The organism is Anabaena cylindrica UHCC 0172 (genome assembly GCF_034931625.1).
Lineage (GTDB): Bacteria > Cyanobacteriota > Cyanobacteriia > Cyanobacteriales > Nostocaceae > Anabaena > Anabaena cylindrica_A.
Genome location: NZ_JAYGGY010000009.1, coordinates 1 through 84125 on the forward strand (window position 1 = coordinate 1; position 84125 = coordinate 84125).

71 protein-coding genes, 1 tRNA gene and 1 pseudogene are annotated in these 84125 nt (G+C 38.4%); 39 read left to right on the forward strand and 34 right to left on the reverse strand.

Going from position 1 to position 84125, the window contains the following annotated elements; all coding sequences use genetic code 11:
• The first annotated feature begins 211 nt into the window (after positions 1 to 211).
• The 3 genes from VB713_RS04130 to VB713_RS04140 all read left to right on the forward strand — a co-directional run bounded on the left by VB713_RS04130 (position 212) and on the right by VB713_RS04140 (position 3319).
• On the forward strand, positions 212 to 997 hold the full coding sequence (locus VB713_RS04130; protein WP_323310317.1) for an HAD family hydrolase: 786 nt from the start codon (positions 212 to 214) through the stop codon (positions 995 to 997).
• A gap of 167 nt (positions 998 to 1164) precedes the next feature.
• Positions 1165 to 2340: a DNA double-strand break repair nuclease NurA gene (locus VB713_RS04135; protein ID WP_323310318.1), complete on the forward strand. Its 1176-nt coding sequence runs from the start codon at positions 1165 to 1167 to the stop codon at positions 2338 to 2340.
• 73 nt (positions 2341 to 2413) lie between these two features.
• The gene (locus VB713_RS04140; RefSeq protein ID WP_323310319.1) at positions 2414 to 3319 is read left to right on the forward strand and encodes a hypothetical protein; all 906 of its coding nucleotides are present in this window, start codon (positions 2414 to 2416) and stop codon (positions 3317 to 3319) included.
• Positions 3320 to 3461: 142 nt separating this feature from the next.
• Here the strand turns inward: VB713_RS04140 and ychF are convergent, their stop codons facing one another.
• On the reverse strand, positions 3462 to 4553 hold the full coding sequence (gene ychF, locus VB713_RS04145) for a redox-regulated ATPase YchF (RefSeq protein ID WP_323310320.1): 1092 nt from the start codon (positions 4551 to 4553) through the stop codon (positions 3462 to 3464).
• A 38-nt stretch (positions 4554 to 4591) separates the two neighbouring features.
• Complete coding sequence (locus VB713_RS04150; protein WP_323310321.1) at positions 4592 to 4717, reverse strand: hypothetical protein; 126 nt, start codon at positions 4715 to 4717, stop codon at positions 4592 to 4594.
• Positions 4718 to 5312: 595 nt separating this feature from the next.
• On the opposite strand from VB713_RS04150, the gene VB713_RS04155 reads away from it, so the two are divergent.
• Entirely contained in the window at positions 5313 to 7004 is a 1692-nt protein-coding gene (locus VB713_RS04155; RefSeq protein WP_323310322.1) for an MBL fold metallo-hydrolase, read from the forward strand.
• Between the two features lie 11 nt (positions 7005 to 7015).
• On the opposite strand, the gene VB713_RS04160 is transcribed toward VB713_RS04155, so the two are convergent.
• From VB713_RS04160 to VB713_RS04195, 8 genes are all read right to left on the reverse strand, one after another.
• Positions 7016 to 7342 carry a DUF6679 family protein gene (locus VB713_RS04160; RefSeq protein ID WP_015215395.1) on the reverse strand — a complete coding sequence of 109 codons (327 nt, stop codon included), beginning with the start codon at positions 7340 to 7342 and terminating at the stop codon, positions 7016 to 7018.
• 221 nt (positions 7343 to 7563) lie between these two features.
• Positions 7564 to 7716, reverse strand: a complete 153-nt coding sequence (locus VB713_RS04165) for a hypothetical protein (RefSeq protein WP_323310386.1) — start codon at positions 7714 to 7716, stop codon at positions 7564 to 7566.
• A gap of 632 nt (positions 7717 to 8348) precedes the next feature.
• Positions 8349 to 8576, reverse strand: coding sequence for a hypothetical protein (locus VB713_RS04170; RefSeq protein WP_323310385.1), 228 nt, complete (start codon positions 8574 to 8576; stop codon positions 8349 to 8351).
• A 304-nt stretch (positions 8577 to 8880) separates the two neighbouring features.
• Complete coding sequence (locus VB713_RS04175) at positions 8881 to 9669, reverse strand: Nif3-like dinuclear metal center hexameric protein (RefSeq protein WP_323310323.1); 789 nt, start codon at positions 9667 to 9669, stop codon at positions 8881 to 8883.
• A 166-nt stretch (positions 9670 to 9835) separates the two neighbouring features.
• A complete protein-coding gene (locus VB713_RS04180) occupies positions 9836 to 11188 on the reverse strand; it encodes a protein kinase domain-containing protein (RefSeq protein ID WP_323310324.1) in 1353 nt (450 codons plus the stop codon).
• 177 nt (positions 11189 to 11365) lie between these two features.
• Complete coding sequence (locus VB713_RS04185; RefSeq protein ID WP_323310325.1) at positions 11366 to 11779, reverse strand: secondary thiamine-phosphate synthase enzyme YjbQ; 414 nt, start codon at positions 11777 to 11779, stop codon at positions 11366 to 11368.
• A gap of 181 nt (positions 11780 to 11960) precedes the next feature.
• Entirely contained in the window at positions 11961 to 13043 is a 1083-nt protein-coding gene (locus VB713_RS04190; protein WP_323310326.1) for a glycosyl transferase, read from the reverse strand.
• Between the two features lie 201 nt (positions 13044 to 13244).
• Entirely contained in the window at positions 13245 to 14402 is a 1158-nt protein-coding gene (locus tag VB713_RS04195) for an aminotransferase class V-fold PLP-dependent enzyme (RefSeq protein WP_323310327.1), read from the reverse strand.
• Positions 14403 to 14705: 303 nt separating this feature from the next.
• Here VB713_RS04195 and VB713_RS04200 point away from each other — a divergent pair, with 303 nt between their 5' ends.
• The 6 genes from VB713_RS04200 (at position 14706) to VB713_RS04225 (ending at position 24933) form a co-directional block, all read left to right on the forward strand.
• Complete coding sequence (locus tag VB713_RS04200) at positions 14706 to 16166, forward strand: TM0106 family RecB-like putative nuclease (RefSeq protein ID WP_323310328.1); 1461 nt, start codon at positions 14706 to 14708, stop codon at positions 16164 to 16166.
• 62 nt (positions 16167 to 16228) lie between these two features.
• Positions 16229 to 17413 carry an esterase-like activity of phytase family protein gene (locus tag VB713_RS04205; protein ID WP_323310329.1) on the forward strand — a complete coding sequence of 395 codons (1185 nt, stop codon included), beginning with the start codon at positions 16229 to 16231 and terminating at the stop codon, positions 17411 to 17413.
• A gap of 386 nt (positions 17414 to 17799) precedes the next feature.
• Entirely contained in the window at positions 17800 to 19362 is a 1563-nt protein-coding gene (locus tag VB713_RS04210) for a serine/threonine-protein kinase (RefSeq protein WP_323310330.1), read from the forward strand.
• A 70-nt stretch (positions 19363 to 19432) separates the two neighbouring features.
• Positions 19433 to 20944 (forward strand): serine/threonine protein kinase, encoded by a 1512-nt coding sequence (locus tag VB713_RS04215; protein WP_323310331.1) that lies wholly within the window; start codon positions 19433 to 19435, stop codon positions 20942 to 20944.
• A 562-nt stretch (positions 20945 to 21506) separates the two neighbouring features.
• Positions 21507 to 22517: an ATP-binding protein gene (locus VB713_RS04220; protein ID WP_323310332.1), complete on the forward strand. Its 1011-nt coding sequence runs from the start codon at positions 21507 to 21509 to the stop codon at positions 22515 to 22517.
• Positions 22510 to 24933 carry a S8 family peptidase gene (locus VB713_RS04225; RefSeq protein WP_323310333.1) on the forward strand — a complete coding sequence of 808 codons (2424 nt, stop codon included), beginning with the start codon at positions 22510 to 22512 and terminating at the stop codon, positions 24931 to 24933. The genes VB713_RS04220 and VB713_RS04225 overlap by 8 nt, the downstream gene beginning before the upstream one ends.
• A gap of 334 nt (positions 24934 to 25267) precedes the next feature.
• On the opposite strand, the gene VB713_RS04230 is transcribed toward VB713_RS04225, so the two are convergent.
• The 3 genes from VB713_RS04230 to VB713_RS04240 all read right to left on the reverse strand — a co-directional run bounded on the left by VB713_RS04230 (position 25268) and on the right by VB713_RS04240 (position 29037).
• Positions 25268 to 25341 (reverse strand) — tRNA-Val (locus VB713_RS04230).
• 134 nt (positions 25342 to 25475) lie between these two features.
• Positions 25476 to 27500: a glycoside hydrolase family 10 protein gene (locus tag VB713_RS04235; RefSeq protein ID WP_323310334.1), complete on the reverse strand. Its 2025-nt coding sequence runs from the start codon at positions 27498 to 27500 to the stop codon at positions 25476 to 25478.
• A 139-nt stretch (positions 27501 to 27639) separates the two neighbouring features.
• The gene (locus VB713_RS04240; protein ID WP_323310335.1) at positions 27640 to 29037 is read right to left on the reverse strand and encodes an amidohydrolase; all 1398 of its coding nucleotides are present in this window, start codon (positions 29035 to 29037) and stop codon (positions 27640 to 27642) included.
• A gap of 181 nt (positions 29038 to 29218) precedes the next feature.
• Between VB713_RS04240 and VB713_RS04245 the strand changes: the two genes are divergently transcribed.
• Positions 29219 to 29992: a cysteine hydrolase gene (locus VB713_RS04245; RefSeq protein ID WP_323310336.1), complete on the forward strand. Its 774-nt coding sequence runs from the start codon at positions 29219 to 29221 to the stop codon at positions 29990 to 29992.
• Positions 29993 to 30025: 33 nt separating this feature from the next.
• Positions 30026 to 30481 (forward strand): cupin domain-containing protein, encoded by a 456-nt coding sequence (locus VB713_RS04250; RefSeq protein ID WP_323310337.1) that lies wholly within the window; start codon positions 30026 to 30028, stop codon positions 30479 to 30481.
• Between the two features lie 331 nt (positions 30482 to 30812).
• On the opposite strand, the gene VB713_RS04255 is transcribed toward VB713_RS04250, so the two are convergent.
• Positions 30813 to 31010, reverse strand: coding sequence for a DUF2811 domain-containing protein (locus VB713_RS04255; RefSeq protein ID WP_323310338.1), 198 nt, complete (start codon positions 31008 to 31010; stop codon positions 30813 to 30815).
• A 950-nt stretch (positions 31011 to 31960) separates the two neighbouring features.
• On the opposite strand from VB713_RS04255, the gene VB713_RS04260 reads away from it, so the two are divergent.
• Complete coding sequence (locus VB713_RS04260) at positions 31961 to 33820, forward strand: iron uptake porin (protein WP_416242409.1); 1860 nt, start codon at positions 31961 to 31963, stop codon at positions 33818 to 33820.
• Positions 33821 to 33871: 51 nt separating this feature from the next.
• On the opposite strand, the gene hisIE is transcribed toward VB713_RS04260, so the two are convergent.
• A complete protein-coding gene (hisIE, locus tag VB713_RS04265) occupies positions 33872 to 34522 on the reverse strand; it encodes a bifunctional phosphoribosyl-AMP cyclohydrolase/phosphoribosyl-ATP diphosphatase HisIE (protein ID WP_323310340.1) in 651 nt (216 codons plus the stop codon).
• 253 nt (positions 34523 to 34775) lie between these two features.
• On the opposite strand from hisIE, the gene hemL reads away from it, so the two are divergent.
• Positions 34776 to 36074: a glutamate-1-semialdehyde 2,1-aminomutase gene (gene hemL, locus VB713_RS04270; RefSeq protein WP_323310341.1), complete on the forward strand. Its 1299-nt coding sequence runs from the start codon at positions 34776 to 34778 to the stop codon at positions 36072 to 36074.
• An 85-nt stretch (positions 36075 to 36159) separates the two neighbouring features.
• On the opposite strand, the gene VB713_RS04275 is transcribed toward hemL, so the two are convergent.
• Positions 36160 to 36321: a metallothionein gene (locus tag VB713_RS04275; RefSeq protein WP_323310342.1), complete on the reverse strand. Its 162-nt coding sequence runs from the start codon at positions 36319 to 36321 to the stop codon at positions 36160 to 36162.
• A 538-nt stretch (positions 36322 to 36859) separates the two neighbouring features.
• Here VB713_RS04275 and VB713_RS04280 point away from each other — a divergent pair.
• Both VB713_RS04280 and VB713_RS04285 read left to right on the forward strand, forming a co-directional pair.
• On the forward strand, positions 36860 to 38467 hold the full coding sequence (locus VB713_RS04280; RefSeq protein WP_323310343.1) for a serine/threonine-protein kinase: 1608 nt from the start codon (positions 36860 to 36862) through the stop codon (positions 38465 to 38467).
• A gap of 335 nt (positions 38468 to 38802) precedes the next feature.
• Positions 38803 to 39435 carry a Uma2 family endonuclease gene (locus VB713_RS04285; RefSeq protein ID WP_323310344.1) on the forward strand — a complete coding sequence of 211 codons (633 nt, stop codon included), beginning with the start codon at positions 38803 to 38805 and terminating at the stop codon, positions 39433 to 39435.
• Between the two features lie 208 nt (positions 39436 to 39643).
• Here the strand turns inward: VB713_RS04285 and VB713_RS04290 are convergent, their stop codons facing one another.
• The 3 genes from VB713_RS04290 to VB713_RS04300 all read right to left on the reverse strand — a co-directional run bounded on the left by VB713_RS04290 (position 39644) and on the right by VB713_RS04300 (position 41199).
• Positions 39644 to 39937, reverse strand: coding sequence for a helix-turn-helix transcriptional regulator (locus VB713_RS04290; RefSeq protein ID WP_323310345.1), 294 nt, complete (start codon positions 39935 to 39937; stop codon positions 39644 to 39646).
• Positions 39938 to 39939: 2 nt separating this feature from the next.
• Positions 39940 to 40137 (reverse strand): type II toxin-antitoxin system RelE/ParE family toxin, encoded by a 198-nt coding sequence (locus VB713_RS04295; RefSeq protein WP_323310346.1) that lies wholly within the window; start codon positions 40135 to 40137, stop codon positions 39940 to 39942.
• Positions 40138 to 40557: 420 nt separating this feature from the next.
• Positions 40558 to 41199: a TetR/AcrR family transcriptional regulator gene (locus VB713_RS04300; RefSeq protein WP_323310347.1), complete on the reverse strand. Its 642-nt coding sequence runs from the start codon at positions 41197 to 41199 to the stop codon at positions 40558 to 40560.
• Positions 41200 to 41419: 220 nt separating this feature from the next.
• On the opposite strand from VB713_RS04300, the gene VB713_RS04305 reads away from it, so the two are divergent.
• Together VB713_RS04305 and devC are read left to right on the forward strand one after the other, a co-directional pair.
• A complete protein-coding gene (locus VB713_RS04305; RefSeq protein ID WP_323310348.1) occupies positions 41420 to 42607 on the forward strand; it encodes an ABC exporter membrane fusion protein in 1188 nt (395 codons plus the stop codon).
• A gap of 234 nt (positions 42608 to 42841) precedes the next feature.
• Positions 42842 to 44014 carry an ABC transporter permease DevC gene (gene devC, locus VB713_RS04310; protein ID WP_323310349.1) on the forward strand — a complete coding sequence of 391 codons (1173 nt, stop codon included), beginning with the start codon at positions 42842 to 42844 and terminating at the stop codon, positions 44012 to 44014.
• An 81-nt stretch (positions 44015 to 44095) separates the two neighbouring features.
• On the opposite strand, the gene VB713_RS04315 is transcribed toward devC, so the two are convergent.
• A complete protein-coding gene (locus VB713_RS04315; protein WP_323310350.1) occupies positions 44096 to 44926 on the reverse strand; it encodes a phytoene/squalene synthase family protein in 831 nt (276 codons plus the stop codon).
• Positions 44927 to 45299: 373 nt separating this feature from the next.
• Between VB713_RS04315 and VB713_RS04320 the strand changes: the two genes are divergently transcribed.
• From VB713_RS04320 to modA, 3 genes are all read left to right on the forward strand, one after another.
• Complete coding sequence (locus VB713_RS04320; RefSeq protein WP_323310351.1) at positions 45300 to 50057, forward strand: response regulator; 4758 nt, start codon at positions 45300 to 45302, stop codon at positions 50055 to 50057.
• Positions 50054 to 51037, forward strand: a complete 984-nt coding sequence (locus VB713_RS04325) for a PleD family two-component system response regulator (protein ID WP_323310352.1) — start codon at positions 50054 to 50056, stop codon at positions 51035 to 51037. The genes VB713_RS04320 and VB713_RS04325 overlap by 4 nt, the downstream gene beginning before the upstream one ends.
• Positions 51038 to 51357: 320 nt before the next feature.
• A complete protein-coding gene (gene modA / locus VB713_RS04330; protein ID WP_323310353.1) occupies positions 51358 to 52182 on the forward strand; it encodes a molybdate ABC transporter substrate-binding protein in 825 nt (274 codons plus the stop codon).
• Positions 52183 to 52297: 115 nt separating this feature from the next.
• Here the strand turns inward: modA and VB713_RS04335 are convergent, their stop codons facing one another.
• Positions 52298 to 52768, reverse strand: a complete 471-nt coding sequence (locus VB713_RS04335; RefSeq protein ID WP_323310354.1) for a phosphate-starvation-inducible PsiE family protein — start codon at positions 52766 to 52768, stop codon at positions 52298 to 52300.
• A gap of 865 nt (positions 52769 to 53633) precedes the next feature.
• On the opposite strand from VB713_RS04335, the gene VB713_RS04340 reads away from it, so the two are divergent.
• Both VB713_RS04340 and VB713_RS04345 read left to right on the forward strand, forming a co-directional pair.
• Positions 53634 to 53993, forward strand: a complete 360-nt coding sequence (locus VB713_RS04340) for a hypothetical protein (protein ID WP_323310355.1) — start codon at positions 53634 to 53636, stop codon at positions 53991 to 53993.
• Between the two features lie 589 nt (positions 53994 to 54582).
• Positions 54583 to 54957: a hypothetical protein gene (locus VB713_RS04345; protein ID WP_323310356.1), complete on the forward strand. Its 375-nt coding sequence runs from the start codon at positions 54583 to 54585 to the stop codon at positions 54955 to 54957.
• Positions 54958 to 55190: 233 nt separating this feature from the next.
• Here the strand turns inward: VB713_RS04345 and VB713_RS04350 are convergent, their stop codons facing one another.
• From VB713_RS04350 to VB713_RS04360, 3 genes are all read right to left on the reverse strand, one after another.
• Positions 55191 to 57119, reverse strand: a complete 1929-nt coding sequence (locus VB713_RS04350) for an ABC-F family ATP-binding cassette domain-containing protein (protein ID WP_323310357.1) — start codon at positions 57117 to 57119, stop codon at positions 55191 to 55193.
• An 80-nt stretch (positions 57120 to 57199) separates the two neighbouring features.
• Positions 57200 to 57616 carry a DUF1824 family protein gene (locus tag VB713_RS04355; protein ID WP_323310358.1) on the reverse strand — a complete coding sequence of 139 codons (417 nt, stop codon included), beginning with the start codon at positions 57614 to 57616 and terminating at the stop codon, positions 57200 to 57202.
• An 80-nt stretch (positions 57617 to 57696) separates the two neighbouring features.
• Positions 57697 to 58545 carry a prohibitin family protein gene (locus VB713_RS04360; RefSeq protein WP_323310359.1) on the reverse strand — a complete coding sequence of 283 codons (849 nt, stop codon included), beginning with the start codon at positions 58543 to 58545 and terminating at the stop codon, positions 57697 to 57699.
• Between the two features lie 198 nt (positions 58546 to 58743).
• On the opposite strand from VB713_RS04360, the gene VB713_RS04365 reads away from it, so the two are divergent.
• Genes VB713_RS04365 through VB713_RS04375 form a run of 3 tightly spaced genes read left to right on the forward strand, consistent with a single transcriptional unit; the run spans position 58744 to position 61645 of the window.
• On the forward strand, positions 58744 to 60552 hold the full coding sequence (locus VB713_RS04365; protein ID WP_323310360.1) for an ABC transporter ATP-binding protein: 1809 nt from the start codon (positions 58744 to 58746) through the stop codon (positions 60550 to 60552).
• A 24-nt stretch (positions 60553 to 60576) separates the two neighbouring features.
• A complete protein-coding gene (locus VB713_RS04370; RefSeq protein ID WP_323310361.1) occupies positions 60577 to 61008 on the forward strand; it encodes a hypothetical protein in 432 nt (143 codons plus the stop codon).
• A 28-nt stretch (positions 61009 to 61036) separates the two neighbouring features.
• Complete coding sequence (locus tag VB713_RS04375) at positions 61037 to 61645, forward strand: acyltransferase (RefSeq protein ID WP_323310362.1); 609 nt, start codon at positions 61037 to 61039, stop codon at positions 61643 to 61645.
• A gap of 62 nt (positions 61646 to 61707) precedes the next feature.
• Here the strand turns inward: VB713_RS04375 and VB713_RS04380 are convergent, their stop codons facing one another.
• Both VB713_RS04380 and VB713_RS04385 read right to left on the reverse strand, forming a co-directional pair.
• Positions 61708 to 62718, reverse strand: a complete 1011-nt coding sequence (locus tag VB713_RS04380) for a hypothetical protein (protein WP_323310363.1) — start codon at positions 62716 to 62718, stop codon at positions 61708 to 61710.
• A 143-nt stretch (positions 62719 to 62861) separates the two neighbouring features.
• Positions 62862 to 64208: a cytochrome P450 gene (locus VB713_RS04385; RefSeq protein WP_323310364.1), complete on the reverse strand. Its 1347-nt coding sequence runs from the start codon at positions 64206 to 64208 to the stop codon at positions 62862 to 62864.
• A 167-nt stretch (positions 64209 to 64375) separates the two neighbouring features.
• Between VB713_RS04385 and VB713_RS04390 the strand changes: the two genes are divergently transcribed.
• Together VB713_RS04390 and VB713_RS04395 are read left to right on the forward strand one after the other, a co-directional pair.
• Complete coding sequence (locus tag VB713_RS04390; protein ID WP_323310365.1) at positions 64376 to 65008, forward strand: ParA family protein; 633 nt, start codon at positions 64376 to 64378, stop codon at positions 65006 to 65008.
• Positions 65008 to 65571, forward strand: coding sequence for a hypothetical protein (locus VB713_RS04395; protein WP_323310366.1), 564 nt, complete (start codon positions 65008 to 65010; stop codon positions 65569 to 65571). Before VB713_RS04390 ends, VB713_RS04395 begins: the two co-directional genes overlap by 1 nt.
• 3 nt (positions 65572 to 65574) lie before the next feature.
• On the opposite strand, the gene VB713_RS04400 is transcribed toward VB713_RS04395, so the two are convergent.
• On the reverse strand, positions 65575 to 66465 hold the full coding sequence (locus VB713_RS04400) for an alpha/beta hydrolase (RefSeq protein ID WP_323310367.1): 891 nt from the start codon (positions 66463 to 66465) through the stop codon (positions 65575 to 65577).
• A 113-nt stretch (positions 66466 to 66578) separates the two neighbouring features.
• Between VB713_RS04400 and VB713_RS04405 the strand changes: the two genes are divergently transcribed.
• From VB713_RS04405 to VB713_RS04425, 5 genes are all read left to right on the forward strand, one after another.
• A complete protein-coding gene (locus VB713_RS04405; RefSeq protein WP_323310368.1) occupies positions 66579 to 66890 on the forward strand; it encodes a carbon dioxide-concentrating mechanism protein CcmK in 312 nt (103 codons plus the stop codon).
• Between the two features lie 86 nt (positions 66891 to 66976).
• Positions 66977 to 67327, forward strand: a complete 351-nt coding sequence (locus VB713_RS04410) for a carbon dioxide-concentrating mechanism protein CcmK (protein WP_323310369.1) — start codon at positions 66977 to 66979, stop codon at positions 67325 to 67327.
• Positions 67328 to 67939: 612 nt separating this feature from the next.
• Positions 67940 to 69127 carry a HetZ-related protein 2 gene (locus tag VB713_RS04415; protein WP_323310370.1) on the forward strand — a complete coding sequence of 396 codons (1188 nt, stop codon included), beginning with the start codon at positions 67940 to 67942 and terminating at the stop codon, positions 69125 to 69127.
• A gap of 346 nt (positions 69128 to 69473) precedes the next feature.
• Complete coding sequence (locus VB713_RS04420) at positions 69474 to 70157, forward strand: Crp/Fnr family transcriptional regulator (protein WP_323310371.1); 684 nt, start codon at positions 69474 to 69476, stop codon at positions 70155 to 70157.
• A 96-nt stretch (positions 70158 to 70253) separates the two neighbouring features.
• Positions 70254 to 72041, forward strand: coding sequence for a M61 family metallopeptidase (locus VB713_RS04425; RefSeq protein WP_323310372.1), 1788 nt, complete (start codon positions 70254 to 70256; stop codon positions 72039 to 72041).
• A gap of 230 nt (positions 72042 to 72271) precedes the next feature.
• Here the strand turns inward: VB713_RS04425 and VB713_RS04430 are convergent, their stop codons facing one another.
• The gene (locus VB713_RS04430; protein WP_323310373.1) at positions 72272 to 73012 is read right to left on the reverse strand and encodes a 2-phosphosulfolactate phosphatase family protein; all 741 of its coding nucleotides are present in this window, start codon (positions 73010 to 73012) and stop codon (positions 72272 to 72274) included.
• Positions 73013 to 73335: 323 nt separating this feature from the next.
• On the opposite strand from VB713_RS04430, the gene VB713_RS04435 reads away from it, so the two are divergent.
• The 3 genes from VB713_RS04435 to VB713_RS04445 are packed head-to-tail and all read left to right on the forward strand — an operon-like array spanning position 73336 to position 75802.
• Positions 73336 to 74256 carry a class I SAM-dependent methyltransferase gene (locus VB713_RS04435; protein ID WP_323310374.1) on the forward strand — a complete coding sequence of 307 codons (921 nt, stop codon included), beginning with the start codon at positions 73336 to 73338 and terminating at the stop codon, positions 74254 to 74256.
• Positions 74249 to 75235 carry a PrsW family intramembrane metalloprotease gene (locus VB713_RS04440; RefSeq protein WP_323310375.1) on the forward strand — a complete coding sequence of 329 codons (987 nt, stop codon included), beginning with the start codon at positions 74249 to 74251 and terminating at the stop codon, positions 75233 to 75235. Before VB713_RS04435 ends, VB713_RS04440 begins: the two co-directional genes overlap by 8 nt.
• A 9-nt stretch (positions 75236 to 75244) precedes the next feature.
• On the forward strand, positions 75245 to 75802 hold the full coding sequence (locus VB713_RS04445) for a Uma2 family endonuclease (RefSeq protein WP_323310376.1): 558 nt from the start codon (positions 75245 to 75247) through the stop codon (positions 75800 to 75802).
• A 50-nt stretch (positions 75803 to 75852) separates the two neighbouring features.
• Here VB713_RS04445 and VB713_RS04450 read toward each other — a convergent pair whose 3' ends face one another.
• The gene (locus tag VB713_RS04450; protein WP_323310377.1) at positions 75853 to 76725 is read right to left on the reverse strand and encodes a 6-carboxytetrahydropterin synthase; all 873 of its coding nucleotides are present in this window, start codon (positions 76723 to 76725) and stop codon (positions 75853 to 75855) included.
• 229 nt (positions 76726 to 76954) lie between these two features.
• Here VB713_RS04450 and VB713_RS04455 point away from each other — a divergent pair, with 229 nt between their 5' ends.
• From VB713_RS04455 to VB713_RS04465, 3 genes are read left to right on the forward strand one after another with little or no spacing between them, the layout of a single operon-like run.
• A complete protein-coding gene (locus VB713_RS04455; RefSeq protein WP_323310378.1) occupies positions 76955 to 78052 on the forward strand; it encodes an SMEK domain-containing protein in 1098 nt (365 codons plus the stop codon).
• A 38-nt stretch (positions 78053 to 78090) separates the two neighbouring features.
• Positions 78091 to 78327: a type II toxin-antitoxin system VapB15 family antitoxin gene (gene vap15, locus VB713_RS04460; protein ID WP_323310379.1), complete on the forward strand. Its 237-nt coding sequence runs from the start codon at positions 78091 to 78093 to the stop codon at positions 78325 to 78327.
• Between the two features lie 38 nt (positions 78328 to 78365).
• A complete protein-coding gene (locus VB713_RS04465) occupies positions 78366 to 78704 on the forward strand; it encodes a putative toxin-antitoxin system toxin component, PIN family (protein ID WP_323310380.1) in 339 nt (112 codons plus the stop codon).
• A gap of 28 nt (positions 78705 to 78732) precedes the next feature.
• On the opposite strand, the gene VB713_RS04470 is transcribed toward VB713_RS04465, so the two are convergent.
• The 5 genes and pseudogenes from VB713_RS04470 to VB713_RS04490 form a co-directional block, all read right to left on the reverse strand.
• Entirely contained in the window at positions 78733 to 79422 is a 690-nt protein-coding gene (locus VB713_RS04470; protein ID WP_323310381.1) for a J domain-containing protein, read from the reverse strand.
• 59 nt (positions 79423 to 79481) lie between these two features.
• Positions 79482 to 80444, reverse strand: coding sequence for a cysteine synthase A (cysK, locus tag VB713_RS04475; RefSeq protein WP_323310382.1), 963 nt, complete (start codon positions 80442 to 80444; stop codon positions 79482 to 79484).
• 17 nt (positions 80445 to 80461) lie between these two features.
• Positions 80462 to 80902 carry an Rrf2 family transcriptional regulator gene (locus VB713_RS04480; RefSeq protein ID WP_323310383.1) on the reverse strand — a complete coding sequence of 147 codons (441 nt, stop codon included), beginning with the start codon at positions 80900 to 80902 and terminating at the stop codon, positions 80462 to 80464.
• Between the two features lie 275 nt (positions 80903 to 81177).
• Positions 81178 to 82896 (reverse strand): iron uptake porin, encoded by a 1719-nt coding sequence (locus VB713_RS04485; RefSeq protein WP_323310384.1) that lies wholly within the window; start codon positions 82894 to 82896, stop codon positions 81178 to 81180.
• A gap of 1143 nt (positions 82897 to 84039) precedes the next feature.
• Positions 84040 to 84125 (reverse strand): annotated as a pseudogene (locus VB713_RS04490) (photosystem II protein D2); the annotation flags it as partial.

The following is an 84125-nucleotide window of genomic DNA, read 5'->3' on the forward strand; positions in this document are numbered from 1 at the left end:
TATTTTCTCAAATTATTGCCACATCTCATCTTCAACCCCCTTGTCACCCGTTAAGATATTTCTCAACCAGTTTACTAATATAAAGAAAATAAGTATAAATGCTTATTTAAAGTAACTTGTATTTTTGGCAGCACTGCCTATGTTAGCTTGTATACCTAATTTTGTATAAAGAATACGATAAGCTAAAAAAGCAGTTTTCGTCCTCAAAACAATGACAGCAAATAGTCCTACGATATTAGCCTTAGATTTTGATGGAGTGATTTGCGATGGATTAATTGAATATTTTGAGGTGGCATGGCGTACCTACTGTCAAATTTGGTCATCTGCTAACGACACACCACCGGATGATTTAGCTTTAAGATTCTATCGCTTGCGTCCTGTAATTGAAACCGGTTGGGAAATGCCTATTTTAATTAAAGCCTTAATTGAGGGTTTTTCTGATGATAAAATTTTGCAAGAATGGGCAAATATTACTCCTCAGATTTTAGGCGCAGATAACTTAGATGCAAAAGAAGTTGCTAAAAAACTTGATACCTTGCGAGATGAATGGATAGCTACAGATTTAGACGGTTGGTTAAGTTTACATAAATTCTATCCAGGGGTGATAGAAAGACTAAAAATGACTCTTGTTGGTGGAGTCAATTTATACATTGTCACTACTAAGGAAGGGCGTTTTGTCAAGCAATTATTACAAAGAGAAGGAGTTGATTTATCACCTGATTCTATTTTTGGGAAGGAAGTCAAACGCCCAAAATATGAAACTTTGCGAGAATTAATTGAGAAAGCAAATACCAAACCAGTGAGTTTGTGGTTTGTTGAAGATAGACTGAAAACATTACAACTAGTCCAAAAGCAATCAGACTTAGATCATGTCCAACTTTTCTTAGCAGATTGGGGTTATAATACTCAACCAGAAAGGGAAGCAGGAGAAGATGATTCACGTATTCAGGTAATATCACTTTCTCAGTTTTCTCAAGATTTCTCTAAGTGGATTTAATAAATTCAATCTGTTGCGAAATATGCCCTCAGACTATTAGTCTGGGGCTATATAAACCAAGCCAGCCTCCACAGAGTGAAAATTAAAGAATCAAAATCAAATCAAAATCATTAGTTATTGTTTTAATAGTTAGAATTACAAATATTCAGAATTTAGTCTTTATTTTTATGCTTGATTTAACAAAATTAGCGCGACAAATGCAAGGCTTAAGTCAGCATCTTTCCTCAGAAGTTGCTGAAAGTAATCGGCGGTTAGAATTGGCAAAACAAAATTTAAAACAAGCGTTTGAATGTCAACAAGAATTAATTGAACGGCAAGAAAAATGGCGCGATCGCATCCTCTTTGCTAATGCTACACCAATTGAACCCCTAAAAACCTGTATTGATATCTCTATCCCTCCTAAAGTTCATACCGTCATCGCTACAGATGGTTCACAAATTGCCCCTAATCATCACGAAATTGCCTATTGTTATTTACTAAATATCGGTAGAGTTGTTTTACATTATGGTCAAAATCGCCACCCCTTACTAGATAGTTTACCGGAGGTATTTTATCGCCCAGAAGATTTATATATCGCCCGTCAGTGGGGTTTAAGAACCGAAGAATGGATGAGTCATCGCCGTACTGCTTCAGAAACTACGGTATTGGCAGAATTAGCTTGTAGTGTAAAAACAGAAGCACCAGCTTTAGCAATGGTGGATGGTTCTTTAATTTACTGGTTTTTAGATCAATTACCGATAGATGCCCGCGATCGCATTTTGCCCCCCATCTTAGAAGCCTGGCAACAAATGCGTCAAGCCCAAATTCCCATCATGGGCTATCTTAGCGCCTCTCGCAATATCGACTCCATGAACTTTTTACGGTTGTTAGCTTGTCCCCATCCAGTACCCGATTGCATCACTCATTGCCCTAACCAATTAGAATATGTACCCTGTAAAATATTTGACTCCTTACGCGATACATCACTATGGGCAACCCAACTCCAACCAGGACAACGTGGCCCCCTATGGCGTAGCAATAACCGAATTTTAGAATTATACGCAGACCAAACCATTTATTTTTGTCACGTTAATGTAGGTGCAGAAATTGCTCGGATAGAAATTCCTGTTTGGGTAGCAGAAAACACAGCTATGCTCGACCAAGCACTAGGATTAATGTTGGCACAAGTTCAAAAAGGATATGGCTACCCTGTAGCGATCGCAGAAGCACACAACCAGGCTGTAGTCAGAGGTGGTGATAGAAACCATTTCTTTGCCCTTTTGGAAAGAGAAATGATTAAAGCAGGCATCAAAAATGTTGGAACCTCCTACAAAGAAGCGAGAAAGAGAGGAAGTATTGCTTAATAAAATCGCCTTGAACCTTCCTAATAATTTCTCTGAGTTTGGTATGATGAAAAATCTACTTAGATAAATCAATATGCCGAAATTTATCAGATTAATTATCATGATAGTAGTTTTGGGTAGATTACTATTAATATCTCAACAAGTTTTTGCACAAACTTGGATACCTGTACGTGGTGGAATTCCCTTTGGTATTAGTGGCATGGCTTTGATAAATCAGAAAAATGATCAACTAGATTTTTTAATTGTCCATGACAACAAAAAAGCAAATCAAGGACGTTTAGCAATTATTAGTTTTCACGGTAAAAATCAACCCAAATATTTCCCCTTAAATTGGCAAAAAAATATTAAACTACCTATAGATTTAGAGTCATTAACATCTATTCCAGATACCAATAACTCTGATTTTATTGCTGCCGATAGTCAAGGCAAAGCTTATCATATCCAGCTAGACGCTAATAAAAAAAATATTTATCTTTTAAAAGAATTTGATTTACCAGAAATTACCAAAGATAGTAATTTTGAATCTTTCTGTTTACAAAAAATTGATAATCAATTAATCGCAGTTTGGGGACATCGTGGAGAAAGTGAACAACCAGCAAAAATTTATTGGGGAAAATTAAATTTAACTAAATATCAAATTACTAATGTAGGTTCAGCTAATTTTAAAGTACCTTTTCCTGATGGTAATGTTCGCCATATTTCCGATCTGAAAATAGACTCAGCCGGTATTATTTACATCACCTCAGCTAACGATTCTGGAGATGATGGGCCTTTTCAATCTGCTGTTTACATTGCTGGTTATTTAGCATTACGTGATAATCAAATAGAATGGCGACAAAATCAGCAACTTTTCTCTATTTACCGCGATCATTATCACAAAATTGAAGCCCTGGAACTTCTCCCAGGTGCAGTCGGTGGAATAATTCTGGGAACAGATGATGAAAATATGGGTTCTTCAGTCTATATCATAGGTGAATAATAAAAATATAGCATTCCCAAAATTGTGAAAATTCTTTTTTCAACCACAGAGACGCAGAGAACGCAGAGAAAAAAATTAAATTTACTAGCGTTAACTATGAATTTGACCTTTGCGTCTTTGCGTCTTTGCGTGAGATTTTTATCTACACATTAAACCGGAATAATAATACATCTCCTTCTTGCACAATATACTCTTTACCTTCACTTCTCACCAAACCTTTTTCTTTCGCAGCATTCATAGAACCATGTGTTACTAAATCATGATAAGCAACAGTCTCAGCGCGAATAAATCCCCTCTCAAAATCAGAGTGAATAACACCTGCTGCTTGAGGTGCAGACATTCCAGCGTTAATTGTCCAAGCACGGGTTTCTTTCGGACCACAGGTGAAATAAGTCCGCAAACCTAACAGAGCATAAGTTGCACGAATTAAAGATTTTAAACCGCCTTCTTTCACACCCAAAGATTCCAGAAAATCAGCTTTATCTGCTTCTGGTAATTCCACTAATTCCGCTTCCACCTGTGCAGAAACAATCACAACTTGGGCTTTTTCTTGAGCCGCAACTTCTCGTACTCTTTCAACAAAATCATTACCTGTTGCTAAATCATCTTCAGACACATTAGCAGCATAGATAATTGGTTTATTGGTCAGAAGTCCCAAGCCTTTAATAATTTCAACTTCTTCTTCATTCAAACTTACTTGCCGAACAGATTTACCTTCATTTAAAGCCGCAGCTAATTTTTCCAAGACAGTAATTTCAAATTGTGCATCTTTGCTAGTGCGTGCTAGTTTGCGAGTTCTGTCAATACGGCGTTCAATTTGGAATAAATCAGATAAACCCAATTCTAAATTAATGATTTCAATATCTCTCGCTGGGTCCACAGAACCAGCAACGTGAATGATATCATCATTTTCAAAACAACGTACAACATGAACAATGGCATCAACTTCTCGAATGTGCGATAAAAATTGATTACCCAGCCCTTCACCCTGACTTGCACCTTTCACCAAACCAGCGATATCTACAAACTCCACCCGCGCAGGGACAGTTTGTACTGAAGTGGCAATTTTGGCAAGAACATTTAACCGGTCATCTGGTACTGAGACAATGCCAACATTCGGTTCAATGGTGCAAAATGGGAAATTAGCTGCTTCGGCTTTAGCATTAGCCACTACAGCATTAAATAAAGTAGATTTTCCGACGTTGGGAAGTCCGACAATTCCGGCTCTTAGCATTTTAGGTTTTGGATGTTGGTTTCAATTACCAAGATAATTCAAACAGGTTTAGGAATGGTTTGGGGAATTTTTCCGGGAACCGCTTGAGGAATTTTAGCAAAAACTGGTGCTGATTCTTTCAGAGCTTGCACTTTGGAGATGGAAATATAGGTTTCCTGATACAAGCTACTGGATTTATGCAGAATTTGTTAAAAAAGTTTAAAATCCAAACTGCGGTAATTATACTTATTGCCCAATTTTCTCAAGCATAGTAAAGATTTTCTAGTGATTCCACATCAAGACAGAATCATACTATTAATATAAAAAGGTCTTGAATCAAGGATGGTAAACAGATGGATGTCAAGCTGATTTTAGTGGTATTAACAGTTGTATTTACCTTTGCGTGCTTATTTTTCGGCACGAAAAATGGATTTTATGATTCAGACAACTATCATGGCAACGGTTCTGCACATTGATAATAAGTGATGATCATAATCCCGCCAAACTCAGGCACAAAAAATTTAACTGTAGGTTGAGTTAAGCCTTTTCCTGTGGGCATCAACAAAAATGCCGTTACTCAGATAGAGTTTACAACTATCTTATTTGCGGTGCTAGTCTAGATAAAGACTTGAATGCCGCAATTAATCTATCAAAGGCGGCTGGTTTAGTCGTGTCTGCCTGTGGACGGGGTTCAATACCGACAGTCCCGGAAGAAGCAGGAAATAAACCTCAATGTCTGGATAATTCCAGTGTTGGATTAGTTTTATGGAGCAGGAGAGCATGAGGAATGATCTGTCGGTATCCTCTCGCCCTGATGCTGGGGAAACAGCTAATGAATTAGAATGCTTGCCCTATAGTGTTCAGCATCAAGATGAAGGTGTATGTCTACTAGTGCGAATGGGTCCACACCGCATATTGTTAGATTGTGGTTTGGCGGATATTTCATCCCTGTCTAAGGGAATTACTAAATCAGCGCAGAGGGGTAGTTCACCATTACCAGCCGATTTAGTGTTAATTAGTCATGCTCATCCAGATCATGCCAGAGGTTTGTTGGCGCTAAATCAAGCTTTTCCGCTGTTGCCTATCTATGCTAGTGAGGTGACTAGCAAGTTATTACCGTTAAATTGGCCTGAACAATATCCTCAAGCAATTCCTTCATTATGTCAGGCGCTACCTTTGCAATCACCTATAGAAATTCAAGAGAATCTTGTAGTAGAATTATTTCCCGCAGGTCATTTGCCCGGTGCTGTGGCTATTCTCCTCACCTACCACACCCAAAACCGTGATTACAAATTACTTTACACAGGTGATTTCTTTTTATCCAACTCTAGATTAGTCGAGGGGTTACGTTTAGAGGAATTGCGGGGTTTAAATTTAGATGTGCTGTTAATTGAAGGTAGTTATGGCACATCCCGTCATCCCCACCGACGCAACCAAGAAAATCAACTAGCAGAAAGAATCAATCGAGCAATTACTGATCATTGTTCTGTGATTTTACCCACACCAGCTTTAGGATTAGGTCAAGAATTGTTGATGCTGTTACGCTCTCATCACCATTTTACAGGTAAAGACTTAGACATTTGGGTTGATGGTGCGGTTGCTACTGGTTGTGATGCCTATTTAGAACTGTTATCCCATCTGCCGCCATCAGTCCAGAATTTTGCCCGTCATCAACCTTTATTTTGGGATGAACGAGTACGGCCTCGTGTGCGACGATTAAAAGTAGAAAATTTGATGACTTTAGGTAGCTCACCTTGTATTGTTCTCACCGATTCCACAGCGGATTTGAGTAAATATTGTCAACCTAATACTGGCCCTTGGCTAATTCTTTTACCAGAAAAAATTGATATAAAAGTTAATCAAGAATATTTAGCAAAAACTACTCTTGACAGTTATCTTTTGGCTCAACATAGTGATGGTCCTGGGACAACTCAGCTAATTCACAATTTACGACCCCAGCACGTCGTTTTTGTCCACGGTTCACCTGCTTACTTAGCGGATCTAACTGGTTTAGAAGAGTTACAAAATCGTTATCATGTCCATTCTCCCGCAGCTGGCATTTTGGTAGAATTACCAATTGGGGAAACATTTTTACAACCTTCTGCACCTGAAACTAATTATGAAGGTGAGTTGACGGAGCTAGAGGCTGTAATTACAATCACTCTCCCGGATACGATTATAGATGATCCTCGTTGGCAGCAATTTGCTGATACTGGTTTAATAGAAGCCCGTTGGCAGGGGGAAGAAATAGTATTACGGGGTTTGTCACAACGAGAACTACTTAACCAAAATAGCGTTGATGCAGACCGTCGTAAGCATCGCTATGCCTTGTCTGATCTAGAATGTTGTGGAACTTGCCGATACCAAAGAGGGCAACGGTGTTGGAATCCCGCCGCCCCGTTATATAACTTCAAAGTTACCCTTGAAGGTTACTGCCCTGCCTTTGAGAGCCTATCTAGTCATGAATCCTGAATCAATCTGAATTATTGATATTCCCCTGACTCTGGATTTAAGTCAGTGTAATGGTTACGGATACGTTCCGCTTCAGGACAATCTTCTGTTGTGAGAGGTTCCACGTTACCCCGTGGTACGGAAGCTAATTTTTGCGTTACAGCGCCAATGCTTTCTAGGCGAACCATCTCTTCCCAAGAACAAACTTCGTCTTCTTCGTCTGTTTCATAGCGTAGAGTCACTAAATCACCCTCTATATCGATGATGCGGGCCCGCTCTATCCAGCGTTGCTGATCCCGCAAAAAAACACATACCTCCCGCCCGTCGCAACACAGTTGATAAATCTTGCGGTGTAGCATGTACTGCTTCTGCCTTTTTAAACAACGTAGTTAAACTTTTCAAAATCTGGGTCTGACACCAGTTACGATACACCCTCAAGAGGTCAATTTCACGGTTCAGAATTATTGTGTTTATTGACCCGATCCAACAACTCGGTTGTAGTAGTTTGGATATAGGGAAATCTTGGGTCATAAACCAATGGTTACTGCGTCAGTTGAACTTAATCTCTTTTGGGCTTATTTTAGACAATGTCTACTTCATAGAAGTCAAACATTTCTGGAGTTGTCCTAACCAGGTGAATATGTGGTGGTGTTTCCTTACTACCATCATGTAATAAATAGTACTGCAAAACAAGCGATGATTGCGGTTGTTTGAGTTGCCTACTTGTAGTCATTGGCATTTCTAGGAAGTCTGGGGACTTGGCTTTAGTTCTAACCCTAATGTACTTGATCTTAACTCATTCTCAGGCTGACCTTCATGGTTTTAAACAACAATCACCGAATAGTTTTAATTTTTTATTTGTAATCTGAAATAATACAGGTGTATTTTGCTTGATAACAACCACTTACAGGGATGAAAAGCGATAAATTATTCTGTAGGATAGGCAACCTGTCAGGGTCAAAAATATTGGAAATTGGGAGATTTTTTATTTAGAAGTCCCGGATAGTGATTTTAGAGGGGTTCACTAGGAATCGTTTTGCTTACCATACTGTAGACAAAACTCAGTGGTAGTATTGTTGCTGCTTAAAAACTTAGAGATTTTTATATTTTTAGTGACTCTGTAGTAAGTAAAATTTTAAAGCAGGTGAGATCCATGCCTACCCTACAATAAAGGCATCGTTAAAATGTTTGATATGAGTAATCAGTAGTAGTGCAAAATAAATTGCACATTTTGGGAAGGGAACTCTTAACAGGGAACAGAACAAGATTCCAGGGATTTCTATTTTTCGGGAAAATGTATAATTAATTTTGCCGAGGTACTTAAACGCCAAAATTTGAGCAAGACTAGCCTCATGTCCAGTTTTATCAGACATTTACTTGCTTAGATTTGTTGAAAGCGGGTAATCCCATCAGGTTCTTAGAGGAAGCTTCTCGTTTTATTTGACCTGTGTGGATTGCTTCGTATAGGGCTGCAAGAGCTTTTAAATCATCTGACTGATAGCACCTAGTCACCAGTACTTGATGGAGTAAACCCTCTGATTCAACACTAAGATATCCAGTTTGGAAGGCAGATGCGATGAGTGTACGAATCATAAATAAATAGGGCATAACAAATAATTTGTCATTTATAGTCTGTGACACTTGCTTCCTAAAAGCATTGATATGGGACAGGTTTACTAGTGATTATAATTACATTTATACTGTGATCTGAATCACAAATAAAAAAACAAAATCTTGTTATGTATGACTTTCACTCTAGGTGCGTAGTATACCAGTGTAGCTATTTAGACGATAATATGTCAATAGGTTGAATATTAGCCTTGTATTTAATAATACTTAAATTGGAGTGTGTTTTTTTAAATTAGTATTTAAAAGCACAAAGTGCTAAAAGATTTAATCAAGGTAAAAACTGGCGGAAATCTTCATCCTTTTGACTCAATTGCACCCAATCTAAGTTGAGTAACTGGAATTTTTGTACCAAGCGATCGCACGCTGGGCGTTCAGTGGCATAATGTCCAGCATCAATTAAAATCAGTTCCCTATCTCTACTTTCTTGGAATTGATGAAATTTACAATCAGCGGTGAGATATGCCTGGGCTTTGGTTTTCACAACTGCGGAAATAAAACCAGCCCCCGAACCTCCCAAAACAGCAACTCGTGAAATCTGCTGTTGTAAATCAGCCGTAGGGGAAAAAATCAACTTTGGTGGGTTAAGTTGAGCTTGAATAGTGCTGAGTAATGACTGCAATGTTAAAGATGGTTCTAGCATTCCCACACGTCCATATCCTAAACCAGCTTGGGTGGGAACTATGGGAGATACTGCTTGCAGGTGTAACATTTGTGCTAGAACATCCGCTGTGCCATCATTTACCTGGTCAAAATTTGTATGGGCGCTGTAGATACCGATATTGTGGATAAAAGCTAACCGTGCCATTTCCGTCAACCCTTCCCCACTGCGTAGAGATTTAAGGGGATTAAAAATGAGGGGATGATGGGCAAAAATCAGATTAGCATTGCTAGATATTGCCTCTTGCATTACTGCTAAAGTTGGCGTTAAACACACCAATACTCTTGCTTCTTCCTCCAACATACCAGGCTCAATCTGCCAACCGCAATTATCCCAATTTTCACACCAAGCAGGATTTGCCCATTCTTCAAACCAGGTGATTAAATCAGCAATTTTCATAGATATTCTAGGTATACTATAGGTAATTATACATAAATTTGATTATATAGTAATCGCAACCTAATTCCTACCCTTGGAAATATAATGATTATTTCCCGTTCTTACTATATGAAGTGAGATTATTTTTGATCTTGCGTTGAGAGACACAAAAAAAGTAATTAACGAACTATTTCATACTTTTAATCAACTCCTGCTTAAACTCATCCGCTGTTTGAAAAGTAATTTGCGGCTTCTCCACCAAGGCTAAATCTATTACTTCCGCTAACTTTTTAGGTATAGTGTTATTACGCTTACGAATAGGTACAGGATCATTTTGCAATACCGCCAACCAAGGATCACCAGTAAAATCCCTGGGGAAATAACCTGTTAACATATTATACAAACAAGCAGCTGTTGCCCAAACATCAACTTCTGGTAATGCGTGCTTAAAATCTAACACCTGTTGACGTGGTATAAATGCAGGTGTACCCATTTGAGATCCTGTCAAAGTTTGACCGCTTAACCCGGCTAAGTCAAAAGCTTTATCTAAACCATAATCCCCTATTTTTGCTACTATTTTATCATTGATATTGGTGATCAAAATATTGTTGGGATTTAAATCACGGTGAACCAAACCTTTGCCTTTTCCTAGTTTTCCATCAGCTGATTCAACATAAGGAATTTCCGCTTGATGAGCATATATCAAACCATCGAGAACTTGGAGAATTATTTCTACAGCAATATTAACAGGTAAACGCCATCCTAACTTTTGCATGAAATCCCAAATATTCCCACTTTCACAATATTCCATTGTAAAAAAGAAAGTTTTTTCAGCAAAACCATAATCTAGTAATTGTACTACATGGGAATTTTTTAAACATTTGGTATTTTCTACTTCCTGTAGAAACTTCTGTACACCTCGTTCCTGACTATTAACCGCAGGTAACATTACCTTTAGCGCCATAAACTTTCTAGCCTGGCTATGTTGTGCTAAAAATACTTCACCAAACCCACCTTTACCAAGAGATCTAACCAATTGATAACCGGATATCGCTTGCAGGTTTTGATCACCACTTGCGGCTAATCCTAGTAAGTGTTGAAGAATATTTAAACAATTAGGTTTTACTTCTTCTTGAAGTATCTTGGGTGTTTTTGTGATTTCTGATGCTTCTACTTCTACACCGACTACACCGACTTTAAAAAGAGTATCACCCAATTTAATTTCATCACCATCTTGTAAATCATATTCTGGAAAATTTAACCTTAAACCTTCTTGTGCAGTTTGATTACGTTTTCTTTGACCGATTTTTTCATTATTAACAAAAGTGCCATTTAAACTCCCCAAGTCTCGTAACCGAATATCTGGAGGATTAATATCTAGTAAGCAGTGATAACGGGAAATAGTCATATCAATTTCTTTGGCTAATTGCAGGTTGCAATCATGATTTCTGCCAATGATACAAGTACTGCGAGATTCAAAAATATACTGCTTTCCAGAAAATTTACCTTGGGTGATAGTGAGAGTAACTTTAGGTGACATGGGAAAGATTATAAATTATGGTTAAATAAATGTGAGGTAACAATTTTGTAGTCAACCATTTATTGCTCTACTGGTATCATAATTGTACAATATGTAGCCAGGGATGAGCTTTTATTAAGTTTAATGAATTAAGGTAAGTGCATAAATATTATGAGTTTATGAAGTTTAAAACAAACTCTAACTAGAAATATGTACTACCAATTCTCTGGTATGATTATGCTGGCGGTGTTCCCAAATATAAATACCTTGCCATGTTCCCAATACTAAATAACCATTATTAATAGGAATGCTTTCAGAAGTATGAGTTAATACTGTGCGGATATGTCCTGGCATATCATCTTTACCTTCAGCATCATGGATATAATGATTATCTTCTGGTACTAATTTAGCCATGAAATTTGCTAAATCTATTAGTACATCAGGATCGGCATTTTCTTGAATGACTAAACTGGCTGAAGTGTGACGTAAAAACAATGTGCAGAGTCCAATTTTTACCCCAGATTCTGCAACTATGGCAGCAATTTTTGAGGTAATATTTTGAAAAGATTTGCCAGTTGTGGAAATTTTTAGTAATTTTTGGTGATGTGTCATTGGTAATTGCTAACTGGGTGAGAACATATAGTATACTGCAAACGGGTGGAATCTAGACTTATGTGATACTAAGCATAACTTTAGCACAGCACCGTGCTAATGCCAATTTAAGCATAATCATCAAACCCAGACACCAAAATACTTTCAAATCTATTCCCTGTTCCCTGCTATTTAAATTCATTTAAATTGACTGAAAATAATTTATCACAGCGTTGGCTATGGTTTCATTGCCATCTTTGGCTATTGGTTGGGATTGGTTTGGTGGTTGGGGTGAGTCATGAAGAAAGTCCCAGTTTCCTTGAAAAAACTCTGTTGGAGTGAGAATTTGATGATGGTTGTAATTCTTTATTCCCGCTAATAGCAAAGCAGCTTCTGCAAAGTCATCACGGGGTATGGTAACTATAGGTATTTCTAGACGGGTAGCTTCTGCAAAAGTGCTATAACCAGGTTTAGAAACAACTCGTCCACAAATTGGCATAAAATCTACAGGACGATATTGACGATTTTGAACTTTAATTAAATTAGGTAAATCTGGTGCTGCGGCATCAAAGGTGATGAATTGCCAATCAAGGAATTGACTGACGTTATGATAAGGAATTGCTTGTAAACCCAAACCCCCAAAAGTGAGTAATATAGTTTTTTCTGGTGGTGCAGTTATTCCCCAAGTTCTGCGTATTTCATCGGTGGAGAAGTGGGGAGAACCACCTGTTAAACCGATATCTATTATATTAGGGAAAGCCGACATGGGTTCATGGAAGGGAAGACGAAACAAGCGATCGCTTTTAGTATACCAATCACTAATCCAATCAGCAATTTCTATAAATTCTCCTCCCCAATTTCGATAAATAAAATCCCAACTGAAGTTACTTGTCATCCAACAGGGGATATTTGCAGCTTTCGCAAACCCAGCAGCGAGAAAAGGAATATCTGCCAAGATGAGATTAACACGATTTTGACGGATAAAATTAACTTCAGATGCAATTAAAGAATTTTGCTTTTTTTTAATTTCCTGTAATTTTGCTAAGGTTGCTGGTTTATCCATTGTCAAACTATCAGTTTGCACTACTCCTAAATCAAATGCACGTTGACGGAGGATAAAATCACCTTTTATATAAGATTCTAACAGCCATCGAGGTGCAGTTGTGACGAAAATTAGTAGCACTTCTGGACATAATTTTTGAATTGTTGCGGCTATTGATGCGGTGCGGGTACTATGACCAAAGCCGTGATTGGTGATGGCTATATATAAAATTGGGCGTTTCATGGTTATTTTGGTTTCGTTTACCTCGGAGGATGTTTTAAAAATAGTTTGTCATTTCTTCATTTCTCAACAAAAGAATATGGATTAAATAAACCGCAAAGACGCGTTCACGAAGTGTCTCGAAGAGAAGGACGCAAAGGAAGAAGGAAGAAGAAGGAAGAAGAAGATTTGTAATTTTACATTTACTTGTGTGGGAGTATCAATCTATAGACGAGAAAACATTTTGATGACTTTGATTAATTGGTCAATTTCTGATTCTAAGGTTAAGTAATGAACGCTGACGCGGATACAATTAGGATTGGCAATTACTCTAGTTAATATTTTTTGTGATTCTAAAAATTGTACTAAATTTCCATGAGGTTGATTATTGATAAGTTGAAAAGACACTAAACCACTTTCGGGGGGTGTATTCTTTAAACATTTGACATCAGGTAATGCGGTTAAAAGTTGCCAAAGATATTCGCTATTTCTGCAAATTTGATGATATCGTTCTTCTGCTGTTCCCCATTGTTGATGGATAGCGATCGCACTCCTTAAACCCACATACAATGGAGTGGCTAAGGTTGACACTTCATATCTTCTCCCATCTGGTTGCCAATTTATCGGTTGTGCTTGATTATTGGTAATTACCCCATTTAACCCAATAAAGGTCGGTTGTAACCTTTCCCTGGTTTCCTCTCGTACATATAACCCACCCACACCCGCAGGCCCACATAACCACTTATGACCAGTGAATGCATAGAAATCTACGCCCAATTCTGTTAGATTTAAAGGGAGAACGCCCACCGATTGAGCCGCATCTACCAATAGCAGAGAATGGTTATTTCTACATATTTCTGCAATTTTGTCAATAGGTAAAACTTGACCTGTATTCCACAAAACATGACTTAAAACTACAAGCTTTGTCTTGGGGCGCAGGTTTTGGGCAATAATACTGACAGGATCGCCCTCATTTAAAGTCGCCATGAGGGGACAGGTGCTAACTTCTATAGCAAATCTACGGCTAATTTCTTTAGCAGTGGCAATAACTCCAGGGTGTTCGCAGTCTGAAAGCAGCAAATGATCGCCAGCTTGCCAGTCAATTCCCCACATTCCGATATTACAGCCAATGGTGACATTACCTGTGAGGGTTATTGTGTGGTTTGGTACATTTAATAGGGATGCGATCGCTTCCTTGGTAGCATCCATTTGAGGAGATATCCAGCGATAAGCCTCAGTTCCAAAAGGTCCGATATCCTGAATGTACGCTTGACTTTGGTTGATAGCATCCATTGCCCCTTGAGGCATTGGCCCTTGTCCGCCATAATTAAAATAAAACTTATTCGCTAAAGCTGGAAATTGTGTGCGATGGTGATGCAGCATATCAATTTTAGATTTTGGATTATGTAGCAGGAGTCGGAAGAGTTGTGAGTACCGAGTACCGAGTACCGAGTGCTTAACTCTCCTTCTTACTCGTTACTCATCGCTCTGTACTAGTTTAGTGTCTGACTTTAAATTTAGATTCTATACTTCATTGATATGCAATCTGCTGTAAATCCACCATTTAACTTGAAACCCCATATTAATTCTATTCCTCTTAATTCTATTCCCCCCTGCTCCCTGCTCCCTGCTCCCTGCCTCCTACCTCTTATCCTAAAATCCCCTAATTATTGTTAATTTAAAAGGATGTTAATTAATGCTGAACTACTATTACAATATCAACGCTGTAAACGGCGACCATATTTAGATACTCATGGGGACTATAACCAGCGAGGTGTTCCCCATGAATTGCTGGTGAAAGTGCAACAAGACAAAATCAGTCATCAGCAAAGTGTGCTAGAAAACGTGCCATATCACCAACCAGAGTATCCTCCCAGAGACTGGCAAGCAGGTGCAGCCGCCACATTAGAATTGATGCAGCAAGGGGTGGATTCCATTTATCGTGGAGTTTTATTAGCTACTTATGCTGAAGAGTACACTTTACTGAGTCGTCCAGATTTACTGATCAAACAGCGAGGAAAATCTTGCTTTGGAGACTGGTTTTATGTGCCGGTTGATATCCAACTAGGTAAACGTCCTAAACAAGAATATCAAGTTGTTGCTGCCTTTCATGCTGAAATTGCGGGGACAGTACAGGAAGTCCTACTCGAAGAAGCTTGGTTGATATTGCGAAATAAAGACTCAAATTATGTGGTGGACTTAGATAAATGGACACCGCAAATGTTGGAGATTTTGGCGGAGTATGTCCAAGTAATTGAGTCACCAGAAGCACCAGAAGTATTTATTGCCCGACAAAAATGCAATCTCTGTCACTGGTATAATCATTGTTATGCGATCGCACAATCTCAGCAACACCTCTCACTCTTACCAGGTGTCACACCCATCCGCTACACTCAACTGCAAGCACTATCTACCACCACTTTAGAAGCACTTGTGAACACCAGTCCCAGCACCTTAGAAAACCTGGTGGGATTTGATGCCGAAGTAGCAGCTAAACTGATAGTCCAAGCAAAATCAGTATTCACAAAACAGCCTTTAATCTTACCCTACACCATACCCCAAGAAAACCTCACACTGACAGCCCCCATCGAGCTATATTTTGATATTGAGGCACAACCAGACTTAAACTTAAATTACTTATTAGGGGTTTTGGTCGTCGATAGAGAAGCTAATACACAACAGTTTTATTCATTTTTAGCAGAAACACCAGCCCAAGAAGCGCTGATTTGGCAACAATTTCTGGATTTGGTTTGGCAATATCCCCAAGCGCCAATTTATCATTTTTGTGCTTACGAATTTGATACAGTTAAAAAACTAGGCAGACTTTATCGCACACCCTACTCTTCAGTTGGTCCGGTACTAGATCGCTTTGTCGATATCTATGAACAACTAATCCAAAATGTGGCTTTACCAATAGAGAGTTATGCTTTAAAAGCGATCGCACGTTGGCTAGGATTTGAGTGGCGTGATCAAGATGCTAGTGGGGCAAAATGTATTTACTGGTATGATCAATGGTTAGAAACGAGCGATCGTACCTTACTAGAACTAATCCAACGCTACAACGAAGACGACTGTCGCGCCACCCACAAAGTTAAAGATTGGCTAGTCAACTTTGTCCAGAACGAATATATCAGACTGTTAGTGTAAATCATTTACCTGATCTTCCCCGTGCTATCTTAATTTTGTGATTTTTACACCGTAGTTAATTCATGCAACTTATTAAAAAACTTTGCAAACCATCACAAATCATTTACTTTATCATTTCCATCATCATTATCACTCTATTTTTCAGTAATTTTGCCACCGCAGCCGTCAAAATAACCAGCATCGACTTTATAGGTGAAGCCATCTTACCCACAGGATTATCTTTCCAAAACACTGAATTGGGAGGATTATCAGGAATTACTTACGACGCTAAAAACGACCTCTATTATGCCATCTCTGACGATAGAGGACAAAAAGCTCCTGCTCGATTTTATACCCTCAAAATTGACCTCAGCCAAGGTAAATTAACAAAAAACGGCGTAATTCCCGTAGGTATTACCACCCTATTAGATAAAAATAATCAAACATTTAAACCTAGCATCACCGACACAGAAGGTATCGCTTTAACTAACCAAGCAACTGTCTTCATCTCTTCAGAAGGTGATGTTCAGCAATTAATTAACCCCTTCATTCAAGAATTCTCCCTAGCTTCAGGAAAAGTTATTAGCACCCTACCCATACCAAATAAATTTTTACCAAATCAAAAAAGTCTGCGAGGTATACGTAATAACTTAGCTTTTGAAAGTCTCACCATTACACCCGACAACAAAAACCTATTTACAGCCACCGAAAACGCTTTAATTCAAGATGGTGCAGCAGCCAAACCAAGCCTTGGTACTAATTGCCGGATTTTGCAGTACAATCTTGCCAAAAACCAGCCAGAACAAGAATTCCTCTACCAGACCGAACCAGTCACACCCCTATTCAATTTTACAGGTATGTTCGACAGCGGATTACCTGATTTACTCTCCCTAGATAATCAAGGACACTTCCTGAGTTTAGAAAGGTCTTTTACCGGCTTGGGACTAGCTATTTCTCTGTTTCAGGTTTCCTTAGAAAATGCTGACGACATCCACAAAATTGATAGTTTGTCAACCGTTGACATCACAAAAATCAAACCAGTAGCAAAAAAACTACTTCTAGATTTACAAACCCTAGATGTAGCCTTAGACAACATTGAAGGTTTAACCCTCGGTGCTAAATTACCTGACGGACAAACTTCATTAATTCTCGTCAGTGATAATAACTTCAATAAACTGCAACGCACCCAAATCCTAGCCTTTAAACTCAAACTCGAATCACCACTGAACAGGTTATTGCACCTACTACGAATTCCTGGAAATCAATAACTGTTAATAAGTATAATTACTGATAACTTTAAAAGTTATTCAATGCAATTTAAGTACAATTTAAGTAACACGATTATTGCTAATATATGTTACATAAGATTAGTTAGCTCACAAAATTTAAGAAAAGTGAAGTTACAGCGTTTTTAAGTAAATGAAGTACACGTATAGCAAGCGAACATCTGCTCGCCGCCAAGATAATTTGTGCCTCATTCAGTTACAATCTGCTGTATGTTAATTTCACTACATTGAATAAATACCCTCATCACAGGATTGAGGCTATTATTGAGATTTATATAGATACAGAAAAACAATAGCTGTAATAATTTTGATAAACTATCCTGTAGTAAATACCCATATTATTTTGTGCGTAACATAATAGCCAGGATATGAATGAATACAAAACACCGTCAGACATCTACATTGGCAAATTATTAAACAATCGTTATTTAATTAGAGACTTACTTGGTAAAGGGGGAATGGGTAGAGTTTATCTAGCCGAAGATGTTACCAAAGGCTGTATGTTAGTTGCAGTTAAAATGCTCTCCTTAAATATAGTCAACCAGGAGTTAGCAGACCGTTTTGGACGAGAAATTTTTATTGGCTCTCAATTAGGTAAAAAAAGTCCACATATTAGCCGTGTATTGACTTATGGCATTACTAATGAAAGAGTGCCATTTTATGTTATGGAATATCTGCAAGGAAGAACCATCAAACAGATTCTTAAAATTGGAAGTTTAAATACCTCAAAATTTATAGAAATCTGTCAACAAATTTGTTTAGGATTACATTGCGCTCACCAAGGTGTCACCCTCCAAGGTAAAATTTATCCGATTATTCATAGAGATATTAAACCAGAAAATATATTCATTCATAACTATGACAACAAACTAGAAATAGTCAAAATTCTTGACTTTGGTATTGCCAAATTTCTAAGTGAAACAGGTGGGATGACAATGACTGAATCATTTATAGGTAGTTTACCTTACTCATCTCCAGAACATATGCAAGGATACAAAATATTGGATGTGCGCTCTGATATTTATAGTTTGGGTGTTGTGATGTATGAAATGTTGACAGGTAAACATCCATTTCATACAAAAAGTCACTCTTTCAGTACTTGGTGCAAACTTCATTGTATCCAAGCACCACCTAAATTTGAAGAAGTTAATCCCAATGTAAAAATTCCCCAAGAATTGCAGCAATTAGTCATGCATTGTTTAGCAAAAGATGTGAATGATAGACCCGATAGTGCTAGTAAAATATTAGAAAGTTTAGCTAAAATTAAGGCACAACTTAATAATAGTCTTGTATCTTCTAAAGATTTAAGTCTAGTACCTTTCACATCATTCTCTGAAGAAATATGTTGGCAAAAACAGTGGCCCAAGAATAAACCAGTTGCATTAATTTGTTTCCCACATCTTTTAGCTACTCCACAAGGTAATATACCAACTTTTTGGACTATGTTACCTCAAGCAGAAATTCTGAAATTTAAAGAAAAAACCTATACTATTGACTTTATCAGTAAAATGAATGAGTATCCCATGGTATTGTGGTTGACAATGCTCCATGATGAATCATATTCTCTGCTGAGATGGCTATCTTATTACTTAGATATAAAAAATTCTAAAGAAGAAAAAATATTGCGTAGCTTAACAGATATTGGCTATTATCATCTACTATTTTTTGCTCGTGAAGACCCTAATAACTGTGCTAATGTTATAACTTTATTTCTGACAGCTAAACAGCGGCAATATCTGACTGATGTTATAAATTTAAATCAAACTTTGGATACAGTTATCTCTCCCCAACAAGCCAAGAATTTGTTAAAAATTGAGTATGAAAAAATCAAAGAAGAAGTTAGCAAAAAGCTAAGTATGACGAATTCTAAAAATTCTGCATTCTTTTTCAAATATTGGCTATATAAATTTTTAGAATTATTTAAATCTTAATTATATATCTGCCAATTGCAACTATTAAATAACAATTTATTTACCCTATTTTAACTAAGAGGTTATTAAAGTGAACACCAGGCCATTTGCGTCTCCAGAAAATCAGGAGTTGCTTGTCAACCGTTATCAACTTAAGCAGTTAATCGGTAAAGGTGGCATGGGTGAAGTTTTTTTAGCACACGATATTTTGCTAGGAGGCACACCAGTTGCTATAAAATTTTTATCCCAGACTGTAGTTAACCCAAAAATTCAAGCCAGCTTTAACCGGGAAGCTCTTTTGAGTGCTGCATTGAGTCAAAAAAGTATACATATTGTGCGGGCTTATGATTACGGTGTCAGTCAAAGTGGTAAGCCATTTTACGTAATGGAATATCTATCTGGCAAAATTTTGAAGGAATTAATTCCCATATCTTTGCCAATATTTTTTACCTTATTACGCCAGATTTGTTTAGGCTTACAGTGCGCTCATCAAGGAACTAAAATTGATGGCATCAATTATCAACTAGTTCACAGAGATATTAAGCCAGCTAATATAATTGTGATTCCTGATCCAATATTGGGGCAATTAGTCAAAATTTTAGACTTTGGGATTGCAAAATTTTTAAATTCTTCAACTGCAATTCACACTAAAGGATTTCATGGGACTTTACCTTACTGTTCACCAGAACAATTAGATGGGGAAGAATTAGATGGCCGTTCTGATATTTATAGCTTGGGTGTGATGATGTTTGAGATGCTGACAGGACAAAAACCTTGGCAGCCAGAAACTAACTATTTTGGCGCTTGGTATAAAGCGCATCGTTTTGAGAAACCAAGAGCGATCGCTGATGTAAATCCCTATGTTCAAGTACCTCAGCAGTTAAATGATTTAATTATGACTTGTCTTGCCAAGAAACCGGAAAACCGTCCTCAAAATATAGCCCAAATTTTGCAGATATTGAGTGATGTAGAAAAATCTAGTCAACAAAGAGCAAGTACAAGTTTAACTCATACATCCACTTCTCATCGTTCCTTAGTTTCTAAATCTCCCGGAAAAATCACCAATCCCTATGAGCGTCTTGTTTGGCCTGAAAATAAACCCATTCAGGAAATTGTTTTTCCTCAAATGATAGATACTGCTAAAGGATCTGTAGCTGCTTTGTGGCTAATGTTACCTGAACAGGAAATTAAAAATCACGCCCATACTAACCCCCACAACCAGTTTATCTTTATCACCTCTCCCCACCCGATGCTGCTGTGGTTAACAGTACTTTACAATCGGGAGCTAGACCCTAAGTGGTTGCCCTGTTACCTAGATATGCAAAATTCTCAGAATCTCCAGATGGTATCAGCATTAGCAGCAAATAAATCTTACCCTTTGATTCTCTTCACTCTCGAACCATCCCATAAATGTATTAACGTTATTAGGAGTAGCATTTCTCCACTACAATGCCAAAAGTTGACGACTTGGCTTCAACAAAGTCAGCAACTACCATCTTCTTCTCGACCTCAAGTCAGCAAAAAGCTGTTAAAGCAACAGTATAAGTTAATGCAATCTCAGATATTGCAAAAGATAGAATCGAAAACCAAGGTTGTCGGATAATTCGTCAGTGTACAGCATCAAGCCTAAACCATTTTCTAGGTCGTTTTAGACGTGCTAATCATTTATCTGAATGGAACAAGGGATTAGAGCTTTACTAGTATGTTAATTCTGTGTATTTTTGGAGGGATTGTCCAGAAAATTATTGGTGTTACCGTAGTTTATACCGAAAACATCTGTTTCAGGGACTTTCTCATAAAAATAGGGCGACACATTTTGTGCATGAAGTCTTATGGGATAAGGGATTCAGAATTAACACACTAGAGCTTTACCCAGGGTTGTAATAGTACGAAAATACTGATACAATTAAGGATTGTTAGCTTCTCTATCATTTCCTACTGTAGGAATCTGACTTGAATTTTGCAACCCTATTGAGACTGAAATCCTAACTTGATAGGTCTTTTACTTTTAATAATTCTCAGTAATCAAACCGGAGTCTTATAGGAATTAATCAAAGTCAATATAACTGAGTATATGATCCAAGAAGTACAGATGATTTGAGGTGATTATTCTTTTAGCAAAGAGACTTATTCAAAAATATAAAATATGAGCTTATATTATTATGATGGTAGCGACAGAACAACTGAAAAAGCTTTTCCAAGCTTTTCGCAATCGCAATGATGCAGCCTTCTATCAGGCGGCAGAAGCGTTAATAGCTGAAGAACTGGCAGCTAACCATCATTCTTTTGCTACCGATTTAAAAAAGGCTCTGGGTCCATATAGAGAATTGACTAAAAACTCTAGTAATTCATTTACACTACTTCCCAAAGATAGGCGTAATGGTGAAGAACTCATTACTCTTCATGAAAGTTCAGTGGATACAACAAAAATTATTTTAAGTCAAGAGACTCAGGTAAAAATACAACGAGTATTAGACGAACATCGCAAGCGCAAACTGCTGGCTAGATATGGTTATACACCAAAAACCAAACTTTTATTTTGGGGTTCTCCTGGGTGTGGAAAGACTTTTACAGCCAATTATTTAGCTTATGAGCTTGGTTTACCTGTAGGAGTGCTACAACTGAGTGCTGTGATTTCTAGTTTCGTAGGTGATACAGCATCTCACCTTCAGCGTGTTTTTAACCTTGCAAACAATACACCTATGGTTTTGTTGTTAGATGAGGTTGACGCAGTTGGTAAAAATCGTGATGATCCAAACGACGTAGGTGAGCTAAAACGGGTAGTAAATAGTCTATTGCAGGCTATGGATACATTTCGGTCTAGTGAAAGTGTTATTATTGCTGCTAGTAACCATCAGTACCTCCTTGATCCTGCACTTTGGCGACGCTTTGATGACATTATTCACTTTTCTATACCAGATAAAACAGAACGAGAATTATATTTGAAAACGCTCCTTAATGGAGTTAATTTTGATGGTTCACTTGCAAATTTATCAAAAAATATGAGTTCGTTTTCATATGCTGAAATTAAAACTGTAACAGTTGAAGGTATTAAGACTATGATTCTTGAAGGTAGAGACAGTCTACAAAGTAGTGACATATTGGAACAAATCAGAGCTTATAAAAAGGCTACAAGTGCTGCGAAGTCTAAACTTGAGGTAGTAGTTAATGAATAATGATTTTCCTATTTTTTCTTTGGGTCAACCTGAAATAGTTAAACGTCGTTCTGAAAAAAGTCGTCGTCTTCCCACTCTACCTCCAGAAGTATTAGCGCGTCGTCAAGAAATAGCTTACATTTTAAAAAATCAAATTGAGCCTTTGGCAAACTTGCTTAGAGAAATGCCAGATGAAGAGCGAAAGTCAGTTTTTGTAAAAATTAAGCATCAAAGACCTGTTAAACTTATTGGATTAAAGCCTGTCGCAGAGCCAACAGAAAACTTAACTTTAGCAATAATTCCCGAAATAGATAAGCTTGATAATTTACTAAAAAAAGTTGAAGATTTTGGTACAGGAGAATTGAATAAAGGTCAAGCTCCTAACGAATACTTGGCTGCTATTAATCAAATACAGCAAGGAGAACCTAAAGACCGTTTATGCCAAGTATTTTTCGAGCAATATGATGAATTAATCCAGCAAGAATGGATTATTTGTGAAATAGAAATGATGTCTTTACAAAAAGGTAAAAATCAACAAAGAGATGAACTTCAAGAAATTCGTTCTGAGTTAGAAAGATTGCTTAGACAATCTCCTAATTATGGCAATATTTTTGAACATGAAGAGATAAAAGGAACTTGCCGTGCTGTTATTCGGTGTGATGGAAGAATATTTCAACAATTAGTAGAAGATGAAAAATGGCAAACAAAAATATTTTGGTTTGATGCTCGTCCAGAGTTCGAGACTTTTATTCAAACTTATCACAATTTCAATATTCAAAGCTTAGGACAATTTATCAGTCCACCAGACAATGCTCCAATTGTCTGTATTGTTGATTCAGGTGTTACTCCTGGCAATCCATTTCTCCAGCCAATAGTACGAGAGAATCTTCTTCACTCATTCTTAAATTCTGCTCCTGACAATCCTTATGATGAACATGGACATGGTTCTGGAGTGGCATCTTTAGCTTCTTATTATGCTCTAAATGGTTATCCTGGATCTGATAATGAAGGAAAAGTTTGGATTGCAAGTGCTAGGGTTCTTGATCGTGACAATTTACTAGAAGATGAACGCCTTTTTTCAAAAATACTAATTGAAGTTGTAGAAACATTTGTTCCATTAGGAGTAAGAATATTTAATCTATCAGTTGGTATAATTAATAGAAAATGGAATGCAGAAGCTAAAAGAACAGTTCCTCGGCGGTCTTGGATAGCGAGAACTATTGATAGACTTTCCAGGGAAAAAGATATAGTTTTCGTTATTAGTGCAGGAAATATTTTTACAAATGAAATCCGATATTACTGGCAAGATGGAATAACTTACCCAAAATACTTTGTTGATGAAGAAGCAAGTATTCTTGATCCTGCTCAATCTGCTTTATCACTCACAGTTGGCTCTTTAGCTGCTACAACTTTAGCCGCAGGTAATGTAGCAACTGCAATGGCAATTGCTGAACAAAGACAACCATCTCCTTTTACTCGTTGCGGTCCAGGAATTGGTAAAGAGATAAAACCTGAACTTGTTGAACTAGGTGGTAACTATTTGATTGATGAAAATAATTTTATTCGTACCAATTTAGGTACTAATATAGTGATGGCAAGTAATCAAATTACTCCAGCAATAGCTCACAATTCAGGAACTAGCTTTGCTACTCCTCGTGTAGTTCATAAATTAGCACAAATATTCAGTGATCTCCAAGCTCTTGGTTTAGACTACATCTCTGCACCACTGCTTAAAGCATTTATAGTAAATTCTGCATCATATTCTGAAGATCCAAATTTTGAGCATTTCCGTAGCGAAATGGATAGTATTCAGTCTAAACACTGGCTAAATATTGTTGGTTATGGTATGCCAGATCATTATCGAGCTACCTATTGTGACCCATATTCAGCTATTCTTTTTTTTCAAGGAGAAATAATTCCTAACAATGTTGCTTACTTTGATATTCCTGTACCTGCTTGCTTGGCAGAAGCAGACAAAGGTACTAAGCGTTTGACAGTGACTGTAGTTCATGCTCCTGAAGTACAACGTTGGGGATTAGAAAGATATTTAGGAACAACATTAAAGTGGCGTATGTTTAGGGGAGATGTGGAGCGTGAAGATATTCGGAACGCAATGTCTCTAGAAGATGATCAAGATAACAATGAAGGTGATTTAGCTAAACCTAAAGAGCTAAGTTTTAACATCGGCTTAACTCTACGTTCTAGAGGCACAGTGCAACATGATATTTTTGAGTGGAAGATTCATCGTCAAGAACACAGTAATAATTTTTACACGCTGGCTATAGCGGCATACGAAAAGTGGGGTCGAGAAAATCCTAGTCCTGTTTCTTATGCAGTGGTTGTTCGTTTAGAAGACACAACTCAATCAGCCCTAGTATATGCTGAAGTGCAAAATATTCTAGCTTCTATAGAAGCTCAAACCCAGGGCAGGTCTTAAGAATCTAAATTGAAATAAATAATTAGGAAAGCCCTGCTTGTTTCACATAATTAATAACTTGATTTAGCCATTCTATACTTTCTGTAAAGTAAACATAAACTAACAATCTTTTGCAACATTGCTAAAACTGTTGAGATTATCCCTGAATTGTTAATGCACAGCGATCGCACCAGAGAGAAATAGCAGACCCTGACAAAGTGCCTCTAGTGACGCTTGCTTGTCAAACTCCGCAGTTTCAGGGGTTGTTGTGGCTATCTGTCCTAGTTAAGTGGATAATCATGCAGAAGTATACCAAACACTCTGATGACAGAAATTAGTCACTGTACAAAAAATATGGACGGTATTGGATTCGAACCAACGACCCCATCGATGTCAACGATGTACTCTAACCAACTGAGCTAACCGTCCTTAACTAAGCCTTATCCAAGGTAGCATATATACTTTTAAAACACAAGAGAAAAATGTAAATAAGCAAAAACTCCGTATCATCAGGGAGATTCCACGAAGTTACCAAAAATTAAATTAAATTTACCGCTTCTCAACTAGACAGAAATCGTCACACCTGCACTCTCATTTCCTAACCTATCTACCGCAGATACGGCATAGGTTCCGGGTGGGACAGTGGCGAAATTAGTACCAGTAGATAAAATTCTTTGAATTATCCAACTATCACCACTTTGACGATATAGCACCCAAGAACGCACGGGTTGGTTATCGCTGGCTTCCCAATTGAGTTTACCATTGACGAATTTTAGTTCTTTGGGGGGAGGTGGTGCTATTGCATTTTGCCATGACATAGTGGGGACTATTGCTGGTTTGGAATAATAAGAACTTTGAAATTGATCAGCGATACCTTGGCGATTTTCAGAGATAGAACTCATGCTGAAAAAGATATTGCCTAGTGAAAGCTTACTTGCTAAATTGCGAGAAATCTGAATCTGCTTTTCAATTTCTGTATTTTTCCAAGCTTTACCGTCCAATTGTCCGATATTGTTGCCAGTGTAAATGTGTCGTTGTTTGGTATTAGTTTCTGTCCACCAGTTGAGTAATTCTTGATAACTCTGTTTTGTTTGGTCAGTACGCCAATAAAGTTGAGGCGCAATATAATCTATCCAACCTTGCTGTAACCATTTTTTAGAATCGGCATACAGGACACCATAAGCATCTAAGCCAACAATACCTGCTGGTTGTCCAGGGCGATAAATACCAAAGGGACTAATCCCAAATTTAACGTGAGATTTGGTTTTTTTAATTCCTTGGGATAGACGTAATACCATTTGATTGACGTTTTCTCGCCGCCAATCTTCTAGGTTAAGTGTCCCACCGCTTGATTTATAGGCTGCGTAGGTTTTGTTATCGGGGAAAGTTTGACCGGATATGGGATAGGGATAAAAATAGTCATCTAGATGAATACCATCTAAGTCGTAGCGGCTGACAACATCAATAATGACATTGTAGGCTCTATCTTGAACGATTTTCGCGCCGGGGTCCATCCATAATTGATTTCCCCATTGATAAACGACTTCGGGGTTAGTTATGGCTATGTGGGGATGGACATTAGACCCGCTTTTGGTGGTGGTTTTAGCGCGGTAGGGGTTGAACCAAGCATGAAGTTCAATATTGCGTTTATGACATTCTGCGATCGCATATTCCAATGGATCATAAAATGGTTCTGGTGCTTTTCCCTGAGTTCCCGTAATCCATGCACTCCAAGGTTCTAACCCAGAAGCATATAAAGCATCTCCCTCTGGTCTTACCTGCAAAACTAGGGCATTAAAATTGAGAGATTGTAGCTTTTTGATAATTCCCAGTAATTCGGCTTTTTGCTGGTCTACAGAAAGTCCGGTTTTGGAAGGCCAATCACTATTCCATACAGTTGTTACCCAAGCACCCCGGAACTCGCGGCTATGACTGACTTTAACTGCATTTGCAGGGGGAGGCGTGGGGACAAAATCAGCGGGAACTGTCACAATATAATCTGAAGCAATTTTTTCGGCTTTCCCCTGATATACCAAAGCTTGATAGACCATGACCGCAACATCTGCACGAGTTGCAGCTATTTTAGGGTTAAGTAATTTGATATTGGGATAACTAGCCACCCAACCGACACGAGATGCGATCGCAATTTGATTTATACCATAGTTAGGAATAGCAGCTGCATCTTGATAGATTTGTGGTAATCCATTCACCAGGTCAGGCTCTACCTTAGCAGCAATTTCCAACCCATTCACCATAGCCACCAAAACATCACCCCTAGAAATCCTTTCATTCAGACCAAAACGCCTATTGGGATACCCCACCAAAAAACCCGTTTCATATACCTTCTTAATAGCATTGATAGCCCAGTGATTTTCAGGAACATCCACAAAAGGCACATAATCCCGTTTAACCGATTGAGTAAATACCGCCCCAATAATCGCCGCAAACTCAGCACGAGTCACAGAATTATCTGGACGAAAAGTCCCATTAGGATAGCCATTTAAAATCCGACGTTGCGCCAAAGCCTCAATAAACGGACGCGCCCAATGATTTTGGATATCTGGAAATGTTGCAGAAGTAGATACCATTTTTCCCTACAGATAGATTAACATCCACTGTTAATTTAGCAACATGAAGGCAATCATGCAGTAATGCGTTACTCCAAGAGAAAAACTGACAAAAAACTCTCTGCGTACCTCCGCGCCAACCTCAGCGTACCTCTGCGTTTTACAAACCCATCACCTGACGATAATGAGTCTCCATTTCTGCTACACTCTTAGACAAGCGAGTTTTTTCCCATTGACTACGGTTAAATAATTCTTGCCGCAACTCATCAACATTAATAGTGGTGAATTTACCATCAGCAATAATTTGCTGACCATTCACCCAAGCACTATCAACAACATTACTAGGACGACCTAAAACTAATAGCCCAATTGGATCAGTCCGAGGAAGTAAGGATAAATTCTTTAAATCATAAAGAACAAAATCAGCTATTTTCCCAACAGTTAAAGAACCCAATTTATCATCTCTATTCAATCCTTTTGCACCACCTAAAGAGGCCATTTCTACAGCTTCACGGGGTGTAATCCAGTGTTGATAATCTATATCGGTAACATTATGCAAAATAGAACCAATTTTAATAGCTTCTAACAAATCCTGAGAATCATTACTAGAAGCACCATCACAACCAAAACTTATATTTACCCCAGCTTGACGATATTTTAAAATCGGCGCAATACCACTACCTAAACGCAGATTACTTAAAGGATTGTGAACAACTGTAGCTTGAGTTGCGGCAAGAATATTAATATCAGCATCCGTTAACCAAACACAATGAGCTAGAGTTGTCAGATGACTCAAATAGCCAATACGTTGTAAATGTTCAACCGCACTACAACCATGTTTTTCTTGAGCAAGTTTTTCCTGAGCTTTAGTTTCTAGTAAATGCGAGTGACGACAAATATTGTAACGATTACTTAACTGAATACATCCCATAAATAAAGCATCACTGCACAATTGTATCCCTGTCGGTGCAACTAAAATATTTATTCCTTCTTCTGGACGATGAAACAGTCTCACTGCGTCTTCAATAATTGCCAAAGTTTCCGCAGTAGAACGAAAATAAGGTTCATGAGTTTGGTTTGAATTCCCTGAAGGTATTCCAGCACTAAGAGATTCATCTTGAATCAAAGGCGCAATAAAAGCCCGAATTCCTACTTCTTGGTAAGCACGAACTGCTGTAGTGATAGTTTCTAACTCTTGACCAGGAATTAACACCAAATGATCTACAACACTCGTTCCCCCAGAAAATAAAGTTTCTACAGCGGTTCCCAAGGCGCTGAGATAAACCTGTTCCGTATCTAAAGGAGCAAACTCATATAAATGTGCTAACCATAACTCTAACGGTAAAGGTGGAATTACCCCCCGTTGCCACATTTCGGAAGAATGGGTATGGGCATTAAAAAAACCAGACAGTAACAGTTTATTTTCACCGTTAATTCTTGTACCAATCACATCTAAATTGGAGTCAATAGCGGTGATAATACCATTGACTACTTGCACATCTATAGTTGCGTACCCATCTGCAACAGCAATTACAGCATTTTTAATCGTAAAGTTCATGATTTTAACCTTGATTAACTAATTTAACTATCACAGGACTTACGCAAAACCTACCTCAAATACTGTCATTGCGACGTAAGGAAGCAATCTCAAACCCCAATGTTTCGTTAAAATGCGTAAGTCTTATATCAAACAGATTTCAAGTTACAAAGGAAAAAACAATATTGAGATATAGACATTTATGAATCTACCAATGCGGACATTAGGCGTTGCACCAAATGCTTGGAGGGTGAATCAGACTTTTGCAGATATTACTCGTCCTCAAAAAAAACCACAACCCGTCACCTTATCAACAGAAACCAAAACCTTGCGCCTTGACTTGGCAAAAGCTGCCATTATTGTCATTGATATGCAAAATGATTTCTGTCATCCTGATGGTTGGTTAGCGCATATTGGTGTAGATGTCACCCCTGCACGTCAACCCATTCAACCATTACAAAAATTATTACCAGAATTACGCGCTGCCGACATACCTGTAATTTGGCTAAACTGGGGAAATCGCCCTGATTTACTGAATATAAGTTCTGCTTTACTACACGTCTATAATCCCACAGGTGACGGTATAGGATTGGGTGATCCACTCCCCAGCAATGGTGCTAAAGTACTTTTAGAAGGTAGTTGGGCAGCAGCCGTATTAGAAGAACTAGAACAGCAACCAGATGATATTTGTGTTAATAAATATCGCATGAGTGGTTTTTGGGATACGCCTTTAGATAGTATTCTGCGAAACTTGGGAATAACGACAATATTTTTTACTGGTGTCAACGCTGATCAATGTGTATTAACAACTCTGTGTGATGCCAACTTTTTAGGATATGACTGCATTCTAATCCAAGATTGCACTGCTACAACATCACCTGAATATTGCTGGCTGGCTACCTTGTACAACATTAAACAATGCTTTGGTTTTGTAACAGATTCCTCCGCAATTGTGACAGCGATAAATAATTTGTAATTACCCATTACCCATTACCCATCTCCAAATATTATGTATACTACTAGTTGTGTAATTCCAGTTATCAAATCTCCCAAAGATTATCAAACATACCGTATTAACCCCAATGAATCTAATCGATTAGCAATTATTTTTGATTCGGCAATTGCTAATGCTTCCTTAACTTGTTGTGTAGAAATCTTTGATGTGGGTGGACAAACACCACCAAATCGTCATCAATGGGCGTTAGAAATGTTTTTTATCCTCAAAGGAGAAGGAATCGCCATTTGTGATGGCAAAAGTGTACCTATTAAAGCTGGAGATAGTTTATTAGTACCGCCTACAGGTACTCATTTAATTAAAAATACAGGTGATACTCGTCTTTATACACTGACAATCATGGTTCCAAATGAAGACTTTTCTGAACTAATTCGCAGTGGTATACCTGTAGAATTAGATGCGGAAGATATGGCTGTTTTAGGAAGATTAGATCCTTTTAAATTGGTCTAAAGTTGGGAGTTTCTTAGACATCAACCAAATTTAAATAGGTTTTTGGTTTATATGCCTAACGGCACGCTCTGCATTTTTTAGTAAGGATTCAGGATACAGAATATTTGATATAGCAGGGAACAGAAGAGAAAAATATTCTTCTTCCTCCTGACTCCTGACTCCTGACTCCTGACTCCTGACTCCTGACTCCTGACTCCTGAATTCTTACATTTTTTAGAACCCTTATAGAGACTTTCCATGAGTAGGGATTCTCGTCTCTATAATCTTTTTCACTCCTATGTCTATTAGTCATAAACGCGAAAGGGTGGAAAATTTATTTTAGTATTTCTGTTTAGCACTGGTGAAACAAAGTTTCTAAGTAGATACGTGCAGCGCTGCGATCAGTATCTCCATTTTGGAGTAAAAATAATGATAATGCTGCTGTCAATATTCGGTTTTGATCCCAATCAGGATGGGTTTCTAAGTAGTTGTTTAGGGAGTCATGGAGTGTTTCGGGAATTTCTGTAAAGAGATTAACTGTTGCGTTCATTAAATATTTTCCTTGTATAAGGTTTATCAAGAGATTTTGCTTGCAGTGAAAGTTTTATCCAATTCTTCACCAGATAGATCATTTGTACTAAGAATTTCAGGTAAATTTACAAAGTTGATGCTAATAGTGGAACAGACTAAAAATGCAAGCCGAATCATTGTGCGCTAAGAGGGGGTAGGTTTGTCAATGCTGCGAAATGTTAAAAAGTAGCAGGGGGAAAATAACTATTGACGGAATAATGAGGAGTAGAGCCTAATTTTTGTTACAAAAATCAATAAAATCTCAGTTGCCGACTTTTTTGGTGCTGAAAGGATAAAATCCCCAGTAACTTAGCAAGAGCCTATCATCTCGTTAAACATCTGTGGAAAACAGGTAAAGCTCCTGTGGAAACTCTGTGGAATGAAAGAGGATAATAGGAGTTAATGATAAGAATTACAAAAATATCAAGATTTGGTAACAATTGATCTCTAGACAGTAACCTATATAATTTCCTTTACAATCAATAATGGTAAATTTATCAGTGCGTAAATTTTGGTATAAAAAATCTTAATAATAGTTAATGTACATCTTTGATACAAGTAGTATTTAATATAACTGTGCGTAAGTTTTAGTATAAAAGATCCTCATAATAGTTAATGTATATGTTTGATACAAATAGTATTTAATAATAACTAACAGTTACTAGAAAAAGAATTTTAGTTCTCAGTGTTTGCACTGTCCAGAATTGAAGTGATCTTCAGCATCAATTTTCTGAAGAAAACCATCAACATACTTTTTTTAGTCCAAAGATTTCACCTTCAGACTCCCTAGATTTTATTATTTTAGGGAAGGAACCCTGTAGGGATAAAACCTTTGATATCCAACTCATACTCGCTTTGATAGGCAAGATTAGGGTCATCATAGCTCTTAATCTGAAATTTTCGGGAAAAATTTAATTGTGAGGAGTGATGATGAAAGTAAATTCAATAAATTTTGGTAGAGTAGGATTACTATGCTTACTCTCTGGATTGTCGCCTTTACAGGCAATAGGTGCTGACAGCCCACCACAGGATTCACCTAGTGTCAATCAACAGAAACAAAATACTGATTTATCCAGCAATACTGTATCAATACACGACTCTACTACGCTCTGTAACGAACAATCATCAAAAGGAGTCGAATCTTCCTCCTTAAACTTGCTGCTTCTGCCCTCTATCTCCTGTCTCCAGTCTTCTGCAACTACATCATCATCTTTATCTGTTGCATCAAACGAGATCGAACAAGTTACATCTGTATCCCAACTTTCAGACGTACAGCCGACAGATTGGGCTTTTGGCGCATTACAATCTTTAGTCGAGCGATATGGTTGCATTGCAGGTTATCCCAACGGTACATTCCGGGGTAATCGTGCTATGACTCGTTATGAATTTGCAGCTGGTTTAAATGCTTGTTTAGATAGAGTGAATGAATTAATTGCCACTGCTACAGCAGACGCAGTAACAAAACAAGATTTAGCGACTATCCAAAAACTGCAAGAAGAATTTTCAGTCGAACTGGCAACACTTAGAGGTAGAGTTGATGCCTTAGAAACTCGGACAGCGGAACTAGAGGCTAATAGATTTTCCACAACAACTAAATTGAGTGGTGAAGCTATTATTGCGGCTATTGGTGCTACAGGAGGCGCTCCTGGCAAAGATAACCCTAATATCATCCTCACGAATAGAGTCCGCTTAAACCTTACTACCAGCTTTACAGGTAAGGACTTACTCATTACCGGGTTACAAGCTCATAATTTCCAGGGTGGTGTATTTAGTGCTGGTAGTCTCCAGGATAGTTTGGGATTATCATCAGCCCTGAGTTCTAGTAGTGCGAGAACTAGCTTTGAACCCCAATTTCCCGGTCTTGACGTAAAAACTTTAAGTTCCGTTGGTGCTAACTCACTAGAACTCTATAAACTGCTGTACATTTTCCCAGTAGCTGAGAAATTAACCTTATTTGCGGGGACTGCGGCAGAAGTTTCTGATGCTTTTCCTGCTATTACTCCCTTTTATGGAGAGGGACAAGAATCTATTTCCCGTTTTGGTAATTTAAATCCTGTTCTCCGCGTTTCTGGTGGTACTTCCGGCTCTGGTTTAGCATCTGCGGCAGGTTTTATTTATAGTTTTTCCCCACAGCTTGATTTAAGAGCTTTATATGGTAGTGTGAATGCCAATCTTCCTCAAGAAGCTGCTGCGGAGGCACTACCAGGGGTATCTGCAACGCCTTTGGGTGCGGGTTTATTTAGTGGTAGTAGCGTAATTTCTACGCAATTGACTTTTAAACCCACCAAATCTATAGATATGGGATTAAACTACGCCCATAGTTATCACGATATCAATATTTTAGGTACAGGTTTAATTAGTAATGACATTGGTGCTTTACCTGGTGTCTCTCTAGGAACACCTGTAAGTATGAACTCTGTTGGTGGGACTTTAACCTGGCGATTTTCACCAAAAGTGGCTTTATCTGGCTACGGTGCAGCAATGTTTGTAGATTCTCCTGTTGTTGATGCTTCCACAACTTTTACAAGTTGGATGGTTGGTTTGCATTTTAATGATTTGCTCAAACAAGGCAATAATGCAGGTTTGCTTTTTGGACAACCTCTTTATAGCAGTGAGTCAGTTCCACAAGCAACCAGAGCAACTCCTTACCATTTAGAAGGTTATTACCGTTTTCGCGTCAATGATCATGTGAGTATTACCCCTGGTGCGTTTGTCCTGTTTAACCCTGAAGGAAACAGCAGCAATGAGACTACAACAGTAGGGCTAATCCGTACTACCTTTACTTTTTAGGTGACAGGTGATAGGGAATAGAAAGTTATTCTTCTCTACCTGTTCCCTTGCTTACTTCCTGCGTTCTTGCAATTTGCGATAAACGGCTTTTAAATCAACTCGATGATGTGCGATCGCTACCAGGGTATGATAAAACAGATCCGCAACTTCACCTGCGATCGCATCCGCATCATCATCTTTACAGGCCATCACGACTTCAGCGCTTTCTTCACCAATCTTCTTCAAAATTTTGTTATCACCACCAGCCAATAACTTACAGGTATAAGAGCTTTCATTGGGGTGGTCACGGCGATCGCATATTACATCAAATAGTTGCGATAACATATCCCCCGGTGGTGGGATAACTTTCCCATCAACCTGGTGAAAACAACTGCGTTCCCCAGTATGACAAGCAATATCTCCCAACTGCTCCACCCCAATCAATAGAGCATCACTATCACAGTCATAACGAATAGTTTGTACCTTCTGAATATGTCCAGAAGTAGCTCCCTTGTGCCAAAACTCCTGACGGGAACGACTCCAAAACCAAGTTTCTCCGGTTTCCAAAGTCTTTTGTAACGAATCCCGATTCATCCAGGCCATCATCAACACAGTACCATCCAGATAATCTTGGACAATTGCCGCCACTAAACCCTTGTCATCGTAGCGAATTTTTTCCACAGGGATAGCAGATTGGAGCGATAGCAGTTCGGGAGAAGACATACCAGCTAATTTACTTTAAATTTAACAACGATTGATGCATTCACGATACCATTCCCAATAGAGCAACTAGCATCTTTTTCATAAAGATCCTGATTAAGTCTCAGATCGTCGATTCCGCATATCTAGATGTGTATTAAAATTATTGTTATTTTTTTGGTTCAGGCAATCCCATCAGAATAGAAATTTTCTGCAAATTTTGACCCTATCCTAAGATAGAAAAGCTCTTTTTATTCCCCATTTTTGGGAGGAAACCTTGGTAAACACCACAATTAAAACGACAAAATCACAAGAAATCTTTGCTGCTGCTCAAAACCTGATGCCAGGAGGAGTAAGTTCACCAGTTCGCGCTTTCAAATCTGTTGGTGGACAACCCATAGTTTTTGATCGCGTTAACGGAGCCTACATTTGGGATGTAGATGGTAACAAATACATTGACTATGTTGGCAGTTGGGGCCCCGCCATTTGTGGTCATGCCCACCCAGAAGTCATCACAGCACTGCACACAGCCTTGGAAAAAGGTACAAGCTTTGGCGCACCCTGTGTACTAGAAAATGTTTTAGCAGAAATGGTGATAGATGCAGTTAAAAGCATCGAAATGGTCAGATTTGTCAATTCTGGCACTGAAGCTTGTATGGCCGTCCTCCGGTTAATGCGAGCCTTCACCAAACGGGATAAAATCATCAAGTTTGAAGGTTGCTATCACGGACACGCTGATATGTTCCTGGTTAAAGCAGGTTCTGGTGTCGCCACACTTGGCTTACCCGATTCACCAGGAGTTCCCAAAGCTGCAACTAGTGATACATTAACAGCCCCTTATAATGATTTGGAAGCTGTCAAAGCCTTATTTGAGGAAAACCCCAACCAGATAGCTGGAGTAATTCTCGAACCAGTAGTTGGTAATGCCGGCTTTATTACTCCCGACGCTGGCTTCTTAGAAGGATTGCGGGAGCTTACCCACGAGTATGGAGCCTTACTAGTCTTTGACGAAGTGATGACTGGTTTCCGTATAGCCTATGGTGGCGCTCAAGAAAAATTTGGCATCACTCCAGATTTGACAACACTCGGTAAAATTATCGGTGGTGGCTTGCCAGTGGGTGCTTATGGTGGTCGCCGCGATATCATGTCTATGGTTGCACCTGCTGGCCCTGTATATCAAGCTGGGACTCTTTCTGGTAATCCCCTAGCAATGACGGCTGGAATCAAAACACTAGAATTACTGCAAAAACCAGGTACTTATGATTCTCTAGAACAGATGACTCAGAAGTTAACCAATGGATTGCTTAAAATCGCTCAAGAAACGGGTCATGCCGTCTGCGGTGGTAATATCAGTGCCATGTTTGGTCTATTTTTCACCGCTGGGCCAGTCCATAATTATGAGGATGCGAAAAAAGCAGATACAGCCAAGTTCGGACGTTTCCATCGTGGAATGTTAGAGCATGGCATTTACCTAGCACCATCTCAGTTTGAAGCTGGGTTCACTTCTTTAGCTCATACAAATGAAGATATTGAGCAGACGTTAGCCGCTGCCAGAGATGTGATGTCTAGCCTGTAAAAGGCAACAGGGAACTCTTGACAGGGAATGAGTTTTCTTTCCTGTTAAGAGTTCCCTAACCCCACGCCGCAGCACTCAGCACTACTTAACAGCCACATCCATTATGACCACAGCCTTTGATGGTTTGATGACCCTCAGCGCAGCCATCAGAACAATAGTATTTGCTGTCTTTGAGAATAGCGCTTTCTAATGAAACAACGCACAAGCAGCTTGGACAGGCGCATTTCATTTGGTTTACGGTTGTCATAATAATTTCTCCATTTTATTGTTGGAAATAATAATATAACATATGAACAGTAATTCATATATCATCGAGAAATTCAAACTAAAATTTAAGGCCGACTGTATACGGAAATAATTATGATACTAGTTACACATTAATTTTGTATAATGAATAATTTAGTTTTTCGGTATTTTTACATAAAAATATTATTCCTATAGCTTAATTTTAGTGAGATAATAGTTTAGGAGAAAAAAATTAGTTTTAGTTCATAGTTTATTTTAAACCTTGTCCATGTTGAAACCTAGAGTTTTTAAAGAAAGTATATTATTCGGTTGTGGGTTAAGTTATGGGCTTTACCCTGCTTCCAGAAAACTATGGCTTTCAAAGTAGATGCTGTTTAAGTACTTTACTATAGCTTTAATTAGCATCATGTATAAATTTAAGAACTCTTTAAACACTAGTTTTCAGCAGAAATCACCTGACAAAATTGCAATTTACTCTCAATAATAGAATCAGAGTCTAATTTTCTACATCACTTCGTTGTGCAGCGAGTTAAAAGTGCATGAGCTACTGCTTCAATCCTACCTGTTCCCATCCTAAAAATGTGGCATCTAGTCCAAGATGCCAATCTTGTGACTCGCCACTCACGTTGCGTGGGAAATGTGGACAATATCGAGTGTATAAACCTTTAGGACAGGGAGGTTTCGGAGCCACATTTTTAGCTAGAAATGAAGCCTTGCCAGGAGAACCAAGTTGTGTAATTAAGCAACTGCGTCCTTCAGGAACAGCTCCACATATATTGCAAATGGCCAGAGAACTGTTTGAGAGGGAAGCCAGAACTTTGGGTCAAATTGGCAATCATCCGCAAATACCACGGCTATTGGACTATTTTGAAGAGGAAAAACAATTTTATTTAGTTCAGGAATATATCAGTGGTGCTACTCTCCAACAGGAAGTAAGAAAAACTGGACTCTATAGCGAAGCCGGAGTCAAACAGTTCTTGAGTGAGATTTTGCCATTGCTGCAATACATCCATGAGCTAAAGGTGATTCACCGTGATATCAAGCCAGCTAACTTAATTCGCCGCTCTCAAGATGCCAGACTAGTACTGATTGATTTTGGGGCTGTCAAAAACCAAGTCACCCAAGTGGCTGCCGAGCAATCGGGACAGACAGCATTAACAGCTTATGCAATTGGTACTCCTGGTTTTGCCCCTCCAGAGCAAATGGCTATGCGTCCGGTTTACTCTAGTGATATCTACGCTCTAGGTGTGACGTGCATTTATCTTCTGACTGCCAAAACGCCTAAAGATTTGCCATACAATCCCACAACGGGTGAAATCATGTGGGAGCAGCTTGTAGATGTGAGTCCACATTTAACAAGTGTGTTGAAAAAAATGTTAGAGGTTTCAGTCCGCAACCGCTACCATTCAGCCCCAGATGTTCTCAGAGCGTTGGAGATAGAGCCATATTTAGATAGTTTAGCAAAGGGTTTAATTGTTCAATCTGATGTTGATCTTAAAGAATCAGGAAACAATAAGTCAGATAGTTCTAGTGCTTTGTCTACTCATCCTGGTTCTAATACTCATGGTATAGCAGAAGTAGCAGCGGCAATTCGTGCTAGGCGAGCTAAGTCATCGGAAACGACTGGATTCCGAACTGGGCGGATTCAACAGAAGAAGTTAATCTCTAAATCTCCTGATATAGTTAACACTGATATTAATAATTCTCAAGCTGGCCGCAAATTAAATTCTCAAACTCTACTCCAGGCATATGTGAAGGGAAGACGAGATTTTGCTTCGTACAACATCAGTATGTTGAGTTTACAAGGTGCTGATTTATCGGGAACTAATTTCCATCACGCTCAATTAAAACAAACTAATCTTCAAGGTGCAAATCTCGAAAATACTGATTTTGGCAGAGCTAGTCTGATGCACGCGAATTTGAGAGATGCTAATCTGACTAAAGCTTACTTAAGTCATGCTGATTTAGAGGGGGCTGATCTCAGAGGTGCTGATCTTAGCTATGCTTACATGAGTCAGGCAAATCTCCGGGGGGCTAATTTATGCGGTGCTAATCTCACTGGTGCTAAAGTTACTGATCAACAAATAGCACTAGCGAAGACGAATTGGTTGACTGTCCGCCCCAATGGGAAACGGGGATTTTTGTGACTTTACTTTTGGGCTGAATTGACAATTAAATGGGTTAAAGCATCAATTCTAGGACTTACGCACTATACAAATTAGACATGATATCAATCAACGATGATTGGTGATTGCAGGCTTTTGAGACAGCAGATTAGTAAGGTGCGTTAGATGTAGAAAATCTGTTAATTGTGCCAAATTATCGAGTCTGACGCACCCTACAAGAGACTACTGGTACTAACTGGAAATTTTTAAACCTTATTAATCAAGTAGTAGAAATTGATTTGACAGATTATTATATTAATAATATCGGTAAAATTCTCGGTATTTTATCTAGTATCGTGATGGAATAGGTATTGTATATGCTTCTGGAGTCAATTGCTGCTGAACAAAGAACGGTTTTATATAACGTTAGCTGGGATACCTTTGAAGCCTTATTGAGAGATACAGGTGAACATAGGAGTTCTCGCTTTGCTTATGACTGCGGTACTTTAGAAATTATGACTCCACTTTTTGAACACGAAAACCCAAAAGGCAATTTTGGTAATTTTATCATTGCTTTAGCTGAAGAATTAGATATTGAATTGAGAAGTGCTGGTTCTACAACATTAAAACGTAAATCTTTTGCAAAGGGAATAGAACCAGATAGTTGCTATTATATCAAAAATGAAACAGCTATGAGAGGCAGGGAAACTTTAAATTTAGAAATAGATCCTCCTCCAGATTTAGCAATTGAAATTGATATTACTAGCAGTTCTGTGAATAAATTTAATATTTATGCGGCTTTAGGTGTGGCTGAATTGTGGAGATATGATGGTGAAGTTTTAAAGTTTTATCAATTGATGGAAAATCAATATATTGAGATTAAGTTTAGTATGGCTTTTTCTCTAGTTTCTGTTGGGGATATAAATAGATTTATCCAGCAAAGTAAAACTATGGGTGAAATTGCTTTGTTAAAATCTTTCCGTGCTTGGTTACGGTATAAGATAGGGTAGTTTATTGTTAATAAATATTTTCTATAATGTAAACATATTAAATAATTTCCTTTCCTTGATCTGAATATTAAGCATTGAGTTGAATTGCCAAATTAGGATTGATTTTGACATATTAATTTAATATAATAGTACAACTAGGATATAAGCAATATATAGGTAAAATATATTCAGTAGGCTTGGGTTGAGGAATAAAACCCAACACCAGCTTCTAAACAGAATCTACTAATTCAAAACGGATTTTCTTACCAACAACTCTAGCAGCCTTATCAATTGTCTCTAAAGTAATAGAAGAATTATCAGGATCTAAAAGTCTATCAACAGATGATCTACTTGTTTTCATTTTCTCAGCCATTGCTGTTTTAGTAATATTTTTCTCAGCCATTGCCTCTTTAATCTGCCAAGCAATCACTCTTTTAATAGCTATTAAATTGATTTCATCTAACATTCCATCTTCTTCTAAAAAATCATCAAAAGAAGAACCAATATACGCATTTTGTATCATATTTATGCCTCCAATGTGTGTTTACGTTTCAAGGCTAATTCCAATTGCTTTTTTGGAGTTTTCTGACTTTTCTTAATGAAGCCATGCAGCAATATCATTTTACCTTCATAAAAACAAAATAATACACGAGCAATTTGATTTTGTGGTAAATTTGTTCTCACTTCAAATAATCCGTCACCCATTGGCCGACAGGTTGGCATTAGGTATTCTGTATACCTTTACTCAACAAATACATACATTAGATTTGATGCTACACCATATCGTACCTTTTTTGGTACACAAAGTCAATAACTATTGATAAATCCCTATTGATTATTGTTACAATGTAATTACATTGTGTACATATATATACTAAAAACGGGTTAAAAGTGTCATTCTGTAGCTTGCTTCCCGTAGGGTACGAAGTGAAGAATCTCCGAGATACTTCCCTGCACTACGTTACGGTCAGTATGACATAAGTCCAAGTTTGACCCGTTTGCAGTATATCAAATGAGTAACCATTATTATTTGCTGCCTCTGCACTAGTAGTCTGTAAACTGGAAAATGACGGGTTTAGTCGTCAGGTGCGTCAGATGTCAAATATTCGTTGATTGTTGATGAATTATCGAGTCTGACACACCCTACAAAACTTTATTATTATTGTTTGTTGCCTCTGCACTAGTTACAATTAAATAGGTTAGAGCATCAATCAAGCGATCGCTCTCCATTGGGATAATATCCTCGCCATATAAGACTTTTTGAGTGATTGCAAAATGTGCTAATGAACCAATTAAGATTCTTGCTGTGGCTTCTGGATCGGGTATTTTCAATTCTGGATGTGATCCTAAATATTTACTGACAGTCTCAATCGCTGGTTTAGCAATAGAACGGATAAAAACTTGCGCTAATTCTGGAAACCGTACAGATTCACCAATTAACACTCTCTCAAACGCCAAATATTCTGGATCTGCCATCATTTGTCCTAAAGCCGTTTTCGCCAAACTCCGTAAAACCAGGTATGGTTCTCCCACTAGGGGATGTTGTCCAAAAATTGACTGAAACCGCTTTCTGGCTAGTCGTTCTATTAAGGCGCTGAATAATCCAACTTTATCTTGAAAGTGGCTATATACCGTCGCTTTGGATACTCCCGCAGCTTCAGCAACCCGATCCATACTTGTACCTGCATAACCTTGTTTTAAGAACTCCCCCATTGCACCTTGGAGAATCTTTTCTACTTTATCTGAATGCGATCGTTCTGTCCCCCCATTTTTTGGGCGTACCATATTTTACTAATATCCTTTTTTGTCAACAATTCTCTATAAAGGGAGATTGCCTAGTTGACTTAACTAGTTCATCTAGCCTACAGTTTAAAACTAAACGGTTTAGTTTTGGGTGCAGATCAAAAATACTTTTTTCAAGTGCAACTTTCTACCTTAATACTCCTCAGTTAAGCAATTTGCATTTTCATGAACAAATTTTGCATCGCTTAAAAGGTATGCTATTGTGCAGAACCCCAAGCTACAAGGTTCATTATCTTCTCACTCTCTGATTTGGTTGCCAATTACTATATCTATAATTGCCTCATTTACTGTTGTAGGTGTTGGTACATTTACTGTGATGCGGTTGAGAGATAAAGCTGAGGATGCAGTCATGCCAGTGATTATCATGCCCGAACTGAAAACAGTGACAGCTTTGGGAAGGATTGAACCACAAGGAAAAGTGATTAAACTCTCAGCGTCTAGTGAAGGTAGTCGGATAGAAAAGTTACTGGTACAAGAGGGCGAGAGGGTAAAAGAAGGACAGATCATTGCTATTTTAGACAATCGCGATCGCTTGCAAGCTGCATTACAGGAAGCAGAGGAAGAAGTCAAAGTAGCTAAAGCTAACTTATCCCGAATTCAAGCTGGGGCAAAACGTGGACAAATTAATACTCAACAAGCCACTATTGCCCGTCTTACAGCAGAAACCCAAGGGAATATGGATACCCAAACTGCTACTATTGCCAGCTTGCAAGCAGAGTTAACCAATGCAAAATCAGAAAACCAACGTTATCAGGAACTATATGCAGAAGGTGCAATTTCAGCCTCTCAACTCGATAGTAAACGCTTAACTCTAGAAACTGCCCAAAAAAGCCTGCAAGCAGCACAGGCAGAGTTAAAGAGTATCCAATTAACAGGCCAGCAACGAATCAAAGAAGCGATCGCTACATTAGATCAAATTGTGGAAGTGCGTCCAGTCGATGTCGTCGCAGCCAAAGCCGAAATTGGTCGTACTCAAGCAGCTGTGAAAAAAGCAGAAGTTGATCTTCAACAAGCTTACGTGCGATCGCCTCAAAATGGACAGATATTTGAAATTCACACCCGTCCTGGAGAATTAATTTCCAATGAGGGCATTGTCGATATTGGGCAAACTAGTCAAATGTATGCAGTTGCCGAAATCTATGAAAGCGATATTAAAAAATTGCATCGAGGGCAAAAAGTAAGAGTATCTGGTGATGTTCTCCCTATGGAATTACAGGGAACGGTAGAACGGATAGGTTTACAAATACAGCGACAAAATGCCATTAATACAGATCCTTCTACCAATATTGACAATAGGGTGATCAAAGTCCATATCCGACTAGATTCAGCTTCCAGTCAGAAAGCTGCTGATTTAACTAATATGCAAGTCAAAGTGGTTATCGAACTTTAGGAAGAAGGAGTCAGGAGTCAGGAGTTCAGGAGTTCAGAAGTTTAGGAATTTAGGAATTTAGGAGTTTCAGAAGTTCAGGAGTTTCAGAAGTTCAGGAGTTTCAGGAGTTTAGGAGTTTAGGAGTTTAGGAGTTTAGGAGTTTCAGGAGTATGGCTAATGCCACGCTTACGCTATCAGGAATCAGAAGAAAGATAAATACTCTCCATCATCCCCACCATTCCCACAATTCCCTCAATGCGAATATTCCAACAATTGCGACGACGGACACCTTTGGGGTGGTTGCAACTAAGTCATGATAAAAGTCGCTTGCTAGTAGCTTTATCAGGTATTGCTTTTGCGGACGTTCTGATGTTTATGCAGCTTGGTTTTCAAACTGCACTTTATGACAGCAATACTAGGTTACATCGCAGTTTGCACGCGGATATTATTTTAACTAGTCCTCAAACCCGTAACCTGCAAAGTATGTCTACCTTTTCTAGAAGGAGACTATACCAAGCAATGGATATACCAGGTGTGCAATCAGCAGAAGCAATTTACCTCAATGTCATCACCTGGAAAAATCCTCAAACTCGGAAAGAAACAGCAGTATTGGGAATTGGCTTTAATCCCAATAGACCAGTTTTTGATTTACCAGAAGTCAATCAACAATTAGCCGCAATTAAATTACCAGACACAGTTTTATTTGATCGGGGTGCAAGGGGAGATTATCAAAAAGCGATCGCACAAATTGATCAAGGTAAAACCGTTAAAACTGAAATCGACGGCAGGACAATTACTGTCGGTGGGTTATTTAAAATCGGTGCTTCTTTTGGTACTGATGGGAGTCTAATTACCAGTGATCAGAACCTCTTGCGGTTAGTACCCAAACGTCCATCAAGTAGTGTCAGTCTTGGTTTGGTGAAAATTAAACCAGGCTATGACTCCCAACAAGTAGCCAAAAACTTGAGACTGTACCTTACAGATGATGTGAGAGTACTAACCCATGCAGAATTTATTGAATTTGAGAACAATTTTTGGAGAACCAACTCACCCATTGGATTTATTTTCAGTTTAGGTGTCTCAATGGGGTTTGTAGTGGGGGTAATTATTGTTTATCAAATCCTCTCTGCCGATGTCAATGCCCATCTACGTGAATATGCCACCTTTAAAGCCATTGGCTATCGAAATTATTACCTGTTAATTGTCATATTTGAAGAAGCATTGATTTTGGCTATTCTAGGTTTCATGCCTGGTTTAGCCGTATCATTGGGACTTTATCAATTAACCAGACAAGCCACAAACTTACCAGTATACATGACGATAATTCGTGGTATGCAGGTTTTATTGCTGACAATTACCATGTGTGCAATTTCTGGTGCGATCGCCACCCGTAAACTCCAAGCTGCTGATCCTGCCGATATGTTTTGAAGTTACTCTTTCAAAACTCTTGTAGAGACGTTGTATGCAACGTCTCTATTTTTGTCACCAGATGTCTAATTTTTTAGATGATTAACTAGCTTTCACATTCACATCCATCAGGTTTTCAATCAAAGCATAAACATCACTGCGGCTGAGTTTTTCCTTGCCACTAGCCAAAGCATCAAGAGTACCATGAGCTAAAGCCAGAGGAATTTGGCAGAATTGTAAAGCCGGTCCAGGAGGAAGGGAGTTAGTATAAGCATCTGCTAATAACAGATTACGACGTGCATATTCTTGGAGATTGTCATTATTCCAACCCGCTGGGAAAAAGTCTACCCCACGGGTTAAATCTTCAGTATTATTACGTAGAATATTCACCGCTTGTAAACCCCGTCCAAACCCAATCGCTTGAGTCCGGTTAGTTTCCGTGCCATCGTACCAAGACCATAAATCTGATAGTAACAAGCCCACCGCACCTGCTACCCCAAATGTATAACGATCTAAATCAGACTCTGTTTCAATTTTCCAGTTGATTTCTGCCCAATCAGCCATTCTATCAGCCATTGCTGCTGTTGCATCCCAAATCCGAGGAGCAATGCTTTCAGGTGCTAGAATTGACCATTCTCTCACCCGGAGACTAACTTCTGCTAAAGAGTTCTCATATCCACTAAATCCTAGAGAGAAAGCATCTACCGCAAAACCATCAACCCCTGCTTGTAAGGTGTGGCTCATATTTCGTAACAGATGTGACTTGGTAGCATTGTCCAATTCAGGATGATCTTCAATTTCATCAATGGCACGCATACACAAGTAGGCTGATGCAACTGCTTCTTGCAACCCTGTCGGTAAAATACTGATTGGGATATAAAAAGTTCGGCTAGTTTCTCTGAGGATTTGCAATGCATCTCCACGTAAATCCATTTGTTCACTCCCCTCTTGATTTTCACACCACATGAATTTCGGTTTTTTCTGATGATAGTGGATTTAGTTTCTACTAAATAATCTGAAAAACTATCTAGTATTTCATCTAAAAATTAATAGTTTATGGTATTGCAATTAACAAAAAGCTCAAATTTCACTAAATTCTAGTCTAGTATATAGGGTTTTGGTAACAATAACCGTCTGTTGTGATCAGTGACCTAAGTAATATGTAGTTTAGCCGTATAAAAAGTCGAATAAAATTATTCCTAACAGGTATAGCAAAACCACCAGCATTGGCAATGCGATTGTAAACGCTTTGTTCTCCATTCTCAATTCAAAGACAATCCAAAATTCCTAAACCTGGTAAACAAAGATGAAAAAATACCGTTTAACATCTTGGCTTAAATCTCTTAAATTTATTTTTCGCCGGACTAATCGAAATTACTTTTACCATCTTTTTGGGCGATCGCTCCCCGTTGTGATTGGTATCATCATTTCCGTTGCGGTTCTGTTGCTGTGGCAGAATCTCTTAATGTATCAGCACACTGAGATCAACAACTTTATTGCTCAAGAAGCAAACACTATTGAAACTGAACTAAGCAGCCGACTTAATACGCGCATTCTCGCCTTAGAAAGGATGGCAAAACGGTGGATAGCCAATGGAGGGACTCTCCGTCCAGTCTGGGAAGTTGATGCTGCCGCTTATTTAAAAGACTTCAACGGATATCAAGCAATTGAGTGGGTTGATGCTACTGCTCATGCTCGTTGGATTGCGCCTGTAAAAGGTAATGAAGCGGTACTCAATCTAGACTTGATGCAGAATGAGGCACGGCGAACTGCATTTTTAACTGCCCGCAATCTTCGACAAATAACCTCAACTCCCACTCTAGAACTGAAACAGGGTGGTAAGGGCTTCCTAGTATTTGTTCCTCTATATGTTGGGGAGCGATTTGATGGCTGCCTGGTAGGAGTTTTTCAGATCACATCACTCCTTAATCGCATTTTGCCAGAAGAAATCATTCATGATTACCAGATGGCAATTTTTGATCAGCATGAACTTATCTACAAACATGGCTCTGTATCTGTAGTAGATTCAACTTGGCTCCAAACATCAACTATTGACCTCTATGGGATTAATTGGCAGGTGCAGATTGCGCCCAGTTTAGCTTTGTTACAGCAAAAGCGATCGCCCCTGCCCACCCTTGTCCTGATTGGAGGTCTGTTCATCGCTTGGACTTTAGCGTTAACTTTGTATTTTGCTCAAGTTGCTATAAGGCGCACTCATGGCATTGAGTGTATTAATCAGGAACTTGATCTGAAAATATCTAGACTTCATCAAACAGAGACGACTTTACAGTCAACCATGACACTCCAGCAAGCCATCCTGGATAGTGCCAACTACACCATTATCTCCACTGACATCAATGGGACGATTTGCACCTTTAATGCAGCGGCTGAAAGATTGTTAGGATATACTGCTGCCGAAGTTATTGGCAAAACCACTCCTGCGATTATTCATGACTCAGATGAAGTAGTACAACGAGCAAAAGAACTATCGCAAGAACTTGATCGTCAAATCGCCCCAGGGTTTGAAGTTTTTGTTACCAAAGCCCGACTTGGGAAAATTGAGGAGCGGGAATGGACATACATTGCTAAAGATGGTTCTCGCTTTCCAGTATTGTTATCGGTGACAGCACTGTATGACCAGACGGGTAAGCTGACAGGATTTCTGGGTATTGGTAGCGATATCAGAAGTCGTAAACAAGCAGAAGAGTCTTTGTTGCAAAGTGAATCAACTCTCCGCAGCTTTTTCAACAGTGGTGCCATGATGATGGGTATTGTCGAGCTACATGATCATGATATTCGCCATCTCTCAGATAATATCACCTCGGCACAGTTTTTTGGTACTACCCCAGAGGCATTAAAGAATCAGTTTGCGACTGATTTGGGAGTAGAGCGATCGCACTTAAACCTCTGGATGGGTCACTACCGGGAGGCAATAGAAACTCAAGCTCCAGTAAAATTTGAGTATCCACACGCGACTCCTCACGGTCAAAAATGGCTAGAAGCGATCGTTTGCCTAATCGCCAGCCGCCCCGGTGAAAAGCCCCGACTTTCATACGTAGTTGAAGATATTACCGATCGCAAACAAGCCGAAGTAGAACTCCGAGAAATGAGTGCTGCTCTAGAAAACGCAGTAGCAGGAATCTCCAGAATTGATGCCCAGGGACGTTACATAGCTGTTAACCGAGTCTATGCTGCCATAACAGGCTATCAACCGGAAGAGATGTTAGGGATGGATTGGCAACGCACAGTTCATACTGACGATATTGAACACATGATAGATGCCTATCATCAAATGCTCAGGGACGGTAGAGTAGAAGCTGAAGCCAGAGGAATTAAAAAAGACGGGACTATTTTTTACAAGCAAGTTGTGATGATATCTATTTACGAAGAGCAGCAATTTGTTGGGCAACACTGCTTCATGAAAGATATTACTGATCGCAAGCTGGCAGAAGAAGCACTGCAACGACAGCTTCGCCAAACCCTCCTGCTCAAACAAATAACTCAGCAAATTCGTCAAAGCCTTGATACCCAAAAAATCTTTGAGACGGCAGCGATTCAAATTGGACAGGCATTTCAAGTAGATCGCTGTTTAATCCACTCTTATTTTAGCAACCCTCCACGAATTCCCCTAGTTGCAGAGTATGTTGTGCCTGGTTACAGTTCCATGCTGGGATTGGAGATTCCGCTTAATGGCAATGTTCATGCGGAAAGAATTATTGCACAAGATGAAGCGATCGCTTCTGTTGATGTGTACGTTGATGATTTACTTCAAGATATGCAGGCTGTTGCTAGGCAGATTGAGCTAAAGTCCATGATAGCAGTCCGCACCTCCTATCAAGAAAACCCCAATGGCATGATCGCAATACAACAGTGTAGCTATTTTCGCCAGTGGACTCAGTCAGAAATTGAATTATTAGAAGCAGTTGCTGCACAATTAGGTATTGCCATTGCCCAGGCAAATTTACTAGAACAAGAAACTCATCAACGAGAAGAACTCACCTTGAAAAATTTCGCCTTAAAGCAAGCCAAACGAGAAGCAGAATCTGCCAATCGTGCCAAAAGCGAATTTTTAGCCATGATGAGTCATGAAATCCGTACACCAATGAATGCCGTAATTGGCATGACTGGATTACTCCTAGATACAGAACTCAACCCCAAACAACAAAACTTTTTAGAGACGATTCGCAATAGCGGTGATGGTCTTCTCAGCATCATTAATGACATCCTTGATTTCTCCAAAATTGAATCCGGTAAGCTGGATTTAGAAATTCATCCCTTGAATTTGAGAAACTGCATCGAAGATGCAATTGACCTTGTGGCAGCGAAAGCAGCCGAAAAAGATATTGAGTTAGGCTATCTGATTACCCCTCAAACGCCTAGAGTCATTCTGGGAGATGTGACCCGTCTGCGTCAAATTATAGTGAACTTACTGAGTAATGCTATTAAGTTTACTAAGGCTGGAGAAGTCATCCTTTCTGTGAAAGCATCTGTAATCAATTCCTCTGTCCCAGAAGCGGCTATTTACGAAATCCAGGTGGCCATAGAAGACACAGGTATTGGTATTCCGGTAGATCGCCTTGATCGCTTGTTTAAGTCCTTTAGCCAAGTTGATACTTCAACTACCCGCCATTATGGGGGTACTGGTTTAGGACTGGCAATCAGCAAGCGTTTGAGTAAGATGATGGGCGGCACAATATGGGTAGAAAGCCAAGGCAACATTGGCGGAACTCCTCCACCCCAATGGCAAGCTAATACAAATCACCGAATCACGTCATCAGGTTCAACATTCTATTTCACAATTATTGCCCAATCTGCGGTTGATTCAGCATCAGCAGAACTAATTGAGCAATTACCAGATCTAGCTGGAAAGCGCCTGTTAATCGTCGATGACAATGCCACCAACCGCCAAATTCTCACCTTGCAAGCTGAAACTTGGGGAATGATCACTCGTGCCGCTAAATCTGGCACTGAAGCATTGAGTTGGCTTGAGCAAGGAGAGACTTTTGACATTGCTATTCTCGATATGCAAATGCCAGAAATGGACGGGCTAATCCTGGCAGAAAAAATTCATCAGCATCATAATAGTCTTCACTTGCCTTTATTAATGCTGACTTCAATAGGTAAACTAGATACTTCTGCTGAGGTAATTAGTACTCATTTTACAAGTTGTCTCAGCAAACCAATCAAGCAATCTCAACTTTACGAAGTGCTGACCTATGCACTAGGGACAAGACCGATCAAGCCTCATCAATATTCCTCAAAGGCTTCTGATACTAAGCTGGCAAAAACATTGCCGTTGCGAATTCTTCTGGCTGAAGACCATTTAGTTAATCAACAGGTAGGACTGCTGATGCTAGAACGTATGGGGTATCGGGCAGACGTTGCTGCCAATGGTCTTGAAGTCCTGCAAGCTTTACATCGTCAACCCTATGATGTGGTCTTAATGGATGTGCAGATGCCAGAAATGGATGGTTTAGAAACTAGCCGCCGTATTGGCCAGGAATGGCTGGGTGACTCACGTCCACGCATTATTGCGATGACGGCTAATGCTATGCAGGGCGATCGCGAAGAATGTTTAGCCGCAGGGATGGATGACTACATCACTAAACCCATCCAGATAGAAGAACTAGAAACTGCCCTTCGCAAATGCAATTTTCATCACCAAGTCGATAATTTATCTAGCAGTTCTGAGCCGCACACCTCCACTCATAACTCCTCTGTTCTTGATTTTCAAGCTTTAACGTCTTTACGAGAGATTTTTGAAAATCAGTCTGCTTTGTTAGAACTAATCAACTGTTATTTGACAGAAGCTCCCAAGTTAATACAAATAATCCTTGATGCTAGTCATGAAGCAGATGCTAATACTCTCCGGCGAGCTGCACATAACTTAAAGTCCAGCAGTGCAACGCTTGGTGCAATTCAGTTGGCAGAACTATGCCAAGAGTTAGAAATATGTGGAGGTAGTGGTAATCTAACGGTAACAGCAGAAGTAGTAGCACGCCTTCAAATTGAATACAACTTGGTCAAAGCTGCTCTACAAGAATTCAACCAAGAAACAAGATGAACATAACAGCATCTCAAAATGAAGTTCCTCTCATTTTAGTTGTTGATGATGAACTTTTTATCCGTATGCAGCTGCGGCTATCTTTGGAACAAGAAGGCTATCAAATAGTAGAAGCACGAGATGGGAGGGAAGCATTAACAGCTTTTGAGCAGCAACAGCCAGATATTGTCTTGCTTGATGCCTTAATGCCCGAAATGGATGGTTTTGAATGTTGTTCGCAATTACAAACACTCCCAAATGGAAAAAATACTCCCATTTTGATGATCACTGGACTTGATGATCGGGAGTCTGTTGATCGTGCTTTTGAAGTGGGCGCTGCGGACTATGTTACCAAGCCAATTCATTGGGCTGTTTTGCGGCAGCGGGTACGGCGGTTAATTCAGCAATCGCAACTCCAGCAGCAATTAGAAGCTGCCAATCGTGACTTGCGGCGACTTGCTTCAATTGATGGCTTAACCCAGATCGCCAATCGTCGTCGTTTTGATGAATATTTGGAGCAAGAAAAACGCCGAATGATGCGATCGCATTCTTGCACTCATCAAACTAATTCAATTTCACTTTCCCTGATTTTGTGCGACATTGACTACTTCAAGCTTTACAACGACACCTATGGACACCAAGCAGGTGATATCTGTCTTCAACAGGTAGCTCAAGCGATATCGAGTGTTGTTAATCGACCAATGGATTTAGTAGCTCGCTATGGTGGTGAAGAGTTTGTCGTGTTACTACCTGAAACCGATGCAACCGGAGCCGTCCACATTGCAGAGCAAATTTGTAATCAAATCCGCACACTAGCTATTCCTCATGTTCATTCACTACGAGGACATATCACCCTCAGTGCTGGTGTTGCAACTAAAAACCCCTGTATTGAATCTGAAATGAAAGATTTGATTGAGATAGCAGATCAAGCCCTTTATCAAGCAAAACAAAATGGGCGTGATTGTTTCTGTACTAAAAATAATATAAATAGAGCTTGCTAAAAAAGTCTTTTCGTTAGGGCTAGGAAGTCAGGAGTCAGGAGTCAGGAGGAAGAAGAAAGAAGGAAGAAGAAAGAAGGAAGAAGGTAAGAATAGTCTTGAATCTGGTCAAGTGATAGGTTTTTGATGGTATCAACACTTATTCCTGGAAATTTATTTACATTTTATACCTTCAAACTATTGATATATATAGGTTTTTGCTTTATATGCCTAACGGCACGCTCCGCGAACAGCAAGCACTAATTATTTTTTTACGATATATTTACCAGTTTTGTTGGTAAAAGTATGCTAGTCTGACAAATAATCTACTGAGTATTAATTGTATGAGCAAAAATTACTCTCAGCCCATTTTACCAGTAAAAAGACGGCTTTTAGTCTTAATTACTACAGCATTAGCTACCTTGCTACTCGCAATTGGCTTACCAACCTTGACACCTTCTGCTGTAGTAGCGCAGTCAAATACCAACTTACTTGTTTCCGCTGCGGCTAGTTTCAAAGATGTAATGGAAGAAATTAAGCCCCTTTACCAACAAACTCAACCAAACATCAACATTAGTTATAACTTTGGTAGTTCCGGTGCATTGCAGCAACAAATAGAACAAGGTGCGCCAGCGGATATTTTTATATCTGCGGCTAAAAAACAAGTAGATGCTTTGGAACAAAAAGGACTTTTGCTTCCCGGTACTCGTAATATTATTGCCAAAAACCGCCTTGTCTTGGTTGTACCGAAGAATGTTATTGGTGTCTCTAGTTTCTATAACCTCAGAGATGCAAAAGTCAAAAAAATCGCTATTGGTGAACCTAGAAGCGTACCCGCAGGACAATACGCTCAACAAGTATTAGAAAAGTTAAAAATTTGGCAACAGATTAAACCAAAACTAGTTTTTGCTAATAATGTCCGTCAAGTTTTAGCGTTTGTAGAAAGTAGTAATGCTGACGCTGGTTTAGTTTATGCCACTGATGCTAAAATCTCTAATCAGGTAAAAGTTGTAGTTGCAGCCGATGAAAAATATCACTCACCAATTATTTATCCATTAGCAGTTCTTAAACGCAGTAAAAATGTTGATGCTGCCAAAAAATTTGCTCAATTTTTATCTGGTGATGAAGCAAGAGTCGTATTAAAAAAATACGGTTTTATTATACCTTAACAATTATTCCCCTTGCATAAATAAAACTCACTTGTGCGGGGTTAATAAAATAGAGTCCGCCTATGCGGACTTTGTTGCTATCGGCATTTTTATCAAATTTTAAAACTGCCTATAATTATACTTCTGGTTCTACTGTTTCGTGATTACTGATTTTGACTTTTTCCAAAAAACTAGACATCCAAGGTAAAGCGATAAAAATCGTTGCTAAAACTAATAAAAATACAGAAATACCAAAAATTTGGTCACGAGGAATTTCTAATACACCACGTAATATTACCTCTCTTAAGGCAGAAACCATAGTAATTTCTACCGCTGCACCTACTGATATACTCCGTTCTTGGAGGTAATCGAGTAATAGGCGAAATAACTCTACAAGTATCAAAATAAATAAAATATCAGATGTTACTTGCCGTAAATCTAATGGATGTAGAAATGATAAAAACATATCTGCTAATCTGATTAGCATCACACAAAATAAACCCAGACAGAGAGAGATAACAATAATATCTTGAAAAATTTCTAAATTTTGGACAATTCTATCTCTCTTGAACCAACTATTTACTTCTAAAATAATTCGTTTTGGCATGGTTTTTAGGATAAATATAGATTTACAGCACGTTGCAGCTAAATGCTAAATGAGGTACAAAGTTGAAATCAAAACATGATTCATACTGCGCTATCAAACACCTAAAGGCTTTTACTTCTAAATTCTGTTGTATCTATTTTTAGATTAGTTAAAGAACAAGAGAAATTATAAAAATGTGTTAAATATCAAATATTATTTAATCATACAATTCATCCGTTAATTCCCATCATACTCAATACTTGTCGGTTAAGCTAAAAACATTAAATTAGGTAGGTTGGGTTGAGGAACGAAACCCAACATTTACGGACTTTTATTGGGTTGGGCTGTCGCTACAAAAATTCTTAACCGAGCAGTATTGCCATCATACTGCTAGTATTTTATCAACTAAAATCCAACACAAAGGTAGCTCTAATTACCTTTTGTCGTATTTAGTTTGTACTTCAAACCAGTGAATATTTATTGACGTATAATTCAAAATTATCTGCGTACCCTGCGGGAAGCAAGCTATATCTGCTATCTGCGTCCATCTGCGTTTAATTATTACTGCTTGTACCGCACTTGAATGGAATTACCTTTGAATAGTATGGAATGCAACTTGTTCCTTTTCTAAAGTTTGTTCTAAAAGCAACCGACTACCAGAACCTACTTCTCGGTTAACAATAGCTGCATTCATTTAATTTGGTAAATAGTAGTAAACAATACAGTTTTCTCCAGAAAATTCAGTTTTGATGATTTCTATAACGCACCGTTAACAACGAAGAGTTTTCAGGTGCAAGTGAAAAGATTTTCAACAATTGATGGTTTGTAGAACTGAAAAAGTTCTTTATCCTGGTTGCACTATTATGCACCAGTCATGGAGATAATTATGATTACTGAAGAAAAATTAGTCGATAACTTTAACACCATTATCAAAGAAATGCACCCGCGAGTATGGGAATTACTACGTCATTGTTATGTGAAAGTAATCACTCCTTCCTTTATGCGTTCTTGTGTTTCCTCTGTGCAGTATATTGGCATTTACTGTCCTCATGAAATTTTTGCATCTCTAGTAGCTGAAAAAGATTTACTCAGAGAAGTAGCAAAATATTTAGGACTACCTGAAGTTGTTTGCTTAAATGCTACCAAATTACTGCGAGATCCTTTATCAAAGCTAAAAACAGCTTATCCTCATTTGTGGTTAGAACTGCTTTGGATTACCACCGAAACACAAAAACACAGTTCTTAAATCTCAGGATTTACGCAACTGGAATATTAGTAGGATGCGTCAGATGTCGAAAATCTATTGATAATATAGTGTTTCCTCATCACATGAGGTACATCATAGCCCCCTCATCGCTTGCGGGGAGGGGTTCTTGTATCTCACTCAACCGAGAACCGCTATAACCAATTTATAGATCTGACGCACCGCACCTGCAAGAGGTCTATTAAATATGACTCTTACGTAAGTCCTCAATTTATTGGCAATTACCACAAAACTTAATATAGTTTTGTATCTATACTAAAAACGGGTTAAAAGTGTCATTCTGTAGCTTGCTTCCCGTAGGGTACGAAGTGAAGAATCTCCGAGATACTTCCCTGCACTACGTTACGGTCAGTATGACATAAGTCCAAGTTTGACCCGTTTGCAGTATAACTTGCTAAGAAAATATGTGGAAAATTGATGTGCAGGACATACGAATTATATAAACATTCGTATGGGAGTGAACGGTTGTCACTTTGGAAAATCTTAACATCTGACGTAACTTACTAATTAATCATGCTGAATTATTCAGATTACGTCAGTCTCATGTTCTTTTGAAAAAGGACGAAATCCCATGACTAAACCATATCTATCTCCAGACGATTTACCTACTTATAAAACTACACAAATCAGTGAATTATTACTCAGTCAACTGGAAGAAGTCACTAAAAAGCGATTTTTCCAAGCTTGTAATAGTATGGTACGCATTTTATTATCTAGTTGCCATTGGTATTTCAAAGTCAATAGCGGTATTTTGATGTTAATCATGGTTTGTCATAATATTGAAAGTTACCAGAATATCATGACTACTGTTCCCTACTTAGCTGAAACATTAAAACGGTTTGCAAACAAAGCCAAAATTAGTATTAGTTCACCAGTTAATAACGGCATCCCTTGGGTAATTAGTATAGACAAAACTTGGCCTGGTGAAGAATTACCCAATACGTAAATAATCAGAAAAATTGAATGCTGATTTAGCGATATAGCATTTCCTAGTCTAATGAAGTACAAAACTATCTGCGTTCATCTGCGTTTAATTATTACTGACTGTACCTCACTTGAATGGGAATTGCTATATAGAAAACCTTCCTGATAGCGGTTTTTATCGCCAAATCTGTAGGGGCGGGGTTTACCCGTCCTTGATTGTATTGTATGCGGACAAGAATTTCTATATTTTAAGATTTAAGATTCCATTTCCGCTAATTCTAACCAGCGTTCTGTCGCTACATCAATCGCTTTTTTGAGTGTTTCCACCTGATCATAAAGCTTTTGGACTTGGGTATAATTGCCAGGAGAAACAGTTACTAATGCTTTTTCTGCGGCTGTCTTTTCATCTTCCAATTTGGCAATTTTACCTTCTAACTGTTCAAATTCTTTTGTTTCCCAGTTAGATAATCTGCGTCGCTTTGTAGTTTCTGGTTCTGGAGATGTAGATTTTTCTTCTGTAGTATTTTTTTGTTTTTCTGTCGTATTACCTGCTTCTTGTTGTGCTGCTGCTTCTTCAGCTTTTTTATAATCTAAATAAACTGAGTAGTTACCGGGATATTGCTTGAAATTACCACCTGGTTCCAGTGCAAATACAGTATCTATAGTGCGGTCTAAAAAGTAGCGGTCATGGGAAACTACAATTACACATCCAGAAAAATCTTCTAAATATTCTTCTAATACCGCTAATGTTTGCACATCTAAATCATTAGTTGGTTCATCTAAAATCAAAACATTTGGCGCACTAATCAGCAAGCGTAATAGAAATAACCGTCTTTTTTCACCACCAGAAAGTTTATTAATTGGTGCATATTGCTGACTTCCAGGAAACAAAAATCTCTCTAACATTTGCGAAGCCGTGATTTTTGTACCGTCAGCTATTTGAATAAATTCCCCTTCTTCTTTGATGTAATCAATTACCCGTTGATTTTCGTTTAATTCCGTGAGTAATTCTTCAGAATGTTGGTCAAAATAGCCAATGTGAATTGTACTACCAATTTCTACAGTCCCTGAGTCTGGCTGAACTTGTCCGGTGATGATATTCATTAAAGTAGATTTACCTGCACCATTAGCACCAATAATGCCAATGCGATCTTCAGGACTAAATTCGTAGGTGAAATCATTAATTAAAATTCGATCATCGTAAGCTTTAGTAATGTTATTAAGTTCAATAACTTTTTTACCAATCCGACGACTAACTGTAGAAATATCAACTTTACCTTGAACCTGTTTAAACTCAGTATCACGCAGTGCATGAGCGCGATCAATTCTGGCTTTTTGTTTGGTACTTCTGGCTTTTGGTCCTTTTTTGAGCCATTCTAATTCACGCCGTAATACACCTTGATGTTTACGTTGACTGCTAACAGCAGATTCTTCAGCTAGAGCTTTCTTTTCCAGATAATAGGAATAGTTACCTGTATAGGTAAAGATATCACCTCTATCAATTTCAATGATTCTATTAGTAACTCTATCTAGAAAATAGCGATCGTGGGTAATGAGAAAAAGTGCGCCACGATAGCGACTTAAATAAGTTTGTAACCATTCTACTGATATTGCATCAAGATGGTTTGTTGGTTCATCCATAAGCAATACATCTGGTTCTGCTAATAAGGCAGTTGCTAAGGCAATTCGCTTGCGATAACCTCCAGATAAAGTACCAACTTTGACATCAAAGTCAGCAATTCCTAATTGAGTAAGAATGATTTTAGCGTTAGTTTCTAGTTCCCATGCACCAGTTGAGTCCATTTGCTGCATTACCGCAGAGAAATGAGACATTAGTTGACTATCTTCTGAATGATGAGCTAATTTATCAGAAAGTTCTTCGTATTCTTTGACTAAAGCCATCTGTTCACCACTGTCAGCGAATACTTGCTCTAAAACAGTGCGATTTTCATCTACATCGGGTTGCTGGGGTAAGTAGATAATTTTAGAACCAGAGTTAACTAAAATTTGACCGCTGTCAACTGATTCTAGTCCTGCGATCATTTTTAATAAAGTTGATTTACCAGAACCATTAGTACCAATTAACCCAACTTTGTCGGTGACATCAAGGCTAAAACTCGCATCTTTTAAAACTTCTTTGATACCAAAATCTTTTTTAACTGATTGTAAGGTGATAATACTCATAAAATTTTAATCAAGTCATTAGTTATTAGTGATTTGGTGGGCATTGCCCACCCAAGGTTACAGTTGATTTATGATAAATACTATACAAATAAATCTAAGGGTAAGTGTCCATACATCTCGTTGATTCCTGCTTCTTGATAAGATTGACAAGAAACTAATACTCCGCGATGATGCCCATAGTAAGAATCGAGATAACAAAGCCCATTTTTACCATTTAATTTGATATAAACTGGCCCATCAGGTGTTTGCAAATTACTTGGTGCTTCATAATGAAAAGCATGAGAATAGGTTTTCATTGCCAGAATACCTTCTTCGGCTGTATCAGCACAAATTCCTAAAATTTGGTAGTCTGAAAGGCTGGCCATGAAGATTAATGCCTGACGGGTTAAAACTTTTTCTGATGCTTTAAGAACCGGGGCAATATCCAGACAGTTAAATTTGTTGAGGATTTTTTTTGCTTCTGAAATGGTGAGGTTGGAATCTTGGGGAGTAGGCATATATACGTTTATTATGTTTCTGGTGTTACTGTTGTGTTGAAGATGGGACTAGCCCACCTTACTAGTATTTTTGATTAAAATCAAGATTGATTTGACATCTTACCTAAGTTAAAAATAAATGGGATGCTACCTTGGGAACCTTCACCCATCACAAGTACATTTGGCATTTGTGAACCGCCATTTCTCCAAGCTTCAATGGCTTCTTTTTGCAGAACCAATTGTCCGCCTTGAGCTTTGAGAGTTTCTGCTAGGAGTCTTTGAGCTTCAGCTCTACCTTTAGCACGGTTAATATCTGCTTGGGCTTCTTGTTCTGCTTCTCGCGCTATATAGACGGCTCTTTGCGCTCGCTGTTCCGCAATTTGTTTTTCTTCAACTGCTCTGGCAAATTCTGGAGAGAAGGCCAAATCAACTACACTCGTGTCTAATACGATTATCCCATATTTATTCAAGCGATCGCCTAAAGCATTGTCAAAATCTTCTTTTAATTCGCTTCTTTTGGTAATTGCTTCTTCTACTGTTCTTCTCGCTGCGGCAATTTTAAATGCTTCCTGGGTTTGGGGAGCAATGATTTTTGAGACAATGTTTTCTAAAGTCCCCTGTTTCCTTCTCACCTGAACTACTTGCATAGGATCAAGACGAAAGTTAATAGCAAATCTGGCAGATAAATTTTGCAGATCTTTGGTAGAACTCTCTGCTGGTACTTCAAATTTCTGTACCGTTAAATCATACACATCTATCACGGTAATAAATGGTGGCTTGAGGTGAATACCTTCCAGTAAGGCACCATCTCTAGCTTTACCTAAAATGCTAATTACTCCAGCTTGTCCAGGGTTAAGAATGACAAAAGAATTAAGTCCAAAAAGTACCAATATTGCTAATACAATTCCGAACGCGGTAGTTTGCCAATTCCCTAGTTGTTTAGTATTCAAATTTTTATCTCCTGTTTAGTTTTAAGTGCTGATTTTTGAGTAAAGTAACACATTTAACTCAAATATCTTGAAAGTTTGCGGTGTTGAACTGAGTTTTTACTGCCACACTCCAAAGTTATTGTACTTAATTGCTTAGTATTTAAAACTGATAAACTTAATTTTGTGATAATATTTAGCTACAAGTAATTGTATACATACGTGGCTATAGTATTCAAATCTAACGAGGAATCAAAAAGGCGGAGAAATTCTGTACATCCACTCCAACGCCTGCTTGACTATGGAGATAAGTATCGTCAGCAGATTTGGCTGGCAATTGGTGCTTCTATTCTCAATAAAGTTTTTGACTTAGCACCACCAGCATTAATCGGTATTGCTGTGGATGTGGTAGTTAAGCAACAAGATTCTATTATTGCTCAATTGGGTGTCAAAGAAATTTCTGGGCAATTTTTGATTTTGTCCATCCTAACTGTGGTTACTTGGATCTTAGAATCGTTTTTTGAGTATCGCTATAAATTGTTGTGGCGAAATTTGGGGCAGAATATTCAACATAATTTACGACTAGATGCATATAAACATTTACAAGAATTGGAATTAGCTTATTTTGAAGAACGTAGTACTGGCGGGTTAATGTCCATCCTCAGTGATGATGTTAACCAATTAGAGCGTTTTTTAGATGTAGGTGCAAACGACATTATTCAAGTAGTTACAACTATTCTCATTATTGGCACTGCATTTTTTATTTTAGCTCCTAGTGTGGCATGGATGGCAATGTTGCCTATGCCTTTTATTTTAGGTGGTTCGGTAGCTTTTCAGAAATTACTAGCACCCCGATATGCAGAAGTCCGGGAGAAAGTGGGGTTACTAAATGGGAGATTATCAAATAATCTCAGCGGAATTACGACTATTAAAAGTTTCACTGCTGAAGATTATGAAGCTAAACGCTTAGAATTTGAAAGTGATGCCTATCGTCAAAGTAATGCTAAAGCAATTGCTCTTTCTGCGGCTTTTATTCCCTTGATTCGGATGTTGATTTTGACTGCATTTACAGTTTTACTGGTGTTTGGGGGAATGCAAGCAGTAGAAGGAAAATTAGCTGTAGGTGCTTATAGTTCGTTAGTATTTTTAGTTCAGCTTTTACTTTGGCCTTTAACTAGATTAGGAGATACTTTTGATTTATATCAAAGGGCAATGGCTTCTACTAATCGCATTATGGAGTTACTAGATACACCGATTGAAATTCATACAGGAAATATTAATTTACCTGTGGATTTAGTGCGTGGTTCGGTAGAGTTTCAAAATGTAACTTTTGCTTATCAAGATAGAACGCCAATAATTAAAAATCTATCTTTAGAAATACCCGCTGGAAACACGATCGCAATTGTTGGTTCTACGGGTTCCGGTAAAAGCACTCTAGTCAAGCTTTTGCTGCGATTATACGAAGTACAGCAGGGAAAAATAACTGTAGATGGGGTGAATCTACAAAGTTTGAATTTACGAGATTTACGCCGTTGTCTTGGTTTGGTCAGTCAGGATGTATTCTTATTTCATGGTACAGTTGCTGAAAATATCGCCTACGGCACATTTGACGCTACAAATGAAGATATAGTCATGGCGGCTAAAGTAGCGGAGGCAGATGATTTTATTATGCGGTTGCCCCAAGGTTATGAGACAATTGTGGGGGAGCGGGGGCAGAAGTTATCTGGTGGACAAAGACAACGGATTGCGATCGCACGTGCAGTGTTAAAAGATCCGCCCATTTTGATCTTAGACGAAGCAACCTCAGCAGTGGATAATGAGACAGAAGCAGCTATTCAGCGTTCCCTAGAACGGATTACCGTCAATCGGACTACGATAGCGATCGCTCACCGTCTTTCTACTATCCGCAATGCTGATTGCATTTATGTCATGGAATACGGACAATTAATCGAGTCAGGAACCCATGAACAACTGTTAGATAAAAATGGTAATTACACAAGTCTCTGGCGTGTACAATCAGGTTTAAAATAAAAGTCTTAGAATTACAAATTAATTATGATGTTTGGTAGTAACCAACCGGAAACGGAAGATAGTAAATGGCGACGACAATTAGATAGATTTGTTAAAGCCAATCAACAAGAATTAGCAGCATTATTTTGGGGACTGCACTTAGAAAATGGTGACAGTCAAGGTACTATTGGTATTGATTTACAGCCAAAACCCCACTTTGTTTATTGTCCCCAAGCTGAAATAGAAAAACTAAATGATAATGTTGAAAATTGGCTGCAAGAACTGATCGGAATTATTGATCATAATAAACCAGAAATAGAAGTTGTCATGATTGGCATTGGTAAGGGAGAAATCAAATTAATTCAATTTGCACCTGAACCGACACCAAAAATTTGTTTTGATCAGGTTGGTAAGGATGTAGATAGCTTGTTGGAATTGTTGGAAGAAAAGATGAGTGAACAAATAAGTGCCTTTTAACGCAGAGTAACGCTGAAGATTTATGGGTATGGAAAAAATTAGACATAAAATTGTTAATAAGTTAGAACGTCTATTTGTAAACCATTTAGTTCCTCGCTTGGTAGTTTGGGAAGAATATGTTCAAACCAAAATTAGACGATACAAACATCAGCAAATTAAACCGAAATTAAAATTTTGTGGTGAAGGTGTTCGCTTTAAACGTGATTTAAAAATTGACCATCCACAGAATGTATCCCTTGGTAATAAAGTCTATATTGGCCCAGATGTTTTATTAGATGGTCGTGGGGGAATTACAATTGGTGATAACACTACAATTGGATTTAATGTGATTATCCTTTCAGCTAATCACGACTATCAAAGTGATGAGTTACCATACAAGCATAATATTTATATTCATAAACCTGTAGTTATTGGTCGCAATGTTTGGATAGCAGGTAATGTCTTAATTGTTCCCGGAGTTTCGATTGGTGATGGTGCAATTATTGCAGCGGGAACAGTGGTAACAAGTAATGTTGAACCTTTAGCTATTGTAGGTAATCAACCCATGAGAACAATTAAATATCGTGATCAAGAACATTATGAAAATCTAGCTAATCAGCAAGAAATTGCAAATCAGGTATTAACGGATAATTCTTAATTACAATGCCTAATGAACTATAAATATAACACTACAAGCAAGAAAAATACCACTAAATATTGTTAGGCAGTAAATTTCCAAATTTTAATATTTCCGTCATGATCTCCAGATACTAAATAACTATTACTTATAGCTAATGAACTGATTTCTTCTTCATGTTCAGATGGAAATTCTTGCAAAATTTCTTTGCTTTCAGTACAAGATATCCTGATATTTCCGTTTAGTGTAGCAGTGATGAGAATACTACCATTATGATTTAAGAGAATATTGGGATCAAATGGACCACCATCCGATGCTGGTGCTGCTTCAATTACTTGTATTTTTTTGCCACTTACGGTATCCCATATATAAACTTCGTTATCTCGATCCGATGCAGTAGCTAGAACCATTCCTCTGTTGTCAATTGAGGAGTAACTCCATTCTCCATAATGACTATCAGGGAAGGCTCTAATCAGCTTTGTAGAAGGCATTTCCCAGACTCGATTTTCTCCAAGTCCAAATCTTGCATATAACCGTTCTCCAGAATCATCAAATGCTAATAGCGCAAATTCCCAGAATCTTTCGTTACTAATTTCAGCAATTTGTTTAAATGTTTGCAAATCCCATACAATTATTTTATCTGAGTAATTTATCGCCGCAGCCAAGTAATTAGCTTTAAGATTAATAGCTAAACATCCTACATAATGTGGTGTCTCAAAAGTTTGTGAAAGCTGATTAGATAAATAATTCCAGATTTTTATTCTCTTGTCCCAACCTCCACTGATTACATCACCATTCTCGGCAATTACAACTGAACTAGCATCACTGTCATGAGAGTATAATGAGATAAGTTCACCAGATAAAAGATGCCAAATACTTACCTTTCCATCTCTTGATGAACAAGCAAGGATTTCTTGGGATTCATCAATAGCAATCTTTGTAATTGTATGAGATGATTGACCTACTTCGTGCGATCTCAAAACTTTAAAGAGTTTTAATGGCGATAAATATTTTTGTCTCTCATCCTCAGATAGCTGAACCCAAGGTAAGAAAACTTTGTTGTCTAGTCCATAAGAAAAAAATTCATCTTTCATAACTTTGTTTATTGGATTCTGTTTGCAGGCTTTCAATAGTAGTGCTGTAAAAGATAGTGTAATAAATTCTTTCCGCTTCATGGGCTAGGTAATACAAAGTTTCCCCATTTTTAAACAGTTACTGATTTAGCAACACGTTTGACTTACAGCGTTGCAATCATTTTCATTCCCACAGGTGCAGCTATAGTTAAACCACGACGGACAGGATTAACAGGTTGCTGATTTAATAGAGAAAGTTGAAATTTTGACAAAATAGTTGCCAAAACAATTTTCATTTCATACTGAGCAAATGCTAACCCGATACAACGACGGTTTCCACCACCAAAGGGTAAGTATTCATAAGGTGAAAATTGCCTTTCTAAAAAACGTTCTGGTTTAAATTGTTTGGGTTGGGGATATACCTCCTCTCGATGATGTGCTAAGTAAATACTAGGAACTATAATTGTTCCTGCGGGCAATTTGTAACCCATAATCTCAATCGGAATTTTGACAACTCGAATGAAACCTGACATCACAATGGGGTAAATTCGTAGTGTTTCCTGACAAACTGCTGTTAAATAGGGAATTTTAGCGATTTGGCTGAGTTCTGGGTTGACTCCCAATGAGTTTATTTCCTGTAGTAATTTCTCTCGAACCTCTGGTAATCTATCCAACCAGTAAAATGCCCATGTTAGTGCGGAAGCCGTGGTTTCATGTCCCGCTACTAAAATAGTCATCAACTCATCGTGTAATTCTTGATCTGACATTCCTTGACCATTTTGATCATGAGCCGCCATCATTAAACTGAGGATATCTTGACGGTTTTGATCAGGTTCCGCTCGACGTTGCTGAATTAAAGTATAAATTAGTTCGTCTATATGTTGCTGTTGGCGGACAATCCAACCCCAAGGACTCCAAGCGCCAAAGTCTTTTTGCATGAACCGAAAAAAGAAAGCACTGGACATGATTGGTGATGTCATGAAGTCTAGCAAAGATGTGAGCGATCGCCTTAATTCTTCAAACATCTCTCCTTCATCTAAGCCAAATATTACCCGTAATATTACCCGCAAGGTGATTTCTTGCATGGATTCGCGGATATTAAACGGCTTACCAATCACCCATTTATTACTTGTCTGTTGAGTAATTTCCTGGATATCTTGACCATAAGCCCGCATTCTTTCACCATGAAAAGGAGGAGCTAAAAGTTGCCTTTGACGTTGATGGGGTTCACCATCCATTAACATGAGAGAGCGTTCTCCTAGCAAAAATCTTAACCCCCTATTCCCTCTTCCCACCTCAAAATGACTAGAATCGGCAGTAAAAATTTGCTCTAAGGCTTCTGGTTGGCTGAAATACACCATTTTGCTATCCCCAGAACCGGAAATAGTAAATGTATCACCATAAAGCTCACCCAAATCTTCCACATACTTAACTGGCTGCATTACAAACTTCATTCTTCTGCGCCAAAGCGGCATTTTTATTAGCGGCGGTAAGCTATTGGTTGCAGTCATAGTCATGTGCGAAATTTACGTCTTCTCAATTTTAGCGGAGGCAATTTTTTTAGAATTAAAGTTCCCAAAAAGCGTTACATTTATGTAATACCAAGTTGAAATATTTAGTGATTTTCATCAGAAATCTCAAAACCCAAACTGGTATCAAGCTGGGTCAAAAGTAAAAAGTGACAAAAATAATTGCTATCCTTAATGGTAAAGGAGGAGTCGGGAAAACGACTACCGCAGTCAACTTAGCTGCTAACTTTACCCAAAACCAAAAAGTCCTTCTGATTGATGCAGATGTTCAAGGTTCTGCTAGTTGGTGGTTTCGACGAAATCAGCAGGGGATGGAATTTGATTTAGCTCAAGAAATAAATCCACAACTTTTGGGTGAATTACCAAAAATAACAAGTTATGATTTAGTAGTGGTAGATACACCTCCCGCACTGCGTTCTGAAGCTCTAGTGGCGGTAGTAGGGATTGCAGATTATCTAATTTTACCAACACCACCAGCAGCAATGGATTTAGCTGTCTTGATTGAGACAGTTAGACAAACCGTTATCCCTATGGGTACTCCCCATCGGGTACTGTTAACTAAAGTTGATACGCGCAGTGCAAGGGAAGCATTAGAAGCACAAAAAACTCTTTTACAACTAGGTATTCCAGTTTTTAATACTTTTATTCGTACCTATAAAGCTCATGAAAGAGCCGCTCTTGAGGGTTTATCAATTACTCAATGGCGAGGAAAAAACGCACGGGAAGCAGAATCTGATTACCGCTGTGTGGCTGATGAATTAATACATGATTGGAGGAAATAATGGCTAAGAAAAACCTTTCTGACTTATTACAAGAAGAAGCACAAAAATTTACACCCCAGGTTGGTGACACAGCAATTGAAGTCACTGCACAAAAAGTTGAGGAAGAAAATTCTTCGTCATTGGTGGAAGAAACAACATCAAATTCTACTTCTCCTAAACGCACAACTCCGACTAAAGCAGATTTAGAAGTCACTATTAAAGAATTGACGGCAACTCTGGAAAAAGCAAATAGAAAAGAAGTTTCTCTCAAAGAACAAATTAGCGATTTCAAAACAGATTTATCTGCACAGAAAGCTTTAGCAGAACGTTTGACTACAGAACTTCATGAAACTAAAAAAACAGCCCTGCAATTAGCAGAATCTAATTCTCAATTAATAGCAGAAATTAATGAATTAAAGAAAGTCAAAGAACCGGCCAAAGAAACTTTCATAGAACCTATCAAAGAAACTTCCAGATCCTTATCCATTAATCCCAAGAAATCACACAGATCCTCGGAAAGACTCCAAGAAATGCCCAACCAGTCAAATGATAATTTTGCAGATAATACATGGTTATACGATTAGAATTTAACCTCGAAATTCTAAAATGTGTTGGGCGGTAATTTGTGGTTTTTCTAAGTGGGGGATATGTCCACAATCTTGAATCCACATTAGTTGACTTTCGGGAATTGCTTTTTGAAACTTTTTCGCATCCCCAGTTCCCAAAATTTTATCGTTATCGCCCCATAAAATTAGCGTTGGTTGCCCAATTTGTGCAAGTTGCTGAAGTTTAAAAGCAGTGTAACCGCCACTTTTAGTAAAAGCAATCAACGCCTGGTTCCAATTAGGCATTTTTAAATGTAATTCTCCACAACATAAAGCGTCCGCAGAAATCAGACTAGGATTATTGTAGGCAGTACGACAAATGCGATCGCGCACTTTTGGATTTCGCAAAAACTCAGCGGCTAAAGAATACAAGGGCGCAAACATCAATTTACTTAAAGCTGAACCGCCTTTCAACCCCGCACTATCTATTAACACCAACTTCTGCACCACTTCCGGGTAAGTCAGGGTAAAATCAATTGCCGCTGCACCACCCATCGAAGCACCAACCAAAATCACAGGTTGGTTAATTAGAGTTTTCCAGAAATAATATAGATGAGTTTTAATTGCTGTGGGGCTATAATCAATCCCCGCAAGTCTATCTGTAAAGCCAAAACCCAATAAATCCACTGCCCAAGTTTCATTCTTCTCAGCTAACAAGGGCAACAGCCGCCGAAACTCTAAAATAGAACTATCAAAGCCGTGAATCAAAAGAATTGGTGTACCACCACTACCTTGCTGTATATAAGCAGTAGCGATCGATTCATTACATAGAGGAGGAGCAATAATCGCTTGACTTTGGATACTTTTGGCCAAAGCGATAGAAGTAGGTTCACTTAGTTGCCCAACTGCGGCAGGTAAAAAACTTGGAAACATAAAAATTAGTTTACCTGACAACTGACAAAAAGAAAATTTTCCCAAATGTTAAACCTGTAACCAAAGCCTCGTACAATAAATATTGCTTATCCATGACTTAGGAGAGTGAAGCCATGCCAATGGCGGTTGGCGTAATTGAAACTTTAGGTTTTCCGGCAGTACTGGCATCAGCAGATGCAATGGTAAAAGCTGCCGCTGTCACAATCGTATACTATGGTATAGCCGAAAGCGGTCGCTTATTAGTGGCTGTTAGAGGACACGTTGCCGAAGTCAGAACAGCAGTTGAAGCAGGAATTACCGCCGGAGAGGAAGTTTATGGAGGGCAAGTAATTACCCATTATATTGTTCCCAATCCCCCGGAAAATGTGGAAACCATTCTCCCCATCCACTTCACTTCAAAATCTGAACCTTTTCGTCTGTTCTAAGCAAGTTCTCTATCAACATTGGCAGCACAACTTCTTAAAATTAATTTGTAGCGCCACATAACTTTTATTCATACAGGAGATTACTAATGTCATTACAGGCAGTTGGCGCACTTGAAACTAAAGGTTTTCCGGCAGTACTTGCAGCCGCAGATGCAATGGTAAAAGCTGGAAGAGTCACTCTAGTTGGTTATATCAGAGTTGGTAGCGCCCGCTTTACAGTTAATATTCGTGGCGACGTTTCTGAAGTTAAGGCAGCTATGGCTGCTGGTGTGGAAGCAGCAGAAAACGTTTATGGTGGCACTCTGGAATCCTGGGTAATTATTGCCCGTCCCCATGAAAACGTCGAAGCTGTTCTCCCTATTGCCTACACAGCAGATGTTCAACAGTATCGGGAATCAGTAGAAAATCCCATCGTCAGATCATCCAACAGCATATAAATACAGCTTTTCAAGAGTCCACAGTCTATCTAAATTGACTACGGACTCTCAAAGATATACTTGATTTATTACAAAATATTATTCTTATTACTGAAGGTAGCCCAAAAGAATTACTTAAACCTAGTGATCTCAGTCACAGTACACTTGCAGCCTATTTATAGTAGTATTCTAATACTGAATTAACTGAATTAATTGATGAGGAGTTCTCACTTATCCCATTTAATCAAGATAACTTCCTACGTATTTAGAAACATGATTTTTTGATGATAAAACCTAAAACTTTACTTAGTTTTGTTTTTCAACTTCACTCTTAAAAATTATGTAAGGACGTATGTAAATTGATAAAACTGTTACTTTTCTTATTTTCTAACAAATACCAAGAATTGTAAAGAGATTTGATCACAAATAAAGACAGCAGGCTGAAACTTACACAGGTAAATACAAGTCCTATGATAGATAATCATAATTTTGAGATTGGGAAAGCAAATTAACTAAACCAAAAGTTCCTGTATAACTTGAGAAGTTCAAAAACTCATCAAAAATTAAGCACAGACATTGATTGATCAGGATTTTGAGTTCAGGGGCAACTACTAGTTAATAAATTAAGTTGGTATGGGGGTTGTGATGCAAACTTTAAAACAGAGTTTCGAGGAGCGCAATCTCACTATGGAAAACGATGCGGCAAACCTGGCGCAATATTGGCAAAAGCGACTCGCTGCTGAATGTCCAGAACAAAGTGAGGTTGCTAGAGAAAGTATTATGTTTTGGCTTTTGGGGGTAGATTTAAAACGCTTTGATCTACTCAACCCCAAAGAATTGGAAATTGCCAAGCAAGCAATGGAGTACCGCTGGCGAATTTTACAGCAGCGTTATTTGGGAGTCGGGCGAGAACGTGCTTATCGTAACTTGCTCAGTCGCTTGGGTAGTGTGATGACACTGAGAAATAAAATTCAGACTTGGGTAGCTCTAAGTCGCGATCGCCAGCGCAGTGTGATGGATGTATTACAAGAAGTACTCCAGGAACTGCTCCAGAGTGATTCATATATGCAGCAGCAAATGTCTTCAATTGCTGAAATCAGTGCTGATAGGAGATTACAGGATACTTTACTATTTGCCAGTATAGAGGAATATTGTTTGCGTCCAGTCCGCAATCAACCCCTATTAGTGTACCGTTTTGTTAACTATCTGCGCCGAATTCAGCGGGGGGGCTTAACTCAAGTTCCAGTCAGTGACTTAATTAGACTAGTTTCCGACGAAGTTTTGACTGAAGATACTGACAATCCGCTCAACTTAGTAGATAGTCAAGCGATCGCTCAATATCAAGAAGCACAAAAAGTAGAAGAACAACAATCACTACGTCAAGCTGTGCATCAAGAATTTGAGCAATATTTACTGCAAAATTTAGGGCAACAGGCAGTAGACTGGCTGCAATTATATCTCCAAGGTAAATCTCAAGAAGAGATCGCCAAAAAACTCAATAAGCCAATTAAGGAAGTATATCGACTGCGCGAAAAAATTAGCTACCACGCTGTCCGCGTTTTTGCCATCAAAGGTCAACCAGAACTGGTAGATAACTGGCTTTCAACTTCCTTGCAAGAAAATAACTTGGGGCTAACACAACGCCAATGGCAGCAACTTGACGAAACATTAACTCCTCTGAGAAGGAACATTCTCAAGCTACGAAGAGCAGGTAACTCTATAGAAGCCATAGCCCAAAGCTTACAACTCAAAACCCATCAGGTAATAGGCGAATGGACTAAAGTATATCTTGCTGCCCAAACCTTGAGAACTCAAGATTAACTCAACTCAGTAGAGTGAAAACTCTGTTTTTGATCACAATACATAATTGTTATGTTGTAATCAAAGCATTGACATCAAGTCCGGTTGATTACTTACCATAACGTTGGACTCGTTGTTAATAGCTAGTTGCTGTTTACTTAGCATTATTTATCCTATTGTTATAGTTATAGCAAGTCTGGCTTACCAATTACTAGTCCTAATAGATTTGATAAGTGTTAAAACTGACATAGTATCACTGCTCAGTTTTTTAAATACGAATGACTTATATTACATACATAATACAAGTAATCTATGTTAAAAAACTGAAAAGTTACAATCTATTGAATTAATTCCTTGTGAATATTTCATGCAAATAGAGGTTTTTAGTGATCTTTTTCCCTTGTTGAGTACAGCCCATCCACAAACCTTGGAATGGTTACTCAACATAGCTGTTGAACACGAATACCCATCTGGACGAGCAGTTTTGATGGAAGATGCCTGGGGTAACGCAGTTTACTTCTTGGTTTCTGGTTGGGTTAAAGTTCGACGCACCAATGGCGATGATTCCGTGACAATAGCGATTTTAGGCAGGGGCGATTTTTTTGGAGAAATGGCGGTTTTAGATGAATCACCACGTTCAACAGATGTCATTGCCCTTTCATCTGTGAAATTATTAACTGTTTCCAGAGAACGTTTTATCCAAATCTTGTTCAAAGATCCGCAGTTACATCATAGGATGCTGCAACTAATGGTGCGCCGAGTACGGCAAATTAATATCCGCTTGCAAATGAGGTCTTCACCACCAGCAGTTAAACTCGCCCATACTCTAGTTAGCTTGAGTGATAACTATGGTCAAAAGTCAGCCCACGGGCAGCAAATTTTTTACATCCCTTTTAAAGATTTGTCAGAAGTAACTGAAATTACCCTGGAAGAAACTACCAAAATCATGGAAAAACTTCATGAGAAAGGATGGATTAAAATTGATCCCCCTCACAACTCCATTGATATCATCAATATTAAGCAACTAATGAATTTGGCTAATAAATTCTAATTGATACTTAGCAGTAAAAACCTCTGTATTACTTGAATAACTACCATCTATCAACTGTTGACTATTGACTAAATAACTCCAAAATCAGGACACAAAATGACTGGAACAATAGCCATTCGTTTCAATACTCAAATTCAAGAAGTTTATCCACTAATTCATTACTGGGTATCAATGCCCCAACCAGAAAATCATCTCTTTGAGGTAACTCTACATTTTGTAGATTATCCATTGCCAATTCTTGATCTGAAAATGCCAGTGTGGACACCTGGTTCTTACTTGGTGCGAGAATATGCTAAAAATTTACAAGATTTTGCGGCTTTTTCAGAGGAAGAAAAACCTTTACCTTGGCGGAAAATCAGTAAAAATCACTGGCAGGTAGAGAAAGGTGATGCGGCTAAAGTCATCTTGCGCTACCGAGTTTTTGCTAATGAACTATCGGTACGTACAAATCATTTGGATGCTACCCACGGTTATTTTAATAGTGCGGCGCTATTTTTGAGAATCCCTGGTTGGGAAGAAAAACCAATTCACATTACTGTTGTCCCACCGCACCCAGAGTGGCAGATAACTACAGGTTTACCAAAAGTTGCTGGTAAAAACAATACTTTCTTAGCTGCGGATTTTGATACTCTTGTTGATAGTCCCTTTGAAATTGGTAATCATCAGATTTTTGACTTTGAAGTATTAGGTAAATCTCATGAATTAGCAATTTGGGGACAGGGTAATTATCAACTGCAACAGATGCTTACTGACTTCAAAAAAATTATAGAAGTCGAAGCCGAAATGTTTGGAGGGTTGCCCTATGAAAGATATGTATTCATACTACATTTATTTAACCAAGCCTATGGCGGTTTAGAGCATAAAAATTCTTGCTCGTTAATTTATCACCGTTTTGGTTTTCGCAATCAAGATAAATATGAGCGCTTTATTCAATTAGTAGCGCATGAGTTTTTTCACTTGTGGAATGTCAAAAGAATTCGCCCCAAAGGCTTAGAGGTGTTTGATTATGACCAAGAAAACTATACATCATCTCTTTGGTTTTGTGAAGGAACAACAAGTTACTATGATTTGATAATTCCTCTCCGCGCCGGAATTTATAATGCTACATCGTATTTGAACCATTTAAATCAGGAAATTACCAAGTATAACAATATTCCTGGACGTAAAGTACAACCTCTTTCTGAGTCAAGTTTTGATACTTGGATTAAACTTTATCGTCCTGATGCTAATAGTGGTAATTCCCAAATCTCCTACTATTTAAAAGGAGAAATGGTATCGCTGTTGCTTGATTTATTAATTCGTTCTCGCCATAGCAATCAGCTTTCTTTAGATAACGTCATGCTGAAAATGTGGCAGCAATTTGGACAAACAGAAGTTGGCTATACTTCAGAGCAGTTAAAGGCAGCAATTGAATCTGTCGCTGGGATAGATTTATCTGATTTCTTTAATAAGTATATTCATGGTTTGGATGATTTACCATTTAATCAGTATTTAGAACCTTTTGGTTTACAACTGGTAGAGGAAAAGGATGAAGAACCTTTCTTGGGTGTGAAAACAAAAACTGAATATGGCAGGGAAATAATTAAATTTGTGGAAATAGGTTCACCTGCAAATATAGTAGGAATTGACCCAGGTGATGAATTATTAGCGATTGATGGAATTAAGGTAGGAACAAGTTTATTAAGCGAACGTTTAAAAGATTATCGACCTAATGATACTATCGAAATTACTGTTTTTCACCAAGATGAATTACGTAACTATTTTGTATCTTTAGCCATACAAAAACCTAATAAATACCAACTCAAACCTGTTGATTATCCTTCCCTGACTCAGCAAGATAATTTTGCAGATTGGTTGGGTGTATCTCTAACAACTATTCATTAAGAATAAAATTTCACCCACCGAAAATTACAAAGGTGAAATTGTAGTTATTAACGACCGATTTTTCGGCTAGAGATGTTGATGAAAGTTGTCCAAAAAGATTTGAATATAGTGCTTTTACGATATAATGTGGAGACAATTTGGCAATTTTTTAATTTAGCAAATCATAATTTACCCCTTAGCAAAGTTTTGCTTTGAAGGGGTAAATACAACCAGAAAATAGAATTTTTTGGTTATTTATGATGACTTTTTAAAACACCTGGTTCTTGCTGAATAGGTAGGATATCTAAAATATCAGTTTGGGAACAATATTTTAAATCTTCTAAACATTGCAGACGTAATAATCGCTTACCGTGACTAGCTTGGTAGAATAATCCCAATAAGTCATTTTGCCATTGTGAATAGAGAGCGATCGCACTGGTGACTTCATCATTACCAGTTAAATCTTCTAAAGAAGAATTAGTTTGTTGGCAAATACTGTGAGCGATCGCACCTGCACAAACGGTATCTTCTAAAGAAAAACTGCCTTCCCAGCCAGAACCGACAATCCAAACTGTCTCCGGTTGCTTTTCTAAGAGAAACTGCACCACCGCAGCCCGGTTAATTAAAGCAGCGGCGAGAACAATTGGTGCATCCTGTATCCGTTGTAAGGCGCGAGTTCCATTAGTGGTACTGATAAATAAGCGCCGCCCCTGTACCAATTCTGCTGTGCAATCTAAGGGTGAATTACCCAATTCAAAGCCAGCTACCTTCGCACCGCCACGTTCTCCAGCACGTAATCGTTTTTCCGATGGCCATTTTTCGCTAACTTCCACTAGTTGGTCTAAATCACTGAAGACTTGCACTGCTTCGCCTCCAGCCGCTAAAACTGTCGCCATTGTGCTAGTTGCTCGCAGGACATCAACAGCGATCGCGCATTCTGGCGCTTCATCAGTTGGAGTTAATTCTGGAGTATGATATACAAATATCTTCACGCGCTGGATATACCTGCTTTATAAATACTGCGGTTATATTTTACCCACTTGATGTCACCAACTGTTGATACTAAATCCTATCTTTCTATCAATACATAAATACTACAAAATTATCAAAAGCCTATTTATCAAGGTTTTAGGCTTGGTATTGCATCTTCTAATCTCAAAGATAGAAAAAAACAGAGATTGTCTGAATTATGATTTCCAGGATGAACATAACCATCTTCTCACCTAATGCCCATTGTCATTACATCACCTTCTAGACTCAACTCCAGCAAATATGTCATAAGTAAATAAAAAGGTTGTTCAACACAAATTGACTTATGACGGTTTCTGTAACATCAACTCCTGACTTACCTTCCCGGCTAGTGAATGGCATCCTCTCAATTCAACCTTTAGCGAACCTCGCCAAACACCAAGCCAGACAAATGATGATTAAACGGGCTGAAAAAATTGGCGTGTTTTGGACAAAAGAGGTAGAGAAACTGCGATCGCGTGATTGGTCCAATGATCTAGCTCAAGTCCAAAATCCTCAGCTAACTTACCCAGACTACTACGTTACCTCATTCCACGCTTACGAAACCGGAAATCTCAGTTGGCAAGCTGCTTTTGAAGTAGAATCTGCGGCTCATGCCGTCCACGCTAAAATTTGGCCAGATACTGAAGCTCAAGGTGATGCAAAACTGCGCCAAAGTTACCATGACATAATTACCCATTCCGTTTCCCAACCACCACAAGACATCCTAGATTTGGGTTGTAGTGTAGGAATGAGTACCTTTGCCTTGCAAGCAATTTATCCCCAAGCCAAAATTACCGGTTTAGATTTATCTCCCTACTTCTTATCTGTAGCTAACTATCGCAGCCAACAACGTCAAGCTACAATTAACTGGGTTCATGCTGCTGCCGAATCAACAGGATTACCAGATCAATCATTTGATTTAGTTTCCATTTTTCTGATGTGTCATGAATTGCCCCAGTCAGCAACCCAAAAGATTTTTGCAGAAGCTAGACGTGTTTTGCGTCCAGGTGGGCATTTAGCAATTATGGACATGAATCCCAAATCAGAAATTTACAAAAAAATGCCACCATACATCTTAACCCTACTCAAAAGTACCGAACCTTATTTAGATGAATACTTCAGTTTGGATATTGAGCAAGCTTTAGTAAAGGCAGGTTTTCAAACTCCTACCATCACTAGCAACACTCCCCGTCACCGGACTGTAATTGCTCAGGTGCGTGGCTAATTTATCTCTACTACTATGGGCAGTCATTCCACCGCTGCTGTTTTTGTGGTTTTATTACCGCCGGACTCCTGCTGCCCCTCCACTGCCACAATTGCTCTTTTTATTCATCTTTGGCATAATCTCTGGTTTCGTAGCTCTGGGACTCGAATGGACGGTGGAAACTGTTGCTAATTCAGTTGTAGACTGGGCAAAAATACAGCGTTCTTTTTTTGGTTTTTCCCTGCGACAATTGCTGGAAATCGCGCCAATTGAAGAAGGCTGTAAGTTAGCAGCAGTTATCTTTCCTATCTCTTATCTTCAACGCAGATACCGATTTCGTGCTACTACTGTTTTCATCTTTACCATTGCTGTAGCTTTAGGATTTGGTGCTGAAGAAAACTGGATTTACTGGGTTCACGGTACAGCACCAATGGCGGAACGGATGATTAGCACTCCTGTACATCCTCTGTTTTCTGCACCCTGGGGTTATGCACTAGGAATATATATTTCTTCCACAAGGCGTTTAAATCGAGACAGAAGTTTGATTTTTATAGCTTGGTTAAATGCTGTTTTTTTTCATGCTTTGGTGAATATTTTATCTAGAGCTTGGGTTTATCCACGTCCAATACATTTTCTTGGTTATGTTTTATTTCCTTTGCTGTTGTGGATGTTTTGGCGGTTAGAGCAACTACTGCGAAAGGTACAACGCCAACGTCCTATTACTTTAATCTCCGGTTACATACCCCAAGCCCGTTATTGGCAAAGAGTTTTAATAATGTTAATACTTTTATTAGGAGGAAATGCTATTTTTGGGTTGTTTCTTCTTGTTAGGAAACTCAGTCCTTTGCGCTTAGACCAACTATTTGAAACTGATATTTTATCGTTTATACTTAAACAAATAGTACTAAATCTCTTTTTAGGAGTTTTATCCTGGTTAATTTATCGCTATTTACGATATTTAGCCAATCGTCGGTATTTTTTAAAGTTAGGAAAATACTAGGAGATTTTTATGCAAGCGACTCCAGTACGTTGGACTACTGCTGATTTAGAGTTATTCGCAGGTGATAACAGAAATCGCTATGAGATTATTGAGGGAGAATTATTTATGACCAGAGCGCCTCATTGGGATCATCAGTTTAGCTGTGCTAATATTGCTACTGTTCTCAAAGTTTGGTCAGATGAAAGCGGTTTGGGTAAGGTGGCTGTTGCACCAGGAATTATTTTCTCAGATAGTGATAATGTGATTCCAGATGTGGTCTGGGCTAGTCATGAATCTTTAGAACGTCTCCTAGATGAAGCGGGACACCTAACTGGCGCACCAGAATTAGTAGTTGAGGTGTTGTCCCCAGGAGAAAAAAATGAAAAGCGTGATAAAGAATCAAAACTGAAGCTTTACTCAGTACGAGGAGTTCAAGAATATTGGATTTGCGATTTTAATGCTAAAAAAGTTGAAGTTTATCGTCGTCAACAAGCTGCTTTGAAGTTAGCCGCTACTTTATTTAGTGCAGATGAATTGATTAGTCCTTTATTGCCAGGATTAAAGTGTTTAGTAAGTCAACTTTTTTAGTCCACAATATAGATCCCCAACTTCTCAAATAAGTTGAGGATCTGGATATTTTAAACTCTTGCTAAAACTGGTTGACTAACGGCTGCACTAACAGATGTTGTTTCTGAGTCAGCAGCGTATATTTCGCAGGAATTATTAGGGCTTTCGATGAGTTTGACCTTGTAAAGCTTGGCTCCTAGCTCTTGAATAGGCGATCGCAATACGTTACTAATATAAAGTGCGATATTCTCAGCAGTGGGAACAACTTTGGCAAAGAAAGCTATATCTTTGTTTAAAAAAGTGTGATCAAATGGTTCCACTACATAATCTGCAATCACTTGATTCAACGCACCCAAATCCACCGTCATACCCGTGCGAGAATCAATTTCGCCTTTCACAGTGACTTCTAAATGGTAGTTATGTCCATGTCCATTCACACGAGCGCATTTACCATAAATCTCTGTATTTTCTTCTAAACTCAAGTCAGGATGAGCTAATCTGTGCGCGGCACTAAAGTGAGTGCTAATACTTAAATATGCTTCCATTCCGTTGCCCATATAATCTGCCCAAAGTTCAGGATTTTCAAATAACTGCACGCGGACTAAAGGTAAATGGGGTGCGAGACGTTCCCAAATTACCCGCGCGATATTCTCAGTAGTGGGGAGAGTTTGTTGAAATTCTGTCCACACATCATTGAGATAAGAAAAATCTAGTTGACCAGTAACTTCCCGTTTGATGACGTGTTTCACATCAGACAAGTTCAGCACCATACCATATTCATCTAGTTCCCCAGCGAGGGAAACAAATAAAATATAGTTATGTCCGTGTCCGGGAAATTTCGAGCAAAGACCAAATTTTTCCACATTTTCGTTTTCACTCAGTTCTGGCAACCAATACCGATGGCTTGCCGAAAACTGAGCGCGGCGATTTACAATACATTGCATGAGTACTCTGGTAACAGAACTTAAAATTTCTTAATCTTTCACTGTTACCAGTGTAAACCAATTTGGTTGCTTAGTGGTCGGTGAAATGAACAATAGTCATAAGATTTCCGTATAATAATCATCTAAGTAGAACTTTCCACTTTGTGGGAAACAGTACATTAAGGTTATCTGTTAGAGTTAAAACAACCGTAAATTTATTGACTTTGTAAATAAGAGTGAGGCGCAATACGTGATTACTAGAGGTTATTTTATAGGTGAAATAATAGATGAACTAGCAAATATTGCTAATCAAGTTGATAACAGATGCAAACTAGGCTTAACAGACCTAAATAAATATCTTGAGGATTTCTTTAAAGAAATATTGAATATACTGCTTGGTATACAATTAGAAAATCTCAATAATGGAAGAAGTAACGCGCCTGGATTAGATTTAGGTGATTCTGTAAACAATAAAGCATTTCAAATTACATCAGAAAAAACATCGACTAAGATTAATGATACTCTGAACACTGTCTTAGATAATAAAATAAAAAAATATGATGATATTTATATACTCATCATTGGTTACAAACAAAAAAGTTACACAGAGAACAAAGACCTCTGGGATAAATTAAATTTTAAAAAGGAAAATATTTGGGATATTAACACGCTTTGCAAAAAAGCCATTGAACTGCCTCTCGATAAATTACAAGCTATTCATCAGTATATAAAACAAGAAATTGTCAGGGTGAAAATAGAGTTAGAGATACCAAATCAAGAAGGTGAATTTGCTACAAATATTAAAAATTATATTGAGGCAATAGCAAAACCTAAATTTAATGAAAATCAACTTAAAGTTTATTATGAATATCACATAAATAAATTAAAGAATGAAGGATTAGAAGCAGATGATTATTACACATTTGATGATATAAAACAGGCGTTTGATTTTTTAGCTAAGGAACTTGCGAAATTACCTCGCATAACACGAGAATTTTATGCTTTCCTTCTTGAAAGGAGAGATGAAAATTCTTTAGACACATCAAGTAGTAAATTCTGTTATCGCTTTAATAAAGACAGACTCAGAAGAATTTGTAGTTATGGTGATATTGATGGAGAAATTAGATTGCTTACAAAGCATGAATTTATATCTTGGGATAACCCTACCCGTATTATTGGTGAAGACTATTATACAGGTTGGACTGAATCTTCATATCGTATTTACATTCCAGGTGATTCTAAAAGTTATATTTTTAAGAATTTTATTGTAGATTTTGTGGATTTTATAGATAATAAAAATATCGGTTATCAAAAACCCATAGTAAATCTCGATTTTAGTGATTTTTAATTTGTGGTTAATTTGATCAAAATAGGAGGATTAATACTATGCTACAAAATACCTATCAACTACCATTGAGATTTGAGCAAATTCTTACTCTAGTTAAACAACTTTCTGATTCTGAAAAATTGTTACTTAGCAAAGAACTAGAAAAAGAAACCTTGAATCATAAATTAACAGAGTTGTTGGAAGTATTTCAAACTGATGAATTATCATTAGCAGAAATTACTGAAGAGGTTGAAATTGTCCGCTCTCAAATTTATGACAGAAAACAAAGCAGTTAAGATAATTATTGATACTAATCTTTGGATTAGTTTTTTGATTGGTAAAGAACTGTAAAGATTTAAAAAACCTTTTAGTTGCAGAAAAAATTCTAGTAGTAATTTCTGAACAAATATTAGAAGAAATTACTTTAGTAACTCAACGTCCTAAGTTACAAAAATATTTTCCGTCTAACAAAGTCGATGAATTAATTCAACTTTTAAGAACTATTTGTGTATTTATAAATATAACCTCAGAAGTTTTTATTTGTCGGGATGCGAAAGATAATTATCTTTTAGCACTAGCAAAAGATAGTGATGCAAATTTTTTAGTTACAGGTGATCAAGATTTATTAGTGATGACAAAATTTGAAAATACTGAAATTGTTACTTATCAATAACTTTTACAAAAATTATATTGAGTAAGTCTCATTTACTCACAGATTCTTGCGCTTCATGATGCAATCTTTTAGCTATCCTAAATAACTCTTGACCTGTGTGCAAATAGCGATCATCGTAGCTTAACGGAAAATACGCCAACTCTTCTATTCCATCTGCAACTTGACTCAAACAATAGTAAAGATGCGCTGCTGCTGCTGCGAAAGTAGCAGGATTTGGTAAAGAACGAAACCTATTTTGAGCTTCCTTCAGGTCTTCTCGACAGGATTCTAAATAATCCTGAAATTCGTCTAACAACTCATCATCAAAAGGATCTGCGGCTAATTCCTCAATTTGTTCTTCTAGAGAACTGAGAATGGTACAAAGTATCCGATTTACTGGTTTATAAACTCGGCGTAACCATTCTTCGATTTGTTCATCAGCATCTCTTCCCGTTGGCCTGGTTTTTTGGTAAGGTTTTTGGTCATAATTGCGCTTTGGCTTAGGAATACTTGATTTTTGAGAATTATGTCGCAGTTTCTGATCGTAATGCTGGCGATTTTGAGTGTCGCCTAAAACCTCATAGGCTGCATTAATCAGAATAATCTGCTCGTTATTTGCTGTCTTTTGATTAGTATCAGGATGGAACAGCTTAACCAAGCGGCGATAAGCTTGTTTAATCTCCGCTTGGCTGGCTTTGGAATTAACTTTTAGGGTTTCGTAGTGGTTAGAATCGACCATGATCCGTTAACAGTTATCAATCATCAGTTATTGGTTAACTGATTTAATCTAACGTATCGTTAGCTGATACTACTTGCAACTTTTGCTTCTAAATCTTGGAACAGTGGTGTACTCAAATATCTTTCGCCAAAACTTGGTTGAATCATCACTATTAAGCGTCCCTGATTTTCTGGACGTTGGGCAACACGAATAGCAGCACAAAGAGCAGCACCAGTAGAAATCCCAGAGAGTAGCCCTTCTTCTCTGGCTAAACGGCGACTATAAGCGATCGCATCTTCATCGCTGACAGTAATCACTTCATCAATCAATTCTACTCTCAAAACTTGAGGAATAAACCCTGCCCCAATGCCCTGAATTTTGTGAGGGCCTGGTTTACCGCCGGATAAAACAGGGCTATTAGTTGGTTCAACTGCGATCGCTTGAAAACTCGGTTTCTTCGCTTTCAACACTTCCGCAACACCAGTAATCGTACCACCGGTACCCACTCCTGCCACAATCATATCTACCTGTCCATCTGTATCTTCCCAGATTTCCTCAGCTGTAGTTTCCCGATGGATTTTGGCATTGGCCGGATTACGAAACTGTTGCAACATATAAGCATAAGGAGTTCTCTCTACAATCTCCTGCGCCTTGCGAATTGCCCCACTCATCCCCTCAATTCCCGGAGTGAGTTCCAATTCAGCACCATAAGCCCGCAACATAGCCCGCCGCTCTGCACTCATCGTCTCCGGCATCGTCAAAATTAATCTATAACCCTTAGCAGCCGCCATCATTGCTAGAGCAATTCCTGTATTTCCCGATGTCGGTTCTACCAAAATTGTCTTGCTAGGAGTAATTAAACCTTCCTGTTCAGCATCATTAATCATACTCACCCCAATGCGATCTTTCACCGAAGAAGAGGGGTTCATGCTTTCCAATTTCACCAAAATCTGTGCAACACAGCCTTCTGCTTGGGGAATTCGATTCAACTTTACTAAAGGTGTCCGGCCAACTAATTCTGTAATATTCTGAGCAATCCGCATAATCAATTTTGAATCCTTTAAATGTAATACATGATATCTAACTGACGGCGTGAATTTCTCTTTTCACAAAGATCCTGAAGCGAATGTTTTTGTAAGATTGAATTTGCAGCCTGACGCGCTTCTTGCCAGATTTCTTCCACAATAGAACTATCTACACTTTTGAGGTTATTGGTATCTTCTTCACTAATCCGCACATCTAAACCTTCCAAACATTCCAAGATATCTAAAATGCTAATTTTCCAAGGTTCCCGCGCCAAAAGATAGCCACCTTTTGAACCACGTTGACTTTTAACTATACCGCCACGCCTCAATGTAGCTAATAGCTGTTCTAGATAACGATCCGGTATATTTTGTTGGGCAGCAATTTGTCGAATTTGCATCGGTTCACCGCTTTCGTAATGAATTGCCATCTCTAATAACGCCAAAATTGCGTATTCAGATTTACATGATATTTCCACAAGCAGCAATTAAGAATAAAGGATAAACAATGAAAGCTGAAGGATGGAGGATAAATGATAGGACTTACGCATTGAGAAAATCTATCAAATATGGATTATGAATTTTATCTTTTCATCTTTGCCCTCTTGGAGACGCAACTCAAATCCACTTCACCTCTTTTCTAGTATACTCCGGTTCTCCACTGGGGTTTGTTATTTTTTTCTACCCAAAACAAAATCCCCACCTCATGGCGGGGATAAGCAAGTTTCCAGCTTGTCAGCAAATCGTCAACGTCTTAGAACGTGAACGTTGTTCTCAAAGTACCGATAAAGGTATCTTCGCTGCTGCTGCTTTGTCCGGTAGCTGGCAACCAAATTACACCAGGGGTGACGGAGATGTTATCAGAAACACGATACTTGTAGAAACCTTCAACTTGGTAGGGAATATCACGAGAGCTAGCACCACCACCATTGTTAAAGGAATAAGGTTGAGCGCCACCAAAAACACCCAAGACGTTACCTTTCTTACCAAAGTCAGGTAATGCTAACCCAACTCCATAGCTCCATGCTTCATAATCATCACCAGCACCAAAGCCTATAACATCATGGTAGGAAACGAAACCACTGATGGAAAGTTTTTCGCTAGGTCTAAAGGCGGCGGAAACACCATAGGAGTTACTAGAAGATCCCTTGCCGCTGGTTATATTGTTAGCCAGTGATGTACCTACAATATCATCTGATGCAAGTCCTGAATTAATTCCTGAGTCAAACAAACGGCTACCGATACCATGATAACCATGTACATAAGTAGCAGCTAAAGCAATACGATTACCAACATTAAAGTTTAACTGACCTAAAGCAGCATAGTTACCGTCAAACAAACCGTCACCAGCCAGAGGACTATTAGCGTCAGAAGCCAAGTAACCCAATGTCAATGAACTTGGTTTGAGAATACCGCCACCTTGACCAAAGGGTACATTCAGTGCAATACCTGCACCACCACCAATTCGGTAGATGGGGTTTTCAGAACTAAAGGTACTTAAAGCACCGTTACCACCATCAGTTCTATCAAAGAAGTAAGGGTTGTTAACAGCAGCATAATGGCTGTGTTTACCACCAGTAGCTGCTATATAGACCTGTGCTGGACCTATAGGAGCTTCATAGGTCAGTTTGTCTATCTCAACATTGTTAGTACCAGTGCTATCAACGTCAAAGGTTTGTCTACTTTCTCCAGTGCTGCCAAAGTTTTGTGAATTACCCGCAGTCAAACGGGTATTCAACATATCTCTACCGGTGAAGCTGCTTTGCAGATTCAAACGCACTCTATCTTGAAAAACTGTTTTACCCGCAATATCACCATTAAAAGCATCGGTCAGAGCGAAAATAGCTTCACCTTGCAATTTGGTGGTAGTTGAGAACTGATTGGCTTCCAACTCAGCAGTGCGTGCTTCCAAAGCATCGACACGACCGCGTAATGTTGCTAGTTCAGCAGAAAATTCTTCTTGTAAACGCTGTAAGGTGGCTAAATCCTGTTTTGTCACCATGTCAGCTGTTGCTGTGGCAATCAATTCATTAACACGATCTAAACAAGCATTCAAACCAGCGGCAAATTCATAACGGGTTAATGCCCGGTTGCCGCGATATGTACCATTGGGATAACCTGCGATACAGCCATAACGCTCAACCAATGACTGTAAGGCTTGAAACGCCCAGTCAGTAGGTTGAACATCGGAAAACTGAGAAACTGATGTTACTTGAGATTGTAAATTTTGACCTTCGTTACTGTAGCGTTTAACTTGATCTAAAACCTGAGTCTCTTGGTTAACTTGAGCCAATACTACAGGTTGTTGAACAACCTCTGTGGCTGCTTGTACTTCTAGAGTTGATACTTCAATGGCGGTATTTGCGGCTGCATTGCCTGCTGCGGGCGAAGCGATCGCTGTTCCTGAAACTAATAATGCCGCTCCTAAAACGGCTGGGCTAACCACCAAGGATTTCCACAATAGATTAGACATCTTTCCTTTACTCCTCACACCTTATATAGATAAACGGTTTCGCTGTGCTTGCTACTTAGAAATGTGGCATTTTGTCGAAACCTTTGGAAAGGGCATTGCTACCGTTACTACAATTTTAGTTTTTACAAGGCTAATAACTGATTAACTAATCGTTAAATATTCATGCAATTAACTTATGTAAAAACTAATCCTTTATAACTCCTCATTATATAATATCTGCGTCTAATGATCAAGATAAGAGTTTCTGATTAAATAACCGTTTTCTACTCATATCCGATACCAATAACCGCAGAAATTGATAACTCCCCACAATTTCTAGTCGGGGGGATTATTGAAGAGTCTACGAACGAACTGTCAATAGTGGTGACAAAGACATCCTAATAATTCCGCTAAAGTCTAGCCCTAACTGCATCACTATCTTTTAATTATATCTAATAGATTTACAGCAGATAGAGGGTAAATGAGATCCAAAATTGCAGAAAAAAAGCCATATCTATTAAGAGACTTTCCATCCTGTGAAAAGTTCCTTATTGTCTGTTTTCTGCTATATATTGATAAACCAAAAGTTCCCAGAAACAACTATCCGCCCTGACTTAAATCTGATGATCTAAATCAGGGCGGTCTAGCGGGTCTTCAGGTTGCAACCAGACTGCCGGAAGGAACTCCGACTTTTAGCCTAGCTACTTGAGCTAACTTAGTATCTCAGGATAACTAAGGCTAAGTTTTAGAGAACAGCCCCGGCACACAGCCGGCTAACTGCAACCTGATGACCCATGGTTATACTACTTTCTATCATGGGCATCACCTCCTTGTTGCCTAAGTGGTCTTAAATTTCAAAAGGGCAGAGCATCTTGCTCTGGGTTTGTAACCTTAGATTACTATAACACATCAAATTTGCTTTGCAATATTAACCTTGAAGGAGGCAGAAGGAGCAAATCATGCATGGGATTCGACCCCTCCTGATTTGAAGCCACCGAAACTCTTTTTCAGTGGGGGTCTTAAACCCTTTGATTTACTGTCATATCCTTCATTCCGTGAAATCCTTAAATCAGTTAAATCAGTGATAAAAAAACCCCCACCGATAATTGGTGGAGGATAAGTTAAAAATGATGAATGTTAAAGATGTATTAATTCATCATGCAATTAGAGAGCGTTACCACGTGGTAATACTTCTTCAGGGAATACAAATTGTTCGTGGGGTTGATCTTGAGGAGCCATCCAAGCGCGGA

Excerpts from the sequence above, each read along its gene's own strand:
- VB713_RS04240 (WP_323310335.1), bottom strand. The coding sequence starts at position 29,037 with ATGAACTTTACGATTAAAAATGCTGTAATTGCTGTTGCAGATGGGTAC.
- VB713_RS04315 (WP_323310350.1), bottom strand. The coding sequence starts at position 44,926 with ATGGATTTACGTGGAGATGCATTGCAAATCCTCAGAGAAACTAGCCGA.
- VB713_RS04405 (WP_323310368.1), top strand. The coding sequence starts at position 66,579 with ATGCCAATGGCGGTTGGCGTAATTGAAACTTTAGGTTTTCCGGCAGTA.
- VB713_RS04385 (WP_323310364.1), bottom strand. The coding sequence starts at position 64,208 with ATGACTGCAACCAATAGCTTACCGCCGCTAATAAAAATGCCGCTTTGG.
- VB713_RS04210 (WP_323310330.1), top strand. The coding sequence starts at position 17,800 with ATGAATGAATACAAAACACCGTCAGACATCTACATTGGCAAATTATTA.
- VB713_RS04415 (WP_323310370.1), top strand. The coding sequence starts at position 67,940 with ATGGGGGTTGTGATGCAAACTTTAAAACAGAGTTTCGAGGAGCGCAAT.
- VB713_RS04200 (WP_323310328.1), top strand. The coding sequence starts at position 14,706 with ATGTTAATTAATGCTGAACTACTATTACAATATCAACGCTGTAAACGG.
- cysK (WP_323310382.1), bottom strand. The coding sequence starts at position 80,444 with ATGCGGATTGCTCAGAATATTACAGAATTAGTTGGCCGGACACCTTTA.
- VB713_RS04195 (WP_323310327.1), bottom strand. The coding sequence starts at position 14,402 with ATGCTGCATCACCATCGCACACAATTTCCAGCTTTAGCGAATAAGTTT.
- VB713_RS04470 (WP_323310381.1), bottom strand. The coding sequence starts at position 79,422 with ATGGTCGATTCTAACCACTACGAAACCCTAAAAGTTAATTCCAAAGCC.
- VB713_RS04180 (WP_323310324.1), bottom strand. The coding sequence starts at position 11,188 with ATGTCACCTAAAGTTACTCTCACTATCACCCAAGGTAAATTTTCTGGA.
- VB713_RS04255 (WP_323310338.1), bottom strand. The coding sequence starts at position 31,010 with ATGAACGCAACAGTTAATCTCTTTACAGAAATTCCCGAAACACTCCAT.
- VB713_RS04225 (WP_323310333.1), top strand. The coding sequence starts at position 22,510 with ATGAATAATGATTTTCCTATTTTTTCTTTGGGTCAACCTGAAATAGTT.
- VB713_RS04345 (WP_323310356.1), top strand. The coding sequence starts at position 54,583 with ATGACTAAACCATATCTATCTCCAGACGATTTACCTACTTATAAAACT.
- VB713_RS04425 (WP_323310372.1), top strand. The coding sequence starts at position 70,254 with ATGACTGGAACAATAGCCATTCGTTTCAATACTCAAATTCAAGAAGTT.
- VB713_RS04420 (WP_323310371.1), top strand. The coding sequence starts at position 69,474 with ATGCAAATAGAGGTTTTTAGTGATCTTTTTCCCTTGTTGAGTACAGCC.
- VB713_RS04185 (WP_323310325.1), bottom strand. The coding sequence starts at position 11,779 with ATGACACATCACCAAAAATTACTAAAAATTTCCACAACTGGCAAATCT.
- VB713_RS04295 (WP_323310346.1), bottom strand. The coding sequence starts at position 40,137 with ATGCCAACCTGTCGGCCAATGGGTGACGGATTATTTGAAGTGAGAACA.
- VB713_RS04170 (WP_323310385.1), bottom strand. The coding sequence starts at position 8,576 with ATGATTCGTACACTCATCGCATCTGCCTTCCAAACTGGATATCTTAGT.
- VB713_RS04380 (WP_323310363.1), bottom strand. The coding sequence starts at position 62,718 with ATGAAAGATGAATTTTTTTCTTATGGACTAGACAACAAAGTTTTCTTA.
- VB713_RS04370 (WP_323310361.1), top strand. The coding sequence starts at position 60,577 with ATGATGTTTGGTAGTAACCAACCGGAAACGGAAGATAGTAAATGGCGA.
- VB713_RS04410 (WP_323310369.1), top strand. The coding sequence starts at position 66,977 with ATGTCATTACAGGCAGTTGGCGCACTTGAAACTAAAGGTTTTCCGGCA.
- VB713_RS04285 (WP_323310344.1), top strand. The coding sequence starts at position 38,803 with ATGCTTCTGGAGTCAATTGCTGCTGAACAAAGAACGGTTTTATATAAC.
- VB713_RS04220 (WP_323310332.1), top strand. The coding sequence starts at position 21,507 with ATGGTAGCGACAGAACAACTGAAAAAGCTTTTCCAAGCTTTTCGCAAT.
- VB713_RS04300 (WP_323310347.1), bottom strand. The coding sequence starts at position 41,199 with ATGGTACGCCCAAAAAATGGGGGGACAGAACGATCGCATTCAGATAAA.
- VB713_RS04395 (WP_323310366.1), top strand. The coding sequence starts at position 65,008 with ATGGCTAAGAAAAACCTTTCTGACTTATTACAAGAAGAAGCACAAAAA.
- VB713_RS04325 (WP_323310352.1), top strand. The coding sequence starts at position 50,054 with ATGAACATAACAGCATCTCAAAATGAAGTTCCTCTCATTTTAGTTGTT.
- VB713_RS04350 (WP_323310357.1), bottom strand. The coding sequence starts at position 57,119 with ATGAGTATTATCACCTTACAATCAGTTAAAAAAGATTTTGGTATCAAA.
- VB713_RS04130 (WP_323310317.1), top strand. The coding sequence starts at position 212 with ATGACAGCAAATAGTCCTACGATATTAGCCTTAGATTTTGATGGAGTG.
- devC (WP_323310349.1), top strand. The coding sequence starts at position 42,842 with ATGCGAATATTCCAACAATTGCGACGACGGACACCTTTGGGGTGGTTG.
- VB713_RS04340 (WP_323310355.1), top strand. The coding sequence starts at position 53,634 with ATGATTACTGAAGAAAAATTAGTCGATAACTTTAACACCATTATCAAA.
- VB713_RS04235 (WP_323310334.1), bottom strand. The coding sequence starts at position 27,500 with ATGGTATCTACTTCTGCAACATTTCCAGATATCCAAAATCATTGGGCG.
- VB713_RS04205 (WP_323310329.1), top strand. The coding sequence starts at position 16,229 with ATGCAACTTATTAAAAAACTTTGCAAACCATCACAAATCATTTACTTT.
- hisIE (WP_323310340.1), bottom strand. The coding sequence starts at position 34,522 with ATGTCTTCTCCCGAACTGCTATCGCTCCAATCTGCTATCCCTGTGGAA.
- VB713_RS04280 (WP_323310343.1), top strand. The coding sequence starts at position 36,860 with ATGAGCTACTGCTTCAATCCTACCTGTTCCCATCCTAAAAATGTGGCA.
- VB713_RS04290 (WP_323310345.1), bottom strand. The coding sequence starts at position 39,937 with ATGATACAAAATGCGTATATTGGTTCTTCTTTTGATGATTTTTTAGAA.
- VB713_RS04190 (WP_323310326.1), bottom strand. The coding sequence starts at position 13,043 with ATGAAACGCCCAATTTTATATATAGCCATCACCAATCACGGCTTTGGT.
- VB713_RS04165 (WP_323310386.1), bottom strand. The coding sequence starts at position 7,716 with ATGACTACAAGTAGGCAACTCAAACAACCGCAATCATCGCTTGTTTTG.
- VB713_RS04275 (WP_323310342.1), bottom strand. The coding sequence starts at position 36,321 with ATGACAACCGTAAACCAAATGAAATGCGCCTGTCCAAGCTGCTTGTGC.
- VB713_RS04260 (WP_416242409.1), top strand. The coding sequence starts at position 31,961 with ATGAAAGTAAATTCAATAAATTTTGGTAGAGTAGGATTACTATGCTTA.
- ychF (WP_323310320.1), bottom strand. The coding sequence starts at position 4,553 with ATGCTAAGAGCCGGAATTGTCGGACTTCCCAACGTCGGAAAATCTACT.
- VB713_RS04140 (WP_323310319.1), top strand. The coding sequence starts at position 2,414 with ATGCCGAAATTTATCAGATTAATTATCATGATAGTAGTTTTGGGTAGA.
- VB713_RS04320 (WP_323310351.1), top strand. The coding sequence starts at position 45,300 with ATGAAAAAATACCGTTTAACATCTTGGCTTAAATCTCTTAAATTTATT.
- vap15 (WP_323310379.1), top strand. The coding sequence starts at position 78,091 with ATGCTACAAAATACCTATCAACTACCATTGAGATTTGAGCAAATTCTT.
- VB713_RS04355 (WP_323310358.1), bottom strand. The coding sequence starts at position 57,616 with ATGCCTACTCCCCAAGATTCCAACCTCACCATTTCAGAAGCAAAAAAA.
- VB713_RS04245 (WP_323310336.1), top strand. The coding sequence starts at position 29,219 with ATGAATCTACCAATGCGGACATTAGGCGTTGCACCAAATGCTTGGAGG.
- modA (WP_323310353.1), top strand. The coding sequence starts at position 51,358 with ATGAGCAAAAATTACTCTCAGCCCATTTTACCAGTAAAAAGACGGCTT.
- VB713_RS04335 (WP_323310354.1), bottom strand. The coding sequence starts at position 52,768 with ATGCCAAAACGAATTATTTTAGAAGTAAATAGTTGGTTCAAGAGAGAT.
- VB713_RS04160 (WP_015215395.1), bottom strand. The coding sequence starts at position 7,342 with ATGCTACACCGCAAGATTTATCAACTGTGTTGCGACGGGCGGGAGGTA.
- VB713_RS04400 (WP_323310367.1), bottom strand. The coding sequence starts at position 66,465 with ATGTTTCCAAGTTTTTTACCTGCCGCAGTTGGGCAACTAAGTGAACCT.
- VB713_RS04435 (WP_323310374.1), top strand. The coding sequence starts at position 73,336 with ATGACGGTTTCTGTAACATCAACTCCTGACTTACCTTCCCGGCTAGTG.
- VB713_RS04375 (WP_323310362.1), top strand. The coding sequence starts at position 61,037 with ATGGAAAAAATTAGACATAAAATTGTTAATAAGTTAGAACGTCTATTT.
- VB713_RS04450 (WP_323310377.1), bottom strand. The coding sequence starts at position 76,725 with ATGCAATGTATTGTAAATCGCCGCGCTCAGTTTTCGGCAAGCCATCGG.
- VB713_RS04445 (WP_323310376.1), top strand. The coding sequence starts at position 75,245 with ATGCAAGCGACTCCAGTACGTTGGACTACTGCTGATTTAGAGTTATTC.
- VB713_RS04135 (WP_323310318.1), top strand. The coding sequence starts at position 1,165 with ATGCTTGATTTAACAAAATTAGCGCGACAAATGCAAGGCTTAAGTCAG.
- VB713_RS04485 (WP_323310384.1), bottom strand. The coding sequence starts at position 82,896 with ATGTCTAATCTATTGTGGAAATCCTTGGTGGTTAGCCCAGCCGTTTTA.
- VB713_RS04155 (WP_323310322.1), top strand. The coding sequence starts at position 5,313 with ATGAGGAATGATCTGTCGGTATCCTCTCGCCCTGATGCTGGGGAAACA.
- VB713_RS04250 (WP_323310337.1), top strand. The coding sequence starts at position 30,026 with ATGTATACTACTAGTTGTGTAATTCCAGTTATCAAATCTCCCAAAGAT.
- VB713_RS04175 (WP_323310323.1), bottom strand. The coding sequence starts at position 9,669 with ATGAAAATTGCTGATTTAATCACCTGGTTTGAAGAATGGGCAAATCCT.